Raw genomic sequence first — 112,504 nt, forward strand, 5'->3', positions numbered from 1 at the left:
CATGGGCGACTCCTTCGATTCGCCGCCCACTCTAGTTGCCGCCCCTAACCCTCGACCAATTGCCATCGGCCATCGCGGCAATAGGCGAAATCGCTGACCCGCCGGTCAGCCGCGGCGCTTTACCGCAGCGGTGTGGCTGAGTACCTTCGGCCCACATTCAGCCCCGCGGCCTTAATAAGGAAACTGCCATGAGCGACCTGATCAGCTACCAACTCGAAGACGGCATCGCCACCCTGACCCTGAGCAACGGCAAGGTCAACGCCATCTCCCCCGACGTGATCGCCGCCTTCAATGCCGCGCTGGATCGCGCCGAGCAGGATCGCGCCATCGTCATCCTCACCGGCCAGCCGGGCATCCTCTCCGGCGGCTACGACCTCAAGGTGATGACCTCCGGCCCGCAGAACGCGATCAACCTGGTGGCGGCCGGCTCGACCCTGGCGCGGCGCATGCTCGCCCACCCCTACCCGATCATCGTTGCCTGCCCGGGCCATGCGGTGGCCAAGGGCGCCTTCATCCTGCTGTCGGCCGACTACCGCATCGGCGTCGAAGGGCCGTTCAATATCGGCCTGAACGAGGTGCAGATCGGCATGACCATGCACCACGTCGGCATCGAACTGGCCCGCGACCGCCTGCGCAAGTCGGCTTTCCACCGCTCGGTGATCAACGGCGAGATGTTCGATCCGCAGGGCGCGGTGGACGCCGGCTTCCTCGACAAGGTGGTACCGGCCGAGCAACTGCTGGCCACCGCCCAGGCCGTGGCCCAGCAGATGAAGAAGATCAACATGACCGCGCACAAGAACACCAAGCTCAAGGTGCGCAAGGCGCTGCTGGAGACCCTGGACGCGGCCATCGAGCTGGACAAGCAGCATCTGATCTGAGGCCGTCCCGCTTTATCCGAGCCCGGCCTGATGCCGGGCTTTTTGTTGGCTATGCCCCGCTATGTGTCGATGCTCCGATCCGGCGTTTTTATGGCGCGGCCACGGGCGAAGCGCCTGCTCCTAGGCGCCCAAGCCGCCGCGTTCGAGCAGATGACTCATCGCCGCCTTCAGCTTCATCGGCCTTACCGGCTTGTGCAGCAGGCTGTGGCCCAGCTCGCGCATCTGCTGCTTGAGCTCGTTGCTGTAGTTGGCGGTGATCATCAGCGCCGGTAGCGCGGCGCTGCGCCGGGCGTTGATCTGCGCCACCGCGTCGACGCCGTTGCGCTCGTCGTCGAGGTGGTAGTCGGCGATCAGCAGGTCGGCCTCGGCGTGGTAGTTGTCCACCTGGCGCGCCAGGTCTTCTTCGCTCAGCGCCGTGACCACTCGGCAGCCCCAGCCTTCGAGCAGAGTGCGCATGCCGGCGCAGATCGCCGCGTCGTTATCCAGCACCCACACCCGCGCGCCGGAGAGGCGCTCGAGCAGCTGGTCCGGGCTGTCGTGCAGCGCCCGCGCCTTGGGCGCCAGGCGAGTCAGCGGCACCTCGACGGCGAACATCGAGCCCCTGCCCGGCTGCGAGGCCACGCGGATGCGGTGGCCGAGCATGCGCGCGATCTTGTCGACTATGGCCAGGCCCAGGCCGAGGCCGCGGTCCTGCTTGCGCTGCACCGTGTCGCCGCGCTTGAACTCCTGGAAGATCTCGCCGAGCTTGTCCGGTGCGATGCCGATGCCACTGTCCCACACCTCGATCGACAGGCTGTTGCCGCGCCGCCGGCAGCCGAGCAGGATGCGCCCACTGGCGGTGTAGCGGATGGCGTTGCTCAAGAAATTGCGCAGGATCCGCGCCAGCAACTGCACGTCGCTGCGCACCAGCGCCGAGCTGGGCAGGTAGTCCAGGCGCAGGCCCTCGCTACCGGCGATCTGATGGTATTCGGCGGCGAGGTTCTCCAGCAGCTCGCTGACGGCGAACGGCGCGATATCCGGCTTGATCACCCCGGCGTCGAGCTTGGAGATATCCACCAGGGTGCCGAGCAGGCTCTCAACGTCCTCCAGCGAGTTGCTGACGTTGCGCACCAGCGGCGCGCAGCCGGACAGGTCCTTCTTCTCCAGCAGCGCGCTGGTGAACAGCCGCGCGGCATTGAGCGGCTGCAGCAGGTCGTGGCTGACCGCGGCGAGGAACTTCGTCTTCGACAGGTTGGCCTGTTCGGCCTCGCCCTTGGCCTCGCGCAGGCGCGCCGCCATCTGCGTGCGTTCGTCGATCTCGCGGCGCAGCTGCTCGTTGACCGTGGTCAGCTCGGCGGTGCGCTCGCGCACCCGCTGCTCCAGGTGCTGGTAGGCCTGGTGCAGCGCCTCGGCGGTGCGCCGGCGCTCGGTGATGTCGCGGATCAGTACGAAGATCCCCACCACCTCGCCGCTGGCCTGGCGGTTGGGCACGTAGGAACGCAGCATGTAGCGCTCCTGGCCGCTGTGGTTGGTCTCGGCGAACTCGAAGGTCACGCTCTCGCCGGACAGCGCCCGCTCGACGTAGGGCTCCAGGCGCCGGCAGTGCTCCTCGCTGTGCACCTCGCGCAGGCTCTGGCCGAGCATGGCGCCGCGCGGCCAGCAGTACCACTCCTCGTAGACCTTGTTGGTGAACTCGTAGACCAGGTCGGCCGACAGGTAGGCGATCAGCGCGGGCACGTGGTCGGTGATCAGGCGGATCCAGCGCTCGCTGTCGCTCAGCGCCTGGGCCTGGCGGTGGCGCTCGGTGATGTCGGTAAAGGTGTTGACGAAGCCGCCGGTGGGCAGCGGATGGGTGCGCACCTCGAGCATGCGCCCGTCGAACAGACGCACCTCCACCTGGCGCAGCGGCTTGCCGGCGATATCGCGGCTGGCCGGGGTCAGCGGCTCCAGCTCGCTTTCGGCCATCACCTCGGCGAAGGGCCGATGCGCGCTGATCGGCGCCAGGCCGCAGAGTTCGAGGAAGCGGTGGTTCCACAGCTCCAGCGCGCCCTCGGCGTTGACCATGGCCATGCCCTGGGACAGGTTGTCCACCGCGCGCTGCAGCAGCCGCGATTTCTGCGCCAGGGCCTGTTCGCGGCGCAGCGCCTCGCTCTGCTTGACCTCGGTGATGTCGGTGTAGAGGATCACCAGCCCGCCCTCGCGGGTCGGCCGCTCGCTGACCTGCACCCAGCGGCCGTCCTGCAGGCGGAACAGGCTCGGCTCGCCCTCCTTGCCCAGCTGCGCCTCCACCACCAGGCCGGTGCTGCGGCTCAGGCGCCTGATCTCCTCCAGCCGCGTACCGGTGCCGATGCGCGCCCGGCTGCGCGCCCACAGCGCCTTGAAACGGCTGTTGAACAGGACGATGCGCTGGCGGTCGTCGAACAGCACGAAGGCGTCGGAGATGCTCTCGATGGCGTCGATCAGGTGCTGGTGGGCGGTCTCGGCGCGCAGCCGCGCATCGCTGAGCAGCTGGTTGCTGGATTTCAGTTCGGCCATCGCCTGGTTCAGCGCATCGGTGCGTTCACGCACCTGCTCGGCCAGCACCACCGAATGCTGGAAGGCGGCGTAGGCATCGTCGCCGCGCGAGTGGATCGACTCCACCCGCTCGATCAGCGCGGCGTTGATCCGCCTGAGCTTGGCGTTCTCGCCTTCCAGCGCGGCCAGGCGCGCCTGCAGCTCGGCGCCATCAGCCACGGCCGGGGCGGCCAATGGCGACTCCGGTGAAGGTCTGGTTGATGTGCATGCCATTGAACTGCTCTCCGTAGGAGTTGAAGCCGATCACCCGCTGCCGACGCAGAAAGGCCGACACCGGCAGGCTGCCGCCGTCGTTCTCGATCTCCAGGCGGCGCAGGAAACAGTCGCAGCCGATGGTCAGCAACAGCGGACCGAGGCGCTGCTCGAGGCCGGCGAACAGCTGCTCGAGATTCGGCAGCAGCGGCCCGGGGCGCATGGCGGTGAGGACGATGCCGTTCTCCACCGCGCAGTAGAAGCTCAGGCTGAGGTCGTCGTGCACCTGCTGGATCGAGCGCACGTAGTAGTGATCGCTGATGCGCACCGCCAGCGGGTAGGCGGCGAACACCCGGTGGTCCAGGGCATCGAGCGGCACGCCGATCAGCTCGGCGTATTCCTGCGCAGCCGGCGCGGCGTTGAGCTCGTAGACGCGGCGGCTGGCGCTGTCGGCGCGGGTCACCACCAGTTTCTCGGCGCGGGGCTGGATGTGGTGGGTGCTGAATACCTCGAAGTCCAGCCAGGTATTGAACAGCACCACCACCGCCGCGCCGCTGTGAAAGCGCCCGCCGTGGTAGACGTGGGTGTGGGTCAGGTGGTTGTCGTCGCCGGCCGAGCCGCCGAAGTGCGGAATGCTGCCCAGCGCCGCGCTGAGCGCGCCGAGCACCAGTTCCTCGCGGCTGGACAGGCCGTCGAGCAGGGTCAGGGCGAAGCTGTGGCCCTTGATCGAGGCCAGCTCGTTGCTGCGGCAGTCGCGCACCAGGACGTCGACCAGCTGCTGCGCATCGAGCAGGTTGAAGCGCTCCATCTCGTCGATCAGCGCGCTGGCGATGGAGAAGCAGCGCAGGTCGAAGCCCAGCGCCACCACGCAGCCGCGGCCGTAGCCCTGCGGGGTGATCTCGCCGGCGCTGGTGCAGCCGACCAGGCTGACACCGCCGAAGTGCTGCTCCAGGGCCCGGCCGAGGGCTTCGAGGTCGTACTCGGCCGAGCAGAAGAACAGCACGAAGCCGAGGTAGGGATGGATCAGCTGGCGCGCCAGCTCCTGGGCGGCCTGCTCCACATCCTTTGCACTGGAAACGGCGCTGAGCACGCCTTCCGACTGTTCCAAGGCCATAAGACGCCCCAATACACCTGCTGGATAGGGGGAAATTCTACGAAGCGGATGATGGCTGCCCCATGCTACTTGAGTACTGGGTCGGGCCTTCCTAGGTAGGGTGTCGCGGGGCCGCCAGGCCGGGCGCAGCAGCGGCAACCGGGTGCGCACGGCGCATCCTACGAGGCGCAGGCAAAAAAAGACCGGGCAGCGGTCGCCCCCTGCCCGGCCCTGTGCAACGGTGTTTACCAGCTGAGCACGGCGCCCACGGCGAAGGTGTCGGTGTCCTCGTTCAGGCCGCTGCCCTCGGCGGCATCGATCTCGTACTGGTTGTACTCGGCGACCAGCTTGAGGTTGTCGTTGATGGTGCGGAAGTAGGCCAGACCGCGGGTCTCGTAGTCGGCCGCCACGCCCAGGCCGTTGCCGTCGTCCTCGGTCTTGCCGTAGGACAGTGCCACGCGGTTCTTGCCCCAGGTGTAGGAGCCCTGCAGCAGGTAGCCGTCGCTGTCGATGTCGCGCAGGGTCGGCTCGCCCAGGTTGTTGGTGAAGAAGGGGTTGATGCCCTTGGCCTGGAAGCCCGAGCCGGTCAGCGAGAGGCCGCCGAACTTGGCCTGCACGCCGTAGCCGAGGCCCTTGGAGGTCACGGTATCGACGCTGTCGTCGGTGTTTTCCGAGGTCTGGTAGGCGCCGTTGACCCAGGTGTAGATGGTCGAACCACCCAGGTCGAACTGGTAGCTGACCTCCGATTCGAAACGCGGCTCTTCCTGGTAGGCCTTGCCCACGGCGCTGTCGTCGTTGGTGTCCACCGGGTCCATGATGCCGACCGCCAGGCGCAGGCCCTCGGCCAGGTGGTTGTTGCGGTAGGTGATCTGCGAGGTCGGGAACGGGTACGGATAGCCGGTGCCGATGTTGCCGAAGGACACCCCGGTGCCGTCGACCAGGCCGAGGGTATCGGAGACGTTGCCGTAACCGGCCAGCAGTTCGTCGAGGAAGATGTTGGAGCGCGAGAACAGGCCGAAGTCCTTGCCCACCAGCACCTCGCCCCACTCCGGGTTGGCCACGGTGCCGTAGAACTGGCGCACGTCGATGGCGGTGTCGGTGCCGTTCTGCTCGCTGTCGTTGATGGTCACCCAGAACGAGGAACGCCCGCCGAGCTTGAGATCGTCGATCTGCTTGCCGAAGTTGAAGCCGATCCAGTTGGGCAGAAAACCCATCTTCACCCGCGACTGGCGGCGGTCGAACTGCTCGCCTTCGCGATCCACGTCGCTGTTGACGTAGAAGGCGTTGATATAGCCGTCGGTGGAGAAGGTGGTGGCGTCCTGGTCGTACAGGACGATCTCGGCGGCGGCCTGCTGGGCGCCGACCAGGGCGACGGCCGCAGTCAAGGCAAGGGGCAGAAACCGGGGGTTGGCGATCTTCTTGTTGTGCATAACGCTCTCCGCTTGAGTGGCGACCGCCAGGGCAGTCGGGTCGGAGGCGATTATCGAAAGGCGCCGGGGCCGGCCATACGCTGCCTTGGCAGCGTTTGCCCGCTGCTTTGGCGCGCCCTGCCCGACTTGCCCCGGGCGGCCCGCGACCGACCCGCTACCGGTAGCGGGCGAAAGGTCGTAGTACCGGGACAATCCTTGGGCGTAGAAGCGCAGGGGGCACCGACTACCGGCGGCAAACCCTAAGGTGCGCCGCGCGCCGCGAAGACCATCGAAAAGAAGGGGAAAGAAAAAGGCTATGTCTGCGTTAAGTGTTGGGAGTGGGTACAAAGGCCCGTAGGGTGGGCTTTAGCCCACCACCGGTGGTTGGCGCGGGCTAAAGCGGATCGCCGCCCGGCCCACAGGCCCCCGAGCCTTCCTTGGAGCCCGAGCAACGGCTAGCAGGGGCATAGCCAAGAAAAGCACGCTTAGACGCGCGGCCCAGACCCGCTGGCCAGCACCCGCCAGCTGCCGCTTTGCATCAACTGCGCATAAGCCGCCTGCAGCTCGTCCGGCGTCAACTCGGCCAGCGCCTGGCGCACCCGTTGCGGGTGCGCCTCGCTCAGCCCGGCCAGCTGCAGCTGCCACAACTGTTCGGCGCGGGCCAGGTTGCTCTTGGGCGCACGAAGGGCCTGCGCCAGCTCGTCGCGGCAGCGGGCGAACTCCGCCGCCGACAGCGCGGCGAGGCGCTGGCGCTGCTGATCGAGAAAGGTGTGGATATGCTCGAAGATGCCGGCCGCCTCGCACACCGGCGACTGCAGGGCGAACAGCAGCGCGCGCTCGCTCTGCACCTGGCGGTAACCGGCAAACAGCGCATAGCCCAGTTGCAGCTCGCCGCGCAGGCGGCGGTAGAAGGCCCCCTGCAGCAGCTGCCCGAGCAGGCGCCAGGCCGCCTCGCTGCGCGGCTCGATATCCGCCAGCGGGCATAGCAGCACCAGCGCCGCCTCGCTGCCCGGCTGCTCCACCTCGCGCCACAGCAGCTCGTGGTTTCGCGCTGCTAGCGGTTGCCCGGCGGGCAAGGGTTCGACCGCGGCGAACAGCGCGTCGAGCTGCGCCCGCTCGCCTGGCCCCAGGCCCACGCTCAGCCCCTGCAGACCGCCACCACTGCCGCCGCCGCCCAGCTGCGGCAATTGCTGCAGCAACTGGCGCAGCAGCAGGCCGCCGGTGGCCGGTTCGGCCGCCTCGGTCGGCGGCGCCAGCAACAGCGGCAACAGCCGCGCGCTGCAGGCCGGCAACAGGGCCGCGGCGCCGTGCAGCGCCAGGCTCCAGCCGCCTGCCTGCACCTCAAGCGGCAGGGCGACGCCCAGGCGTTCGCAGCCGCGTTGCAGATCGGCGATGCGTGCCAGCAGCAGGGCCTGCAGCTCGGCAGGCCCATGCTGCCCGGCCACCTCGCCGCGCCAATGCAGCGCCGCCGGCCCGCCAGCGGCCGCGCCGGGATGGTGACGCAAGCGCGCGAGCGGCAGGCCGGGCGAGGCCGCCGCGGGCAGCGTCAGCAGCGACTCGACCGGTGCCAGCCCCATGCTCAGCTGCGCTGCAGGCAGCTCGCGCGCCGGCAATGCGGCCAGCGGCAGCGCCAGGCCGGTGGCCGGCCACGGCGGTCGCGCCTGGTTGTCGCACGCCAGCTCGATCAGCCCAGTGCCGCCGGCCAGCTGGGCGAGCAAGGCGCCCAGGGTCTGCAGCAGGCGGGCGTCGTCCAGCTCCGCTTCGGCGTCCTGCAGGCTGCGCGCCAAGGCCAGCGGCCCCATGCCGAACTGGCGCAAGGCCTGGGCCTGACGCCAGTCGGCCAGACGCGCCGGCCAGGCGGGGTCGCCCCGCACCTGGCGCAGCCAGCCCAGCAGTTCGGCGATCAGCGCGGCGCCCCGCGCCGCTGCGGTGCAGTCCAGGCGCAGCAGGCACTGCCCGGCGTGGCAGTACAGCACTCGCACCCGCAACTGCCGGCACAGCCGCGCCTGGCGCAGGCCGGCGAGCAGCCCGCCAGGCGCCGGGTCCTGCAGCACGTCCAGCAGCAGCGCCAGCGCCGACGCCAGGCCGGGTTCGCTCAGTTGCACGGCAAAGCCCAGGTGCAGCGCTGCGGCGCGCTGCTGCAGACCCAGGCGCGGCGCCCGCAGCGGCAGCATGGGCGGCGGGGATTCGCCGATGGTCGGCGAGTCGGCAGCGGGCAACTGCGCCAGCAGGGCCTCGCCGATGGCCAGCAAGTCTTCCGGCGACTGCGGCCCGACCAGCGTCAGGCGCATGTTGCCGGCCTGGTAATGACGCCGGTGATAGCCGTGCAGCGCCTGCTGAAAGGCGGCCTGCTCGACAGCCAGGCTGGCGCGATCACCGGCGAGGAAGTCGCCGCAGCGGTGCCCCGCCGCCAGCGCCTGGCCCAGGGCGTGCTCGATGCGGCTGTCGGCGTCGGTGCTGCGCGCCTGGTATTCGGCCTGCAGCACCTCGCGCTCGCGCAGCTGCGCGGCGCTGTCCAGCAGCGGCCGGCACAGCATGTCGAACAGGCGCGCCAGCGCCGGCTGCAGGCGCTCGGCCGGCAGCTCGCAGAGGAAATCGGTATGGCGCGCTTGGGTCGAGGCGTTGACCTGGCCGCCGCAGCCCTGGGCATAGGCCATCAGCCCCTGTTCGGGGCCATAGTCGCGGCTGCCGAGAAACAGCAGGTGCTCGAGAAAATGCGCCAGCCCGGGATAGGCGACCGGCTCGTCGTGGCTGCCCGCCGCCACCCGCAGGCAGATGCCCACCCGCTCGGCCCAGGGCTGCTGCGTCACGTCCAGCGTGGCGCCATTGCTCAGGCGCAGGCGGTGGCGGCCGGCGGAGAAAGAAGGTGAAACGCCATGCATCGCAGCTACTCGGGGCAGTCCGCGCCCAGAGTCGCCCCGGCGCGAGGCGCCGACAATACTGCTTTCGCCCGGTCCAACCGGCACTTTGGTCGTAGGGGCGAGCCAGCGCGCAACGCGGCTACTGCTGCTGCACCTGCAGCAGCGGCGCCACCTGCACCAGGGCGTGCATCTGCTCGCCGCCACCGCCGCGGCGCATGCCGCGTACCGGGCAGGCGTCGAGGTAATCCAGGCCGACCGCCAGCTTGAGGTGGCGCTCCGGCTTGGCCAGGCAGTTGGTCACGTCGAAGCTGTACCAGGCGCCGTCCAGCCAGGCCTCGGCCCAGGCGTGGCTGGCCAGGTGCGCGGCGTTGTCGGTGTACAGGTAGCCGGACACGTAGCGCGCCGGCACGCCCAGGCTGCGCGCACAGGCGAGGAAGGCGTGGGTGTGGTCCTGGCACACGCCGCGGCGCCCGGCGAAGGCTTCGGCGGCACTGGTGTCGACCGCGGTGATCCCCGGCTGGTAGGCGATATGGGCGTTGAGCGCGTGCATCAGCTCGATCAGCGCGTTGCGGTCGCTGCGCGCCTTGCTCTGCTGGCTGGCGAACTCGCGCAGGGCGTCGTCGGCCTCGGTCAGGCGGGTGAAGCGCAGGAACGGCAGCGCCGACTGGCGTTCGTGTTCGGCCTCGCGCGCCTCGTCGATATCGACCTGGCCGCGGGCGCCGATGACGATGGCCTCGTGCGGCTCGTCGAGGGTCAGCACATGGAGGATATTGCCGTAGGGGTCGAGCTGCGCACGCACCGGGCGCGGCAGGTCGAGCTGCCAGCTGAGCACCTGCTGGCGCTCGCTGTCGTGCGGGGTCAGGCGCAGGTACTGGATGCTCGCGCGCACCTGGTCGTCGTAGCGGTAGGTGGTGTCGTGGCTGATCGAGAGTCTCATGCGACCTCCAGGTAGGACGTGTGGATGGTGTTGCCCAGCTGGCGCACCAACAGGATGAAGTCGGTGAGCCAGGCGTGCAGGCCTTCGCCGAGCACTTCGTCGATGCCGGTGTAGCGCAGCCGCGCATCCAGCTCGGCGGCCAGGCGCTGCGCCGAGCGGCCGTTGTCGCCGGGCAGGCCGGCGAGCATCAGGTTGAGTTCCTCCATGCAGGCGCGCAGCGACCGCGGCACCTCGGGGCGCAGCAGCAGCAGTTCGGCGACCTTGCGCGTGCGCGGCGAGCCGCGGTAGATCTCGGCGAAGGCCTCGGACGACGACAGCGCACGCAGCAGCGCATTCCACTGGTAGTAGCTGCGCGCGGTGCGTTCTTCCAGCTCGTCGATCTCCTCGCCGAGCATCTCGTAGCGCGCATCGAGCAGGCGCAGGGTGTTGTCGGCGCGTTCGATGAAGGTGCCCAGGCGGATGAAGCGGTAGGCCTCGCCGCGCATGATGGTGCCGAAGGTGGCGCCGCGGAACAGGTGCGAGCGCTCCTTGACCCACTCGCAGAAGCGGCTGATGCCGTAGCGGCCCAGGCCCTGCTCGGCGATGCCGCGCATCTCCAGCCAGGTGGCGTTGATGTTTTCCCACATGTCCGCGGTGATTCGCCCGCGCACCGCATGGGCGTTGGCCCGCGCGGCCTGCAGGCAGCAGTAGATGCTCGCCGGGTTGCTCGCGTCGAGGGCGAAGAAATGCAGCATGCGCTCGGCGTGCAGCGGGCCGTGACATTCCAGGTAGGCGTCCAGGGTGCCGGTGATCAGCAGCGGCATGGCCAGTTCATCGAGGCCGTCGCCGCGGCCGTCCTGCGGCATCAGCGACAGCGAGTAGCTGACGTCGAGCATGCGCGCGAGGTTCTCGGCGCGCTCCAGGTAGCGCGACATCCAGTACAGATCGGAGGCAGTTCTCGACAGCATGTTCAGTCCTCCACCACCCAGGTGTCCTTGGTACCGCCGCCCTGCGACGAGTTGACCACCAGCGAGCCTTCGCGCAGCGCCACGCGGGTCAGGCCGCCGGGCACCAGGCGGGTTTCGCGCCCGGACAGGACGAAGGGGCGCAGGTCGATATGGCGCGGGGCGATGCCGCGCTCGACGAAGGTCGGGCAGGTCGACAGGCTCAGCGTCGGCTGGGCGATGTAGGCCTCGGGCTTGGCCATCAGCCGCGCGCGGAAGGCCTCGATCTCGGCCTTGCTCGCCGCCGGCCCGACCAGCATGCCGTAGCCGCCGGAGCCCTGGGTTTCCTTGACCACCAGCTCGGGCAGGTGGGCCAGCACGTGGGACAGTTCCTCCGGCTTGCGGCACTGCCAGGTCGGCACGTTGTTCAGGATGGGCTCCTCGTCTAGGTAGAAGCGGATCATGTCGCCGACGAAGGGGTAGACCGACTTGTCGTCCGCCACCCCGGTGCCGATGGCATTGGCCAGCACCACGTTGCGCGAGCGGTAGGCGGCCAGCAGGCCGGGCACGCCGAGCATGGAGTCGGGGTTGAAGGCCAGCGGGTCGAGGAAGGCGTCGTCGAGGCGGCGGTAGATCACGTCGACCTGGCGCGCACCGGCGGTGGTGCGCATGTACACCTTGTCGTCGCGGACGAACAGGTCGGCGCCCTCCACCAACTCCACGCCCATCTCGCGGGCGAGGAAGGCGTGCTCGAAGTAGGCGCTGTTGAAGCGCCCCGGAGTCAGCACCACCACCGTAGGGTTGTCCAGCGCACTGGAGCTCTTCAGGGTGTCGAGCAGCAGGTTCGGGTAGTGGTCCACCGGCGCCACGCGCTGCGCGGCGAACAGCTCGGGGAACAGGCGCATCATCATCTTGCGGTCTTCGAGCATGTAGCTGACGCCGCTGGGGGTGCGCAGGTTGTCTTCCAGCACGTAGTAGCTGCCGTCGCCGTCACGCACCAGGTCGACCCCGGCGATGTGCGCGTAGATGTCGCGGTGCAGGTCGAGGCCCTGCATGGCCATCTGATAGCCCTCGTTGGCCAGTACCTGCTCGGCCGGGATGATGCCGGCCTTGATGATGCGCTGGTCGTGGTAGAGGTCGGCGAGGAACAGGTTGAGCGCCTGCACGCGCTGGATGCAGCCGCGCTCGACCATGCGCCATTCGCTCATCGGAATGCTGCGCGGGACGATGTCGAAGGGGATCAGGCGCTCGGTGCCCTGATCGTCGCCATAGAGGGTGAAGGTGATGCCGGCGCGGTGGAACAGCAGGTCGGCTTCGCGGCGGCGCTGGGCCAGCAGTTCGTCCGGCGTCTCTGCCAGCCAGCGGGCAAATTCACGGTAGTGCGGGCGGACTGCGCCGCTCGCGTCGTACATCTCGTCATAAAAGGTGCGGGCCATGCCGTACTCCTTGTCACCCGGACTTGCGGGGAGCTTTGCAAGGCCCGAGCCAGCGCAGTAATTCCTTTTATTTCAACGACCTGATAAAAAAACCCGAGACCCGCGCACCAACGAGGTGCAACGCCGTGACCCACGGGTCGCACGCCGCCCCGTTAGGTGGCAGCTGCCTTGTCTATGGGGCAGATAGGCAGAAGCGATTTCCCCGCAGCGGGCGTACTGCCCATACTCGCCGGCAGTTGTCGCCGCCGAGCCGGAGCCGATTGACTGCGGCGGCTCGGCCCAGGCGACTTGCGCCAGGCCACACAAGGCCAGCAGCGCACACCCTCTCTCCTGGTCGAAGTCTTCGACCGATGTTCTGCACCGCCCCTATGGGCGGTTTTTTTGCCCGGGTAGCCGCTATGGCTGGTACGCGCGGCGCACCACTGCTGCCTCCTTCGCAACTAAAGCCGCGGCTGCGACGCCCCGGCAAGAAAGTCCGCCACCGCCTGCGCCGCGTCGGCCAGGTGCTGCTCATGACTGCAGCCCGAGCTTTTCAGCGGCTTGAGGTCGTGGTCGGCTGCCGTCAGCCAGTGCAGGCGGATCGCCGGCGCCAGGGCATAGCCGGCCACCGCCTCACGATTGCCCAGGGCGTCGCGCTCGCCTTGCACGATCAGCGTCTTGGTGCGCAGCTCGGCCAGGTGCGCGACCCGCGGCTTTTCCGGTTTGCCGGCGGCGTAGAAGGGATAGCCCAGGCAGACCAGGGCGTCGGCGCCCAGTTCGTCGGCCAGCAGACTGGCCATGCGCCCGCCCATCGACTTGCCGCCGATGGCCAGCGGCCCTGCGACCTGTTGGCGCACCCGGGCATGCACATCGCGCCATTGCTGCAGCAGTTGCGCCTGTGGATTGGGCGGGCGTTGCTTGCCGTCCACACGCCGCGCGGCCATGTAGGCGAACTCGAAGCGCAGCACCGCAACCCCGCGCGCCGCCAGGCCTTGGGCCATGCGCTGCATGAATTCGCTGTCCATCGGTGCCCCGGCGCCGTGGGCGAGGATCAGCGTCGCGCGCGCCTCGCCCGCCGGCCTGTCCCACAGCCAGGGCAGCCCCTGCGCGCATTGATCGGCGTCAATAAACCCGGATGGCCCTTTGCTCATGCTTGCCTCGCGTCGATATCCGTGGCGGTCGTGGCTTGCTCATGCCTGCGCACGCCAGGGTTATCGGCCGCTCTGCCATAACCGTGGATGGAAACCCAGACATGAACACAACAACCCGTTCCGCCTACAACTACAGGGTGGTTCGCCAGTTCGCCATTATGACGGTGGTTTGGGGCATCGTCGGCATGGGACTCGGCGTTTTCATCGCCGCCCAGCTGGCCTGGCCCGACCTCAACTTCAACCTGCCGTGGACCAGCTTCGGCCGCCTGCGGCCGCTGCACACCAACGCGGTGATCTTCGCCTTCGGCGGCTGCGCGCTGTTCGCCACCAGCTACTACGCGGTGCAGCGCACCAGCCAGGCCGCGCTGTTCGCGCCCAAGCTGGCCGCCTTCACCTTCTGGGGCTGGCAACTGGTGATCGTCCTGGCCGCCATCAGCCTGCCGCTGGGCTGGACCAGCTCCAAGGAATACGCCGAACTGGAATGGCCGATCGACCTCCTCATCACGGTGGTCTGGGTCGCCTACGCCATCGTCTTCTTCGGCACCATCGTCAAGCGCAAGGTCAGCCACATCTATGTGGGCAACTGGTTCTTCGGCGGTTTCATCCTCACCGTGGCGATCCTGCACGTGGTCAACAACCTGGAGATCCCGGTGACCCTGACCAAGTCCTACTCGCTGTACGCCGGTGCCACCGACGCGATGATCCAGTGGTGGTACGGCCACAACGCCGTGGGCTTCTTCCTCACCGCCGGGTTCCTCGGGATGATGTACTACTTCGTGCCCAAGCAGGCCGAACGCCCGGTCTACTCCTACCGCCTGTCCATCGTCCACTTCTGGGCGCTGATCGCGGTGTACATCTGGGCCGGCCCGCACCACCTGCACTACACCGCCCTGCCGGACTGGGCGCAGAGCCTCGGCATGGTGATGTCGCTGATCCTCCTGGCGCCGAGCTGGGGCGGCATGATCAACGGCATGATGACCCTCTCCGGGGCCTGGCATAAGCTGCGCACCGACCCGATCCTGCGCTTTCTGGTGGTGTCGCTGGCCTTCTACGGCATGAGCACCTTCGAGGGCCCGATGATGGCGATCAAGACCGTCAACGCCCTGTCGCACTACACCGACTGGACCATCGGCCACGTCCACGCCGGCGCGCTCGGCTGGGTCGCCATGGTGTCGATCGGCTCGCTCTATCACCTGATTCCCAAGGTGTTCGGCCGCGAGCAGATGCACAGCGTCGGCCTGATCAACGCCCACTTCTGGCTCGCCACCATCGGCACCGTGCTGTACATCGCCTCGATGTGGGTCAACGGCATCACCCAGGGCCTGATGTGGCGCGCAGTGAACGAGGACGGCACCCTCACCTACTCCTTCGTCGAGGCGCTGGAAGCCAGCCACCCCGGCTTCGTGGTGCGGGTGATCGGCGGCGCCATCTTCTTCGTCGGCATGCTGCTGATGGCCTGGAACACCTGGCTGACCGTGCGCGCGGCGAAACCGGCCGAGGTGCAAGCCGCCGCGCAGTTCTCGGTTGAAGGAGCGCACTGATGAAACACGAGATTCTCGAGAAGAACATCGGCCTGATGGCCCTGGTGATGATCCTCGCGGTGAGCATCGGCGGCCTGACCCAGATCGTCCCGCTGTTCTTCCAGGACGTCACCAACGAGCCGGTGGAGGGCCTCAAGCCCTACACCGCGCTGCAGCTGGAAGGTCGCGATATCTACATCAAGGAAGGCTGCGTCGGCTGCCACTCGCAGATGATCCGTCCGTTCCGCGCCGAGACCGAGCGCTACGGCCACTACTCGGTCGCTGGCGAAAGCGTTTGGGATCACCCCTTCCTGTGGGGCTCCAAGCGTACCGGCCCGGACCTGGCACGGGTCGGCGGCCGCTACTCGGACGAGTGGCACCGCGCCCACCTGTACAACCCGCGCAACGTCGTGCCCGAGTCGAAGATGCCGTCCTACCCCTGGCTGGTGGAGAACAAGCTCGACGGCCAGGACACCGCCAGGAAGATGAGCGCCCTGCGCACCCTCGGCGTGCCCTACAGCGACGCGGATATCGCCGGCGCTGGCGAGGCAGTGAAGGGCAAGAGCGAGATGGACGCCCTGGTCGCCTATCTCCAGGTGCTCGGCACCGCCGTGAAGAACAAGAGGTGAACGCCATGTTCGAGCTGATCGATGTCGGCACCCTGCGCGGTCTGGGCACCGCCCTGGTACTGATCGCCTTCACCGCCGTGACCCTCTGGGCCTACAGCGGCAAACGCCGCGACGCTTTCGCCGCTGCGGCCAACCTGCCCTTCGCCGACGAAGCCAAGCCCGCCGTTTCGAGGACTGACGCATGACCCCCTTCTGGAGCTGGTACATCACCCTGCTGACCATCGGCACCCTGGTCGCCCTGTTCTGGCTGATCTTCGCCACCCGCAAGAGCGAGGTGCACAAGAACCCCACCGAGCAGACCATGGGCCATGCCTTCGACGGCATCGAGGAATACGACAACCCGCTGCCCAAGTGGTGGTTCATGCTGTTCCTCGGCACCCTGCTGTTCTCCATCGCCTACCTGCTGCTCTACCCCGGCCTGGGCAACTTCAGGGGCTGGCTGCCGGGCTACGAAGGCGGCTGGACCCAGGTCGCCCAGTGGCAGCGCGAGATGGACCGCGCCGACGAGGAGTACGGGCCGATCTTCGCCAAGTTCGCCGCCATGCCCATCGAGGAGGTGGCCAAGGACGAGCAGGCGCTGAAGATGGGCGGCCGCCTGTTCGCCTCCAACTGCTCGGTCTGCCACGGCTCCGACGCCAAGGGCAGCTACGGCTTCCCCAACCTGGCCGACGGCAGCTGGCGCTGGGGCGGCGCGGCGGAGACGATCAAGACCAGCATCCTCAAAGGCCGCATCGGCATGATGCCGGCGCAAGGCCCGGCCATCGGCGAGGACGGCGTGCGCAACGTCGCCGCCTACGTCCTCAGCGAGCTGGGCGGCCGCGAGCTGCCGGACGATGCGCAGGCCGACCTCGCCGCCGGCCAGCAGATCTTCGCCAGCACCTGCTCGGCGTGCCATGGCCAGGACGGCAGCGGCATGGCGCTGATGGGCGCGCCCAACCTGCGTCAGCCCGGCGCCTTTATCTACGGCAGCAGCTTCGCCCAGCTGCAGCAGACCATCCGCTACGGCCGCAGCGGCAACATGCCCGCCCAGGAAGACTTCCTCGGCAACGACAAGGCCCACCTGCTGGCCGCCTACGTGCTCAAGCTGAGCCAGGGCGACGCCGAGTAACCCTCAGCCTGCCGGCGACTGCAAACGGGTCGCCGGCCCTTCCTTTATATGTCTGCGACCCAGTGTCGCACCCGCCGACCAATAGCCCGGCAATTCCCTTGAACTGGGCTAAGCTGCCTTTCAGTCGCCATCTGCCACAACTCCAAGGCGATCCCTTCTTAGCGCCGCGCAAACTGGTTGCGCAAAAGTCTGCCAACGCCACTACCGAGGCCCCCGGCCAAGGCACGCGAAAGGCTCTGAAACCCTAATCGCGTCGGTATGTTGCGTTGCAATGGCTACCTGCTTTCTCCATACTTGCCGCCGATTTTTGCCCCATAAAACTCCATTAACCGTGGAACCCCTAGCATGAGCACAGCAATCAGTCAGACTGCTTATAACTATAAGGTGGTCCGCCAGTTCGCCATTATGACGGTGATCTGGGGGGTCATTGGGATGGGTCTAGGTGTGTTCATCGCCGCACAACTCGTGTGGCCGGAACTCAACCTGAACCTGCCGTGGACCAGCTTCGGCCGTCTGCGCCCGCTGCACACCAACGCGGTGATCTTCGCCTTCGGCGGATGCGCACTGTTCGCCACCTCGTACTACGTGGTTCAGCGCACCTGCCAGGCGCGCCTGATCTCCGACGGTCTGGCTGCCTTCACCTTCTGGGGTTGGCAAGCGGTGATCGTGCTCGCCGTGATCACCCTGCCCATGGGCTACACCAGCTCCAAGGAATACGCCGAGCTGGAGTGGCCGATCGACATCCTCCTGGGCGTGGTCTGGGTGACCTACCTGGTGGTGTTCTTCGGCACCATCGTCAAGCGTCGGACCAAGCACATCTATGTGGGCAACTGGTTCTTCGGCGCCTTCATCCTGGTCACCGCCATGCTGCACATCGTCAACAGCATGGAAATGCCGGTCAGCCTGTTCAAGTCGTACTCCATGTACGCCGGCGCCACCGACGCGATGATCCAGTGGTGGTACGGCCACAACGCCGTGGGCTTCTTCCTGACCACCGGCTTCCTCGGCATGATGTACTACTTCGTACCCAAGCAGGCCGAGCGTCCGATCTACTCCTACCGCCTGTCCATCGTGCACTTCTGGGCGCTGATCACCCTGTACATCTGGGCCGGCCCGCACCACCTGCACTACACCGCGCTGCCGGACTGGGCCCAGTCCCTGGGCATGGCCATGTCGGTGATTCTGCTGGCACCGAGCTGGGGCGGCATGATCAACGGCATGATGAGCCTGTCCGGCGCCTGGCATAAGCTGCGCACCGACCCGATCCTGCGCTTTTTGGTCGTTTCCCTGGCGTTCTACGGCATGTCGACCTTCGAAGGCCCGATGATGGCGATCAAGACCGTCAACGCCCTGTCGCACTACACCGACTGGACCATCGGCCACGTCCACGCCGGCGCGCTCGGCTGGGTCGCGATGATCTCCATCGGCTCGCTCTATCACCTGATTCCCAAGGTGTTCGGCCGCGAGCAGATGCACAGCGTCGGCCTGATCAACGCCCACTTCTGGCTGGCCACCATCGGCACCGTGCTGTACATCGCCTCGATGTGGGTCAACGGCATCACCCAGGGCCTGATGTGGCGCGCGGTGAACGAGGACGGCACCCTCACCTACTCCTTCGTCGAAGCGCTGGAAGCCAGCCACCCCGGCTACATCGTGCGCATGATCGGCGGCGCCTTCTTCGTCACCGGCATGCTGTTGATGGCCTACAACACCTACCGCACCGTGCGTGCCGCCAAGCCGGCTGAATACGAAGCGGCTGCGCAGTTCACCGCGGGGAGCACTCACTGATGAAACACGAAATCATCGAGAAGAATATCGGCCTGATGGCGCTGCTGATGGTGATCGCCGTCAGCATCGGCGGCCTGACGCAGATCGTCCCGCTGTTCTTCCAGGACGTCACCAACGAGCCGGTGGAGGGCCTCAAGCCCTACACCGCGCTGCAGCTGGAAGGTCGCGACATCTACATCAAGGAAGGCTGCGTCGGCTGCCACTCGCAGATGATCCGTCCGTTCCGCGCCGAGACCGAGCGCTACGGCCACTACTCCGTCGCTGGCGAAAGCGTTTGGGATCACCCCTTCCTGTGGGGCTCCAAGCGTACCGGCCCGGACCTGGCCCGCGTCGGCGGCCGCTACTCGGACGAGTGGCACCGCGCCCACCTGTACAACCCGCGCAACGTCGTGCCCGAGTCGAAGATGCCCGCCTACCCCTGGCTGGTGGAGAACAAGCTCGACGGCCGCGACACCGCGAAGAAGATGGAAGTCATGCGTGGCTTCGGCATCCCCTACAGCGACGAGGACATCGCCGGCGCCAAGGATGCGGTGAAAGGCAAGACCGAAATGGACGCGCTGGTCGCGTACCTGCAGGTTCTCGGCACTTCCATCAAGAACAAACGGTAAAACGCTATGGACATCGGGATGATTCGCGGCATCGGCACGGCGGTGGTGTTCATCGCCTTCATCGGCGTGGTGCTCTGGGCCTACAGCAGCAAGCGCAAGTCCAGCTTCGACGAGGCTGCCAACCTGCCCTTCGCCGACGAGCCCGAGTCCAAGCGCGACCAAGACTCTTCCAGGAGCAATAACCAATGACCACGTTCTGGAGTTGGTACGTAACCATTCTGTCTCTGGGCACCATCTTCGCCCTGACCTGGCTGATCTTCGGCACCCGCAAGGGCCAGCGCCAGGAGACCACCGAGGAAACCGTCGGCCATGCCTTCGACGGCATCGAGGAGTATGACAACCCGCTGCCCAAGTGGTGGTTCATGCTGTTCGTCGCCACCATCGTCTTCGCCCTGGGCTACCTGGCCCTGTATCCGGGCCTGGGCAACTGGAAAGGCGTGCTGCCGGGCTACGACTACGTCGACAGCGACAAGCAGACCCCCTTCGCTGCTGGCGTACAGATCGCCGACGGCTCCATGCGTCACACTGGCTGGACCGGCGTGCACCAGTGGGAAAAGGAAATGGCGCGTGCCGACGAGCAATACGGCCCGCTGTTCGCCAAATATGCCGCCATGCCGATCGAGGAAGTGGCCAAGGACGAACAAGCCCTGAAAATGGGCGGTCGCCTGTTCGCCTCCAACTGCTCGGTCTGCCACGGCTCCGACGCCAAGGGCAGCTACGGTTTCCCCAACCTGACCGACAGCGAATGGCGCTGGGGCGGCGAGCCGGAAACCATCAAGACCACCATCCTCGCTGGCCGCCAGGGCGCCATGCCGGCCCAGGGCCCGGCCATCGGCGAAGACGGCGTGCGCAACGTCGCCGCCTACGTGCTGACCGAGCTGGCTGGTCGTGAACTGCCGGAAGGCGTGGAAGCCGATATCGCAGCGGGCCAGAAGGTCTTCGCCGGTACCTGCTTCGCCTGCCACGGCGCCGACGGCAAGGGTACCCCGGCCATGGGCGCGCCCAACCTGACCAACCCGGCAGCCTTCATCTACGGCAGCAGCTATGCGCAACTGCAGCAGAGCATCCGCTACGGTCGTCACGGCAACATGCCGGCCCAGGAAGAATTCCTCGGCAACGACAAGGTGCACCTGCTGGCCGCTTACGTGTACAGCCTGTCGCACAAGGCCGAAGAGCAGTAATCGCAGAACGACTCTGTTGACAAGGGTCAATGAACGCCCGGGACGCGACCGCTGGTCGCACCCGGGCGTTGTCTTTCGGGCGTACCATGTAGCTACCGTGAATTGACCCTGACCGGCACGTATCGGCCCGGGCTGCCAACCAACCGCTTTGGTATGCATTGATGAGCGAACAGATCCCCGTCCAGGACGTCACCCCTCCTTCTGCCAAGAATGCCAGCGTCGACCTCTACGCCAGTCGCGAGAAGATCTACACCCGCGCATTCACCGGTCTGTTTCGCAACCTTCGACTCGCTGGTGGCGCCCTCCTCTTCCTGCTGTTCTTCGGTACCGTGTGGCTGAACTGGGATGGTCGCCAGGCCGTCTGGTGGAACCTGCCGGAACGCAAATTCCACATCTTCGGCGCCAGCTACTGGCCGCAGGATTTCATGCTGCTGTCCTGGCTGCTGATCATCTGCGCCTTCGGCTTGTTCTTCATCACCGTGTTCGCCGGCCGCGTCTGGTGCGGCTACACCTGCCCGCAGAGCGTGTGGACCTGGGTGTTCATGTGGGCGGAGAAGGTCACCGAGGGCGACCGCAACCAGCGCATGAAGCTGGACAAACAACCCATGAGCGGCGCCAAGCTGGCGCGCAAGGCCGCCAAGCACGGCATCTGGCTCGGCGTCTCGCTGGTCACCGCGCTGACCTTCGTCGGCTACTTCGCGCCGATCCGCGAACTGATCCCCGAACTGCTGACCTTCCAGGCCAACGGCTGGGCGGTGTTCTGGGTCGGCTTCTTTACCCTGGCCACCTACGGCAACGCCGGCTGGCTGCGCGAGCAGGTGTGCATCTACATGTGCCCCTACGCACGCTTCCAGAGCGTGATGTTCGACCAGGACACCCTGATCGTTTCCTACGACCCGCGCCGCGGCGAGAGCCGCGGCCCGCGCAAGAAGGACGCCGACTACAAGGCCCAGGGCCTGGGCGACTGCATCGACTGCAAGATGTGCGTGCAGGTCTGCCCCACCGGCATCGACATCCGCGACGGCCTGCAGATCGAGTGCATCGGCTGCGCCGCCTGCATCGACGCCTGCGACAGCATCATGGAGAAGATGAACTACCCCAAGGGGCTGATCAGCTACACAACCGAACACAATCTTTCCGGGCACAAGACCCACCTGCTGCGCCCGCGCCTGATAGGCTACGCCGTCGCGCTGCTGGCGATGATCGGCCTGTTCGCCTGGGCGGTGGCCACCCGCCCGCTGGTGGAGCTGGACGTGATCAAGGACCGCGTGCTGTTCCGCGAGAACGAGCGCGGCCACATCGAGAACGTCTACACCCTGAAGATCATGAACAAGGCGCAGCGCGACATGACCTACCTGGTCGAGGCCGAAGGCCTCGACGGCCTGGTCTACGAGGGCAAGCGCGAGGTGCGGGCGCTGGCCGGCGAGGTGTATGCCTTCCCGGTAGAGCTGTCCATCGCCCCGGAGAAACTGCCCTCCAGCGCCAACGGAATCGTCTTCCGCGTGCGCGCGCTGGACGACCCCAGTATCGAGAACGACGCCGACAGCCGCTTTATCGGCCCGAGCGTCCGCTGACAACGGAAAGAGCATGTCCGAGCAAACCCCTTCGCCCGTCAAACCCTGGTACAAGCAGTTCTGGCCCTGGTTCATCCTGTTCTTGCTGGGCTATTCGGTGGTGCAGGGTCTGACCCTGCTCACCATCGCCACCAAGAATCCGCCGGGGCTGATCTCCGACGACTACTACGACGTCGGCAAGGGCATCAACCAGTCGCTGGAGCGCGAGAAGCTGGCCGAGCGCCTGCAGCTGCACGGCGAGCTGGTGCTCGACGACAGCACCGGCACCGCGACCCTGAGCCTGCAAGGCAACAGCCGGCCGCAGCAGATCGTCCTCAACCTGATCTCGCCGACCCAGCCGGAGCGCGATCGCCGCGTCATCCTGCAACCCGGCGCCGATGGCCAGTACCGTGGGCAGATGGTCGACCAGGTCAGCGGCCGCCGCTTCGTCGAACTGCTCGGCCAGGAAGGCAGCCAGAGCTGGCGCCTGTTCGAGGAAGAGAACATCGCCGATGGCCAGACCATCATGATCGGTGACAACCCCTCCTACTGACCCTGCCGATGCCCGCCCCTACTCCCTGCTACCACTGCGGCCTGCCGGTTCCCGCCGGCAGCCGTTATCGTGCCGAGGTGCTCGGCCAGAGCCGTGAAATGTGCTGCCCCGGCTGCCAGGCGGTGGCCGAGGCCATAGTCGCCGGCGGCCTGGAGCACTACTACAAGCACCGCAGCGAGAACGCCGCCAACCCGCAGGCGCTGCCCCAGGCCCTGCCGGACGAGCTGGCGCTGTACGACCGCAGCGAGGTGCAGCAGCCCTTCGTTCAGCAGGACGGCGAGCTGAGCGAGACCCAGCTGCTGATCGAAGGCATCAGCTGCGCCGCCTGCGGCTGGCTGATCGAGAAACACCTGCGCGGCGTGCCCGGGGTCGCCGAGGCGCACCTGAACCTGTCCAACCACCGCCTGCAGGTGCGCTGGAGCGACAGCCAGCTGCCGCTCAGCCAGCTGCTCGCCGAGCTGCGCCGCATCGGCTATGCCGGCCACCCCTGGCAGGCCGACCAGGCCGCCGCGCGCCTGGCCGCGGAGAACCGCCGCAGCATGCGCGAGCTGGGCGTTGCCGGGCTGCTGTGGATGCAGGTGATGATGGCGACCATGGCCACCTGGCCGGAATTCAACATCGACCTGTCGCCAGAGCTGGACAAGATCCTGCGCTGGACCAGCCTGTTCCTCACCACCCCCATCGTCTTCTACTGCTGCGGCCAGTTCTTCCGCGGCGCCCTGCGCGACCTGCGCACCCGCCACCTGACCATGGACGTCTCGGTGTCGCTGGCCATCGGCGGCGCCTACGTCGCCGGCATCTGGTCCACCGTCACCGGCCAGGGCGAGCTGTACTTCGATGCGGTGGGCATGTTCGCCCTGTTCCTGCTGGCCGGCCGTTATCTGGAGCGGCGCGCCCGCGAACGCACGGCGGCGGCCACCGCGCAGCTGGTCAAGCTGCTGCCGGCCTCCTGCCTGCGTCTGGACCAAGGCGGCCAGAGCCAGCGCGTGCTGCTCAGCGAACTGCAGACCGGTGAACGCGTGCTGGTCCAGCCCGGCGCACTGATTCCCGCCGACGGCCGCGTGCTGGCCGGCCAGTCCAGCGTCGACGAGTCGCTGCTCACCGGCGAATACCTGCCGCAGCCGCGCAGCGTCGGCGACAGCGTTACCGCCGGCACGCTCAACGTCGAAGGGCCGCTGACCATCGAGGTACAGGCCCTGGGCGACGCCACCCGTCTGTCGGCCATAGTCCGCCTGCTGGAGCGGGCGCAGAGCGAGAAGCCGCGCCTGGCGGAGATCGCCGACCGGGTGGCGCAGTGGTTCCTGCTGTTTATCCTGATCGCCGCGGCGCTGGTCGGCCTGGCCTGGTGGCAGATCGATGCCGAGCGCGCCTTCTGGGTGGTGCTCTCGCTGCTGGTGGCCACCTGCCCCTGCGCGCTGGCGCTGGCCACCCCCACCGCCTTGACCACCGCCACCGGCAGCCTGCACAAACTGGGCATGCTGCTGACCCGCGGCCATGTGCTCGAAGGGCTCAACCAGATCGACACCCTGGTGCTGGACAAGACCGGCACCCTGACCGAGGGCCGTCTGACGCTCAGGGCCATCCAGCCGCTGCGCGAGCTGGACCAGGACGCCTGCCTGGCACTGGCCGCGGCCCTGGAGAACCGCTCCGAACACCCCATCGCGCGCGCCTTCGGCCAGGCGCCGCGCGCCGCCGAGTCGGTCGACAGCCATCCCGGCCAGGGCCTGCAGGGCCGCGTCGACGGCCGCCTGCTGCGCATCGGCGAGGCCAGCTTCGTCTGCGCCCTGAGCGGCCAGGCCGTGCCGTCGATTGCCGGCGAGCACGGCCAATGGCTGCTGCTGGGCGATCAACGAGGGCCGCTGGCCTGGTTCGTGCTCGACGACCGCCTGCGCGAGGATGCGCCCGAGCTGATCGCCGCCGCCCGCGCCCGTGGCTGGCAGATCCACCTGCTGTCCGGCGACAGCTCGCCGATGGTAGGCGAGGTGGCTCGCCAGCTGGGCATCGAGGATGCCCGCGGCGGCCTGACCCCGGATGCCAAGCTGGCGGTGCTCAAGCAGCTGCACGGCGCCGGCCGCCGCGTGCTGATGCTCGGCGACGGGGTCAACGACGTGCCGGTGCTGGCCGCCGCCGACATCAGCGTGGCCATGGGCTCGGCCTCGGACCTGGCCAAGACCAGCGCCGACGCGGTGCTGCTGTCCAACCGCCTGGGCAGCCTGGTGCAGGGCCTGACCCTGGCCAAGCGCACGCGGCGCATCATCGTCGAGAACCTGACCTGGGCCACCCTGTACAATGGCCTGGTGCTGCCCTTCGCCGCCCTCGGCTGGATCACGCCGATCTGGGCCGCGGTGGGCATGTCGCTCAGCTCGCTGCTGGTGGTGCTCAATGCGCTGCGCCTGAGCCGCACCCCGAACACCTAGGCGCGAGCGCTGCTCGCGAAGAAGCGGTTCGCGAGCAGAGCCCGCCCCTACTCAGATGCCACCATGGAGACCGCATGTCCGCCCTCTATATCCTGATCCCCGTGGCCATCGCCCTGGTCGGTTTCGCCATCTGGCTGTTCTTCTGGGCGGTGGACAGCGGCCAGTATGACGACCTCGACGGCCCGGCGCACAGCATCCTGTTCGACGACGAAGACCCGCTGCACAAGGCCGGCGTCGAGCAGGCCGAAAGCCAGAACAAGCAGGACAAGCCCGATGCTTGAGCTGGCGCCGCTGCTGGTGTCGGCGCTGATTCTCGGCCTGCTCGGCGGCGGCCACTGCCTGGGCATGTGCGGCGGCCTGATGGGCGCGCTGACCCTGGCCATCCCGGCCGAGCAGCGCGGCCGCCGCCTGCGCCTGCTGCTGGCCTACAACCTCGGCCGCATCCTCAGTTATGCCGCCGCCGGCCTGCTCCTCGGTCTGGCCGGCTGGGCCATTGCCGGCAGCGCCGGCGAAGTGGTGATGCGCACCCTGGCGGCCCTGCTGCTGATCGCCATGGGCCTGTACCTGGCCGGCTGGTGGAGCGGCCTGACCCGTATCGAGGCGCTCGGCCGCGGCCTGTGGCGCCACATTCAACCGCTGACCCGGCGCTTTATGCCGGTCACCAGCCTGCCGCGCGCCCTGGTGCTGGGCGGGCTGTGGGGCTGGCTGCCCTGCGGGCTGGTCTACAGTACCCTGCTGTGGGCCTCCAGCCAGGGCAACGCGGTCGACAGCGCCGTGCTGATGCTGGCCTTCGGCCTGGGCACCTGGCCGGTGCTGCTGGCCACTGGCCTCGCCGCCGAACGCGTCACCGCCCTGCTGCGCCAGCGCGGCATTCGCATGGCCGGCGGCCTGCTGGTCATCCTGTTCGGCCTCTGGACCCTGCCCGGCCCGCACCAGCACTGGCTGATGGGGCACTGAGACGCCCATATCCAACGATCTGTTACGCAGTAGGTTGGGTTGAGGAGCGACGCGACGAAGCCCAACGCCGCCGCCCCCCCGTTGGGCTTCGCTACGCTCAGCGCCAACCTACAGACGCGCCGGGACATGTAACGCGCGCGCCAGGCGAACACACGGCGACCTGACTCAGATCAACAGCCGCCGCCGCCGCACTCCCTAGACTGGCCCCACTGCCTTTCCAGGATTTTTTCCATGCTCGACGCCATCCAGTGGGACGCCGACCTGATCCGCCGCTACGATCTGGCCGGCCCGCGCTACACCTCCTATCCGACCGCCGTGCAGTTCCACGACGACATCGGCCCCTTCGACCTGCTGCACGCCCTGCGCGACAGCCGCAAGGGCAAGCGCCCGCTGTCGCTGTACCTGCACATCCCGTTCTGCGCGCACATCTGCTACTACTGCGCCTGCAACAAGGTGATCACCAAGGACCGCGGCCGCGCCCTGCCCTATCTGGAGAAGCTCGAACGCGAGATCGAGATCATCAGCCGCTACCTGGACCGGGGCCAGGTGATCGAGCAGCTGCACTTCGGCGGCGGCACCCCGACCTTCCTCAATCACGACGAACTGCGCCGGCTGATGCAGCACCTGCGCCAGCACTTCCACCTGCTGGACGACGACTCCGGCGACTACAGCATCGAGATCGACCCGCGCGAGGCCGACTGGTCGACCATGGGCCTGCTGCGCGAGCTGGGCTTCAACCGCGTCAGCCTCGGCGTGCAGGACCTCGACCCCGAGGTGCAGCGCGCGGTCAACCGCCTGCAGACCCTGGAGGAGACCCGCGCCATAGTCGAGGCGGCGCGCACCCTGCAGTTCCGCTCGGTGAACATCGACCTGATCTACGGCCTGCCCAAGCAGAATCCCGAGCGCTTCGCCCGTACCGTCGCCGAGGTGATCGCCCTGCAGCCGGATCGCCTGTCGCTGTTCAACTACGCCCATCTACCCGAGCGCTTCATGCCGCAGCGGCGCATCAGCGCCGACGACCTGCCCAGCCCGGCGCAGAAACTGGAGATGCTGCAGGCCAGCATCGAGCAGCTGACCCGCGCCGGGTATCGCTACATCGGCATGGACCACTTCGCCCTGCCCGACGACGAGCTGGCCGTGGCCCAGGAGGAAGGCACCCTGCAGCGCAACTTCCAGGGCTACACCACCCACGGTCATTGCGACCTGATCGGCCTGGGGGTGTCGGCCATCAGCCAGATCGGCGACCTCTACAGCCAGAACGACAGCGACATCGCCAGCTACCAGCAGAGCCTCGGCAACGGCCAACTGGCCACCCGCCGCGGCCTGCACTGCAACGCCGACGACCGCGTGCGCCGCGCGGTGATCCAGCAGCTGATCTGTCATTTCCAGCTGGATTTCGCCGCCATCGAGCAGGCCCACGGCCTGGTCTTTCGCGACTACTTCGCCGCGCTCTGGCCCGAGCTGCAGCAGCTGGCCCGCGACGGCCTGATCCGACTCGACGCCGAACGCCTCGAAGTGTTGCCCGCCGGCCGCCTGCTGGTACGTTCGCTGTGCATGCTGTTCGACCGCTACCTCAACGACCAGGTGCGCCAGCGCTTCTCGCGGGTGATCTGACCGGTTAGCAGCCGGCTTGCCGGCGATCAGGGCTAGGCCATCGCCAGGCTGGCGGCGGTCATCATCTGCTCGTCGCTGAGGCCGTTGTCGCGCATCAGCTTGATCAGGTTGGCATTGGCCGCCGTCAAGGCGCTGTTGAGCGACGCCAGCTCGGTCTGCAGCCCTTCAAGCTGCTGGCGCTTGGTTTCCGCATCGAGGCTCTGATCGCTCATGATCGCCTCGATCTGCGCCTGCTTCTCGGCGATCTGCGCCTTCAGCTCGCGGATCATCTTCAGCAGCTGCTTGATGCTGTCGGGCAGCCCGCTGTCGTCGATGTCCTGGTTCTTGCCGGCCTTGGCCGACAGGCTCCTGCCCAGCTCGGAGAGACTGATGCGCAGGCCCTCGCGCACCTCCTCGGGACTGCGCTCGCCTGCGCTATTTTGTCGCTGCACGCCGCGGACCAGATTGGCCAGCGGAGCGCCGGATTCGATGCGCATCGCGCTGCTCCCTGCGTTGAACTAAGGTTCCACTGTCTGGGTCGGCCGCCTGGCGACGAACTTGAGCGGATGGTCAGACCTTGCTACGACTGGCCGGCATCCGCCCCCTGCTGTACCCTTACGAACATTGCGTGTTTACCCGGGAAGCCCAACGATGTCCGAGAGCATCAAGCTGCGTGCGCAGCATCAAGCCCATTGCAAGGATTGCAGCCTGGCCAGCCTGTGCCTGCCGATCTCGCTGAACCTGGAAGACATGGACGCGCTGGACGAGATCGTCAAGCGCGGCCGCCCGCTGAAGAAGGGCGAATTCCTGTTCCGCCAGGGCGACGCCTTCGGCTCGGTGTTCGCCGTGCGCTCCGGCGCACTGAAGACCTTCAGCCTGAGCGACGCCGGCGAGGAGCAGATCACCGGTTTCCACCTGCCCAGCGAACTGGTCGGCCTGTCCGGCGTCGACGGCGAGCGCTACCCGGTCTCGGCCCAGGCGCTGGAGACCACCTCGGTGTGCGAGATCCCCTTCGAGCGCCTCGACGACCTGGCCCTGCAGCTGCCGCAGCTGCGCCGCCAGCTGATGCGCGTCATGAGCCGGGAGATCCGCGACGATCAGCAGATGATGCTGTTGCTGTCGAAGAAGACCGCCGACGAACGCATCGCCACCTTCCTGGTCAACCTCTCCGCGCGTTTCCGTGCCCGCGGCTTCTCCGCCAACCAGTTCCGCCTGGCCATGTCGCGCAACGAAATTGGTAACTATTTGGGCCTTGCGGTGGAGACGGTGTCTCGCGTATTTACCCGCTTCCAACAGAACAAGCTGCTCGAAGCCGAAGGCAAGGAAGTGCACATTCTCGACCCCATCGAGCTGTGCGCCCTGGCCGGCGGCAACCTCGACGTCTGAGCTCGCCCGCGAGTCGTGGGCGCAGCGCCTTTCAGGAACCCGCGATGATTTTCGACGAATTCAGCATCAAGACCCTGATCCGCCCGGTGCCGGACTTTCCCAAGCCGGGGGTGATCTTCCGCGACATCACCCCGCTGTTCCAGTCGCCGCGCGCCCTGCGCATGGTCGCCGACAGTTTCATCCAGCGTTACGTGGAGGCCGAGTTCAGCCATATCGGCGCCATGGACGCGCGCGGCTTCCTGATCGGCTCGATCATCGCCTACGAACTGAACAAGCCGCTGGTGCTGTTCCGCAAGCAGGGCAAGCTGCCGGCCGACGTGCTCAGCGAGGGCTACCAGACCGAATACGGCGAAGCCTTCCTCGAGGTGCATGCCGACAGCCTCTGCGAGGGCGACTCGGTGCTGATCTTCGATGACCTGATCGCCACCGGCGGCACCCTGCTGGCCGCCACCAAGCTGGTGCGACGCATGGGCGCCAGCATCCATGAAGCCGCGGCGATCATCGACCTGCCGGAACTGGGCGGCTCGCAGAAGCTGCAGGACATCGGCATCCCCACCTTCTGCCTGACCGCCTTCGCCCTCGACGATCGTTGAGCAGTTGCCGCGCGTAGCCCGGATGGCATCCGGGAAAGGCGTGCGCCCCATCCCGGATGGCATCCGGACCACCGATATCCACTGAAGTAATCATGAACGAACTCGAACTGAAGCAATCCCCCGCCGACTGGCGCCAGCGCCTGGGCCAGCTGATGGACGGCCTGGCCGTGCAGCGCCTGGTCACCCTGCTGATCGTGATCAACGCCGCCATTCTCGGCCTGCAGACCTCGCCGGCGATCATGGCCGACTGGGGCCGGCCGCTGCTGACCCTGGACGCCATCATCCTCGCCTGCTTCGTCATCGAGCTGGCGCTGCGCTTCGCCGCCCGCGGCCCCGGCCTGCTGCGCGATCCCTGGGCGGTGTTCGACTGCCTGGTGGTGGGCATCGCCCTGGTACCGGCCAGCGGCCCCTTCGCCGTGCTGCGCGCCCTGCGCGTGTTGCGCGTGCTGCGCCTGATCTCGATCAACCCGAGCATGCGCAAGGTGGTGCAGGCGCTGCTCGCCTCGCTGCCGGGCATGGGCAGCATCGTCATGCTGATGGGACTGATCTTCTACGTCGCCGCGGTAATGGCCACCCAGCTGTTCGGCCAGAGCTTCCCCGAGTGGTTCGGTAACATCGGCGCCAGCCTCTACACCCTGTTCCAGGTGATGACCCTGGAGAGCTGGTCGATGGGCATCGTGCGTCCGGTGATGGAGGCCTATCCGCTGGCCTGGCTGTTCTTCGTGCCCTACATCCTCATCGCCACCTTCATGATGCTCAACCTGTTCATCGCGGTGATCGTCAACGCCATGCAGAGCAGCCACGAGCCCAGCGCCGAGGAACAGGCCGCGGAGGCCCGCGAGCAGGCCATCCTCGACGAGCTCAGGGCGCTGCGCAGCGAAATCGCCGAGCTGCGCCGCCAGAGCCGCTAACCCCGCGCTCACCTCGACCAGGGCGGATTGCCCCGCCCTGGCCCCTTCAGTCCCTCGCGCCTGTCCGACACGACCCGCCTTAAGTTGGCGGCGTCCGGCGCGCCTGCGCCCGATAGTTACATCGTTCAATGACACGATTGCTCGTGTCGCCCAGAGCCGCACAACAACCGGGAGCACCGGCTCCCCAGAAGAGGACTCGAACGATGAGCGCCAGCGCCACCCTGCCCCAGCCGAAATCCAGCTTCCCGGTTCGCCGCATGGACTTCAGCTTCTCCGAGACGCCCAAGTACTGGTTCTACGACGATCCCTTCATGAGCCAGTTCATGAACAACCTGTCGTCGCTGTTCCCCTATGGCGAGAAGTTCTTCGTCGACAGCGTGCGGGCGGTGCGCGACCAGGTCAGCGAACCGCAGCTGAAGAAGGACATCAGCGCCTTCATCGGCCAGGAGGCCATGCACTCCAAGGAGCACGCGGCCTACAACGACTACGCCAATGAGCACGATATCGACCTGGAGCGCCTGGAGCTGCGCATCAAGGTGCTGCTGGAGTGGGTCACCAAGGTCAGCACCAAGAAGCAGCGTCTGGCCGCCACCTGCGCCCTGGAGCACTTCACCGCGACCATGGCCGAGCAGCTGCTCAAGCGCGAAGACCTCACCACCCAGATGAACGACCCCAAGCTGTACCAGCTGTGGATGTGGCACGCCATCGAGGAGAACGAGCACAAGGCGGTCTGCTACGACGTGTACCAGAAGGTCTACGGCGGCTATTTCACCCGCACCCTGGTGATGATGCTGACCACCCTGATCTTCCTCGGCGTGATCGGCTGGTTCCAGGTGCACCTGCTGCGCAAGGACGGCCAGCTGTTCAATTGGCGCAGCTGGGGTTTCGGCCTGAAGACGCTGTTCGGCCCGCGCAACGGCTTCTTCACCAAGCTGATCGGCCCCTACCTGGACTACTACCGCCCCGGCTTCCACCCCAAGGATCACGACACCGCGCAACTGGAAAGCCGCTGGCGCCAGCGCCTCGGCTTCGCCAACTGATGTCCCTTCGGGCGGCCCTGGCCGCCCTTTTTCATTCGCCTGTGCGCCCCGGAGCAGGCACTGTGGGAGCGGCTTGAGCCGCGAAATTCGCGGATAAATCCGCTCCTGGCCAAGCGCCTCGGACGACCCTCAGCCCAGACGCAGCTGCCCCAGGCTCTGCAGCACGCTGGCGCCGGTGAACAGCATGACGATCTGCTCCTCGGCCAGCGCGCGGATCGCCTCACGCCGCTGCGGCTGGCCGATATAGTCCAGCGACTGCTCGAACAGGCTGCGGCTTATCAGTCCGGACACCTGGCGCACCGCTGCCGCGCTGACGATACCCGGCAGCAGCTTGAACTCGAGGATGTCCTCGGCCATATCGTCGGCGAAATCGTCCATCACCTGGCGCAGTGCCTCGCGCAGCACTGGCGAAGCGCCGTGCAGTTCGCGCACGCCGATGATGAAGGCCTCGGGGTGCTCGGCGACGAAGTCGAAGAACAGCTGCACCGTCTCGTGACAGACGCGCCGACCGCGGCCGAGGTCGATGCCCAGCAGCTTGGGCAGCACCGGCCCCTCGTCCTTGACCGCGCGCTGCGCGGCCTCGCGGCGCAGGTCGCGCAATGGCTGGCGCAGCAGCTGGGTGATCTCGCCGATCACGCTCAGGCCGAGATCGTCGACGTCACGAAAATGCCGGTAGAAGGTATTGGGGTTGAGCCCGGCCTCGCGCGCCAGCTCGCGCAGGCCCAGGCCGCTGAGGCTGCGGCTGGTTGAGGTGAGACGTAACGCCGCCTCCATCAGCAGGCGCTTGCCGGGCGCTTCGCCGGCCTTGTCGCGTAGCTGCGTTTCGTCGCTGTGCATCCTCACCCCTACCGAAAGTTGGCTTGTTGGTCCGCTGGCGCGCCGCGAGTATACATCTGTCTACCCAGGTATACAGCTGTAGACCTCAACAAGAACGACAAGCAGGAGTTCGCCCATGAATGCGCCCGTGTCACCCCCTACCGCTGCCCGCCAGTGCAAGATCGCCATCCTCGGCAGCGGCTTCTCCGGCCTCGGCATGGCGATACGCCTCAAGCAACAGGGCGAGCAGGATTTCCTCCTGTTCGAGAAAGAGGCGGGCGTCGGCGGCACCTGGCGGGTCAACAACTACCCGGGCTGCGGCTGCGACGTGCAATCGCACCTGTATTCCTTCTCCTTCGAGCCCAATCCGAACTGGACGCGGATGTTCGCCAAGCAGCCGGAGATCAAGCAATACCTGGAAGGCTGCTGGGAGAAGTACCGTCTGCAGGACAAGACCCTGCTCGGCACCGAGGTGGTGCAGATCCGCTGGGACGAGCAGGCCGAGCTGTGGCACCTGCAGGACCGCGCCGGCAACCGTTACAGCGCGCAGTTCGTGGTCTCCGGCATGGGTGCGCTGTCGACGCCGTCGATTCCCAAGCTCAAGGGCCTGGAGCACTTCACCGGCGAGGTCTTTCACTCGCAGCAGTGGAACCACGACTACGACCTCACCGGCAAACGCGTGGCGGTGATCGGCACCGGCGCCTCGGCCATCCAGTTCGTGCCGCAGATCCAGAAGCAGGTCGAGCGCCTCGACCTTTATCAGCGCACCGCGCCCTGGATCATGCCCAAGCCCGACCGCGCCATTCGCGACGGCGAGCGCGCCCGCTTCCGGCGTTTCCCGCTGGCGCAGAAGCTCTGGCGCGGCGCCCTGTACGGCATCCTCGAAAGCCGGGTGATCGCCTTCGCCTTCGCCCCGCGCCTGCTGCGCCTGGCCCAGGGCATCGCCAAGCTGTACATCAACAGGCAGATCAAGGACCCGGTGCTGCGCGCCAAGGTCACCCCGGACTACACCATGGGCTGCAAGCGCGTGCTGATCTCCAACGACTACTACCCGGCGCTGGTGCAGCCGAACGTCGCGGTGATCACCGACGGCATCGCCGAAATCCTGCCGCACGGCGTGCGCACCGCCGATGGCCAGGAGCGCGAGGTCGACGCCATCATCTTCGGCACCGGCTTCACCCCCAGCGACCCGCTGCCGCGCGGCACGGTGTTCGGCCGCGGCGGCGTCGACCTGCTCGACACCTGGCCGATGGGCCCGGAAGCCTACAAGGGCACCATGACCGCCGGTTTCCCCAACCTGTTCTTCCTCATGGGGCCGAACACCGGGCTGGGCCACAACTCCATGGTCTATATGATCGAGTCGCAGATCGCCTACGTGCTCGGCGCCCTCAAGCAGGTCGAGGACGGCCGCCTGCAGAGCCTGGAACCCAAGCGCGAGGCGCAGGACGCCTTCAACCGGAGGATCCAGGGCACCCTCGGCGGCACGGTGTGGAACGCCGGCGGCTGCATGAGCTGGTACCTGCACCCCGTCAGCGGGCGCAACTGCACGGTATGGCCCGGTTTCACCTGGCGCTTTCGCATGCTGACGCGCCACTTCGACTCGGCGGCCTACCACTTCAGCCGCAAGGACGCCGTGCACCCGGCGCAGAGCAACGCCCTCATCCTCGACGTGCAGGAGGTCAGCGCATGAAATCCTTCGAAAACAAAGTAGCCGCCATCACCGGCGCCGGCTCCGGCATCGGCCGCGCCCTCGCCTACCACCTGGCCCGCCAGGGCTGCCACCTGGCGCTGTCCGACGTCAATCTCGAGGGTCTGCACGAAACCGCGGAGCAGGCGCGCAAGCTTGGCGTCACCGTCAGCCAGCAGCGGGTCGACGTTGCCGACCGCGCCGCCATGCAGGCCTGGGCCGAGCAGGTGATGGCCGAGTTCGGCCGGGTCAATGCCATCTTCAACAACGCCGGCGTGGCGCAGGGCGGCACCGTGGAAGGCAACGATTACGCCGACTACGAGTGGATCATGAACATCAACTTCTGGGGCGTGGTCAACGGCACCAAGGCCTTCCTGCCCCATCTCAAGGCGAGCGGCGCCGGCCATGTGGTCAACGTCTCCAGCGTCTTCGGCCTGTTCTCCCAGCCCGGCATGAGCGCCTACAACGCCAGCAAGTTCGCCGTGCGCGGTTTCACCGAATCCCTGCGCCAGGAGCTGGACATGGACGCTTGCGGCGTGTCCGCCAGCTGCGTGCACCCCGGCGGCATTCGCACCAATATCGCCAAGACCGCGCGGATGAACGACAGCCTGGCCAAGGTCACAGGGCAAGCCGCCGAGCAGGCGCGCCAGCAGTTCAACGATCAGTTGCTGCGCACCACGCCGGAACAGGCGGCCAAGGTCATAGTGGGCGGCGTGCTGGCCAACAAGCGGCGCATCCTGATCGGCGCCGACGCTCATGTGCTGGACTGGATGCAGCGCAGCATGCCGGCGCTGTACCAGCGCCTGGTGACCGTCTCGATGCGCCTGGCCGCGCGCTTCGCCCCCAAGCCCAAGGGGGCAGGCAAGGTGCGCGAGGCGACCGAGTAAAAGCGCCACCACGGGGCCGGCCCATGCCGGTCCCGTGCGTTTTGTCGGGTAACGCCCGGCGCTGCGCCATCTGGGCTATGGTGGGGAAACCGACGCAACACTCATCCACGCGGCGCCGATTCCGGCCCCCGGCTGGAACCCTCGGGCCAGCGTCGACGCCCGGGGCGGCGCCTCGCCATGAGGATAAGCCCATGAGCACCATGACCTGCACCCACCGCGACCACATCATTCGCGCCACGGTGATGGAACACCCAGGCCTGCCCACGCCCTGGGCCGGCGGCTGCCAGATCACCGACCCCGACGGCCACACCAGCAAGCGCCAGACCCTGCCGGTGGACTATGCCTTCATGGACGACCTGAATAAGGCGCAGCGCGCCTCCATCGCCCACGGCAAATGGCTGGTGGACCAGAAGCTCGACCACGGCCGCAGCTGGCATTGACCCTGGGTGCACCGCAGCCCGTAGCCCGGATGAAATCCGCGGCAGAGCGCAAGGCTTTCCCCGGTGGCATCCGGGCTATGCATCCCGCCGCAGCGGATCGAGCAGCGGCTTGAGGCCGTTGTGGTCGATCTCCTGCATCAGCGCCAGCAGCTGGCCCAGCTCGCCCTTGGGAAAGCCGGCGCGGGCGAACCAGTTGAGGTAGTGCCCGGGCAGGTCGACGATCAGCCGATCCTTGTACTTGCCGTAGGGCATGCGGCGGGTCACCAGGAGTTTCAGCGCTTCGGGGTTCATCGGGGTCTCGCACAATGATCGGCGGTAACGCCGGCCATTGTGCCAGAGCCTCAGCGCGCGAGCGCCTCGCGCACGAAATCCAGGCGATCCTGGCCGAAGAACATCTCGCCGCCGACGAAGCAGGTCGGCGCGCCGAACACGCCGCGCTTGACCGCCTCCTCGGTGGTCGCCTTGAGCGCGTCCTTCACCTCTTGTTCGGCGATCTGCGCCTGCAGCGCCTCGGCGTCGAAGCCGGCCGCGGTCAGTACCTCGGCCACCTTCGCCGGATCGCCGAGATTCAGGCCATCCACCCAGATGGCCTGGAACAGCGCCTGCAGGCCCGCCGCCAAGCGCTCGGGCTGATACAGCTGGATGGCGACGACCAGGCGCATCAGGCTCAGGGTATTGAGCGGGAAATGCGGGTTGAAGCGCATCGCCACGCCGTAGCGCTCGGCGAAGCGCGCCAGGTCGCGCAGCATGTAGCGGCCCTTGGCAGGGATCAGCGCCGGCGAGGCGTTGCCGGTGGCCTGGAACACGCCGCCCAGCAGCATCGGCCGGTAGACCAGCGCGGCGCGGCTGTCGCGGCAGATGGCGGGCAGTTGGGTATGGGCCAGGTAGGAGGCCGGGCTACCCAGGTCGAAGAAGAATTCCACGCTCTTGCTCATGGCGGTCACTCGCTTGTGGTTATGGGGCAATTACCAGCGCTCGATCCAGGGCCGCAGGTCCAGCTCGAAGGTCCAGGCGTCGCGCGGCTGGCTGTGCAGGTACCAGTAGCTGTCGGCGATATGCTCGGGATCGAGGATGCCGTCCTGGTCCTTCTTGGCATAGAGCTCGGGGAAGCTGTCGCGGATAAAGGCGGTGTCGATCGCGCCGTCCACCACCACATGGGCGACATGCACGTTCAGCGGCCCCAGCTCGCGCGCCATGCTCTGCGCCAGGGCGCGGACGCCGTGCTTGGCGCCGGCGAAGGCGGCGAACCCGGCGGCGCCGCGCAGACCGGCGGTGGCGCCGGTGAACAGGATGGTGCCGCGGCCGCGGGCGACCATGCGCTTGGCCACCGCCTGGCTGGTGAGGAACCCGGCGAAGCAGGCCATTTCCCAGATCTTGAAGTACTTGCGCGCGGTCTCCTCGAGGATGCTGCAGGGCACGTTGGCGCCGATGTTGAAGACCATCGCCTCGATCGGGCCGATCTCCCGTTCGATGTGCTCGACCAGTTCGGCCACCTGCTCTTCCTGGCGCGCATCGGAGGCGAAGCCATGGGCCTCGCCGCCCTCGGCGCGAATCTGCTCGAGCAGCGGCTGCAACTTGTCCAGGCTGCGCCGGGTGACGCAGGCGACATAGCCTTCGCGGGCGAAACGCCGGGCGATGGCGCCGCCGGTGGCATCGCCGGCGCCGATAACCAGTGCGACTTTCTTGTTGTGTACGTCACTCATGGCCTACCTCGCTAACTAAACGGTCGTTAGGTGAACGGACGTTATGCTAGGCTTCGCGCCAGGTCAAGCGACATCCTTCCGGAGAGAACCATGCGCTACTCCGCCGAACACAAGGCCGAAACCCGCGAGAAACTGCTCGCCAGCAGCGGCGCCATCGCCAAGCAGGGCGGCTTCGCCACCACCGGCGTGGACGCCCTGATGAAGGCCATCGGCCTCAGCGGCGCGGCCTTCTACAGCCATTTCGACTCCAAGGACGCGCTGTTCGCCGCGCTGCTCGAACGCGAGCTGAGCAACAGCCTGGCCCGCCTCGGCGCCGGCGATGGCGGGCGCGACAAACTCAAGCGCTGCCTGGCCGCCTACCTCAGCCTGGCCCACGTCGAGCAGCCGCAGCAGGGCTGCGCCCTGCCCGCCCTCGGCGCCGAGATCGCCCGCGCCGACCTGGCCGTACGCCAACGCGTCGAGGACTGGATAGTGCAACTGCAGCAGGCCTGGGCCGAGATCTTGGACGACCCGCAACTGGCCTGGGCCATCCTCGCCCAATGCCTCGGCGCCGTGCTGCTGGCGCGCATGCTGGCCGGCGGCGAAGCCCGCCAGCAGGTGCTGGACGCCAGCCTGAATCTGCTGCAAGGCACACTGGAGCCTGTCGGCTGAGGGCGGATACCGCTAGGCTAGAGGCTATTTCCCCGCGGCAGGATCCCCCCATGTCCCATACCCCTTCCCCCCTGGTCGGCGACAGCCCGTTGCACGCCATCGAAGTGCGCCTGCTCGGCTGCCTGATCGAAAAGCAGCTGACCACCCCGGAAAGCTACCCGCTGACCCTCAATGCCCTGCAACTGGCCTGCAACCAGAAGACCAGCCGCGAGCCGCTGATGAACCTGGAGACCGGCGAAGTCGGCCGTTACCTGCGCAGCCTGGAAGGCCGCGAGCTGGTGCGCCTGGTCATGGGCAGCCGCGCCGACCGCTGGGAGCAGCGCTGCGACAAGCAGCTGGAGCTGGTCAAGCCGCAGACCGTGCTGCTCGGCCTGCTGCTGCTGCGCGGCCCGCAGACCCTGAGCGAACTGCTGACACGCAGCAACCGCATGCACGACTTCGACGACGTCGCCGAAGTCCAGCACCAGCTGGAGCGCCTGATCGGCCGCGGCCTGGTGGTGCTGCTGCCGCGACAGAGCGGCCAGCGCGAGGATCGCTATATGCACCTGCTGGGCGAGCCGGCCGACCTGGAAAGCCTGCTGGCCAGCCGCCCCAGTTCGCGTAGCGAGACCTCGGCACCTAACGACGAACGCCTGGTCGAACTGGAAGCGCGCATCGCCGCCCTCGAAGAACGTCTGGCGCGCCTCGAAGGCGCGCAATAATCCCCATGGAAAAGGAGCCCACAGCGTTGACTCTCAAAACCCGTTTCAGCCTGATTCTCGCCACCGCCCTGCTCGCCGCCGGCTGCAGCACCACCGACAAACCGCCGGCCAAGCCCGCCGACCCCAGCCAGGGCTGCACCTCCTCGGCAGTGGAACACCTGCAGGGCCAGGTGGCCACCCCCGAACTGCTCGAACAGGCCCGCCAGCAGGCCGGCGCCAGCACCGCCCGCGTGCTCACCCCCGGCAGCGTGGTGACCCTGGAATACAACGGCCAGCGCCTCAATCTCAACGTCGACGACCAGCGCGTCATCACCCGCGTATCCTGCGGCTAGCCTAGTCGAGGTGCGGGTGACGCCCGCACCTTCCTCTGGCGCAAAGATCATTGGCGCGCTAGTTTTAAGCACACTTCCCCCTCACAGGCCACCGCCATGACCACCCAAGTGCAGCCCTGCGCCGAGCTGCTGCTGGACAACCAGCTGTGTTTCGCCCTCTATTCCACCTCGCTGCTGATGACCAAGACCTACAAGCCGCTGCTGCAGGCACTGGGACTGACCTACCCGCAATACCTGGCCATGCTGGTGCTGTGGGAGAACGACGGCATCACCGTCGGCGAGATCAGCGCACGCATGCTCACCGACCCCGGCTCGCTCACCCCCCTGCTCAAGCGCCTGGAAAGCGAGGGCCTGCTGCAGCGGGTACGCAGCAGCCAGGACGAACGCGTGGTGCAGCTCTACCTCACCGACCGGGGCCGCGCCCTGCACGAGCAGGCCAAGGCGCTGCCGGCTTGCATCCTCAAGGCCTCCGGCCTGAGCCTGGAGAAGCTCGCCTCGCTCAAAGCGGATCTGGTGGAACTGCGCAGCCACCTGCAGCAATCGCTCTAAACCAGGCGCTCATGCCGCCCATCGCACCGGCAGCGATTGAGCGGCCGCCACCTCAAGGTCCAGTCGAGGTCCGCACGCCCCCACCCGAGCACTTCCATCGGCTCTATCCCCCGTCACGCCTGCTTATGCTCTGAAGTTCCAGGGTTATAGCGAAATACTCAAAAATTTATCTTGCGCGCAAAATATATGAGGACTACAGTTCGCTCCATGGAAATGACTTGCGCACAAAACATTAGCGCGAAACATTCCACGGAGACTTCGCAGTCGTCTCCACCCGCTACCCACCGAAGTCCTGGAGAAACCGATGAAAACCCTGATCGCACTGACCGCCACGCTGATTCTTTCCGCCCCGGTTCTGGCCGACAATGGTCAAGCCAGCCAGAACGGCAAGGGCCTGTACCCCGAATGGCTGGTCAGCCACGAAGGCTGATCGACGAATACCTACGCACCCCCCATCGCATCTCAAGAGGAATACCGCCATGACCATCGAAAACGTTCTCTACCGTGCTACCGCTGAAGCCTTCGGCGGCCGTGAAGGCCGCGCCGTCTCCTCCGACGGCGTACTGGACATCGCCCTGACCACGCCGAAGGAACTCGGTGGCGCCGGCGGCAACGGCACCAACCCGGAACAACTGTTCGCCGCCGGCTATTCGGCCTGCTTCCTCGGCGCCCTGAAGTTCGTCGCCGCCCGCGACAAGCTGAGCATCCCGGCCGACTCCTTTATCGAAGGCACCGTGGGCATCGGCCCGATCCCCACCGGCTTCGGCATCGAGGTGGAGCTGCGCATCAGCCTGCCGGGCCTGGACCGCGAAGCGGCGCAAACCCTGGTGGACCGCGCGCACATCGTCTGCCCCTACTCCAATGCCACCCGCGGCAACATCGACGTCACCTTGACCATCGTCTGACACACTGGGGCGAACGCTGACGGCCTGGCCGTCAGCGGGCCCAAGAGGAAACACCGCCGCCATCCCGTATCGCTGCGGCTTGCCACTGAATCGCCATGCCGATTGCCATCGGCGTACCCCCCAGCCCCTGGTGCGATGTGGTCACTGCGAAGATGACCGCTCGCAGCGGCACCGGCCCACGAGCAGCTGTCCAGCGCCTGCTGCAACCAGAACCGCCCTTGCGGATCCGTCCGCCATCCCGGTGGACACCAAGGTGATCCAGGTGAACGCTCGACGACCCACCGAGGCGGCCCAAGCAGCATTGCCCATACCAAAGCGCGTCCGGAAGAACGCCGCCGTCCTCACCCCGTCAGACTGAAAGGCAAGCCAGCGGACGGCCGGGCAGATATTCATCGGCCCGGGCAAGGCGGCCGGCAGCCCGGGATCCCTACTCTTCACTACGAGTCAATCGCGCACAGCGATAAACGCGAGAAGTAGTGATGAACCTATATCAGCCTGACCCCGTTACCCAGCACAGCGGCCATATCGGCGCTCGTCAGACCCGTGTCGAGGATGCTGCATTGCTGCGTGGCCTGGGCTGCTATGCCGACGATGCTGCCACCGCGCCCGGTACCCTGCACGCGGCCATCGTCCGTTCCCCCCATCCCCATGCACGCATCACCGCCGTGGACTTCTCCAAAGCGCTGCTGATGAAAGGCGTGCACGGCGTACTCATCGGTGAGGACGTCAAGCGGTGGGCCCTGCCATTCCCGGTCGGCGTGCGTCAGCCGATGGAGCATTGGTGCATCGCCGTGGACAAGGTGCGCTACGTCGGCGAGCCAGTGGCGGTCGTGATCGCCGAGAGCCGTTACCTGGCCGAAGACGCCCTGGAAGGCGTACGTGTCGACTATGAGCCGCTGCCGCCGATCATCGACCCGGAAGCCGCCACCACCGAACAGGCGCCGGTGCTGCATGAGGCAGTCGGCAGCAACGTGGTCAACGAGCGGCATTTCCGCTACGGCGAACCGGAACAGGCCTTCGCGCAGGCGCCGCACCGAGTATCGTTGAAGGTGCGCTTTCCGCGCAGCTCCTGCACCCCCATCGAATGCTACGTGGTGCTTGCCCAGTACGAACGCGCCACCGGCATCTACGATGTGCTGGCCAACTTCCAGGGCCCCTATGCGCTGCACACGGTGATGGCCCGCGCGCTCAACGTGCCGAGCAACCGCCTGCGTCTGCGCACGCCGAAAGACTCCGGCGGCAGCTTCGGGATCAAACAGGGCGTGTTCCCCTACGTGGTGATGATGGGGCTGGCGGCACGCAAGGTCGGAGCCCCGGTGAAATGGGTCGAAGACCGCCTCGAGCATCTGCAGGGCGCGTCCTCCGCGACCAATCGGGTCACCGAGATCGAGGCGGCGGTGCAGGCCGACGGTCGCATCACCGCCCTGCGTTATGACCAGATCGACGACTGCGGCGCCTACCTGCGCGCACCGGAGCCGGCCACCTTCTATCGCATGCACGGCAACCTCACGGGCGCCTATGCGATTCGCAACCTGCTGGTGCGCAACCGCGTGGTGCTGACCAACAAGACCCCCACCGGCCTCAACCGGGGCTTCGGCGGCCCGCAGGTGTACTTCGCCCTGGAGCGTCTGCTGCAGCATATCGCCGTGCAGCTGGATCTCGATCCGCTCGAGGTGATCCGCCGCAACCTGGTACCGGCCGACGCCTTCCCCTACCGGGCCGCGGCCGGCGCCCTGCTGGATTCCGGCAATTACCAGGCCGGCATCGATTTGGCGGTCAGGGACGGCGGTCTCGACGAACTGTTGCGCCGCCGCGAGCAGGCGCGCGGCGAAGGTCGGCTGTACGGCATCGGCTATGCCGCGGTGATCGAGCCGTCGATCTCCAACATGGGCTACATCACCGCCGCGATGACGCCCGAGGAACGGCGCAAGGCCGGGCCGAAGAACGGTGCGGTGAGCACGGCGACCATCAACATCGGCCCGCTCGGCGACGTCAGCGTGCACGTCTCCTCGACGCCCCAGGGCCAGGGGCACCAGACCGCGGTGGCGCAGATAGTCGCCGATGTGCTCGGTGTGGCGCTGGAATCGATAGTGGTCAACGTCGAACTGGACACCCAGAAGGATGCCTGGTCGATCGCCTCGGGCAACTACTCCAGTCGCTTCGCCGGCGCGGTGGCCGGGGTGGTCTACCAGGCCGCGCTGAAGGTGCGCGATCGCCTCGCCGCGATCGCCGCCGCGCAACTGCAAGCCAAGGCGGAAGACATCCGCTTCGGAGGCGGCAAGATCTTCGTCGCCGACGGCGGTCCTTCCGCAGCCTTTCACCGCATCGCCGGCGCCACCCACTGGACCCCGGGCCTGCTCCCGCAAGGCGAACCGGGCGGCCTGCGCGAGACCGCATTCTGGAGCCCGCCGCAGCTCATGGCGCCGGACGACGACGATCTCATCAACAGCTCGCTGTGCTACGGCTTCGTCTTCGACATCTGTGGCCTGGAGATCGACCGCGTCACCGGCGCAATTCATATCGACCGCTACGTGACCTGCCATGATGCCGGCCGCCTGCTCAATCCCGCACTGGTCGACGGGCAGATCCGCGGCGGCTTTACCCAGGGGCTTGGCGCGGCGCTGATGGAGGAGTTCGCCTATGGCGAGGACGGCAGCTTCCTCTCCGGAACCTTCGCCGACTACCTGGTGCCCACTGCCCCGGAAGTGCTCGAGCCGGTGATCCTGCATCTGGAAACACCCTCGCCGTTCACCCCCCTGGGGGCCAAGGGCGTCGGCGAGGGCAACAACATGAGCACGCCGGTATGCATCGCCAACGCCGTGGCCGATGCCCTCGGCCGCGCCGACATCCGCCTGCCGCTGACTCCCTCGAAGGTGCGCACGCTGATCGGCATCGACGAGCCGCCGCGGCCGGCCGGCATGCAGCAGGACGACGGTTTCGCCGCAGAGCCGGCCGCTGGTTCGGCCCTGCGCGCCAACGATGCGGTGGTGATCCCGGCGCCGCCACAGCAGGTGTTCGACACCCTGCTCGACCCGGCCACCCTGGCGGCGATCATCCCCGGCTGCCATGCCCTCGAACTGCAGGGCGAGAATCGCTACCGCGCGGACGTCACCGTCGGCGTCGGCATGATCCGCGCACGCTTCGAGGCCAAGGTCGCCTTGAGCGAGCTGGACCCACCGCATTCGTTACGCCTGTCCGGCTCCGGCACCAGCTCCATGGGCTCGGCCGAGGGCCACGCCAGGGTGCATTTCGTCGCCTTGGAGAACGGTCACACGCGCCTGGAATACCAATACCAGGTCGCCGTCAGCGGCAAGGTCGCCGCGGTCGGCAGCCGCATGATGCAAGGGGCCTCGAAAGTGATCATCGGACAGATTTTCACCCGCCTATCGCAGCGGGTCAGTGGCCAGGCGATCGCCGGTGGCTGGTGGAGCCGTCTGCGTGCGCTGTTCGCCAGGCTGTTCGGCAAGGGAGGTGCGCAATGAAACCGGCTGCCTTCGATTACGTCCGCGCCGAGAACCGTCGCCAGGTGCTCGAGCTGCTCGCCGAGTATGGCGCGGAGGCGCGCATCATTGCCGGCGGGCAATCGCTGATGGCGGTGCTGAACATGCGCCTGGCCCAGCCCAAGCTGCTGATCGACATCAACCAGGTCGCCGACCTGGACTATATCGAGCCGCGCAAGGATTGCCTGGCGGTTGGCGCCGCGGTGCGCCAGGCGCAACTGCTGGCGCGGCCGACGCTGCTCGACGAGGTGCCACTGCTGGCCCTGGCGATGCCCTGGATCGGCCACTTCCAGACCCGCAACCGCGGCACCGTGTGCGGTTCGGTGGCCCACGCCGACCCCAGCGCCGAGCTGCCGCTGTGCCTGGTGACCCTAGGCGGCGAGATCGTCCTGGAGTCGAAGAAGGGCAAGCGCGTGGTTAAGGCCGCCGAGTTCTTCCAGGGCATTCTCACCACCGACAAACGTGCCGACGAACTGCTCGTCGAGGTGCGCTTCCCGCTCAAGCGCGAAGGCATCGGCTACCGCTTCCGGGAAATCGCCATGCGCCACGGCGACTTCGCCATCGTCTCGCTGGCCGCCTGTGTCGGCACCGACGAGGTGCGCCTGGGCGTCGGTGGGGTCGCCGATCGCCCGGTGGTGCGCAGCCTACCGCGCGGCGCGCCGCTGGCCGACGCGCTCAACGAAACCGCCTGGTCACTCGACGCCCAGGACGATGTGCACGCCAGCGCGGCCTACCGCCGGCAACTGATTCGCGAGCTGGGTCACCGGCTCATCGAAGGAGTCTGAATATGCGCGCAACCGCCGAACAACGTTTTCCCGTCCGTCTCGAGCTCAATGGCCGCTCGCGCGAAGGCCTGGCCGAGCCGCGTACCCAGCTGTGCGATTTCCTGCGCCACGACCTCGGCGCCACCGGCGTCCATGTCGGCTGCGAGCACGGCGTCTGCGGCGCCTGCACGGTGCTGGTGGACGGCGTCGCCGTGCGCTCCTGCCTGATGCTCGCCGTGCAGGCCCACGAGCGGCGTATCGAGACAGTCGAAGCGCTGGCCGACGACGACACGCTGAGCGACCTGCAACAGGCGTTCCGCCGTCATCACGCCCTGCAGTGCGGTTTCTGCACTGCGGGCATCCTCATGTCCTGCGTGGATTTCCTCGAGCGGCAGCCCGACCCGAGCGAGGCCGAAGTGCGCGACATGCTTTCCGGGCACCTGTGCCGCTGCACCGGTTACACCGGCATCGTCCAGGCGGTGCTGGAAGTGGCTGCCCAACGCCAAACGAACGAAGAGGTAAAACAATAATGTTCGATCTCGGACGCAGCTTCCTCGCTGCCGTGGAACGCCGCCCGCTGGCCACTGCGGTCAGCGACGGCACAGTGAAAAAAACCTACGAACAGTGGTTAGCCGATATCCAGTGTGCCGCCCACGGCCTCGCGTCACTCGGACTGGGCAGAGGTGATCGCCTGCTGGTGGCCATGCAGAACCGCTGGCAGATGGCGACCCTGCACTGGGCCTGCCAGTTCGCCGGCATCGTCATGACCCCGCTGAACTGGCGCTCGACTGCCGAGGAGTTGGCCTACTGCATCGAGGATGCGCAGGTCCGCGCATTGGCCTACGACGACGCCACCGTGGCTGCGGTCGCTGCCTGCGCGGCGGCGAACGGTCTGCCGCGGATCGCCGCGGGTGAGCGCGCCGCGGACGCCGACCTGAGCTTCGCCGAACTCTGCGCAGAGGCGCCGACGGCGACCATCCTGCGCGCCACGCCCGAGGATTTCTCCCTGCTGCTCTATACCTCCGGCACCACCAGCAAGCCCAAGGGCGTACCGCGCCGGCATAGCGCGGAACGCGCCGCGGCGGTCGCCCATGTGGCGCAGAACCTCTATCGCCACGGTGAGTGCACCCTCGGCGTGATGCCGCTGTACCACACCATGGGGGTGCGCTCGCTGCTGGCCATGGCGCTGATCGACGGGCATTTCGTCTGCGTGCCGAAGTTCGACGTCGAGGCCACCCTGGAGGCCATCGAGCGGGAACAGGTCAGCAACCTGTACCTGGTGCCGACCCTCTATCACATGCTCATCGAGCACCCGGCCTTCGCCCGCGAACGGGTCGCCAGCGTGGAGAAAATCGGCTTCGCCGGCGCGCCCATGAGCGACGGGCTGATGCGCCGTGTCGAGCAGGCGTTCCAGCCGCAGTTGTTCGTCAACCACTACGGCAGCTCGGAGATCTATACCTTCACCATCGACCAGCAGGCCAGCCGCAAGCCTGGCTCCTCGGGGCGCAGCGCGCTGAACCAGCGGGTGCGGGTGGTGCCGATCGACGCCGAATCGGCACAGGTGCAAAGCAAGCCCATGGAAGAAGGCCAGATCGTCGCCGACCTGGCCAGCGACGAGGCGTTCGAAGGCTACCTGAACCGCCCCGAAGCCACGGCCAAGGCGCTGCGCGACGGCTGGTACTTCACCGGCGACACCGGCTATTTCGATGAGGACGGCGACCTGTTCGTCACCGGGCGGGTGGACGACCTGATCATCACCGGCGGCGAGAACGTCAGCCCGGTGGAGATCGAGAACGTGCTCTCACTGCACCCCGCCGTCGAGGAAGTGGTGGTGGTCGGTCTGCCGGACGAACAGTGGGGCAAGATCATCGCCGCCTTCATCAAGCGGCGTGCCGAGGTCAGCGAAAGCGAACTGGATGCCCACTGCATCAGTTCCGGCCTGGCCAAGTTCAAGCGGCCGCGGCGTTACCAGTTCATCGACGAAATTCCCAAATCCCCCGTTGGCAAGGTGCTGCGCCGCGTCTTGCTGGCCCAGCACCAGGAACAGGCCCAAAAAGGCTGACTGCTCACTATCCCGAGGACATCCATCATGCAACTGCAAGCGACCCAGCAATTTCTCGAAACCCCGTTCGACGGCTTCCAGGTCGAGGTCGATGCGGCCCGTGAGCGCGCCGACATCATCCTCAACCGCCCGCCGTTGAACGTCATCTCCATGGCCCAGCGCGACCAGCTGCGCCAGGTCTTCGAAGCGCTTGACGCGCATCCGCAGGTGCGCGTCATCGTGCTGCGCGCGGTGGGCGAGCACTTCTCCAGCGGCGGCGACATCAAGGGCTTCCTCGAGGCCTCGCCGGAGCACGTCTCCAAGCTGGCCTGGAACGTCGCCGCGCCGGTGCGCTGCGAGAAGCCGGTGATCGCCGCCAACCGTGGCTACACCTTCGGCGTCGGTTTCGAGCTGTCGCTGGCCTGCGATTTCCGCATCGCCTCGGAGACCACTCGCTATGCATTGCCCGAGCAGAATCTCGGGCAGATCCCCGGCTCCGGCGGTTCGGCGCGCCTGCAGAAGATCATCGGCGTGGCCCGCACCAAGCACATGGTCATGCGCGCCAAGCGCATCAGCGGCGAACAGGCCTATGACTGGGGCATCGCCACCGAGTGCGTCGCGGACGCCGAGCTGGACAGCACGGTAGACGCGCTGGTCGAAGAACTGCGGCGCTTCTCGCCGCTGGCCCAGCGCACGGCCAAGCGCTTGATCAACGACAACGAAGACGCGCCGCTGAGCGTGGCCATCGAGATGGAAGGCCACTGCTACAGCCGCCTGCGCAGCTCGCATGACTTCAAGGAAGGCGTCGAAGCGTTCCACAGCAAGCGCCCGGCGGTATTCCGCGGCGAGTGATCTTCCCGTCGGGGCTTGCCTGCGGCAGGCCCCGGCAGACAACGGCCATACCGCAGTACAACAACAATCGCGGAGAACGGGTCATGCCTGGCAATAAAGCGAACACGGTTTTTGCATCACCCTCCGAGGTCTCAGCAGGCTATTCACTGCGAGAGGCATTCACCCTCAAGTCGGTCAGCGCCGGGGTCGTAGCCGCGCTGTTCGGCTGTTCCGGGCCGGCGCTGATCGTCATCAGCGCCGCCGAAGCCGGCCATTTGAGCAATGGCCAGACGGTTGCCTGGCTATTCGCCATCTACGTGCTCGGCGGACTGATCAGCATCGGCATGGCGCTGCGCTACCGCCAGCCGATCTGCGGCGCTTACTCGATTCCTGGCGCGGCGATCATGATCGCGGCACTCGGCGGTCTGGATTTTCGCCAGGCGGTCGGCGCCTTCATCATGAGCGGTGCGCTGGTCCTGCTGCTCGGCTTGAGCGGGCTGATCGGCAAGTTGATGCGCTGGCTGCCGATGCCCATCGTCATGGCGATGATCGCCGGCGCGATGATCCGCTTCGGCGTCGGCGCGGTCGAGGCGGTCGGCAGCGTACCGCTGATGGCCGGTCTGGCGGCGCTGACCTTCTTCCTGGTCATGCGCTTCGTCAAGGCGGTGCCGCCGGTGCTGGCTGCCGGGGTGGTGGGCTTCGCCGCGGCCTTGGCCCTGGGCCTGCTGAAACCGGCGGATGTGGATATCGCCTTCGTCATGCCGACTTTCACCACGCCCATGTTCACCCTGGCGACCTTCTTCGCCATATCGGTGCCGCTGGCGGCGCTGGTGATCGGTGCCGAGAATGCCCAGGCCACCGGCGTGCTGATGGTCGAGGGCTACAAGCCGCCGGTCAATGAGATGACCGTGGTGAGCGGCGTGGGCGGCATGCTGGCCGGGCTGTTGGGCGGGCACAACGCCAATATCGCCGGGCCGATGACGGCGATCTGCAGTTCCGAGCAGGCCGGCGACGATCCGCGTCAACGCTACGGGGCGACCCTGGTCAATGGCGTGCTGTTCGCCCTGTTCGGCGTATTCGCCGGTGTCGCCGTGCCCTTCATCCTCGCCTTGCCGCGTGAGTTGATCCTGGTGGTCGCCGGCCTGGCGATGATCGGCGTGTTGCTCAGCTCGTTGCAGCAGGCCTTCCACAAAGAAACCGGCTGCCAGATCGGTGCATTCGTCGCCCTGGTGGTGGCCATGAGCAAGTTCAGCCTGTTCGGTATCAGCGCGCCGTTCTGGGCGCTGGTGATCGGCGTGGCGGTGTCCTGGGTGCTCGGCGAGTTGCGCCGTGAGCGGACCGCCTAGAGTGGCCTGGCCGTCGGCCAGTAACGACACAGCGCGCACGTCTTAAACGCTGTCCCCCTCAAGAGTTCCCACTGCCACACATGGACCGGCACGAGGCCCGTGGGAGCTCTTTTGCCTAAAAATCGAATAAGAAAGAGAGCGTATAACTATGACCTTTACCTTAACTCGCCTATGCAAAGCCACCCGTTGCCTGGTCTACACCGGTTTGCTGCTGGGGTTGCCGTTCCAGGCTTTGGCGGCCGACAGCGATTTTTTCAAGGACGCCACGGCAACCCTGCAAGCACGCAATTACTACTTCAGCCGCGACTTCTCCGACATAGTCGGGCCGAACCAGCAGTCCAAGGCCGAGGAGTGGGCGCAGGGTTTCATCCTCAACGTCAAGTCCGGCTACACCCCGGGCCCCGTCGGTTTCGGCGTGGATGCCATCGGCCTGCTCGGTCTCAAGCTCGACAGCAGCCCGGATCGGGTGAACACCGGCCTGTTGCCGACCCGCGAGAGCGGCAAGGCGGCCGATGATTACAGCCGCCTGGGCGCCGCCTTGAAGGTCAAGCTGTCGGCGACCGAGCTGAAGGTCGGCGAGCTGCAGCCCAACCTGCCGGTGCTGACCTACTCGGACATTCGCCTGCTGCCGCCCAGCTACCAGGGCGTCAGCCTGGTTTCCAACGAGCTGGCCGGGCTGACCCTGCAGGCCGGCCACCTCAACTCCACCAGCCTGCGCAACGAGGCCGGCGACGACCAGATGCTGGCCACCCTCGGCCACCTGCCGCAGCGCGCGGCGAGCAGCGACGCCTTCAACTATGCCGGCGCTGACTACGCCTTCAACGCCAGCCGCACCACCGCCAGCGCCTGGTACGGCGAGTTGGAGGATATCTACAACCAGCGCTTCATCGGCCTCAAGCACAGCGAGCCGCTCGGCGCCTGGACCCTGGGCGCCAACCTCGGTTTCTACGACTCGGCCGAAGACGGCAAGCAGTTGCTCGGTGAGATCGACAACCAAGCGCTGTTTGCCCTGCTGTCGGCCAAGCACGGCGGCCACACCTTCTATCTCGGCTACCAGGCGATGTTCGGCGATGACGCCTTCCCGCGGGTGTTCGCCAACATCGCGCCGCTGGGCAACGAGGTGCCCACATTCGAGTTCGCCTCGGCCGACGAGCGTTCCTGGCAGGCGCGTTACGACTACGACTTCGCCGCCATGGGCGTGCCGGGCCTGGTGGCCGGGGTGCGCTACATCCGCGGCGACAACGTCGATGCCCAGGCCACCAACCGCGGCGGTGCGCGCTACGAGGGCAAGGACTGGGAGCGCGACCTGGACATCGGCTACGTGGTGCAGAGCGGCGCGCTCAAGGGCCTCGGCGTGCGCGTGCGCAACGTCACCGCGCGCTCCAACTACCGCACCGACATCGACGAGAACCGGCTGATCCTCAGCTACAGCCTGACTTTGTTTTGAGCCCTTCCCGGTATCCCGGGTGATGGCTTGGCCCGCTCTCGCGGGCCTTTTTTATTGGCCCATCAGCCCTTATTTAGACGAAAAGGCAAATCGGCAGACGTAAAGACCAATATTCCATCGGGTTGGCAAGGCGTGCGCCATTGCGTGCCGTAACCTGACCATCCGGCGGACGGCTGATAAAACGCTGCAACGACAAAACGCAGGCGTCACCGGGGATTTCCCGCACCCGTGCATGTCTGGACAGGGGCGAAACGGGCAACTTCGCGTCTGCTGCCTCCCCTGTTAAGGCACGGGTGATAGCGGCTCTACGAGGTACTGGAAGCATGCGCCATCTCGATCTACAGGTTGTCAGCCAGGCGCTCGACTGGGCCCTTGCCGGTCGTGCGCTGTGGTTCTGTACGGTTCTCTCGACCTATGGCTCGGCGCCGCGTGCGCCGGGGGCGATGCTGGTGGCCAGCGGTGCCGGCGAGCATGTCGGTTCACTCTCCGGCGGCTGTGTCGAGGAGGAATTCCTCGCCAGCCTGGCGCGTGGCGAGCTGCGCGAGCCGGCGCAGATTGTCCGCTACGGCGACAGCGCCGAGGAGAGTCGGCGCCTGCGCTTGCCCTGCGGTGGGGTGCTGGTGGTGCTGGTGGAACACCGCGCGCCCAGCGGCGAGTGGATCGAGCACCTGCAAGCCCTGCAGGCGGCCTTGCTCGGTCAGCATCGCCTGGTGCGTCATGTCGACCTTGGCAGTGGTGCGCTGCGCCTGGATCCGGACGCCGGTCAGGGTAGCGAACGGGTGCAAGTCGTCGATGAAACGGTGCGCATTCATGTCGGTCCGGTGCTGCGCCTGATTCTCGCCGGGCTCTCCCCGGTGGCCGAGGCCTGCGCCGCTTTTGCCCGCGCCATCGGCTGCGAGGTGATCGCCTGCGACCCCCGCGAGGAGGTCGAGCACATCGTGCTCGACGGCGTGCAGATGCAGCGCGTGCTGCCCTCGCTGTTTATCGGCGCCGGAGGCTGCCACGCCGCCACCGCAGTGGTGGCGTTGACCCACGACCCGCGTATCGACGACCTGGCGCTGATGGAAGCGGTGCGCACCCCGGCGTTCTACATTGGCGCCATGGGCTCGCAGGCCACCTCGGCCAAGCGCGCCGAACGGCTCAAGCGCGTTGGCGGCCTGTCCGACGAGCAGATCGCGCGCCTGCACATGCCCATCGGTCTGGATCTGGGCAGCAAGGCGCCGGCGGAAATAGCCCTGGCGGTCATGGCGGATGTCCTGCGCGTGTACCACGGCAAGGCGCGTCATGCCTTGTGAGCAGGTCGCGGCCCTGGCGCTGGCGGTATTGCGCGGCGATATGCCCCGGATCGGCTCTACGACTCATGGATACTTGTGCGCCAAGGCAAATCGATCAAATATTGCGCAGCCCCGCTATCGAGGCTACTCAGCACATCCGCTGTGGTTTGGCCAAGATTTCTGGCCAGCGCTGCAGGGACTCGATGGCGATAGCGGTGCCCCTGAATTCCTCCGTGAGCACGCGGCGCCCGCCGTGGAGGGTCCAGGTATCCACCTGGATATCGATACGCCTGCCGACCTTCGGCTAACCGCCCCGAGGGAAATCTTCCAAGACGGCGCAGAGAGAACCAAGCGCTGCGGACAACGCTCATCCTGCGGATGAGGGAGAACAGCTTATGTCGGACGCTCAACGCGTATTTCATGGCAATTTCGGCCGCGTTGCCTTGTTGAACATGAACAAACCCTTGGTCATGCATACCCATTCGGAATGCCATGTGCTGGTGAAAGTGGCGGGAGACGACACCTTCTTCAACGTCCGTGGCCGTCAGGTGCCGCTGACCGACCGCAATGCGGTCCTGGTCAACGCCTGGGAACCGCATTATTTCGATTATCAGGCAGGTGCCGGCAATACCTTGATTCTGGCTCTGTACATCGAGCCGGCCTGGCTGGCCACCGCGCAACAGTCGCTCGCCTTGAGCAGTCGGCCAGACTTTTTTGCGCAATCCTCCATGGAACTGAGCACGCAAAACCGCAATCTGGCGGATCGCTTGATTGCTGAAATGCACAGCCCTGGCCTGGTTCCACAGGAGCGTATCGAGTTTTACCTGTTCGACTTCCTCATCCAGCTGATCGAAGACTCCTCGCAGTGGCGGCACCTCTGTCGGATGGGCGTTCGTACCGTCAATGACTACCGCGACGCGCGGGTGCGCAAAGGTACCGACTATTTGCTCAATCACCTGGATGACCCGGCGCCAATCGACAATGCGGCCAAAAGCTGCGGTCTGTCGCGCGCGCACTTCTATTCCCTGTTTCGCAAGGACACCGGCATGACCCCCAACCTGCTGCTCAATGCGGCGAGGATGCGGCGTGCCTTTTCCTGGCTCGACAGCGAACGCAGTGGCACCCTGGGCTTGCTTTCCGAGTCGTTGGGGTTCTCCGAGCAGGGGCATTTCACGCGCTTCTTCAAGCACCATATCGGCGCCTCGCCGAGCCAGTACCAGCGGGTGGTGGACAGTTACCCGCATTCCTGAGCCATGGATCCTTGGTGGTTGCCGGAGCCCAGTGCACAGGGTTCTTGCATTGAAGCGAGTGGCTGCTGCCGGTCGTGGCCGGCCAGCGTTGACCCGGGGTTACGGCGGTGCGCACCGCGCTGGATCGGGTCGCCCGAGCGCCGAAGAACAGCCTCGAGCCAGCGGCTGAAAAAACTAACCCCGCCACCGTTACCGGTGGCGGGGTTTGGTTTTGCTCATCGTCCCTCGCGGCTGCTCACACAGAGCTACGAACCTGTTCCCAGGTCAGGTCCAGGCACTTGCGTGCTTTTTCCACCAGCTCGTCGATCTCCGCACGGCTGATCACCAGCGGCGGCGCGATGATCATAGTGTCGCCCACGGCGCGCATGATCAGACCATTGTCGAAGCAATGACCGCGGCAGACCATGCCCACGCCCACCTCGCCGGAGAAGCGCGTGCGCGTCGCCTTGTCCCGCACCAGCTCGATGGCGCCGAGCATACCGACGCCGCGCACCTCGCCCACCAGCGGATGCTCGGCCAGCTCGCGCAGGCGCTTCTGCAGGTAAGGCGCGGTTTCCGTCCTGACCCGCTCGACTATGCCTTCTTCCTTGAGCAGGCGCAGGTTGGCCAGGCCCACCGCTGCCGCCACCGGGTGACCGGAGTAGGTGAAACCGTGGTTGAAGTCGCCGTGCGCCTCGATCGCCGCGAACACCTGGTCGCTGACGATCAGCCCGCCCATGGGCACGTAGCCCGAGGTCAGGCCCTTGGCGATGGTCATCAGATCGGGCTTGAGATCGTAGTAGTCGCTGCCGAACCACTGGCCGGTACGGCCGAAGCCGCAGATCACCTCGTCGGCGACGAACAAAATGTCGTACTTGGCCAGGATTTCCTTGATCCGCGGCCAGTAGCTCTCGGGCGGGATGATCACGCCGCCGGCGCCCTGGATCGGCTCGGCGATAAAGGCGGCGACATTCTCCACGCCCAGCTCGAGAATCTTCGCCTCCAGCTGGTCGGCGGCCCACAGGCCAAACTCGTCCGGGCTCTTGTCGCCACCCTCGCCGAACCAGTAAGGCTGCGGGATATGGGCGATGCCGGGGATCGGCAGGTCGCCCTGCTCGTGCATGCCCTTCATCCCGCCGAGGCTGGCGCCGGCCACGGTGGAGCCGTGGTAGCCGTTCTCGCGGGCGATGATGATCTTCTTGGCAGGCTTGCCCTGACACGCCCAGTAGTGGCGCACCAGGCGCAGCATGGTGTCGTTGCCTTCCGAGCCGGAACCGGTGAAGAACACGTGGTTCATGCCTTCGGGGGCCAGTTCGGCGATGGCCTGGGCCAGCTCCAGCACCGGCGGGTGGGCGGTCTGGAAGAAGGTGTTGTAGAACGGCAGCTGGCGCATCTGCGTCGCCGCGGCCTCGACCAGCTCCTCGCGACCGTAGCCGACGGCCACGCACCAGAGCCCGGCCATGCCGTCGAGGATCTTGTGGCCCTCGCTGTCCCACAGGTAGACGCCCTTGGCCTCGGTGATGATGCGCGGGCCCTTCTCGGCCAGCTGTTTGTAGTCGCTGAACGGCGCCAGGTGATGGGCGCGGCTCATGGCCTGCCACTGGGCGGTTTTCGGGTTGTGCATGGCGCCTCCTTACAGATACCAGCGGTATTCGCGCGGGTTGATGTCGTGCATAAAGGCCAGGTGATCCTGGCGTTTGTTCTCGCAATAGACCATGACGAACTCGCTGCCGAGGCCGGCGGCGACCCGCTCGCCGGCCTGCATGCGGCGCACCGCTTCGAGCATGTCCTTGGGAAAATCCACGCCGCTGGTGCGGTCGTCGTTGAGCGGGGCGATGGGCTCGGCCTGCGCGTCCAGGCCCTGCTCGATGCTGGTCAGGAGCGCCGCCAGCACCAGATAGGGGTTGGCATCGGCGCCGGGCAGACGGAACTCCAGGCGCAGGTTGCGCGCATCCGACTCGGGGATGCGCACGCAGGCGTCGCGATCCTCGAAGCCCCAGCTGGCGCGGCTGGCCGAGTTGACCATGGCGCCGAAGCGGCGGTAGCTGTTGTGGTTCGGCGCGTAGATCGGCATCAGCTGCGGCAGCAGCTGCAAGCAGCCGGCCACGGCATGGCGCAACGGGCGTTGCGCGTCGCGCGCCAGCAGGTTGTCGCCGGCCTCGTCGTACAGGCTGACGTGCACGTGCATGCCGCTGCCCGGATGCTGCAGGTAGGGCTTGGCCATGAAACTGGCGCGATGGCCGTACTTCAGCGCCACGCCGCGGGTCAGCCGGCAGAACAGCGCCGACCAGTCGGCGGCCTGCAGCGGGTCGGCATTGTGGCCGAAGTTGATCTCGAACTGCCCCGGGCCCAGCTCGGCGGTGATCACCGTGGCGTCGATGCCCTGCAGGCGCGCGGTCTCGGTGATGTCGCCGAGCACGCCTGCGAAACGCGACAACCTCTCGATATGCATGTTCGGCTGATCGTCGGCATCGCCGCTCAGGTCGTCGCGGGGGAACTGCGGCAGGCCATCCTTGAGCGCCTTGTCGAACAGGTAGAACTCCAGCTCGAAGGCCACCACCGGGCGAATGCCGCGTGCGGCCAGGCGCTGCACCACCCGCGCCAGCACCTCGCGCGGCTCGAACTCGATGGGCGCTTCGGTGCCGTCGGAGCTGATCAGCATCTGCCCCAGCGGCTGGCGCTCCCAGTTCACCGGCTTGAGCGTGCCGGGGATCAGCCGCCGCGGCGCGTCCGGGTCGCCGTCGTGGAAGCAGTAGTCGCCGATCTCGTAGAGCCCGCCCTGGGCGCCGAGCAGCACGCAGTTCTGCGGCAGCTTGAGGGCGCTGCCGGCGGCGACCTTTTCCAGCATTTCCACGGGGTAGCGCTTGCCGTAGAAATGCCCGGGGATGTCCAGGCAGATCAGGTCGACGAAGCGCACCTCGGGGTGGGCCTGGCGGAACTGGCGAACTTCATCGAGCAGTGCATCGGTAGTCATTGTTGTTGTGTCCACGTCGCAGAATCAGGTGTAAATCCACAGCACCCGCGTCGGGGTGTCGCCCGGGTTGGCGTAGCGCAGGCGTGCATAGCTCGGCACCTGGAAGGCGTCGCCGGCATGCAGGGTGGCGCCGCTTTCGTCCTCGCCCAGCCACAGCGTCAGCTGGCCTTCGAGCACGTAACCGCCCTGCTCCGAGCGGTCGCTCATCTGCCGCTCGCCGCTGCTGGCGCCGGATTCGAGCAGGCTTTCGAGCAGGGTGAAGGCGCCCTGCAGGGTCGGCGAGGCCATGATGTCGGTGATGCCGCCGGCGAAATACAGGGTGCGCCGCTCGTCCGGGCGGGTCACCCAGTCCAGCGCCTTGGGCCTGGGCAGGTTATAGAAATAGGTGGTGGGCACGTCGAGCGCCTCGCTGATGGCGGTCAGGTCCGCCACGGTCGGCCGCGACAGGCCGCGCTCGACCTGGGACAGGAAGCCCACCGAACGGCCGATACGTTCGGCCAACTCGTTCAGGGTGACCTTCTTGTGCTTGCGCAGGTCGTGGATGAGGATGGCCAGGGCGGCCATTTCTTCGTGCTTGTCCATCGCCGCCTCGTAATCAGAAATAGTCACGCAGTCGATACCAGGCCTTGCCGATGGCCTCCAGCGGCGCGGCCAGGCGCTCACCGAAGGGAAACGCCGGATTGCGCAGCTGCTGGTATAGCGCCAGCTCGTCGGGCTGGCCGAGGATGGCGTCGCTCACCGCCCGCGCCGCCGCCAGGGTCGGCAACACACCGTGGCCGGAGTAGCCCTGCAGCCAGTAGCGGCCGTTCTCGCCGCCGATATCCGGGGTGCGCGCGCGGGTCACGTCGATATGCCCGCCCCAGGCGAAGTCGATGGCCACGCCGGCCAGCTGCGGGAACACCCGTTCGAGGAACGGCCGGGTGGCCGCCGCCATGTCCTGCGGCAGGCCGCCCAGGTAGGTGCAGCCGCCGCCGAACAGCAGACGGTGGTCGGGAGTGCGGCGGAAATAATCGAGCACGAACTGGTTGTCGGTGACGCAGGCGTTGCGCGGCAGCAGCGCCGCGGCGCGTTCGGCGCCGAGCGGCGCGGTGGCGATCTGGTAGGTGCCCACCGGCAGGATGCGCCGGGCCAGGCGCGGCTCCAGGCTGTCGATATAACTGTTGCAGGCCAGCACCAGTTGCTCGGCCTGCACACTGCCCTGCGCGGTGCGCACGAGGTAGCCCCCGGCATGCGCCTGCTGGCTCAGCGCGCGGCTCTGCTCATGGAGCCGTCCACCGGCGCGGACGAAGGCTTCGGCCAGGCCCAGGGCCAGCTTGAGCGGATTGAGGTGACCGGCCTCGGGATCGAAGAGCCCGGCCTGGTAGCGCTCGCTGGCGACCCACTCCGGCATCTGCTCGCGGGAGACGAACTGCAGCGTGCGATGGCCCCACTTGCGCGCGGCCTCCTCCTGCCATTCGTGCAGCAACGCCACCCGCCGCGGCAGCACCGCGGTCCACAGGTGGCCGCGGCGGTAGTCGCAGTCGAAGCCGTGGCGCTGCGGCAGCTCGCGCAGCTCGCCGGCGGCCCAGGTCATGCCGTCCCACAGCCGGCGGGCGCGTTCGAGACCGAGGGCTCGTTCCAGCGGCGGCATATCGCAGGACCAGCCGAGAATCGCCTGGCCGCCGTTACGCCCGGACGCGGCCCAGGCCACTCGACTGGCCTCCAGCAGGATCACCCGCTTGCCCGCCTCGGCCAGGCGCAGCGCCGTGTGCAGGCCGCTGAAACCGCCGCCGATCACCAGCACCTCGCAGCGCTGCTCGCCCTGCAGCGGCGCATGCTCGCTCAGGCGATCGGCGCAACTGTGGGTGTAGTAGCTGTCGACGTGCTGGCTGGCGTGGCGGAACATGGGCGCCTCATGAAATTATCAATTTGTAATTTCATGAAAATCTACGCTGATAAATTCACAAAGGCAAGCCGTGCCTCTGCCGCCCTCGCCCAACACGCCGCGGACACGGCCGACGCCTCAGGCCACCTGTTGCAGTGGCTCCAGCGCGCATTCGAGGCTGGCGATCAGGTCTGCGCCAATGGCCTCGGCCAGCACGCCGCGCAAGGTTTCGCCGGCGAGAAAGGCGTCCCGCGCCGCGACCGAGCGCCAGCGCCCCTCCACCTGCCAGCCCGGGGCATCGCCGGCCAGCGGGAAAATCCGCAGCTCCAGGCAGCCCGATCCATCGATGCCGACGCCATCCAGCCGGGCCAGGCATTGGCCCAGTTGCGCCGAACGGCGCTGGCGGGCGCGAAAGGTCATACGGTGAACGATGCACATGACAACCTCCTGGAATGCATTCAGTACAGGCCCGCGGCGTTGCGCTGCAGCACGTGGGGCGCGGCGTCGGGCTCGCCGAACGGCGCGCAGTCGCCGGCCCGCGAATCGAGCCAGGCGGTGGCGAGCAGCAGCAGGGTCAGGGGCGCGAGCAGCCATTTGCTGGACATGGCCTGTCCTCCTTGTGGCGAATGGGGCCCAATCACCGATCAGCGGGCGATAGCGCGACTGCCGCTGAATTGGCGCAGTGGCTTGCCTCTGTCGGCGCTGACGGCAGGGCAATCGGCGATGCCTGCAGAGACTAGGTCGGCCGGCGTGTGAGCGTTAGTCGATTACTGGCCAATTCTTGCCTAAAACTGCCAAGACAATTTGACCGAAGAGAAATCGACAGGGGTTAACGCCATGGATGAAACACCTTGTTTCATCGGCGATTTGCCCATTCCTGGCGAATATTTGCCTAATCCTGCCACCCCTCATGACTTGCCTGAAAAACCTGGCTAGGCTTCACGCTTGCTCAGGAGATTTGCCATGCAGTCACCCACGCACAGCACCAGCGCGCTCGAGACCCCGCTGGCCGAACTCAGCCATGAACTGGCGCGCCTGGTCGAACGCTTCGTGCCCGAAGACGGGGTGCATGTCACCGCCATTCCCGGCCTGAAACTGGCGCGGGCCACCACGCCCAGCCTGCCGATGCAGACGGTGTACGACCCCTGCCTGTGCATCATCGCGCAGGGCAGCAAGGAGATCCGCCTGGGAGACGAGCTCTACGTCTACGATCCGCTGAACTACCTGGTGGCCTCGGTGGTGCTGCCGGTGACCGGTCGGGTGATCGAGGCCAGCCCGCAGCGGCCCTACCTGAGCCTGGCGTTGGAAATCGATCCGGCGCTGATCAGCAGCCTGCTCACCGAGATGCCGCCTATCGCGCCCCCCGATGCCGCCTCGCAACGCGCACTGTTTCTCGATCGCCTCGACCCACGCCTACTGGACGCGGTGATCCGCCTGCTGCGCCTGCTGGAAACCCCGCGCGACATCGCCATGCTGGCGCCGCTGGCGCTGCGCGAGATCTTCTACCGCATGCTGCTCAGCCCGCAGGGCCATCGCCTGCACGAGGTGGTCATCGCCGACAGCCAGAGCCAGCGCATCTCGCGCGCCATCGAATGGTTGCGCAAGAACTTCGATCAGCCGCTGCGCATCGAGGAGCTGGCGCGCGAGGTCAACCTCAGCCCGTCGACCCTGCATCACCGCTTCAAGGCGGTCACCGCCTTCAGCCCGCTGCAGTACCAGAAGCAGCTGCGCCTGCAGGAGGCGCGCCGACTGATGCTGTGCGACAACCTGGAGGCGGCGGCGGCCAGCTACCGCGTCGGCTACGAGAGCCCGTCGCAGTTCAGCCGCGAATACAGCCGCCTGTTCGGCTCGCCGCCGCAGCGCGACATCGCCCGCCTGCGCCAGGCGGCGCAGAGCCAGGCGGTGTCCTGATAACCGCACAGGACCATGCCCCGAGGGAGGCGCTTCAGCGGCGAGCTTTTCCACCCTTTCTTAAAGGATGATCGCCGCTAAAGCCCCTCCCACGGCAGGTTCTACAGCCCCATCTGCTTGGCGATGATCTCGTTCATGATCTCGCGCGTACCGCCGCCGATGGAGAGGATGCGGTTGTCGCGGTACAGCCGCTCCACCAGGCTCTCACGCATGTAGCCCATGCCCCCGAGGATCTGCACCGCGTCGTAGGTAAGGCGGTCGGCGATATCGGTGGCGAAGTTCTTGGCCATGGAGATTTCCTTGATCACGCTGCGGCCCGCGGCCATCTGCGCCGCCTGGCGATAGGTGAATTCGCGCGACACCTCCAGCTGGGTGGCCATCTCGGCCAGGCGGTGCTTGAGCACCTGAAACTTGCCCAGCGGCTTGCCGAACGCCTGGCGCTCGCGCGCCCAGCGCAGCGATTCTTCCAGCGCCAGCTGCGCGGTCATGTTGGCCATGACCGCCAGGCTCAGACGCTCGCTCTGGAAGTTGGCCATGATACAGGCGAACCCGGCATTCTCCGCGCCGATCAGGTTTTCCGCCGGCACCCGGCAGTCGTCGAAGAACAGCTCGGCGGTGTCCGAGGCCCACCAGCCCATCTTCTTCAGCTTGCGCCCGACGGAAAAACCCGGCGTGCCCTGCTCGATCAGCAGCAGGCTGACGCCGCCGAAGCCCTCGCCGCCGGTACGCACCGCCACCGTGTAGTAATCGGCGCGCACGCCGCTGGTGATGAAGGTCTTGCTGCCGCTGACCCGGTAGCAATCGCCGTCGCGCACTGCGCGGGTCTTGAGGTTGGCCACGTCGGAGCCGCCGGATGGCTCGGTCACCGCCAGCGCCATGATCTTCTCGCCGGCCAGCACCTGCGGCACCACCCGCTCGCGCAACGCCGGCCTGGCCCACTTGAGCACCGGCGGCAGGCCGATATCCAGCGAGCCGAGCCCGGCCACCAGACCGCCAGAGCCGCAACGCATCAGCTCCTCGCTGGCCGCCACCTTGGCGAATACATCGCCCTCGTGGCTGCCGCCATACTGCTCCGGGTAGCCGATACCGAGGATGCCCGCCGCGCCGGCCTTGAGGTACAGCTCACGGGGAAACTCCTCGGCCTCCTCCCAGTCATCGATATGCGGCAGGATCTCGCGTTCGACGAACCGCCGCACCGAATCGCGGATCAGTTGGTGGGAATCATCGAAGTACGACTGAGGGGCGGCCATGCGGGGTTCTCCCGTTATTGTTTCGGCCACCCTAACCTAGCGCTTGCTTGGTTTTCAAGCGAGCGTTTTATTTCTGCTCGCGCAAGGCCCTTCTGACCCGCGCCTGCATCTCGTAGGCCGGCCCTTCCACGGACTGGAAATCGCGGGTGTAACGCTGGGCGAAGCCATCGCTGCCCCAGTCGCGATACTGCTGCACATGCCACAGCTCATGGGCCCAGAGCGCCACGTCGTGCTCGGCGGCCTGGTCACTGCGAAACACCACCACATCGACCAGGGTCACGGCCTGCACGTCCGGGTTCTGCAACATGAGGGTGGCGGCGTCCATCTCCTCGGTGATGCCCACGCGAAAGCGCACTTCGTCCAGCAACGCGGCGTCGTAGAAAGGTGCGAGCTGCGCGCGGATCATCAGCGGTAGCGGCTCGGTGCCGGCCCGCAGCGTCGCCTGGCGCGATTGCAGCAGCCAGGCCTCGAGTCGTGTCGCCGCCAGGTTCAGGCCGTCCTCATGCAGCCGAACCGGATCGGGCACGCACAGGCAGGAGCCGCCCAGGCAGACCTGCACCTGCCCGCTCGGACATTGGGCCTGTGCGGCAAGCGGTGCCCCGAGCACCAGCAGCAGGGCGGCGCGGCGCAGGGCGGTGGCGATCGTGGGCATGGCAGAGACGCCAGAGACTACGGCTGATCAGAGGCTGATCGGCCGGCGTCCGGCCAGCGCGTGAGCCAGGGTGCCGCCATCGACCAGCTCCAGTTCGCCGCCCAGCGGCATGCCGTGGGCGATGCGCGAGGCGACCAGGCCCTTGCCGGCCAGCAACTGGGCGATGTAGTGGGCCGTGGCCTCGCCTTCCACCGTCGGGTTGGTGGCCAGGATCACTTCGCTGAAGCTGCCGGCGGCGATGCGCTCGAGCAGTTCGGGGATGCCGATGGCCTCCGGGCCCAAACCGTCGAGCGGCGACAGATGGCCCTTGAGCACGAAGTAGCGGCCGCGATAGCCGGTGTGCTCCACCGCATGCACGTCCATCGGCCCTTCCACCACGCACAGCAGGCTGTCGTCGCGGCGCTCGTCGAGGCACAGCTGGCAAAGCTCGTCCTCGCTCAGGCTGCGGCAGCGCTTGCAGTGGCCGACCCCTTCCATCGCCGCATTCAGCGCCTGGGCCAGGCGCAGGCCGCCGCTGCGGTCGCGCTCGAGCAGCTGCAGGGCCATGCGCTGGGCGGTCTTCTGTCCCACCCCGGGGAGGATGCGCAGGGAGTCGATCAGTTGACGGATCAGGGGGCTGAAGCTCATGGGGTTCCTACAGGTTCGTAGCCCGGATGCAATCCGGGAAAGATGTCACTGGGCATTCCCGGATTGCATCCGGGCTACACACTTGGCGCATTTGATCCAACCGCCGCCACGGGGGCGATCAGACGGTATGCAGTACAAGGCGCGAAAGGCCCCGAGCACCGGAGTTTACGTCTGTAAATGAGGAGGGCCTTTCGCAACGCAGTAATGCGTGCCGGCTGGGCGTCACATGCTCAGAAAGGCATTTTGAAACCGGGGGGCAGCTGCATCCCTGCGGTCATGCCGGCCATCTTCTCCTGGCTGTTCTGCTCGACCTTGCGCACCGCGTCGTTGACCGCGGCGGCGATCAGGTCTTCGAGCACTTCCTTGTCTTCCTGCATCAGACTGTCGTCCAGGGTGATGCGCTTGACGTCGTGGCGACCGGTCATCACCACGCTGACCAGGCCGGCGCCGGACTGGCCGGTGACTTCAGCGTTGGCCAGTTCTTCCTGCATCTTCTGCATCTTTTCCTGCATCTGCTGAGCCTGCTTCATCAGGCCGGCCATGCCACCTTTCATCATCTCGGTATCCTCGGTGTTCGGGGGTTAACTGGGGGTGTCGATGGGCTCGATGCTGCCGTCGCGCACCTTGGCGGCGAACTGCTGGATCATCTGTTGCACCAGCGGGTCGGCCTGGATCGACGCCTCGGCGCTGCGCTGACGCTCGGCGCGGCGACGCGCGGCGGCCTGCGCCGGGGTTTCCTGCTCGGGCTTGCGCAGCTCGATGCGCAATTTGATGCTGCGCCCCTGCTGCTGGTTCAGCGCGTCATTGAGGCGGCGCTGCTGGGTCGGGTTGAACAGCGCGCTGTGCGCCGGATCCAGGTGCAGCAGCCAATCGTCACCGTTGGCCTCGATCAGCGTGCAGTTGGCGGCGATGCTGCCGGTCATGCCGCCCAGGCCGAGCTGCGGGAACAGCGCCAGCCACTCGGCGGCCAGGCCGGTAGCCGGCTTGGCTGCGGGCAGGGGTTCGGCGGCGGCCGGCGCCGCGACCTCGGCCTGGCCGAAATCGTAATCCAGCGTCTCGGCGTCCATTTCCACATAGTCGTAATCGCCGAGCGGCGGCTCGTCCTCGTCGCCCTCCGCTGCGCCTGCCGCGGGTGGCTCGGCCGGGGCAGGCGGAGTTGCCGCTGGCGCTGCCTCGACCAGCGCTTCGGCGGCCGCAACGGCCGCCACTGGCTCGACCAGGGGCGCAGAGGGCATAGGTTCGCTGGCCGGTGCGGCAAGCGTCGGCGCTTCCCAGGGCAGGTCGCTTGCCGCGGCAGCTGGCTCGGGCTCAGGCTCGGCGGGCGGCGTGGCGCCGATCTCTGGGCTCGGCGGCTGAATCGGCTCGGGCTCGGCAACAGGCAGCGGCGCTGCTACCGGCGGGGCCGCGATCACCGGTGCCGGCGCGATGGGCGCCGGCGCGCTGACAACGACTGCGGCAGGCGCGGCGGCAATGACGGCAGCCGGCGCCGCCATAGCGGGGCCGGCCACTGGGCTTGGTTGGGAATCAGCAGTGGCCTGGCTGATCCCCAAGGGCTTTAGCGTCACCCTCGGTGCATCGTCGGCATCGGCTGGACGGAAGGCCAGCATGCGCAACAGCACCATCTCGAAGCCGCCGCGTGGATCCGGCGCCAGCGGCAGGTCGCGACGGCCGATCAGGCCCATCTGGTAATAGAACTGTACGTCTTCGGCGGGCAGCGCCTGGGCCAGCTGCAACACCCGCTCGCGGTCGCCCTGGCCGTTGTCCACTGCCTCCGGCAGGGCCTGGGCGATGGCCACGCGGTGCAACACGTTGAGCATCTCGGCCAGCACGCCGTTCCAGTCGGGGCCCTGTTCGGCCAGGTGACGCACCGCCTCGATCACGCCCCGCGCATCGCCCTCGATCAGCGCATGCAGCACGCCGTAGACCTGGCCGTGATCCAGGGTACCGAGCATGGCGCGCACGTCGGCGGCCAGCACCTTGCCCTCGCCGAAGGCGATGGCCTGGTCGGTCAGGCTCATGGCGTCGCGCATCGAGCCGTCGGCGGCGCGGCCGAGCAGCCACAGGGCGTCGTCCTCGAACGGCACGTTCTCGGCAGTCAGTACGTGAGTCAGGTGCTCGACCACCCGCTCCGGCGGCATGTTCTTCAGCGAGAACTGCAGGCAGCGCGACAGCACGGTGACCGGCAGTTTCTGCGGGTCGGTGGTGGCGAGGAGGAATTTGACGTGGGGCGGCGGCTCCTCCAGGGTCTTCAACAGGGCGTTGAACGAGCTGGTGGAAAGCATGTGCACTTCGTCGATCAGGTAGACCTTGAAGCGCCCGCGGCTCGGCGAATACTGCACGTTGTCGAGCAGTTCGCGGGTGTCCTCGACCTTGGTGCGGCTGGCGGCGTCCACTTCGATCAGGTCGACGAAGCGCCCCTCGTCGATCTCCCGGCACACCGAGCAGGTGCCGCAGGGCGTCGAGCTGATGCCGGTCTCGCAGTTCAGGCACTTGGCGATGATCCGCGCGATGGTGGTCTTGCCCACCCCGCGGGTGCCGGTGAACAGGTAGGCGTGGTGCAGGCGCTGGCTGTCCAGGGCGTTGATCAGGGCCTTGAGCACATGGGTCTGGCCGACCATTTCGCGGAACGAGCGCGGACGCCATTTACGTGCAAGAACCTGATAACTCATGGAAAACCGTCGTATGAGGAAAGCAAAGTGGGCTAATCCTAGCGGAGCGACCGGCAAATTGCATCCGCCGCCCGCGCCCGCCCTCTGGCGCGCGGCACGGAGGAAAAATGTCGCTGGCTAATTCTTGACCAAGCCGTTACCATACGCCGCGTTCGTACCACGCTGTAAGTCATTCGGGCCTCGCGCCCTCTCGCTGGTTTCCCGGTTCAACGCGTAGCACGCCGCTGCTGCCGCCCTCCCCGATCCCACCTGCTGACTGATCAGGCCGACTCGCCACCTGGCGCAGTGCTTTGCCTGCCTCCGACGTACCGACCCGTTGAAGAACCGTAACATCGGAACTTTATCGTGCTAATCAAGCTCCGAGCAGGTTCATGCCAATGGCCATAGCAGGCCGACCTCATGGAGCAATATTCCGCGCACTGACGCGCAGCTGTTTTTAGGAAGTACCCAGAAAAATGAATACTCAACATCAGATTCAGGATGCCATTGGCACCCTAACCCGCGCCTTCGCGCCCTTCGACTGCCGCATCCAGGCCACTCGCAAGGGCAGCTTCAGCTTCACCCTGGTCAACCAGGCCGGAATCGCCCAGTACAGCCAGCGGCTGTACCCCGGTCAGTACAGCGGTGAATCGCTGCAGCGCGTGATCGAGCGCACCAAACAGTCGCTGACCGCCTGAACTTACCCAGGTTCCGCGGGTCACAGAGTGTCACCCTCAGGATGGAGTAAGGTCATGGAACTCACCAACCAGCAACTCGTCGAGCGTCTGTTCAGCCCGCTGCGCGCCAGTTTCAGCCCGCCGCGCCCGGATGGCAGCATCGTCCTCGCCCTGCTCGACGAGAGCGACAGCACGGTCTACAGCCGCGTGCTCGGCAAACCCCAGCTCGAAGACCGCGACGCCTTCGCCCAGGGCCTGGAGGAAATCCGCCTGGAACTGGCGGTGCGCGCCGGCAATATCCCCGCCGACCTGCGCAAGACCCTCAAGGAACAGGACAGCGTGCTCAGCTATCGCCTGGCCTGAGCCTCGCAGACCGCAAAGCCCGCGCCCGTCGCGGGCTTTTTCTTGCGCGCAGGAAAACGCCGCCACTGGCAGATGCTGATAAAGAGGAGGAATTGCTGAGACCCGGCGGACGCCGGAGAAACTGGAGGTGGACCCTACCAGCCACACCCCGGCACTCGATGTCACCGCTGCGGCTGCTCCCTTCCGGGCCTTGGCCAGGGTGGCATGCAAGCATGCTCGCAGTTTGCTGGAAGCCGCACTGCGTCTGGGCTGATCGGGGTTTGATAGGGGTACACTCAGGTTCATTTCGGGCGAACGAGCACGCCTGAAGCACGGCCAAAAATCTGGGGTGTGGCTAGCACTGTACAACTTAGCTGTACCACACAGGTGTACAACATGGCCTTCATCACCCGTCGCGGAGCCGTCTATTACCTGAATCTCCGGCTTCCGAAACATCTCTACCCGAGGTGTCACACATTGCGCTTGAGCCTGGGCATTCGGGACCGCAGAACTGCCCTCTTTCTCGCCAGCACACTCGCAGAACGAGTCCATCAGCACATAGTCGCCCAGCCGCTCACAGAGCCCCGTAGACTGCGCTTCCTGTGTGCGGAATGGCGAGACAGCGCCCCTATACCGGCAGCCATCCAAACACCCGCCAGAGCCCGTAGAAGCAGCACGGAAAGCACCTGCTCTGAAGGCACTACTTTGGGTAGCCTGTCGAAGCTGTACATAGATGAGGGGAAGCGGAGCGGTGCCTGGCGAACAGTCAACACACTGGACGTGGAGCGAGCCCTGCGGGACTTCTTTGATCTGATGGGCGACATGCCCGTCTCAGCTTTTGATGTGGAGCAGGCCCGCACCCTGAAGGAGCGTTTGGCTCGCTGCCCGCAGTACTTTGCCCAGCGTCCGGAGTTCAAAGGAAAGACTCTGCGGCAGGTGATCGACTCGCCCACGAACTACAAGACCATCACTGCTGTCACGATCAACAATCGCCTTCGCAAGCTGACGTCCTTCTTCCACTGGTGCAAGAAAAACGGCTACATCGAACAAAATCCCCTAACAGGGATGAAAGTCATGACTGGCTCAGCAAAGGACGCCCGCCTGTCATTTGACCCTTGCGACCTAAAGGCCTTGCTCAACCTAGAATCACTGAGCAACGAGGCCCGCAAGCACCCGTGGCGGTACTGGCTCCCCCTCCTCGCCCGCTTCACTGGCGCTCGACTGGAAGAGCTGTGTCAGTTGCACGTCGATGACATCACCACCACCCAAGGCATCCCGTGCATCCGAATCGACGACAGCCGTAAAGGCCAGAAGCTCAAGAACCAGAGCAGCCGCCGAATTCTGCCAATACACCATCAGCTACTGAGTCTTGGATTGCTGGAGCACGTAGAAACCGTTAGAGCTGCCGGTCACTACCGCCTCTTCCCCGATCTGGAAGCGACCCGCGACAAGCTTGGTCATGCCCCATCGAAGTGGTTCAGCCGCTACAAGACGAAGCTGGGCATCGATGACCCCAGAAAGACCTTCCATAGCTTCCGGCACACCTTCATCGACGACCTACGAGAGGCTGGCGTACAGGACTCGCTGATTAAGCGGATGGCTGGGCATGAAGACAACACTGTGACTTTCGGTGTCTACGGCAGTCGCTTACAACTCACTGCCATGTCACAGGCTATGCGGGGCCTACCTTCAGATCACGCAATTCAGAAAATGCAAGACATTATTGACAAACGGTAGGCATTTAGATATAGTGGGCGCCTGTTCCGACGAACAGAAGATCAGCACGAAAAGCCTCCACGCGACCACCGTGAAATTCCATCCGGTGCCTTGCAAGGGGGCTTTTTATTGCCTGCGATTTACCAACCGAACCACGGCATCACCGAGAGGACTTGCCTATGACCTGAACTTGAAGAAGGAGAACCATATGGAAAACCGCGTTATCCCCTCATGCAATACACCCAGCAACACCCCCCACATTACTGGGCCCAGCCTTGCGGCCATCCACGCTGCAATCATTGAGAAGCGAGCCGATGTAGTTGGTGGCTTCATCGTTGACATCAAAACTGGCGAGATCATCGGTGAGTACATTCAGAGCCCGACTCCCCTCACGCCATTTCATCCAAGCTTTCACAGGGCGCCTGACGAAGTCTTGAGCGTCGATGAATGGGCGGACTACCTGAAACAGCACGTTGACCGTCGCAAGCTCCCTACCCACACCACGCATGCGCTGTACGCTGCACAGGACATGGCGCTGGGTATGCGCTTCCGAAAGGGTGGAAACTCTCAAATCAGCAAGCCGATGCTGGCTCTGCTGCTCCAACTCCACGAGCTTGTACTGTATCGCAATGTGATTGTTATGCCGCAGGCAGACCTGTCGGAGCGTCTTGGGGTGGCCGAATCGAACCTACTTACTAAACTGGCCAAGCTTGTGGACGCAGGGTTACTCAAGGTATTCACCTCGCGCAGTGGTGCGATGCGAAAGGGCGAGGTCAAGCTCCTACTCAATCCGTGGTTAGTGTTCCGTGGCTCAGACCCACTTCGGGATGCTGCAGTTGATACTTGGTATCGCCATACAATGCGACAGGACAGCCAAGCAAGGGGGCATGATTGCACCGCACGGAATGCAGCATAAGCTTTCGTAGGTTTATCAAAAAATCTAGGGAAAAATCGGACTGTAGCCCCCTAAATTCAAGGGGGTTGCAAAATTCCTCATTATAAGAGAGTGAAGCTCGACGTGCAATGCACGGGGAAGAGAACTCTCGCACGGGTAGAGCGAAAGCTCTGAACGTAACTGCTCTTCGGGGGTAAGCTCCGCTTACAGTGTTACTCTCAGAATATAATATTATGGCATACAAAAAAAACACAGTACACCCAATCAAAAAGATTACCACTAACGTAATGAGATACTCTGTACCAGAGGTCAACCTCTGACGGGAGTTACACCTGATGCGTAGCATCGGAAGGTTTTACACAAAAGAATTTAGGGGAGATGATTATCATCATTTCTTTCTCCCCTTACTATGATAACTAGATAAATTCAAGCAAGTGTCAGTCTCAAGCTTGCGCTTGCAATATTGCACTACTGAATGCTCCCGCATTGATTTATTTCAACACATCAGCGACAGCTGATAGCTTTACACTCAACAGTGTTGTTAGGGGAATAATAAATTAATAATTTATTCCCTTTCTCCATCCATAGTAACTGGATCAACTCAAAGCTGACGCTTGTAGAGTGGGCAAGCTCCGAACTTCGTTCGACCTATCAGAATAGTTCTAATTCGTAGTGCGTGATGGGTATAAAAATACTTTGCTCCCTACTCTTAGCTTTTGATCTTCGATCTTTAGTGTGATGGCTCAAATGCGTAGCATTGGGAGTGGTATCCGCACCAATGGTCAACCATTGGTATATATACACTTACAGATTGAAGAATATTGTTTGTGTTCATGTATCTGCTCTTGATCCTACCGTGTAATCAACACACAGCGTGAGCTGTGAGAATTCCTCTCCCTCCAAGGGTGCGTGTAAATAATCATTATTAATTAGCCATAATCCATTGTTAAATGTATGGCTTTCATACAGCTTCTAATATGTAACACGTCTGTAGCCCGCATTATACCTGGGTCATTTACACAGATGCTAAGCAGAACGGTTCTTCACAGCCATAAATGAATTTTCTTGAAAATACGCACACACAAATACCTCTGATTCACACACGAGCGCCATATTCAACACACTCCAGACGAACGATGTATGTAACATTGAGAATCCCCAGGCTAAGAAAATCAGCTCTACGTCAATAGCGATTTGGAGATGCTGCCTAAGCCCTGCCGTAGTCAATTGAGTACACCCTCAAGCTCACAGCTCAGTGAATACACGCACCTTGATAGAGCCGTATTCATTAGGATTGCATTCGTGTAATGCATACAGTAGAGTTCGAGTCTCTAGAGGCTAATGAATACGAAGGGGTGTGAGATGGCACAGGTTGGATACGTTCGCGTTAGCTCGGTTGACCAGAACACAGAACGTCAGCTTGACGGCATCACCCTGGACAAGACATTCACTGACAAGGCATCTGGCAAGGACACACATCGTCCTCAGCTCCAAGCCCTGCTTGAGTACGTGCGAGAAGGTGACACCATCCATGTGCACAGTATCGACCGCCTAGCCCGCTCCCTAGCCGACCTCCTCAAGCTGGTGGAAGACCTGAATACCAAAGGTGTACACGTCCGCTTCCACAAAGAAAATCTTGAGTTCACTGGGGAGAACAGCCCCATGCAGAAACTCATGCTGAGTATGATGGGGAGCTTTGCCGAGTTTGAACGTTCGATGATTCGTGAACGTCAGCGGGAAGGAATTGCCAAGGCGAAGGAGAATGGCGTGTACAAGGGGCGTGCCAAGTCAGTTGACGACGATGCAATCCGCACCCTTGTAGTTAGTGGTGTGTCATTCCGTAAAGCTGCTGAACAGCTTGGAGTGAGCTTGTCTAGTGTGCAACGAGCAATGAAAGCATAATAGCCTCTACAGACCCCTAGGAGCTCCGTCAAGGGGCTTCTCTCGTTTCTGGCTACATAGGGTAGTGCATCTTTCAAGCGTTGCACCAGCAGCCGCCTAGACACCATAGCGGCATAACTTATTTTGAAAAAGCCCAGCTCCAGACTACCCCCTGTCTTGCACGGTTAAGCACTTCTCGCTTTAAGTCAGCGCTCCAGGGGAAGCCCCTAGATTATTTTCCAACCAGCTCCATAGACCCCCCACCCTATGCAAGATCATTTTTCGGCGGGAAATGGATTTACACAGGGAGAGTTGTCTCCTCGCACACGTATGCAGTCTCTGATACCCTCGCCCACCGCACACTCGACCACTTGACCATCGCGTTTTTTGGAAGGAAACAAAAAATCGGGCTTAAAACCTCCATTTAAGGAAGAACTATGAAATTGGATCGAAACTCAGGCGGCAGGATCACCCGATAATGGTTTAACAAACCTCTCATTGAAATAGTTCCCCTCCTCTTTGCCCGTCGGCACAAAATCTGCAATCTTTACAGTCGAAACTTGCTGAGAAATTAGCCTTGCTACCTCCTCTACATAGTCAAGATCAGCACTTACACCCGACAACCTAAATACTTCCATACCTAATGGGGTAACTGAGTAAGCTGGGATACTAATCATCTTCGAAGCGTCGGAGTCTTCAATAATAATAATTTTAGCCCCCGCAAACATATAGTTGACATATCGATCAGAAGCCCTGGACGAATACTGCATTTGCAGACCCAAGGATTCTACCCCAGCAATCAACCCGAGATTCTGCAACAGCAAGAAGTCTTTAAAAACAACCCCCTTAGACTTATAGAAATCCTCAAGATTCTTTGCAATTGCGTTTGTAATAACGAACCTAGCAACTCTCTCGATGACCTCTGCCTCCCCCCTGGACAGGCACTTTAAAAACTCCAGAGTTCTCATTGAGTAGGTTCCAGGCTTCTTCACCTCGCCAGCAAGAACCTTTCCCCATAAAGCCTGCAACTCTTCCGACGAAACTCTCCCTGCATACTCTCTCCAAGCAAAAATCCAGTCTCCATCTATATCTTCATCAACCGAATCCTCAGCACCAGATGAAAGCTCTGTCTCTGCGTACATAATCGCTTTTGCTACGTTTATCTCTCTTTTAACTGACTCAGACTTTGCGGCTGAAACAGCCAAATCAACGACACTTATATCTCCCACATCTGGCTCAATTTTTTCAAAGGCATCGCCAACTCTGCCTCTATTATCCGCAAGCAGCTTAACGCTACCATCCGAACAGTACACAGCCTCCCCGGAAGCTATTTTCTTCACATCTAGCTCTGTTTGAGCAATTAGGAGCATTTCAGCTCGTCTCGTTTGAAGTCGTTGCTTATCAAGACGCTGCTCATGCCATGGCCGCAGTATTCCACCAATACCTTTATCGACCAACGACTCCCACATTTTTATGATTAAATCTTCGCCCAGCATTTTCATGGATCCCACCGGTGCTCAAATCAAGGTCAGAGTCGGAGTTTCTTCATCGCTATCCGTGCATAGCCTCGCCGTCGCAATCACTTTTCCGGACTGGAAACTCAAACCAAATCAAAAGGCCACTATACCGCGACAAACAAGAAAGCCAATCTCCCCAGAACGGCGAAATTGACTAGAGATGGACGGCATGGCACCTGTCACCGACGCTGTGGCACGGCTAAGCATTGAAGTGAGCTTGGAGAGGAGAAATTCTGTCGACTAGAATGCCCAGCATGGTGCACCACTCAGGTGTACCTAAACGCTGTTCCACTCTTCGATTTTTGGCGAGAAAAGTCTTTTAGAATTAAAGACTTAGAAACTGGAGGTGGACCCCACCAGCCACACCCCGGCACTCGATGTCACCGCTGCGGCTGCTCCCTTCCGGGCCTGACCGGGTTCACGGCTGATCAATGCGAGGGGACCGGCAGGGCCACCATAACGCTGCCCGCCTGGCGACGGGCCGCGCCATTGTAGCGACTAAACGCAAAGTTACAACCGCTTCAATCACTTAGATTCGTCGGTTGCCCTATTCAGACACGGAAACGGCCCACCAGCTGGGCCAGCCCATGGGACAGCTCGGACAGGTGTCGGCTGGCGCGGGTGCTCTGCTCCGAGGTCTGCGCCGCCTCGTTGGACAGGTCGCGGATATCGCTGATATTGCGCGCGATCTCCTCGGTGACGCTGCTCTGCTCCTCGCAGGCGGTGGCGATCTGCGCGGCCATGTCGTTGATGCGCTGCACCGAATCGCCGGTGACGCTCAGCGCCTGGTCGACCCCGGCGGCCTGTTCGACGCTCTGCCGCGCCCGCGCGCTGCCCGAATGGGTGGCCTTGACCGCGTTCTGCACGCCGACCTGCAGGCGCTCGATCATCTGCTGGATGTCCTTGGTCGATTCCTGGGTGCGCGCCGCCAGGGCGCGCACCTCGTCGGCGACCACGGCGAAGCCACGACCCTGCTCGCCAGCCCGCGCCGCCTCGATGGCGGCGTTGAGCGCCAGGAGGTTGGTCTGCTCGGCGATGCCCTTGATCACCGCCAGCACCGCGCCGATGTTGGCGGTTTCCTGTTCCAGGGTCTGGATGGTGTCGGAGGCGCTCTCCACCTCCTGGGCCAGCTGGCGAATCGAATGGATGGTGGCGCCGACCACCTCGGCGCCCTCGCGCGACTGCACCTCGGCATGGCGTGCGGCATCGGCGGCGTTCTGCGCGTTGCGCGCCACCTCATGCACCGCCGCGCTCATCTCGGTGGCGGCGGTGCTGACCTGATCCACCGCGGCATGCTCGCTGCTGATCAGCCGATCGTTGGCCGCGGCCATGCCGGCCAGGCTCTGCGCCGAGTCGGCCACCTCGCCGGTGACCCGGCCGACTTCCTTGATCAGCGGCTGCAGCTTGTCGAGAAAGCGGTTGAAGGCATGGCTGAGCTTGCCCAGCTCGTCCTTCGACAGCACGTCGAGGCGCACCCGCAGGTCGCCGTCGCCATCGGCGATCTGCTCGATGCGGTACAGCAGGTTGTGCAGCGGCCGGGTCACCAGCAGCGGAAAGCCCAGCACCAGCACCAGGCACACGCCCAGGCCGATGGCGATGATCAGCCCCTGCTGCCAGGCCAGTGCCTCGCCGCGGGCGATGGCGGCGGTGCCGACCGCGTTGGCGGCGCCATCTTCCAGCTCGCCGAGCTTGTCGATGGCGGTGCGCGCCGCCTCGAACTGCGCCTCGCTGTCGCCGAAGCTGAGCCGGCTGGCGCCGTCCGGATCGCTGGCGGCCAGTTCCAGCACCCGCTGCGAGGTGGCCTTCCAGCGCTCGAAACCGCGGTCGAACTCGGCCACCAGCGCCAGCGCCTCACTGCCCGGCTGCATGTCGGCGAACCTGTGCACGCGGTCGTAGGCCTGCTGCAGGTTCTCGGCATGGGCCGCCTTGAGCCCGGCGACATGCGCGCTGGCGCCTTCGCCCAGCAGGCTGCGCTCGGCGACGAAAGCCTGATAGAGGTCGCGGTCGGCGTTGAGCAGCAGGCTGATGGCGGGCAGATGGCGGTTGGTCAGGGTGGTGCTGGATTCGGCCACCTGGGCGATGCCGCGCATGCCGAGCACGCCCATGGTGACCAGCAAGGCGGCCAGCAGCAGGATGGGCAAGGCGATTTTCCAGCGAAAGCCGAGGTCGCCGAAGGCGCGCAACATGATGGCACTCCGGCACTAGCCAGGTACCAGTAGCTTAGACGAGGCGCACCGGCGCACCGCCCGGCCGACCAAATGCCGCGACAAGCCGCGGCTTTCGGCTAGCCTTGGCTGGCACCCCGCGCAACTCGTCGCATCCCGCAGTCCGGCCCTGATGAGCAGTCCCGAGGCACGCGCGCACCCGTTCAGGAGCGCCCATGGCCAACCCGCACAGCCCCTTCCACCCGATCATCTACGTGCGCGGCTACGCCATGACGCCCGGCGAGATCGACCAGACCAGCGCCGATCCCTTCTGCGGTTTCAACCTCGGCTCCACCGTGTACCGCGCGGTGGCGGAGAAGACGCGTCAGCCGCGCAAGTTCGTCTTCGAGTCGCCGGTGATCCGCCTGGCCTCTGAGTTCGGCTACCAGGACGTGTACGAGGACGGCTACGACATCCTCGACCCGGAATGGGCGGCCAACCCGGACAACCGCATGGGCAGCCGTTCGATCATCGTCTACCGCTACTACGACGAGGCCTCACGCCTGCTCGGCATCGGCAGCACACCGAGCCTGGAGGTGTTCGCCGGCAAGCTCGGCGAGCTGATCCTCAAGGTGCGCGAGCTGGTCTGCGGCAACCCGAAGAACGCCATCGCCGCCACGGACTTTCGCTGCTACCTGGTCGCCCACTCCATGGGCGGCCTGGTCTGCCGTGGCCTGCTGCAGAACCCCAAGCTCGACCCCAAGGGCGCGGCGAAGCTGGTGGACAAGGTGTTCACCTACGCCACCCCGCACAACGGCATCGACCTGCTCGGCATCAATCCGCCGAGCTGGCTGAGCCTGAGCGACATCAGCAATTTCAACCGCGAGCGCCTGGCCGGCTTCCTCGGCCTGGAGGCCGCCTACCAGGCCACCGAGCGGGTCGACTGGCTGCCCGAGACGCGCTTTGCGTCCAAGCGTTTCTTCTGCATGGTCGGCACCAACCGCCTGGACTACGAGGCCGGCCTGGGCCTGTCGCGCACCTTCGCCGGCCACGGCAGCGACGGCCTGGTGCGCATCGACAACGCCACCCTGTGCGGCCTAGACGCCCAGGGCAAGCCGGGCGCGCCCTGCGCCAAGGCCTTCGCCTACCGCGCGCATTCCGGCTACTTCGGCATAGTCAACAGCGAGGAGGCCTACCAGAACCTCAGCCGTTTCCTGTTCGGCGACGTGCGCGTGGACATCTGGGCCGAGGTCGACGCCATCGCGCTGCCCAAGGAGCTGCGCAAGGCCGAGGCCCAGGGCCAGACGGTCAACGCCCTGTATCAGTTCGAGGTGCTCGCCGCGCCGCGCGGCAAGCTGTGGTACCTCAGCCGGCGCACCGCCGAGGAGGACTCGGTGGCCTGCCTGGCGCACCAGCACTGGCTCAAGGCGCCGAAGCAGCACGGCAAGCTGTACCTCGGCAGCCTGTTTCTCGCCGACCGCGCGCGGGTCAACCAGCGGCGCAAGGGCCTGGCCTACACCCTGACGTTCAACGTGCGGGTGCCGGACTACGAGGTGGAGCGCAAACTCTGGGTCAACCAGCACTACGAGGGCAGCTACCTGTTCCGCAACAGCCTGGTGCTGGAAATCACCCCGCCCGGCGCCGCCGGCGGCGACTGGCAGGTGCACCACGCCTGGCAGAACCAGGGCGTGCATGCCGCCAACCAGGCACTCGGTGGCACCCTGCAGGCCGACGGCAGCCTGGAAATTCGCCTGCCCTTCGACAGCGCCAGCGAGCCGGGCATCCGCGGCCAGCTGCGCTTTTTGCTCGCCCGCTGGAACCAGCAGCCCGGAGCCGACGACTAATGCCAGTTCACCGCCGCGCCCGAGCGCCGGCTTTTGTGCTAGCGTTCCCCCGCTTTCGGCCACAGCGCCCGGGCCAGAGAGACCCGGCACCGCGGCCGAAACCCTCACCCGAAAATGGAGTTACATCATGGCAATCACCAAAGACCAACTGATCGGCGACCTGGCCGAGGCCATCGACCTGCCGAAGACCTCGGTACGCGCCCTGCTCGATCAGCTGGGCGAAATTGTCAGCGACGCGCTGGAAAACGACGGCGAGATCACCCTGCCCGGCGTCGGCAAGCTGAAGGTCAGCGAGCGCCCGGCACGCACCGGCCGCAACCCGCAGACCGGCAAGGCCATCGAGATCGCCGCGAAGAAGGTGGTCAAGCTGGTACCGGCCAAGGCGCTGACCGACGCGCTGAACTGAGTCCCCGCCGGCCGCGGCTGCCATCAGCCGCGGCCGACTCCCGCCCCTTCCGCCCTCCCCGCGTACACGCACGATCACCCTGTGCGGTTTTCGACTAGAGTGAACAGGCCGGCACGCAGACGCTGCCCGCTGCCTCGGCAGCCGTGAAGTTGGGGGGAACCGTGCGCACGCTGATCGCCTGTCTTTTCTGCCTACCCTGGTTGAGCGGCTGCTCGAGCCTGCCGCCGAAGGACGACCTGATCGCCAGATCGGCCGAGCTGCTGAGCAAGACCGGCGAGCTGATCAGCCAACAGGCGCAGAACCTGGGCAACTGGGGCGCCTCGCACAACAACGCGCAGTACGACCAGGAACTGGCGCAGCTGTTCGACCAACCCTATATCGCCCCGCTGACCCGTTACCTGAACCAGCATGGCAGCGACGCCAGCCGCGCCGAACACCTGCGCCAAGTGGTGGAAGAACGCCAGCGCCGCTGCCAGCAAGTCGCCAGCCGCTACGCCGAACGCGACAAGACACCCGCCACCCTGCAACAGATGCGCGCCAGCTACGGCGACTCCTGCCAGGAACAGATCGAACAGTTCGCCGCCCTGCTGCCGCCTGCCCGGCCAGGCACGACGCCGCGCCCCGCCGCCAGTAGCGCCCAGCCGCGCCCCCGCGACGCGTCGACAGCCGCGCCCGTCGCGAGCGGCATCGACCGCCAGCAGGCCAACGACTGCTACCTGCTGTTCACCATCAAGAACTACAGCCAGGCCCGCGACGCCTGCCTGGGGCCGGCCGAAGCCGGCGATGGCAAGGCGCAGTACAACCTGTCGGTGATCGCCAGCAGCCTCAAGCGCTACCCCGAGGCGCTGCACTGGGCGCGCCGCGCCGCCGAAAGCTCGCCCGACGGCCGCTACCAGCTCGGTCAGCTGTACCTGCGCGGCCAGGGCGTCGAGCAGAACCCGGCCAGCGCCCTGAACTGGTTCGAGCAGGCCGCAGAGCAGGGCCTGGCACGTGCCCAGTACCAGAGCGCGCAGATGTACCAACGCGGCCAGGGCGCCGCGCCGAACCCGAGCAAGGCCCGTCAACGCTTCGAACAGGCCGCGCGCCAGGGGCATCGCGACGCGCAGCTCGCCCTCGGCCTGCTCTACCTGCACGGCGAGGGCATCGCCATCGACAACGGCAAGGCGCGCGACTGGCTGCTGCGCGCCGCGCGCCAGGGCAGCGCCGCAGCGCAGTACCAGCTCGGCGAGCTGTATGCCGAAGGCCGCGGCGTGGCCCCCGATGCCGCGTCCGCCTTTGTCTGGCTGAGCCTGGCCCGGGACAACGGCGAGCCGCGCGCCGCAGCCAGGCTGCAGCAGCTGCGCGTGCAGCTCGACGACGGCCAGATCGCCCAAGCCCAGCTGCAGGTGCGCCGGGCCCTGGAGCAGCAGCGCTGATGCTCGCCCTGCCCCGACTGCCCGGCGTGCCGCTGAAATCCTCAAAGCAACTGCTGATGCTGCTGGTTCTGCTGCTGGTGGCGCTGTTCATCGCGGCTATGTGGGTGATGTCCTCGCTCAACCTGGACTTCTCCCAGCGCGCCATGGCCGAGCTGCGCCGCGGCCAGATCGAGGGCAGCTTCTACGCCAACCTCGGCCGCATCAACGGCCACCACCGGCGCATGGAGCAGCACACCGAGAACCTCGCGCGCATCGGCGAGCTGCTACAGCGCAATGCGCTGGCCGACGAACTGGCGGCGCAGCTGGAGCAGAAGCTGCGCGATTTTCCCGATGCCTTCGGCGTCGGCCTGTGGTACGAGCCGGGGCGTTTTCCGGCGCTGGGCGAAGCCCCCGGAATCTATGCCCACTGGAGCGCCGACCGGCGCATCGAGGTGCGCCGCCAGGCCGGCGACCCACGCCGGCAGGACTGGTACCGCAGCCTGCTGCCCAGCGAGCAGGATCGCAGCCAGGCCCTGGCCGAACCGCTACTCTGGAGCGCCGCCTACTACAACCCGCTGCCGGATGCCGCGGTGATCACCCTGGCCACCCCGCTGCACGACCGTCGCGGACGCATCATCGGCCTGGCCAGCAGCGACTGGCGCAGCGAGGACGTGGTGCGCCTGATCAGCGACATCAAGCTCACCCCCAACACCTTTTCCTTCCTGCTCGACCGCGACAACCGCAAGCTGAGCAGCCTCAGCGAGCAGGAAGACACGCCGGCCGCGCAGCGCATCATGGACGCCATCCTCGCCGAGCAACTGGCCCGCGCCGCCGCGCCCGGGGCGAACGGCGGCGAACGCGCACCGCTGTACAGTCGCGAGCTGCAGATCGACGGCGAGCGCTATGCCCTGCTGTTCGCCATGACCCGCGCCAACATGCTGTTCGGCCTTGGCGTGCCGCAGAACGAGATCGACGCGGTGCTGGCGCCGATGCGCCAGAGCAACTACCGCATCCTCGCCGTCACCGGCCTGGTGCTGCTGGTGCTCGGCGCCCTGCTGCTGCGCCTGATCGCCAGCACCATGCGCCAGCTGGAGGCGTCCTACACCGACCCGCTGACCCAACTGCCGAACCGCGCCCGCCTGCTGCTCGACCTCAGGCGCACGCCGCGGCCGAGCCTGATCCTGCTCAACCTGGACGCCTTCAAGGAGATCAACGGCTTCTATGGCCACGCCTGCGGCGACCAGATCCTCCGCCACCTCGGCGCGCACCTGAGCCAGCACCTGCGCCTCGACGCTGGCCAGGCGCGCCTGTACCGCCTGACCGCCGACGAGTTCGCCGTGCTGCTGCCGCGCCACAGCGGCGAGCAATTGGAGGCGCGCATGGCCGAGCTGGGCGCCTTTATCCAGCGCCAGCGCCTGGACTGGCAGGGCCAGGAGATCGGTTTCAACGCCACCCTCGGCGCCGCCAGCCTCAGCGCCGACGAGGCGCGCCAGGGCCGCGACAGCCTGCTCGCCTCGGCCGCCATCGCCCTCAAGCTGGCGCGCCTGCAGCAGAAGAACCACCTGCTCTACGACCCGGCGCTGAAGATCCGCGAGGAGTACGAACAGAACCTGCTGTGGGCCAACAAGGTCAAGGCGGCGCTGCAGGACGACCGGCTGCTGCCCTATTTCCAGCCGATCCACGACAACCGCAGCGCCAGCATCGACAAGTTCGAGTGCCTGGTGCGCATGCGCGACGACGACGGCCAGGTGATCAACCCGGGGCGTTTTCTCGGCGTGGCGAAGAAGATCCGCCTGCACCGGCAGATTACCCGGGTGATGCTGGACAAGTGCTTCGAGCGCTTTCGCGAGCTGCCCTACGAATTTTCCCTCAACCTGTCCTACGAGGACCTGATCGACCCCGAGCTGAGCCGGGCGATCAAGCTCAAGCTGCAGCAGAGCGGCATCGGCCCGCGGCTGATCTTCGAAATCCTGGAGTCCGAGGGCATCGACAACTACAGCCAGGTGCGCGCCTTCATCGACGAGGTCAAGGCACTCGGCTGCCGCATCGCCATCGACGACTTCGGCACCGGCTACAGCAACTTCGAGCACCTGCTGCGGCTCAACGTCGACCTGATCAAGATCGACGGCAGCCTGATCCGCCAGCTCGACAGCGACCCCGACGCCTACGCCGTGACCCAGGGCATCGTGCAGTTCGCCCGCAGCCTGAAGATGCAGACGGTGGCCGAGTTCGTGCATTCGGCGGCGGTGCAGGAGAAGGTGCTGGCCCTGGGCATCGACTACTCCCAGGGCCAGCATATCGGCATGCCGCAGGCGCAGCTGCAGACCGCCGTGGCGCCGCAGTCACAGCGCTGAGCGAGGCTGCGGCAGATCGCGGCTACTCGACTACCTGCAACTCGGTGACGATATAGCGGTTGCCTTCCTGGCGCGCCTGGAAGCGCACCTGATCGCCGGCCTCGACGCCCTCGAGCAGACTGGCCGGCTGCACCTCGAAGACCATGGTCATCGGCGGCATGCCGATGCTGGCGATGGGACCGTGGCGCAGGGTGATCCTCTGCGTGGCGGCGTCCACCTTGCGCACCTCGCCCTGGCTCAGCGGCGCGGGGTCGGCGGCCTGCAGCGGCAGGCTGAACAGGGCGGCCAGGGCCGCGATCATCAGTTGCTTCTTCATGCGTGTTTCCTCTCTTAGGTCAGTCGGCCAGCACCTGGATGGTGCCAACCATGCCGGCCTGGTAGTGGCCGGCGATCAGGCAGGCGAAATCGAATTCGCCGGCGCGGTTGAAGGTCCAGATCATCTCGCCGCTCTGCCCCGGCGCGATGTGGGCCATATAGGGCTCGTCGTGCTGCATGCCGGGAAACCTGGCCATCAGCGCGGCGTGCTCGTCCAGTTCGGCGCGGGTGCCGATGACGAATTCATGGAGCATCTGCCCGTCGTTACGGTGGACGAAACGGATGGTCTCGCCCTGCCTGACCTGTAGATGGTCCGGGGTGAAGCGCATCTGGTCGGTCATGCGGATCTCGATGGTGCGGTCGACCTGCGCCGCATCGCCGGCAATGCCCCAGGGTTTCTGCTCCTTGATCGTCGCGGCGGCCTGATGGCCCTTGTGCGCCTCGCTGTGGGCCAGCGCCGCCGGGCTGCCCAGTAATCCGCCCAGGGTCAGTACCAGTAGCTGTAGTGATTTCATCGATCCATTTCCTCAAATTGCGTTATGGCCGGGCGGCACATGCCAACCCGATCCCCGTCAATGCCCGGCATGCCCGCCCGGCTTGCGTACCTGCACTTCCACCGGCGTCTCGAGCGGCTGCTTGAGCGGCATCGACTGGCCGCCGCCGTCGTGCGAGCGGCTCGGGCTGGCCAGTACGCCCTTCCACTCATGGGCCACAGTTCCGGCCGGATGCCTGAACCAGCCGGGGTCGCGGTAGTCGCCGGCGGCCTGCTCCTTGCGCACCTTGAGCATGGTGAACATGCCGCCCATCTCCACCGAGCCGAACGGACCGTCGCCGGTCATCATTGGTACGGTGTTGTCGGGTAGCGGCATCTGCATTTCCGCCATGTCGGCCATGCCGCGCTCGCCCATCACCATGTAGTCCGGCACCAGCTTGGCGATCTTGCGGGTCATGTCGCGGTGATCGACGCCGACCAGGGTCGGCACGTCGTGGCCCATGGCGTTCATGGTGTGGTGGCTCTTGTGGCAGTGCAGTGCCCAGTCGCCCTCCTCGTCGGCGATGAACTCGAGCTGGCGCATCTGCCCCACCGCCACGTCGGCGGTCACCTCCGGCCAGCGCGAGCCGACCGGGGTCGGCCCGCCGTCGGTGCCGGTGACCTCGAACTCGTGACCGTGCAGGTGGATCGGGTGGTTGGTCATGGTCAGGTTGCCGACGCGCAGGCGCACGCGCTCGCCCTGGCGCGCCACCAGCGGGTCGATACCGGGGAACACGCGGCTGTTGAAGGTCCAGAGGTTGAAGTCGAGCATCTGCATGATCTTCGGCGTGTAGGCGCCCGGCTCGATGTCGTAGGCGCTGAGCAGGAAGCAGTAGTCGCGGTCCACCTCGCTGATCAGCGGATGATGCTCCTTGGGGTGGGTGACCCAGAAGCCCATCATGCCCATGGCCATCTGCACCATCTCGTCGGCGTGCGGGTGGTACATGAAGGTGCCGGGGCGACGGGCGACGAACTCGTAGACGAAGGTCTTGCCCACCGGGATCGCCGGCTGGGTCAGGCCCGCCACACCGTCCATGCCGTTGGGCAGGCGCTGGCCGTGCCAGTGGATGCTGGTGTGCTCGGGCAGCTTGTTGGTGACGAAGATGCGCACCCGGTCGCCCTCCACCACCTCGATGGTCGGCCCCGGCGACTGGCCGTTGTAGCCCCACAGGTGGGCCTTGTAGCCGGGCGCCAGCTCGCGTACCACCGGCTCGGCGACCAGGTGGAACTCCTTGACGCCGTTGTTCATCCGCCACGGCAGGGTCCAGCCGTTGAGGGTGACCACCGGGTTGTAGGGCCGCCCATTGTTCGGCTGCAGCGGCGGTTGGGTGTCGGCGCTGGCCTGCAGCACCGGCTCGGGCAGGGCCGCCATGGCCACCCGGCTGACCGCCGAAGTGGCCACCGCAGCGCCGATGGCGCCGGCCCCGAGAAAGAAATCGCGTCGTGAAACCATCTGGGAATTTCCTTGTTCAGTGGCCGGCGGCGGCCGGCTCGGCAGCAGCGGCAGGCGCCGCGCCGAGCGAGGGATTGGGCGCGCCCAACAGGGCCATGTCGAGGTCGGCGCGAGCCAGCCAGAAGTCGCGTTGCGCCTGCAGGTAGCCGTCCACCGCCTGCACCTGGCGGCGCGCATCGGCGAGCAGGTCGAAGGTGCTGATGAACATGCCGTTGTAACGCAGCAGGTTTTCCTCGGCGATGCGCTGGCGCAGCGGCAGCACCTCGGCGCGGTAGTGCTGCGCCAGCTCGAAGGCATTGCGGTAGGCGTGGTAGGCCTCGCGCACCTGCGAGCGGGCGTTGATCGCCGTCTCGGCGGCGCGGTTGAGCGCCTGGCGATATTGCGCCTCGGCCCGCGCCACCTTGGCACCGCTCCAGTCGAACAGCGGCAGTTCGACGCTGATCTCGTAGCCGCGCTGGGTCGGCTCCTCGTTGGAACGGTTGTTGACCACGCCCAGTTCCAGCACGTTGATGAAACGCGTGGTGCGGGTCAGACCGAGGTTCTGCGCCAGGCGCTCGGCATCCAGGCGCACGGCCTGGATGTCCTGGCGCTGGCTCATGGCCAGGCGCTCCACGTCCGGCAGCTGGTCGGCGCTGTTCGGCAGCGCCGGCAGGCGTTCGGGCAGGCGGTAGTCGAGCTGCTCGCCCCACAGGCCGAGCAGGCGAGTCAGCTGCTCGCGGCTGCGCACCCGCGCCTGTTCGGCCTGGATCAGGCCGATGCCGGCCTCGGCGTAGAAGTTCTGCTGCTCGGCCTGCTGCAGCTTGCTGAAGTTGCCCACCGCGGCCAGGCGCCGGGCCAGCTCGGCGCCGGCTTCGGCGGCGTCCAGCACCTGCCGCGCGTAGACCAGGCTCTCCTCGGCGGCGACCGCCTGGTACCAGGCCTTGCGCGTCTCGCTGGCCAGGTCGAACACCGCCAGGCTGGTCTGCCGCTGCAGCTGCTCGAAGCGCCGCCCTTCCAGGCGCGAGGTCAGCGGCAGGGCGATCAGGCGCGCCAGGTTCAGGTGCAGGCCGCGCTCGTATTCGACCTCGCTGCCCTTCTCCAGACGGCCGTAGGAGAAGCCGGGATTGGGCAGGCGCCCGGCCTGCACGCGCTCGGCCTCGCCGATGCCCAGCTCGTCGAAGGACGCCTGCAGGCCGCGATTGTTGAGCAGCGCCAGCTGCATCGCGGCGTCCAGGCTCAGGGGTTCGGCCAGCAGCTCGGCGACGCGCGCCTCGATCTGCCCGCGCCCGGCCTCGTCGCGCGCCCACAGCAGCTGCTTGTCCAGCTGGCGCTCGGCGTTTTGCTGCACCGGGTCGAAACCGCCGTCCTGGCTGAAGCCGGCGCAGCCGGCCAACAGCAGCGCGGCGCAGAGCAGCACGGCGGATTTAATGGTGGTCATGGCCACCTCCCTCGGCGGGCTCGGCACCCTGCTCGGCCGGCTGCTCCCAGCCCTCCATGCTGTAGGTGCGCCAGCCGCCGATACGGCCGACCAGGTCATTGGCCGCGCGCCAGTCCTGCAACGGCTCGTCGGCCTGGGCGCGGTAGTGCTGCAAGGGTGAACGGTAATCCTGCGCCGGCACGGCGGCGTTGGCGTCCAGCGGGTCGGGCTGGGCCGCCATCAGGCTGCTGGGCAGCGCCAGGGCAGCGATGCCCAGCAGCCATCCGGCAAGGGAATGCAAAGTCATGATGTGTTCTCGCGTACGGCGGCCAGGCGGCCGCGTGAGCTACAGGCGCCGCAGGACGGCGCTACCTAAGGGGCTCAGGCGAGAGAAAGACGCGGGGGGCGTTCGGGGGTGTCGGCCACGCCGACGATAAGGCGGTCGGGCTAGGCTACGGCCGGCTCGACGGCTTGCAGGGCAGAGTCGTTCAGAAACGGCTGGCTGGGTGCGGCGACGCCGACGCAGAAGGCGCACAGGGTGCAGAGGCTGCCATCGCCGGGAGCCTCGCTGCTGGCAGCAGGCGCGTCATCCTGATGCGCGTCATGTGCGCTATCGGCCGTCATGTCGTGGTGCTCGCCGTGCTCGCCCTGCTGAGTCGAGCTCATCTGCAGGGCGCCGCTGCGATGCACCTGCTCGCACAACTGCATGCCGAGCGCCGCCATGGCCTGTGCCGGCAGGGCCAGCATCAGCATCCAGATCAGGGCGGTACGCAGGGATTTGCGCATAGGGGTCGCGAGGCCAGAGTCAGAGGGCGATGGGGCGGATTATCCGCGCGCTGGCCGCTTTGTCCAGCCCTACAGTGTCAGGTGACCGGCATACAGGCCATAGCCGGCCAGCACGGCGGTCAGCAATACGGCGGCGAAGATCGGCCATTCGTAGCGGGTGAACAGCACCTGCCCCTGCTCGCGCTTGGCCTGGCGAAACAGCAGCGCCCCCGGCGCGTAGAGCAGCGCCGACAGCAGCAGGTACTTGACCCCGCCGGCATACAGCAGCCAGATCGCGTAGCCCACCGCCAGCAGGCCGATGGCCAGATCCTTGCGGCGTAGCCCGGCCTGGCCTTCGTAGGTCTCGCCGCGCAGCGCCAGCAGCAGCGCATAGACCGCCGACCACAGGTAGGGCACCAGGATCATCGACGAGGCCAGGTAGATCAGCGACAGGTAGGTGCCCTGGGAAAACAGGGTGATCAGCAGAAACAGCTGGATCATGCCGTTGGTCAGCCACAGCGCGTTGACCGGCACCTGGTTGGCGTTTTCCCGGCGCAGGAAGGCCGGCATGGTGCCGTCCTTGGCGGAGACGAAGAGGATTTCGGCGCACAGCAGCGCCCAGGACAGCAGCGCGCCGAGCAGCGACACCGCCAGGCCGATGCTGATCAGCACCGCGCCCCAGCGCCCCACCACGTGTTCCAGCACCCCGGCCATGGACGGGTTCTGCAGCGCCGCCAGTTCGGGCTGGCTCATCACCCCCAGCGACAGCAGGTTGACCAGCATCAGCAGCGCCAGCACGCCGAGAAAACCCATAACCGTGGCCTTGCCCACATCGCGGCGGCGCTCGGCGCGCGACGAGTACACGCTCGCCCCTTCGATGCCGATGAACACGAACACGGTGACCAGCATCATGTTGCGTACCTGCTCCAGCACGCCGCCGAACTGCGGATTGCTGCGGCCCCAGATGTCACGGGTGAAGATGTCGCGGTCGAAGGCCAGGCCGACGATGACGATGAACAGCAGGATCGGCACCAGCTTGGCCACGGTGGTGATCAGGTTGATCAGCGCCGCCTCCTTGATGCCGCGCAGCACCAGGGCGTGCACGCACCACAGCAGCACCGAGGAACAGGCGATGGCCAGCGGCGTATTGCCCTGGCCGAAGACCGGGAAGAAGTAACCCAGGGTGGAGAACAGCAGGACGAAGTAGCCGACATTGCCCAGCCAGGCGCTGATCCAGTAGCCCCAGGCCGAGGAAAAACCCATGTAATCGCCGAGGCCCGCCTTGGCGTAGACGTACACCCCGCCATCGAGCTGCGGCTTGCGGTTGGCCAGGTTCTGAAAGACGAAGGCCAGCGCCAACATGCCCACCGCGGTGATGCCCCAGCCGATCAGCACGGCGCCGACATCGGCCCGTGCGGCGATGTTCTGCGGCAGCGAGAAGATCCCGCCACCGACCATCGAGCCCACCACCAGCGCGGTCAGCGACCCCAGACCCAGCTTGCGACTTTCCCCTGTCATGCCCACCTCGTGCGGACGCCAGCGACTCCGCTCTCACTCTAGCAGCCCGGCAGCAGCCTGATGCCAAAACGGCAGGCCGGTACAAGCCGGCTCGACCTCAGGGGCAGAAGATGCCCGACGCAGTAGCGCTACAGCTCCTTCAACCATCATGAGGTCAATCGCCATGCAGCCCTCCCCCAACCTGGGCGCCGGCAGTCCCGGCGTCGAACGCAACACCCAATCCTTTCTCGAAGCCCTGGCCGCCGGTGGTGGCACGCCCCTGGAACGGCTATCGCCTGCGGAAGCCCGCGCCGTGCTGGTAGGCGCGCAAGCCTCGATCGAGGTCGATCTATCGGCCGTGGAAACCCGCGAACACAGCATCGAGGCCGCCGGCCAGACGCTCAAGCTGGTGGTGGTGCGCCCGGCGGGCAGCCAGGGCAACCTGCCGGGCTTCATGTTATTCCACGGTGGCGGCTGGGTGCTGGGCGACTATCCGACCCACGCACGGCTGATCCGCGACCTGGTGGTGCATTCCGGCGCCGCGGCGGTCTACGTCGACTACACCCCCTCGCCCGAAGCGAAATACCCGACTGCGATCAACCAGGCCTTTGCTGCGACCCAATGGGTGGCCGCCAATGGCAGCCAGATCGGTGTCGACGGCTCGCGCCTGGCCGTGGCCGGCAACAGCGTCGGCGGCAACATGGCGGCCGTGGTCGCCATCAAGGCGAAAGAGGCCGGTACGCCGAAGCTGCGTTTTCAGCTGCTGCTGTGGCCGGTGACCGACGCCAGTTTCAACAACGCCTCCTACAACCAGTTCGCCGAGGGGCATTTCCTCACCCGCGGGATGATGGAGTGGTTCTGGGACAACTACACCACCGACCCCAAGCAGCGTAACGAGATCCACGCCTCGCCGCTGCGCGCCAGCCTGGAGCAGCTGCAAGGCCTGCCACCGGCCATGGTGCAGAGCGCCGAGATGGACGTGCTGCGCGACGAAGGCGAAGCCTACGCCCGCCGCCTGGGCGCGGCCGGCGTCGCGGTCAGCGCCGTGCGTTACAACGGCATGATCCACGACTACGGCCTGCTCAACGTGATCGCCGAGGTACCTGCGGTGCGCACTGCCATGCAGCAGGCCGGCGCGGCGTTGCGCGAACACCTGGCCTGAGCGCCACAGCCCGATACCAGAACCGCAGTTACATCCAATCCAGGCGGCGACCGCTCTGCAATAGTCCTTTCGTCTACCCGACGGTAACGACCGACGGGATGCGTGCATCGTCCACCGCCTCACCGACAGGTAACCGCTATGAGCAATCCAAAAACCGAAGTCCTGACCCCGCACAACAGCCAGCTGATCTTCATCGACCAGCAGCCGCAAATGGCCTTCGGCGTGCAGAGCATCGATCGGCAAACCCTGAAGAACAACACCGTGGGCCTGGCCAAGGCGGCCAAGATCTTCAACGTGCCGACCATCATCACCACGGTCGAGACCGAAAGCTTCTCCGGCCACACCTACCCCGAACTGCTCGCCGTGTTCCCCGACGCGCCGCTGCTCGAGCGCACCTCGATGAACTCCTGGGACGACCAGAAGGTTCGCGACGCGCTGAAGAAGAACGGCCGCAACAAGGTCATCGTTTCCGGCCTGTGGACCGAGGTGTGCAACACCACCTTCGCCCTCTCCGCCATGCACGACGCCGGCTACGAGATCTACATGGTCGCCGACGCCTCCGGCGGCACCTCGCAGGCCGCCCACGACTACTCCATGCAGCGCATGATCCAGGCCGGCGTGGTGCCGGTGACCTGGCAACAGGTACTGCTGGAGTGGCAGCGCGACTGGAAGAACCGCGACACCTACGACGCCGTCATGGCCCTGGTCAAGGAACACTCCGGTGCCTACGGCATGGGCGTGGACTACGCCTACACCATGGTGCACAAGGCGCCTGAGCGTGTGCAGCACGGTCCGACCCTGGCCCCGGTGGCAGCCCCCATCTGAGCCGATGACGGCCGAGCCGGTGACGCGCCCCGCCGCACGTCACCGGCTCGGCAAGACCCAGGCCACGCGCAGAGTCTCCAGCATGAGCGAGACGCAACAGGAAACCGTCACCCTGGTGGTGCGCCACCAGGTGCGCCCCGACCATGTGCCGCGTTACGAGGCCTGGCTACGGCGCATCATCGCCACCGCCAGCCAATGCCCCGGCCACCTCGGCGTGGACGTGGTGCGCAGCCGTCAGGCCAGCCTGGCGCAATTCACCTGCGTGCTGCGCTTCGCCGGCCTGCAGCAGTTGCAGAACTGGATCGACTCGGAGCAAAGGCGCCAGTTGATCGCCGAGGTCGAGCCGCTGCTGCGCGCCGGCGACCAGCTGGAGATCGCCCAGGGCAAGGAATTCTGGTTCATGCCGGAAAGCGCGCAGACGCCGCCGCCCCGCTGGAAACAGGTCTGCGTCACCTTCCTGGTGATCCTGCCGCTGAGCCTGCTGGTGCCGCTGCTCTGGCAACCCCTGTTTCAGCTCGCTCCCTGGCTCGGCGGCTACCTGCCGAGCAACATCGTGATCACCCTGAGCATCGTCCTGCTCGTGGTGTACCTGTTCATGCCCATGGCCACGCGGCTGTTCGCCGCCTGGCTGAGCCCCAGCACCGACGAGGATCGACCATGAGCCAGGATCCCTCCGACCCGAAACGTCGCCATTTTCTCGCCACCAGCAGCGTGCTCGGCGCCGCCGGGGCACTGTGGTCCACCCTGCCCTTCGCCGCCTTGTCCGGCGACTCATCCGCCAGTTCACCAGGAGGCAACATGAGTGCCGACCTCATTCTGTACAACGGCCGCCTGCACACGGTCGACCGCGAAAAACCCCAGGCCAGCGCCGTGGCCATCAAGGACGGACGCTTCGTCGCCGTCGGCAGCGATGCCGAAGCCATGGCCCTGCGCGGCGATGCCACGCGCGTGATCGACCTGCAAAAGCGCACGGTGATTCCCGGCCTCAACGACTCGCACCTGCACCTGATCCGCGGCGGCCTCAACTACAACCTGGAGCTGCGCTGGGAAGGCGTGCCGTCGCTGGCCGACGCCCTGCGCATGCTCAAGGAGCAGGCCGACCGCACGCCGACGCCGCAGTGGGTGCGCGTGGTCGGCGGCTGGACCGAGTTCCAGTTCGCCGAGAAACGTCTGCCGACCCTGGATGAGCTGAACAAGGCGGCGCCCGACACCCCGGTGTTCGTCCTGCACCTCTACGACCGCGCCCTGCTCAACCGCGCCGCGCTGCGCGCCGTGGGCTACGACAAGAACACGCCGAACCCGCCCGGCGGCGAGATCCAGCGCGATGCCAGCGGCCAGCCCACCGGCATGCTGATCGCCCGGCCCAATGCGCTGATCCTCTACGCCACCCTGGCCAAGGGGCCGAAGCTGCCGCTGGAGTATCAGGTCAACTCCACCCGCCAGTTCATGCGCGAGCTCAACCGCCTGGGCGTGACCAGCGCCATCGACGCCGGCGGCGGTTACCAGAACTACCCCGACGACTACCAGGTGATCCAGGAGCTGGCCGACAAGGATCAGCTCACCGTGCGCATCGCCTACAACCTGTTCACCCAGAAGCCCAAGGAAGAACTGCAAGACTTCAAGGCCTGGAGCAAGATCGTCAAGCCGGGCGACGGCACCGACTTCCTGCGTCATAACGGCGCCGGCGAGATGCTGGTGTTCTCTGCCGCCGACTTCGAGGACTTCGTCGAACCGCGCCCGGACCTGGCGCCGAGCATGGAAGCCGATCTGGAGCCGGTGGTGCGTCATCTGGTCGAGCAGCGCTGGCCGTTCCGCCTGCACGCCACCTACGACGAATCCATCTCGCGCATGCTCGACGTATTCGAGAAGGTCGACCGCGACATGCCGTTCAACGGCCTGCCCTGGCTGTTCGACCATGCCGAGACCATCAGCCCGCGCAACATCGAGCGGGTACGGGCGCTCGGCGGCGGCATCGCCATCCAGCACCGCATGGCCTTCCAGGGCGAATACTTCATCGACCGCTACGGCGCCAAGGCCGCTGAAGCCACCCCACCGATCCAGCGCATGCTGGCCGAAGGCGTGCCGGTCGGCGGCGGCACCGACGCCACCCGCGTGGCCAGCTACAACCCCTGGACGGCGCTGTACTGGCTGGTCAGCGGCAAGACGGTCGGCGGCACCACGCTCAACCCGCAGGGGCTGCCGCGTGACACCGCGCTGCAGCTGTTCACCCACGGCAGCGCCTGGTTCTCCAGCGAACAGGGCAAGAAGGGCCAGATCAAGGTAGGCCAGCTCGCCGACCTGGTGGCCTTGACGGCGGACTTCTTCAGCATCGAGGAAGAGCAGATCAAGTGGCTGGAGTCGGTGCTGACCATCGTCGGCGGCAAGGTGGTGCATGGCACCGGCGAGTTCGACAAGCTCGCCCCGCCGACGCTGCCGGTACTGCCGGACTGGTCGCCGGTGACGATGGTGCCCGGGCACTGGAAGCCGGTCGCCGCGCCCATGGCCGCCAGCATCCACCAGTGCGTCGGCGCCTGCGCCGTGCATCAGCACCAGCATGACCGTGCGCGTCGCAGCAGTGTGCCGGTGAGCGATCACCAGGGCTTCTGGGGCGCCTTCGGCTGCTCCTGCTTTGCCTTCTGACATGGCCAGCGAAAAACCCTCGCCCTGGGGCGCCCTCAAGCACAGCACCTTCCGCTGGCTGTGGCTGGCCAGCATCGCCTCGAACATCGGTACCTGGATGCACGAGGTGGGTGCCGGCTGGCTGATGACCAGCCTGTCGGCCAACCCCATGCACGTGGCGCTGGTACAGGTCGCCGGCTCGGCGCCGATGTTCCTCCTGGCGCTGCCGGCCGGCGCCATGGCCGATATCGTCGACAAGCGCCGCTATCTGCTCGGCGTGCAGCTGTGGATGGCGGCGGTGGCGACGCTGCTGGCCGTACTGACCCTGCTCGGCCTGACCACCGTCTGGCTGCTGCTGGGCATGACCCTGGCCATGGGCGTCGGTACCGCGTTGATGATGCCGGCCTGGTCGGCGCTGACGCCGGAACTGGTGAGCAAGCGCGACCTGCCCTCGGCCATCGCCCTGTCCAGCCTCGGCATCAATGTCGCCCGTGCGCTCGGCCCGGCCATCGCCGGGGTGCTGGTCAGCTTGAGCGGCCCCTGGGCGACCTTCGCCCTCAACGCCCTGTCGTTCTTCGCGGTGATGGCGGTGCTGTTGACCTGGAAGCGCGAGCGCCAGGTCGCCAGCTTCCCGGCCGAACGCCTGCTGGGCGCCATGCGTGCCGGCTGGCGCTACAGCCGCGCCTCGAAACCGCTACAGGCGGTGCTGGTACGCGCCGCGGCGTTCTTCGTCGGCGCCAGCGCCGGCATGTCGCTGCTGCCGTTGATCGTGCGCGGCGAGCTGCAGGGCAGCGCCAGCGACTTCGGCCTGATGCTGGGCAGCGTCGGCGTCGGCGCCGTGCTCGGCGCCACCTTGCTGCCGCGCGTGCGCGAGCGCATCAGCAGCGACCGTCTGGTGCTGCTGGCCAGCCTGCTCTATGCCCTGGTGCTGCTGGCCCTGGCCAGCCTGCGCCACTTCGCCGCCCTGCTGCCGGTGATGCTGCTCAGCGGCGCGGCCTGGATCGCCGTGTTGTCCAGCCTGCAGGTCGCCGCGCAGACTTCGGTGCCGGACTGGGTACGGGCGCGGGCGCTGTCGGTCTATATCCTGGTGTTCTTCGGCAGCATGGCCGCCGGTGGCGCGCTCTGGGGCTTCGTCGCCAGCCAGGCGTCGATCCCGCTCGCCCTGGTCGCCGCGGCCGGCTGCCTGGCGCTGGGTGGGCTGCTCACGCCGCGTTTCCCGCTGCCGGTTACCGAGGCCGAGGATCTCGCCCCGTCGCTGCACTGGCCGGCGCCGATCCTGGCCGACGAAGCCGACCTCGAGCGCGGCCCGGTGATGGTCACCCTGCACTACGACATCGCCCCGGAACATGCCACGGCCTTTCGCCAGGCGATGAGCGAGGTGGCACGCATGCGTCGGCGCAACGGTGCGTTCTCCTGGGGCCTGGTACAGAGCAGCGAGAACCCGCGCCACTGGCAGGAGTTCTTCTTCGACGAGTCCTGGCTCGAACACCTGCGCCACCACGGCCGGGTCACCCGCGCCGAGCAACGCATCGAGGCGGCGGCCAGGCAGTTCCAGAGCACCGGGGTCGCGATACGCATCGACCACTTCCTGACGCCGGGCAAACAGGCGCCGGAGCCTTCGGAAGCGCAGCATGCCAGCGATCCGCGATGACGGCGTAGTGGCGGCAGGACGCTCGCCGCCATGAGCCGGCAGGCCCTGTTCATTCACGGAACCTGGCTCACCCCGCTGATCTGGAGCCGCTTTCGCCGCCGCTTCGAGGCCTGCGGCTATAGCTGCAGCGCGCCGGCCTGGCCGCTGCTCGCTGCCGACCCGGCGGGTCAGCGCAGCCAGCCGCCGCGGGCAACGGCCAGCCTGGGCATCGCCGCCATTCTCGCTCACTACGCAGGGCAGATCGGCGACCTCGCACAGCCGCCGCTGCTGATCGGTCACGACCTTGGCGGCCTGCTGGTGCAGCTGCTGCTCGACCGCGGCCTGGGCTGCGCCGGCATCGCCATCGCGCCACCGGCCCATGGTGGGCTGGAAGGGCTGCGCGGCAGCGGGCCCTGGCTGCTGCGCCAGGCGTGCTGGCGCGGCGTGCTGCACATGAGCCCGCAACATTTCGCCCGCACTATGGCGCAGACACTGACGCCAGAGCGGCAGGCCGCCGCATACGCGCGGCATATCGTGCCGGCACCAGGCCGGGTATTCTTCGACAACGCGCTGGGCATCGGTAGCCGTATCGACTTCGGCAATCCCGACCGCCCACCGCTGTTGCTGATTGCTGCAGGCGCGGACCGTAGCGTCCGCCCCACTGCGGTCGCGGCGGCCTATCGGCGCCACCGGGGCTCGACGGCGGTCACCACTTTCAAACACTTCAGCGGCTACAGCCACTGGCTGATTGCCGAACCGGGTTGGGAAACCATTGCCGACTACTGCATCGAATGGGCACAAAACCAGCTGGGACGCTTCTGAATCGCCGACCGCCTCGCAGCTTCATCCTCTGTTCGTGGCACTGGCCCTGCTGTGCCTGCTGCTCAGCGCCGCCGTTCGCGCCGACGCTGGCGAACTGCAGCAACGCTTCGAACATCGGCGCTGGACGCTCAACGACGACAGCCCCAGCCAGATCGGCGCCCTGGCGCAGACCCGCGACGGCTATCTGTGGCTCGGCACCCATGATTCGCTGTATCGCTTCGACGGCCTGAGTTTCACCCGCTACCGCGCCGCCGATCAGCAGGAACTGGGCATAGTCTCCAGTCTGCTGGCCAGCGACCAGGGCCTGTGGGTGGGCCTGCGCAACGGCGGCGTGCGCCTGATCGACGCCGAGGGCGAGGTCGCGGCCGCCTTCGACCTGGGCCGCGGCACGGTCTACGCCCTGGCGCAGACCGCCGACGGCCAGCTATGGGCTGCGGCCAACGACGGTCTGCTGCGCTTCGACGGGCAAAGCTGGCAGCAGCTTTCCAGCCAGGCCGGCTTCGTCGGCGCGAACGCCTACGCCCTGCTGGTCGATAGCAACGGCCGGCTATGGGTGGCCGACGAGCGGCGCCTCTATACGCTGGAGCCCGGCGCCCGGACGCTGCGCGACAGCGGCATCGCAGTCAGGCGTCCCCGGCAGATCGTCCAGGCGCCCGATGGCGCGCTGTGGCTGGCCGAACGCGACGGCGAGTCGGTACTGCGGCTGGATAGCTCGACCGGGCAGGCCAGTCGCATCGGGGTCGGCGAGCCGGTCAACGCCCTGCTGTTCGACCAACGTGGCGCGCTGTGGCTGAGCACCGCCGGCAACGGCCTGCTGCATGTGGCGCAGCCGGATCGCCACGCGCTGGGCGGTTTCAACGCCATCGAACGCTTCGCTGCTCGCGACGGGCTCAGCTCCGACCTCGTTGCGCCGCTGCATCAGGACAGCGAAGGCAGCCTCTGGGTAGGCACCCACGATGGCCTGGACCGCCTGCGCGACCGACCGCTGCAACCGGCGGGCTTGCCCGCCAATGCGCAGAATCTGGCCCTGGTGGCGGATCGGACCGGCGCGCTCTGGGCCGGCAGCAGCAACCTGCCGGTGATGCGCCTGGATCGCGACGGCCTGCAGCATCTGCCGCTGCAGACGCCGATCAGCGCCACCGCCCGCGACAGCCAGGGCAACGCCTGGCTGGCCGGTCCACAGGGCATCTGGCGCAGCAGCGGCGACAGCCTGCAAAAAGTCGCCGAGCTGCCGGAGCAACGCAGCCTGGACTCCGCGGTGCGCGCCATGCTGGTGGATCGCCACGGCGCGCTGTGGCTGTCGCTGAACCGCCAGGGCCTGTTCGTCCTGCGCGACGGGCGCTGGCACGGGCTGCCGCCGCCGAGCGCCAAGCCGGCGCAGCAGATGCCGGTCAGCGCCGCCCTGGCGCCCGATGGCGGCCGCTGGTTCGGTTATCGCGACAACCTGATCGTCCGCCACGACGACGGTGGCGAACGCCATTGGGGCGCGGCCGAAGGCCTGGATGTCGGCCATGTGACCGCCATGGCCCATCAGCCCGGTCATGCCTGGGTCGGCGGCCAGCGTGGCCTGGCGCGTTTCGACGGGCAGCGCTTTCAGCGCCTGCCGCTGCCGGACAACGGCCTGTTCGACAACCTCTACGCCATCGTCCCGGTGCGGGTCGAGGCCGGTGAGGATCTCTGGCTGCAGGGCCAGGGCGGCATCTTCCAGCTGCCCGCCGCGGAGATCGCCCTGGCCCTGGCCAACCCCGCGCATCAGATCCGCTACCGCACCTACGATGCACAGGGCGGCCTGGCCAACGACCCGCACCAGGTACTGGCCCTGCCCACCGCAGTGCGCGCCGGCGAGAATCGGCTATGGTTCGTCACCCGCAACGGCGTGGTCGGCCTGAACCCGCTGCGCGCCCCGCAGAACAGTGCGGCGCCGCGCGTGCGCATCGAATCGCTGGTGGTGGACGGCGAGGCGCTGCCGCTCGGTGCAACCGCCGAGCTGCCGGCGGACAGCCGGCGTCTGGTCATCGGCTACGGCGCGCCGAGCCTGTCGGCGCCGCAGGGCCTGCATTTTCTCTATCGCCTCGACGGCTTCGATCACGCCTGGCAATCCGCCGGCCGCCAGCGGGAAGTCACCTACACCGGCCTGCCCGCGGGCGACTACCGCTTCCGGGTACGCGCCCTCAACCAGAACGGGGTCGCCAGCGAACAGGACGCCGAACTCGACTTCAGCATCGCACCGCTGTTCTACCGCCAGCCGTGGTTTCTCCTGGCGCTCGGCTTCGCCCTGCTCGGCAGCCTGCATCTGCTCTACCGCAGCAACATGCGGCGCGCGGCGGAGCGGCTGCGCACCCGCCTGGAAGAGCGTCACGAGGAGCGCGAGCGCATCGCCCGCGAGCTGCACGACACCCTGTTGCAGGGGGTGCAGGGGTTGATGCTGCACGTGCAGGCCGCGGCCGACAGCCTGCCCGTCGGACAGCCCAGCCGCGGCCTGCTGGAAAAGGCACTGGACCGCGCCGACCAGGTGATCAACGAGGGTCGCGAGCGGGTGCGCGATCTGCGCAGCGTGCCTCAAGGTCCCGTCGACCTGCCCCAGGCACTGGGCGAGCTGGAGCATCTGCTCGATCACCCGGGCGTAACCTATCGGATCGACATAAAGGGCACGCCCATTGCGCTGCATCCGGTGGTTCACGATGAGCTGTACCTGCTGGCGCGCGAGGCCGTCGGCAACGCCTTTCGCCATGCCCGCGCCAGCCTCGTGCAGCTGCAGCTGGACTATGACCCGCGCCAGTTCGAGCTGCAGGTGGTCGACGATGGCTGCGGCATTCGCGCCGATTACCTGGACAGCAGCGAGGCCGCCGATCACTGGGGCCTGCGCGGGATGTACGAGCGCGCCGCGAAGATTGGCGCTACCCTCAGCATTCACGGCGCCCAGGGGCGCGGCAGCCAGGTCCGGCTGACACTGGTCGGCGTACTGGCCTACCGGCAGAAGGAGCCTTGCGCGCGCCGCTGGCTACCCTGGAAAAGACTCACGAGGAGCCCGCACCCATGAGCATCGCCACCCCCATCCGCGTGCTGGTCGCCGATGACCATCCGCTGCTGCGCGAGGGCATCGCCGCCGTTCTCGCCGCTCAGGCGGATATCGAGCTGGTGGGCGAGGCAGGCGACGGCCAGGAAGCGCTGGACTGCTTCCGCCGCCTGCGCCCGGACGTCACCCTGATGGACCTGCAGATGCCGCGCATGAACGGCATCGAGAGCATCCAGGCGATCCGTAGCGAATGCCCGGATGCGCGCATCGCCATCCTCACCACCTACCGCGGCGACGTGCGCGCCCTGCACGCCATCCAGGCCGGCGCCCAGGCCTATCTGCTGAAAAGCAGCCTGCGCAAGGAACTGGTCGCGACCATCCGTCAGGTAGCCGCGGGTAAACGCCACATTCCGCCGGAGATCGCCGCCGAACTGGCCGAGCATATCGGCCAGCAGTGCCTCAGCGCGCGCGAGGTGGAGGTGCTGCAGGCCGCGGCACTGGGCTACTCCAACCGCGATATCGCCCTGCAACTGCGCATCACCGAGGATACGGTCAAGGGGCATATGCGCCTGGTCATGGACAAGCTCGGCGCCAACAACCGCACCCACGCCGTGGCCATCGCCGTGCAGCGCGGGGTCCTCGAGGTCGGCCTGCCACTTTAGTGTTGCTCCCCGTCCCCACCTTGTGAGCTGGGCGCCGACAGCTCCGCCGCGCATGCTCTGCGTGCGACCAGACAAGGAGGCTTCATATGGGCTCGCTCGGAGAAACTCAGGGCATCATGCCCTGTCTGGCAAAGGCGCTGGACAATGCTCAGACGCTGGCAAGGATCGCCGAATTGCTGGCCGATGCCGGAGCGGCCCTGCAGCAAGACACCCTGCGCGCCTACGTCTACCTCGACCAGGCCATGGAACTGCTAAGACAGGCGAACGGCGGCAGCGAGAGCGACCTGCGCCATACGGCGGGCCTAAACCGCTGGCAAACGCGGCGTCTGGACGAATACATCAGCCGGCATCTGGATACACCGATCCGCACCTGCCACCTGGCCGCTCAGCTCAACCTGAGCAGCAGCCACTTCTCCCATGTGTTCAAGCAGACCTTCGGCATCACGCCGCTGGCCTACGTGGCGCGCAAGCGTATCGAAGCGGCCAGGGCGATGATGCTGGCCACCGATCAGCCATTGACGCAGATTGCCCATGCCCACGGTTTCTGCGACCAGTCGCACTTCACCCGCACCTTTCGACGCGAGACCGGGATGAGCCCACTGCTGTGGCGACAGCGCTGCGCCGCGAAGACGCAGGCTACCACCGAGCGTTGATCAGCCCAGCATGGTCACATGACGCGGATGGCTGGCCACCCGCTCGAGCCAGGCGCGGATGGCCGGGAAGGCTTCGAGGCTGAAGCCGCCCTCGCCGGCCACATGGGTGTAGGCATACAGGGCGATATCGGCAATGGAGTAATGCTCACCGACCAGATAGGGCGTACGTTCGAGCTGCTTCTCCATCACTTTCAGGGCCTTGTAGCCGAGCTTCAGGCAGCGCGCGTGCTCCTCGCGGCGCTCCTCGGGCATGCCCTGGTAGAGCTGGATGAAACGCGCCACCGCAACATAGGGCTCGTGGCTGTACTGCTCGAAGAACTGCCACTGCAGCACCTGAGTGCGCAGGCGCGGCTCGCTGGGCAGGAACTCGCTGCCCTCGGCGAGGTAGTTGAGGATGGCGTTGGACTCCCACAGGCAGGTGCCGTCGTCCAGCTCCAGCACCGGAATCTTGCCGTTGGGATTCTTGGCCAGGAAGGCTTCGCTCTGCGTCTCGCCCTTGAGGATATTGACGGGAATCCACTGGTACTCCTTGCCCAGCAGATGCAGCATCAGCTTGACCTTGTAGCAGTTGCCCGAACGGTAATCGCCGTAGACCTTGTACATCGCATTGCCCTCCCTACATCAATCCTCGCGGCAAGCTCGCCGCCAATCAGCCCAGCTTCTGTAGGAGCGGGTTTATCCGCGAAATTCGCGGCTGAAGCGGAATGCCGCCCAGCCGCTCCTACAGGGGGAAAACTCAATCACGCCCCTGCGCTTCACGGATCACCGCTGCCAGCCGGCGCAGGCCTTCGCCCAGGCGCTCCGGCGCCACATGACTGAAGTTCAGTCGCAGATGACCGGCGTTGGCGTCCGGATCGATAAAGAACGGCTCACCCGGCATAAAGGCGACGTTCTGCGCCAGGGCCGCATCGAGCAATGTGCGGGTATCCAGCGGCTGCTTCAGGGTCAGCCAGAAGAACAGCCCGCCCTGCGGAATCTCCCACTCGGCCAGATCGGCGAAGTGCTCCAGCAGCGCGGCCTGCATGGCATCGCGGCGGATGCGGTAGAAATCGCGCAGCTCGGCCAGGTGGCCGCGGTACTGCTCGCTGCCCAGCCACTGCAGTGCCTGCCACTGGCCGATGCGGTTGGTGTGCAGATCGGCCGACTGCTTAAGGCGCAGCAGGTGCGGGAACAGATCCGGGGTGGCGATCAGGTAGCCGACGCGCAGGCCCGGCAGCAGAGTCTTGGATACGGTGCCGGTGTAGATCCAGCTGGCCTTCTTCAGGCGGCTGACGATGGGCGTGGCTTGGCCTTCATCGAACACCAGCTCGCGGTACGGCTCGTCCTCGATCAGGGTCACGCCGAACTCGTCGAGCAGCGCCGCCACCGCTTCGCGCTTGGCTTCGCTGTAACGGGTGCCGGACGGATTCTGGAAGGTCGGGATCAGGTAGGCGAAGGCCGGCTTGTGCTTTTCCAGACGCTGGCGCAGCGCCGCCAGCTCGGGACCATCGGCCTCCTGCGGCATGCTGATGCAAGCGGCGCCGAACAGCTGGAAGGCCTGCAGTGCGGCCAGGTAGGTCGGCGCCTCGAGCAGCACCTCGGTGCCCGGATCGATGAACAGCTTGGACGCCAGGTCCAGGGTCTGCTGCGAGCCGCTGACGATCAGCACCTGGCTGGCCTCGCAGGGCACGCCCAGGGCGCGCGCCTCGGCGGCAATGGCCTCGCGCAGGGCCGGCTCGCCCTCGCTCATGCCGTACTGGCCCATGCTCGCCGGCATCTCGGCCCAGTCCACCTTCGGCAGCATGGGTTCGGCCGGCAGCCCGCCGGCGAAGGACATCACCTCCGGACGCTGCGCCGCGGCGAGAATTTCACGGATCAGGGAGCTTTTCAGGCGGGCGATGCGTTCGGAGAAGGCCATGGGATTACCTGGGGTGCAAAAGGCTGGAAATTTAAGTCAAACTGCTTGACCGAAACTACGACGCCACCCAGAGATACGTCAATATGACTGACCTAAAAAATTTCCCCGAGAAATTTTTAACGTCGCCCAGCGACGGCCCGCAGGGTGGCCGCCACGGATGGCAGGCCATGAAAAACCCGGCCGTCCAGCAGGCCGCCATGGAGGCCTTTTTCTTCGGCTACCAGGCCTTCACCGCCAAGCCCGACGAGATGCTGGCCAAGCGCGGCCTGTCGCGAGTGCACCACCGCATCTTGTTCTTCATCGCCAAGTACCCGGGGCTGAGCATGAAGGAACTGCTCGGCTATCTCGGCGTGAGCAAGCAGGCGTTGAACACGCCGCTGCGCCAGCTGATGGAAATGCACCTGGTGCACAGCGAGGCCGCGGCGGACGACAAGCGCAAGCGCCTGCTCGGTTTCACCGCCGAAGGCGCCAAACTGGAGCAGGCCCTGCGCCGCGAACAGGCGCGCCTGCTGCAGCGGGTGTTCGCCGAAGTCGGCGAAGAGGCCGTGCAGGGCTGGCTCAAGGTCAACCAGGCGCTGACCGTGCGCCGCTGACCCCGCACGCGGGCGCTCTGGCAGACATCGACAAGCGCCCCTCCTGGCGATCCAGGCACACCGCTGGCACAAAAGCCGCTAGCCTGAAAACAGGCCTCTCGACTCGCGCCCGGCTCATAACCGAATTGCATGACAATCGGCTGACCGCAAGGTCAAATATTTGTTGACCCAAAAGTCAGAAAACTCTAGATTGGCCCCATGGCAGCCCGCGCCAGGGCCTTGCAGTGCGTGCATCACCTGGCCAGCCAACCGAGTCATAACAATAAAGTGCCTGGAGGTCGTCCTTGATCCAGTTTTTACTCAACCGGGAGCTGCGCACCGAGCATGCCCTGGACCCCAACGTCACCGTGCTCAACTACCTGCGTGAGCACGTCGGCAAAACCGGAACCAAGGAAGGCTGCGCCTCCGGCGACTGCGGTGCCTGCACCGTGGTGGTCGGCGAGCTCGAGGGCGACCGCGTACGCTACCGCACCCTCAACTCCTGCCTGACCTTCGTCTCCAGCCTGCACGGCAAGCAACTGATCACCGTCGAAGACCTCAAGCACCAGGGCAAGCTGCACAGCGTGCAGCAGGCGATGGTCGACTGCCACGGCTCGCAGTGCGGCTTCTGCACCCCTGGCTTCATCATGTCGCTGTTTGCCCTGCAGAAGAACTCCACCGGCTACGACAAGGGCCAGACCCTGGAAGCCCTGGCCGGCAACCTGTGCCGCTGCACCGGCTACCGCCCGATCATCGACGCCGCCGAGCAGGCCTGCTGCCAGAAGCAGCCGGACCAGTTCGACGCCTTCGAAAGCAACACCGTGGCCCAGCTCCAGGCCATCGCTCCGCGTGAAACTGCCGAGCTCAACAGTGGCGACAAGCGCTGCCTGGTGCCGCTGACCGTGGCCGACCTGGCCGACCTCTATGCCGCCAACCCCGAAGCCCGCCTGCTCGCCGGCGGTACCGACCTGGCCCTGGAAGTCACCCAGTTCCACCGCGAGCTGCCGGTGATGATCTACGTCGGCCATATCGAAGACATGAAGCGTATCGAAGTGACCGACAGCGCCATCGAGATCGGCGCGGCCGCGGCCCTGTCCGACTGCTACGAAGCGCTGTCGCGCGAGTACCCGGACTTCGGCGAGCTGCTGCACCGCTTCGCCTCGCTGCAGATTCGCAACCAGGGCACCCTGGGCGGCAATATCGGCAACGCCTCGCCCATCGGCGACGCCCCACCCCTGCTGATCGCCCTCGGCGCGCAGATCGCCCTGCGCCAGGGCAACACCCGGCGCATCCTGCCGCTGCAGGACTACTTCCTCGACTACAAGGTGACCGCCCGCCAGGAAGCCGAATTCATCGAGAAGATCATCGTGCCGCGCGCCCAGGCCAACCAGGCGTTCCGCGCCTACAAGGTGTCCAAGCGCCTGGACGACGACATCTCCGCCGTCTGCGCGGCCTTCAACCTGACTATCGTCGACGGCGTGGTCACCGAAGCGCGCATCGCCTTCGGCGGCATGGCCGCCATCCCCAAGCGCGCCAGCGCCTGCGAAGCGGCCCTGGTCGGCTCGGCCTGGTATCCGGGTGTGATCGAACGCGCCTGCGACGCGCTGGGTGAGGACTTCACCCCGCTGTCGGATTTCCGCGCCAGCAAGGAATACCGCCTGCTCACTGCCCAGAACCTGCTGCGCAAGTTCTTCCTGGAGCAGCAGTCGCCCGAGGTCGAGACCCGGGTTACCGCTTACGCCTGATGGCGCAGTGAATTGATACGCCGCCGGCGCGCCCGGCGGCATGCGAAGTTTTGGAGGCGAAGATGTCCAGTCATATCGAACACAAATCCCAGGAAGAGCTGGCCGCCCTGTTCCGCGCCGGCATGACCAGCGGCGTCGGCCGCAGCGTCAAGCACGAGAGCGCGGACAAGCACGTGTCCGGCGAAGCGGTCTATGTCGACGACCGCCTGGAATTCCCCAACCAGTTGCACGTCTATGCGCGCCAGTCGGATCGCGCCCATGCGCGCATCCTGCGCATCGACACCCGCCCCTGCTACGAGTTTCCGGGCGTGGCCATCGCCATCACCAAGGACGACGTACCGGGCCAGCTGGACATCGGCCCGGTGGTCGCCGGCGACCCGCTGCTGGCCGACGGCAAGGTCGAGTACGTTGGCCAGGTGGTGCTGGCGGTGGCCGCCGACAGCCTGGAAACCGCGCGCAAGGCGGCCATGGCCGCGATCGTCGAGTACGAGGACCTGGAGCCGGTGCTCGACGTGGTCGAGGCCTACCGCAAGAAGCATTTCGTGCTCGCCAGCCACACCCACCGCATCGGTGACTCGGCCAGCAAGCTGGCCAGCGCCCCGCGTCGCCTGCAGGGCACCCTGCATATCGGCGGCCAGGAGCACTTCTACCTGGAAACCCAGATTTCCTCGGTCATGCCCACCGAAGACGGCGGTATGCTGGTCTACACCTCGACGCAGAACCCCACCGAGGTGCAGAAGCTGGTCGCCGAAGTGCTCGGCGTGCCGATGAACAAGATCGTCATCGACATGCGCCGCATGGGCGGTGGTTTCGGCGGCAAGGAAACCCAGGCCGCCGGCCCGGCGTGCCTGTGCGCGGTGATCGCGCACCTCACCGGCCGGCCGACCAAGATGCGTCTGCCGCGCATGGAAGACATGAGCATGACCGGCAAGCGTCACCCCTTCTATGTCGAGTACGACGTCGGCTTCGATGACGATGGCCTGCTGCACGGCATCGAGATGGACCTGGCCGGCAACTGCGGCTACTCGCCGGACCTGTCCGGCTCCATCGTCGACCGCGCCATGTTCCACTCGGACAACGCCTACTTCCTCGGCAACGCCACCATCAACGGTCATCGCTGCAAGACCAACACCGCGTCGAACACCGCCTACCGCGGCTTCGGCGGCCCGCAGGGCATGGTCGCCATCGAGGAAGTGATGGACGCCGTGGCGCGCAGCCTGGGCAAGGACCCGCTGGAAGTGCGCAAGCTCAACTACTACGGCAAGACCGAGCGCAACGTCACCCACTACCACCAGACCGTCGAGCACAACGTCATTCACGAAATGACCGCCGAGCTGGAGCAAAGCTGCGAGTACGCCAAGCGCCGTCGCGAAATTATCGAGTTCAACCAAAAAAGCCCGGTGTTGAAGAAAGGCCTGGCCATGACCCCGGTGAAATTCGGCATCAGCTTCACCGCCACCTTCCTCAACCAGGCTGGCGCGCTGATCCACATCTACACCGACGGTTCGATCCACCTCAACCACGGCGGCACCGAGATGGGCCAGGGCCTCAACACCAAGGTGGCGCAGGTCGTCACCGAAGTGTTCCAGGTCGATATCGAGCGCATCCAGATCACCGCCACCAACACCGACAAGGTGCCCAATACCTCGCCGACCGCAGCCTCCAGCGGCGCCGACCTCAATGGTATGGCGGCAAAGAACGCAGCCGAAACCATCAAGCAGCGCCTGGTCGACTTCCTGGTGCGCGAGTACAAGGTGACCCCGGAGGATGTCGAGTTCCGCAACGGCCAGGTGCGCGTGCGCGACCACTTCCTGTCCTTCGAGGAGATGATCCAGAAGGCCTACTTCGGTCAGGTCTCGCTGTCGTCGACCGGCTTCTACCGCACGCCGAAAATCTACTACGACCGCGACAAGGCCGCCGGCCGCCCCTTCTATTACTACGCCTACGGCGTGGCCTGCGTGGAAGTGCTAGTCGACACCCTGACCGGCGAATACCGCATGCTGCGTGGCGACATCCTGCATGACGTCGGCGACTCGCTGAACCCGGCCATCGACATCGGCCAGGTCGAAGGCGCCTTCGTCCAGGGCATGGGCTGGCTGACCATGGAAGAGTTGGTGTGGAACGCCAAGGGCAAGCTGATGACCAACGGTCCGGCCAGCTACAAGATCCCGGCCATCGCCGACATGCCCATCGACCTGCGCGTGAAGCTGGTGGAGAACCGCAAGAACCCGGAAGACACCGTGTTCCACTCCAAGGCCGTGGGCGAGCCGCCATTCATGCTCGGCATCGCCGCCTGGTGCGCCCTCAAGGACGCCGTGGCCAGCCTGGCGGACTACAAGGTGCAACCGCAGATCGACGCTCCGGCCACCCCTGAGCGCGTGCTCTGGGGCGTGGAGCAGGTGCGCAAGCTGAAGGCTTCGGCCAAGACGGCCAGCGCTGCCGAGGTCGAACCGGCGTAACGCTAAACACCTTGGTGGATGTGCTGCGCGACAACCACCCTACGGCGGTTCGTAGGGTGGACAACCGCGAAGCATCGTCCACCAGAGGCGTGAATGAAGAACAAAGCAGGTGTACAACAATGACAAAACACACCGAACCGAATAACCGCCCTGCTCGCCCGGCACCGGTGCCGATTCTCGACCCGTCGCCGAGCAACTGGCGCCTGCCGCGCCCGGGCCAGACCACGCCTTCCTGGAGGCTGAGCAAATGAGCTGGATCAGTGCCCTCGCCGAGCTGCAGCAAAAAGGTGAAGCCTGCGTGCTGGTGACCATCATCGAAGAGCGCGGTTCGACGCCGCGCAATGCCGGCTCGAAGATGGTGGTCACCGCCGAGCGCATCTTCGAAACCATCGGCGGCGGCCATCTGGAATACAAGGCCATGGAAATGGCCCGCGAGATGCTCGCCAGCCGCAGCCAGGACACCCGTCTGGAGCGCTTCTCCCTTGGCGCCAGCCTGGGCCAGTGCTGCGGCGGCGCCACCGTGCTGCTGTTCGAGCCCATGGGTCAACCACAGGCGCAGATCGCCGTGTTCGGCGCCGGCCATGTCGGCCGCGCGCTGGTGCCGCTGCTCGCCAGCCTGCCGTGCAAGGTGCGCTGGATCGACTCGCGGGAGAACGAATTTCCCGAGCATATCCCCGCCGGCGTGGAGAAGATCGTCAATGACGATGTAGTCGACGAGGTGGAGAACATGCCGCCCGGCAGCTACTACATCGTCATGACCCACAACCACCAGCTCGATCTGGAGCTGACCGCGGCGATCCTCAAGCGCGGCGATTTCGCCTACTACGGCCTGATCGGCTCGAAGACCAAGCGCGTCAAGTTCGAGCATCGCCTGCGCGAACGCGGCTTCGAAGAAACCCTGATGGCGCGCATGCGCTGCCCCATGGGTCTGCCGGAAGTGAAAGGCAAGCTGCCGGTAGAAATTGCCGTGTCCATCGCCGGTGAGGTGATCGCCACCTACAACGCCAGCTTCGGCCAGGACGTGAAGAAGGGTGAGTCCAGCGTCGCCAAACTGCTGCCCGCCTCGCGCCGCACCCAGCCGTAGGTTGGCGCTGAACGCTGCGAAGCCGATCGCGGCCCGGCCCACCAGGGAGTGCGCAGCACTCCGCCCGGCGGGCCCGGTTTGCGGCAACGCCAGGCTCACCACCCTCGTGTTGGGCTTCGCGGAGCTCAGCCCAACCTACCCGTACTACCTTGATCTGAGATTTGAGCCCCATGACCACCAACGTCAAAGCCTACCGCGCCGCCATTTTGCACAGCCTCGCCGACCCGGCCGTGGTCGGCGTCGAGCAGTCCTATGAGTATTTCGAGGACGGCATCCTGCTGATCGAAAATGGCAAGGTCGTCCAGGTTGGCGCCGCTGCCGAGCTGCTGCCGAAACTGGCCGGCGTCGACGTCCAGCACTACCGCGACGCGCTGATCACCCCCGGCTTCATCGACACCCATATCCACTACCCGCAGACCGGCATGATCGCCTCCTACGGCGAGCAGTTGCTGGACTGGCTCAACACCTACACCTTCCCCACCGAGCGGCAGTTCGAAGACAAGGCTCACGCCAGCGACGTGGCGGCGATCTTCCTCAAGGAACTGCTGCGCAACGGCACCACCACCGCTCTGGTGTTCGGCACAGTGCACCCGCAATCGGTGGACGCCTTCTTCGAGCAGGCCGACAAGCTCAACCTGCGCATGATCGCCGGCAAGGTGCTGATGGATCGCAACGCCCCGGACTACCTGACCGACACCGCCGAAACCGGCTACGCCGAGAGCAAGGCGCTGATCGAGCGCTGGCACGGCAAGGGTCGCCTGCACTATGCGGTCACCCCGCGCTTCGCCCCCACTAGCACGCCGGAGCAACTGGAGTTGGCCGGCAAGCTGCTGGGCGAGTACCCGGACCTCTACATGCACACCCACCTGTCCGAGAACCGCAAGGAAATCGAATGGGTCAAGGCGCTGTTCCCCGAGCGCAAGGGCTATCTCGATGTCTACGACCACCACAAGCTGATCGGCCCGCGCGCGGTGTTCGCCCATGGCGTGCACCTGTGCGACGACGAGTGCAAGCGCCTGGCCGAAACCGGCTCGGCGGTGGCCTTCTGCCCGACCTCCAACCTGTTCCTGGGCAGCGGCCTGTTCGACCTGAACAAGCTGGAAGCCCATGGCGTGCGCGTCGGCCTGGGCACCGATGTCGGCGCCGGCACCAGCTTCAGCCAGCTGCAATCGCTGAACGAGGCGTACAAGATCATGCAGCTGCAGGGCAAGAAGCTCGACCCGTTCAAGTCGCTGTACCTGGCCACCCTGGGCGGCGCCAATGCGCTGTACCTGGACGACCGGCTGGGCAACTTCCTGCCCGGCAAGGACGCCGACTTCCTGGTGCTGGACTACAACGCCACGCCACTGATGAGCTACCGCATGCAGCAGGCCAGGAGCCTGGAAGAGCGGTTGTTCGCCCTGACCATGCTCGGCGACGACCGCTCGGTGAAGGAAACCTTCGCCGCCGGCGTGTCGGTGCACCAGCGCTAAGCGTAGGGGGTCGCGGGTCCGCCCAGGTCGCGCGCACCAGCGATTTTCCAGGGGCCGTGGTGCGCACAGCACCCCCTACCCCGCTGAAACAAAAAAGCCCCGAGGCGCGAACATCGGGGCTTTTTTCTACAGCGCCGTCAATCAGCGGTTGGCGGCGCTACGCCCGGACTTCTTCTTGGTCTGCAGCAGGTGCGAGAACACCGCGTGCAGGTCATCCGAGGCGCTTTCCTCGTCCAGATTGAGCTTGCTGTCGATATGGTCCATGTGGTGCATCATCAGGTGCACCGCACGCTCGGCATCGCGCGCCTCGATGGCGTCGATCAGCTGGTTGTGCTCGTCGTAGGAACAATGCGAGCGGCTGCCGCTTTCGTACTGGGCGATGATCAGCGAGGTCTGCGACACCAGGCTGCGCTGGAAGCTCACCAGCGGCGCATTACGCGCGGCCTCGGCCAGCTTGAGGTGGAACTCGCCGGACAGGCGGATGCCGGCGCCGCGATCGCCGCGGGAGAAACTGTCCTGCTCGTCCCTGACCATCTGCCGCAGCTCGGCCAGTTGCTCGGCGGTGGCGTGTTCGACGGCCAGCTCGGTGATGGCGCGCTCGACCAGACGGCGCGCGTAGAAGATCTGCCGGGCTTCTTCGACGCTGGGGCTGGCGACCACCGCACCGCGGTTCGGTCGCAGCAGCACCACGCCCTCGTGGGCCAGGCGCGACAGCGCGCGACGAATGATGGTACGGCTGACGCCGAAGATCTCGCCCAGGGCCTCTTCGCTCAGCTTGGTGCCGGGCGCCAGACGCTGTTCGAGAATGGCATCGAAGATATGGGCGTATACGACATCGTCCTGAGTCCCGCTGCGGCTGCTTTTGCCGGTGCGCGGCTGCTTCTTGAGGGGCTGCAATTGATCGTTCATTCTGGCTCGCGTCAATGAGAGTCGGCGACACTGCGACTCTACTGTGTTCTACCCGGTAGCTGACAAGCACCGGGAGAAAAATCATCGGAAAAAAATTCGGACAATTGTACACAATTCAACCAATCGATGCACCAGAGTTGTATGACCACCCCTTTTCGGGCTCAGCCGGGGGCAAGCGACGAACGGCGGGCCGGCTCAAATTCTTTCCTTATATAGCCGGCATTTCTCAGGCCATTACCGGCTAACCAGGCATAGCCCCCTGTCCGGCGACCTCGATCGCGATGCCGAGCACGGCGTCACACAAAATCCTATCTATTTGTTTTAAATGAATTTTCTAAAAATCGGCGACGGCCATTGTCGCCAATTACACCCGTTCTCGCGGCGAAATTGGCCCAGGGTTCGATTTGTGCAACATTAAAAACATTAATTGCATTTTTTGTATACAACAGCATAATCGCGCCTGAGTGACTTCTTGACCGCTCGGTCAACAACTTAGCCAGGAAGCACCGCGAACGCACCGCCTGCCTCAGAGAGCCGCTGTCCTCGCGCAAGGCTCTGGGCGGTACACAACAAGAGAGATGAGGAGTACCCGCTGTGGAAAGCGTCAAACAAGAACAACACGCGTCTCAACTGGCAAGAACCGGTCTGCTCGACCGTTTCTTCAAGCTGACCGAGCACCGCACCACCATCAAAACCGAGTTGCTGGCCGGCCTGACGACCTTCGTCACCATGGCCTACATCATCTTCGTCAACCCCAACATCATGGCCGGTGCCGGCGTCGACCACGGCGCGGCCTTCGTCGCCACCTGCATCGGCGCGGCGCTGGGCTGCTTCCTCATGGGCCTGTACGCCAACTGGCCGGTGGGCCTGGCGCCGGGCATGGGCCTCAACGCCTTCTTCACCTACACCGTGGTCGGCGAGATGGGCTACAGCTGGCAGATCGCCCTCGGCGCGGTGTTCATCTCCGGCGTGCTGTTCATGATCATGAGCCTGTCGAAGATCCGCGAGTGGCTGCTCAACAGCATCCCCATGAGCCTGCGCTTTGCCATGGGCGCCGGGGTCGGCCTGTTCCTCGGCCTGATCGGCCTGAAGACCGCCGGCATAGTCGTCGACAGCCCGGCCACCCTGCTGACCATGGGCTCGTTCGGTAACCCCAACGCCCTGCTCGCCGCCGTGTGCTTTCTGCTGATCGCCGTGCTCAGCCACCGCAACGTGTTCGGCGCCATCCTCTTCAGCATGCTCGGCGTCACCGCGCTGGGCTGGGCCCTGGGTCTGGTGGAGTACGGAGGCCTGGTGTCGATGCCGCCGAGCCTGGCGCCGACCTTCCTGGCCATGGACATCGCCGGGGCCTTCAACGTGGCCATGATCAGCGTGATCCTCGCCTTCCTCTTCGTGAACATGTTCGACACCGCCGGCACCCTAATGGGCGTGGCCCACCGCGCCAACCTGGTGGACGAAGACGGCAAGATCCAGAACCTGTCCCGCGCGCTCAAGGCCGACTCCACCTCCAGCGTGGTCGGCGCCGTGGTCGGCTGCCCGCCGGTGACCAGCTACGTGGAGAGCGCCTCGGGCGTGGCCGCTGGCGGCCGCACCGGTTTGACCGCCGTGGCCGTGGGCGTGCTGTTCCTCGCGGCGATGTTCTTCGCCCCGCTGGCCGGCATGATCCCCGCCTACGCCACCGCCGGCGCGCTGATCTACGTGGCGATGCTGATGATGAGCGGCATGGCCCATATCGACTGGAAGGACCACACCGACACCATCCCGGCCATCGTCACCGTGGTGATGATGCCGCTGACCTTCTCCATCGCCAACGGCATCGCCCTGGGCTTCCTCACCTACGCCACGCTGAAGCTGCTGACCGGCCAGCGCGACAAGGTCTCGCTGAGCCTGTACGTGCTGTGCGTGATCTTTATCGCCAAGTTCGCCTTCCTCTGACGGCAACCTGGTGTTGATCGAAGCCCCGGCCATGTGCCGGGGCTTTTCGTTTGGCCATTGGCGTCGGGACGCGCAGTCTCGGCGCGATCCGCAAGCATGTCGCCCAGCCTTTCGCGGATTGCATCCGAGCCTGGCACAAGCAGCGATAGCCCGGTAGGAGGGCGCCGCGCACCCTAGATGCTGCTTCCCCACCAGTGGCCGACCAGGCAGCCTAGCGACAAGCGCTATGCTGGGTTACCCGGCGCTCGGGTGACCTGGCGATCCCCATGACACTCCCAGCGCCGCCAGCCCCACAAAGCGACCGGCAACACAGCCCTGCAACGCGGGCAAAAAAAAGCCCGCAGTGTGAGCGGGCCTAAGGACTCGAACGAGTCTGAGGGTGACAAGCATTCGTCTGACGAGCAGCTGGCCCGCCAGTCACTCAGCTACCGCGGTAGGTGGAGTAGCTGTAGGGGGAAATCAGTAGCGGCACATGGTAGTGCTCCTGGCCGGCGTCGATGCCGAAGCGCAGCACCACCACATCGAGGAACGCCGTATCCGGCAGCTTCACGCCACGGGCGCGGTAATAGTCGCCAGCGTGGAAGTGCAGCTGGTAGACGCCCGTGCGGTAGTCCTCGCCCTGCAGCACCGGCGCATCGCAACGGCCGTCGTGGTTGGTGGTAACGCTGTTGATCAGCTCCAGCTGCGCGCCTTCGACGCGGTACAGCTCGACCTTGATGTCACTCCCCGGACAACCGTGCGCGGCGTCCAGTACATGCGTAGTCAAACGTCCCATGGCTCTCGGGCGCCCGTCGCGGCCTGCGGCTACACGGACACCACACCTCCTCTACTCTGTTGAAATCGGCTCGTCGCAGTGCTCCGACGCTCTGGCAGGATAGCACGCAGAGCGAATATAAAACACTTTATACAAAAATTGTACACAATAACTCCAGCAAAAAGCCCGACCTGACAACCGGATCGTTCGCGCCCCATCGGCATGCAACTCAGCAGCCACGCCAGCAGCGGAGCACATAGCTGACCAATCAGGCAAGATTCTTGCTTGCTCGACCAGGGAAGAAAATGACGAAAAGTCGATTTACAAACGGCAACTAACTTTGTATACAATTAGCCATCCCGGTCGCGCAGCCTTCCGATCCCGAGGCGCGCAGTGACCGCAACGTTCCAGATAGGAAGACTGCAGTGAGCGCTGATTACCCACGCGATTTGATCGGCTACGGCGACACCCCTCCGCATCCGCACTGGCCGGGCGATGCCCGCATCGCCCTGTCCTTCGTGCTCAACTACGAGGAAGGCGGCGAGCGCAACATCCTCCACGGCGACAAGGAATCCGAGGCCTTTCTCTCCGAGATGGTCGCCGCCCAGCCGCTGCAGGGCCAGCGCAACCTGTGCATGGAGTCGCTCTACGAGTACGGCAGCCGCGCCGGCGTGTGGCGTCTGCTCAACCTGTTCAAGAAACACGACATTCCGCTGACCGTGTTCGCCGTGGCCATGGCCGCCCAGCGTCATCCCGAGGCGATCCGCCAGATGGTCGCCGCCGGTCACGAGATCTGCAGCCACGGCTACCGCTGGATCGATTACCAGAACATGGACGAGGCCACCGAGCGCGAGCACATGCTCGAGGCCATCCGCATCCTCACCGAGCTGACCGGCGAGCGCCCGCTGGGCTGGTACACCGGTCGCCTGGGCCCGAACACCCGGCGCATCGTGCGCGAGGAAGGCGGTTTCCTCTACGACTCCGACACCTACGACGACGACCTGCCCTACTGGGACCCGGCCAGCACCGCGGAGAAGCCGCACCTGGTGATCCCCTACACCCTGGACACCAACGACATGCGCTTCACCCAGGTGCAGGGCTTCAACAAGGGCGACGATTTCTTCGAATACCTCAAGGATGCCTTCGACGTGCTCTACGCCGAGGGCGAGGCCGGCGCACCGAAGATGCTGTCGATCGGCATGCACTGCCGCCTGCTCGGCCGCCCGGCGCGCCTGGCTTCGCTGGCACGCTTCCTCGACTACGTGAAGAGCCACGACAAGGTCTGGTGCGCCCGCCGCGTCGACATCGCCAAGCACTGGCACGCCACCCACCCCTACCGTGCGACCGCCGAACAAGAGAGCAGCAAATGAGCCGTTTCCAGACCCTGACCCCGTCCCAGCTGAGCCGCGAGGCCTTCGTTGCCGCCTTCGCCGACATCTACGAGCACTCGCCCTGGGTCGCCGAGAAGGCCTACGATCTCGGCCTGGACGCATCCGTCGACGAGATCGACGGCCTGCAGCAGCGCATGGCCGATATCCTCCTGTCCGCCAGCCATGAAGCGCAGCTGGCACTGATCAACGCGCACCCGGACCTGGCCGGCAAGGCTGCCGTGCGCGGCGAGCTGACCGCCTCCAGCACCGCCGAACAGTCCGGCGCCGGCATCCACGAATGCACCGCCGAGGAGTTCGCCCGTTTCACCGAACTCAACGACGCCTACAAGGCCAAGTTCGGCTTCCCCTTCATCAAGGCCGTCAAGGGCAGCAACCGCCACCAGATCCTGGCCGCCTTCGAAGAGCGTATCCACAACACGCCGGAGCAGGAATTCGCCACCGCCCTGGCCGAGATCAACAAGATCGCCATGTTCCGCCTGCAGCAGCTGTAAGGCCGCAGTCCCATTCAACCGAGCAGAACAAGTAGAACAGCCATGCGTAGCCTGACCATCGAGCCCCTGAGCAAAGAAGCCTTCGCCCCCTTCGGTGACGTGATCGAAACCGAGGGCAGCGACTTCTTCATGATCAACAACGGCTCCACCCGCCGCTATCACAAGCTGGCCACGGTGGAGACCGCGCAGCCGGAGGATCGGGCCATCATCAGCATCTTCAGCGCCGAGGCGCTGCAGATGCCCTTGACCATCCGCATGCTGGAACGCCATCCGCTGGGCAGCCAGGCCTTCATTCCGCTGCTCGGCAACCCCTTTCTGATCGTGGTCGCGCCAGTTGGCGATGTACCTGTATCAGGGTCCGTCCGTGCCTTCCTCAGCAATGGCAGGCAGGGCGTCAATTACCATCGCGGCGTCTGGCACCACCCGGTGCTGACGATCGAAAAGCGGGATGACTTCCTGGTGGTTGATCGCAGTGGTTCCGGCAACAACTGCGATGAGCATTTCTTCAATGAGGACGAGCTCCTTCTCCTCAACCCCCACCAATAAGAGAAGCCCGGGGCTGGCGTGCCTCCCCCGGGAAAGAGGTACAGATCGTGGAAGCACATTTCACCGAATGGCTAAACCTGGGCATCCGCTGGATCCATATGATCACCGGCATCGCCTGGATCGGCGCATCCTTCTATTTCGTCTGGTTGGAGAACAACCTCAACCGTAGCAATCCCCGCGAGGGCCTGTCGGGCGACCTCTGGGCGATTCACGGCGGCGGCATCTACCACCTGGAAAAGTACAAGCTGGCTCCGCCGAAAATGCCGGAGAACCTGCACTGGTTCAAATGGGAGGCCTACGCCACCTGGCTGTCGGGCATCGCCCTGATGCTGGTGGTGTACTACCTCAACCCCAGCCTGTACCTGATCAAGCCGGGCGTCGAGCTAGCACCGGCCATGGGCATCGTCATCGGCCTCGGCTCGATGATCGCCGGCTACGTGATCTATCACTTCCT

Annotated in this window: 105 protein-coding genes, 1 other RNA gene and 1 pseudogene (2 of these 107 running past the window's edge); 67 read left to right on the forward strand and 40 right to left on the reverse strand. The window is 65.9% G+C overall.

Going from position 1 to position 112,504, the window contains the following annotated elements; all coding sequences use genetic code 11:
- Positions 1-3, reverse strand: the 5' end (the start) of a protein-coding gene (locus tag ACIGFL_RS11635; protein ID WP_021444924.1) for a hypothetical protein. The gene continues 216 nt to the left of window position 1, outside the view; only the first 3 of its 219 coding nucleotides appear in the window; its start codon is at positions 1-3; its stop codon lies beyond the left edge, outside the window.
- Positions 4-188: 185 nt separating this feature from the next.
- Between ACIGFL_RS11635 and ACIGFL_RS11640 the strand changes: the two genes are divergently transcribed.
- A complete protein-coding gene (locus ACIGFL_RS11640) occupies positions 189-878 on the forward strand; it encodes a crotonase/enoyl-CoA hydratase family protein (RefSeq protein ID WP_397497292.1) in 690 nt (229 codons plus the stop codon).
- Positions 879-998: 120 nt separating this feature from the next.
- On the opposite strand, the gene nahK is transcribed toward ACIGFL_RS11640, so the two are convergent.
- The 8 genes from nahK to ACIGFL_RS11680 form a co-directional block, all read right to left on the reverse strand.
- Positions 999-3,644 (reverse strand): hybrid sensor histidine kinase/response regulator NahK/ErcS', encoded by a 2,646-nt coding sequence (gene nahK / locus ACIGFL_RS11645; RefSeq protein ID WP_397497293.1) that lies wholly within the window; start codon positions 3,642-3,644, stop codon positions 999-1,001.
- A complete protein-coding gene (nosP, locus tag ACIGFL_RS11650; RefSeq protein WP_397497294.1) occupies positions 3,583-4,737 on the reverse strand; it encodes a nitric oxide-sensing protein NosP in 1,155 nt (384 codons plus the stop codon). The genes nahK and nosP overlap by 62 nt, the downstream gene beginning before the upstream one ends.
- A gap of 224 nt (positions 4,738-4,961) precedes the next feature.
- The gene (locus ACIGFL_RS11655; RefSeq protein WP_397497295.1) at positions 4,962-6,146 is read right to left on the reverse strand and encodes a porin; all 1,185 of its coding nucleotides are present in this window, start codon (positions 6,144-6,146) and stop codon (positions 4,962-4,964) included.
- A gap of 464 nt (positions 6,147-6,610) precedes the next feature.
- Positions 6,611-9,007 (reverse strand): pyrroloquinoline quinone biosynthesis protein PqqF, encoded by a 2,397-nt coding sequence (pqqF, locus tag ACIGFL_RS11660; RefSeq protein ID WP_397497296.1) that lies wholly within the window; start codon positions 9,005-9,007, stop codon positions 6,611-6,613.
- 118 nt (positions 9,008-9,125) lie between these two features.
- Positions 9,126-9,923, reverse strand: coding sequence for a transglutaminase family protein (locus ACIGFL_RS11665; protein WP_021442849.1), 798 nt, complete (start codon positions 9,921-9,923; stop codon positions 9,126-9,128).
- Positions 9,920-10,870: an alpha-E domain-containing protein gene (locus ACIGFL_RS11670; protein WP_021442850.1), complete on the reverse strand. Its 951-nt coding sequence runs from the start codon at positions 10,868-10,870 to the stop codon at positions 9,920-9,922. Before ACIGFL_RS11670 ends, ACIGFL_RS11665 begins: the two co-directional genes overlap by 4 nt.
- A gap of 2 nt (positions 10,871-10,872) precedes the next feature.
- Entirely contained in the window at positions 10,873-12,282 is a 1,410-nt protein-coding gene (locus tag ACIGFL_RS11675) for a circularly permuted type 2 ATP-grasp protein (protein ID WP_021442851.1), read from the reverse strand.
- A gap of 440 nt (positions 12,283-12,722) precedes the next feature.
- Positions 12,723-13,412, reverse strand: a complete 690-nt coding sequence (locus tag ACIGFL_RS11680; protein WP_021442852.1) for an alpha/beta family hydrolase — start codon at positions 13,410-13,412, stop codon at positions 12,723-12,725.
- 101 nt (positions 13,413-13,513) lie between these two features.
- Here ACIGFL_RS11680 and ccoN (ACIGFL_RS11685) point away from each other — a divergent pair, with 101 nt between their 5' ends.
- The 14 genes from ccoN (ACIGFL_RS11685) to hemN all read left to right on the forward strand — a co-directional run bounded on the left by ccoN (ACIGFL_RS11685) (position 13,514) and on the right by hemN (position 27,340).
- Positions 13,514-14,953: a cytochrome-c oxidase, cbb3-type subunit I gene (ccoN, locus tag ACIGFL_RS11685; protein WP_397497297.1), complete on the forward strand. Its 1,440-nt coding sequence runs from the start codon at positions 13,514-13,516 to the stop codon at positions 14,951-14,953.
- On the forward strand, positions 14,953-15,561 hold the full coding sequence (ccoO, locus tag ACIGFL_RS11690; protein WP_397497298.1) for a cytochrome-c oxidase, cbb3-type subunit II: 609 nt from the start codon (positions 14,953-14,955) through the stop codon (positions 15,559-15,561). Before ccoN (ACIGFL_RS11685) ends, ccoO (ACIGFL_RS11690) begins: the two co-directional genes overlap by 1 nt.
- A 5-nt stretch (positions 15,562-15,566) precedes the next feature.
- Positions 15,567-15,746 (forward strand): CcoQ/FixQ family Cbb3-type cytochrome c oxidase assembly chaperone, encoded by a 180-nt coding sequence (locus ACIGFL_RS11695; protein ID WP_021442855.1) that lies wholly within the window; start codon positions 15,567-15,569, stop codon positions 15,744-15,746.
- Complete coding sequence (ccoP, locus tag ACIGFL_RS11700; protein ID WP_397497299.1) at positions 15,743-16,669, forward strand: cytochrome-c oxidase, cbb3-type subunit III; 927 nt, start codon at positions 15,743-15,745, stop codon at positions 16,667-16,669. Before ACIGFL_RS11695 ends, ccoP (ACIGFL_RS11700) begins: the two co-directional genes overlap by 4 nt.
- A gap of 345 nt (positions 16,670-17,014) precedes the next feature.
- The gene (gene ccoN / locus ACIGFL_RS11705) at positions 17,015-18,457 is read left to right on the forward strand and encodes a cytochrome-c oxidase, cbb3-type subunit I (protein ID WP_397497300.1); all 1,443 of its coding nucleotides are present in this window, start codon (positions 17,015-17,017) and stop codon (positions 18,455-18,457) included.
- Positions 18,457-19,065: a cytochrome-c oxidase, cbb3-type subunit II gene (ccoO, locus tag ACIGFL_RS11710; protein ID WP_021442858.1), complete on the forward strand. Its 609-nt coding sequence runs from the start codon at positions 18,457-18,459 to the stop codon at positions 19,063-19,065. Before ccoN (ACIGFL_RS11705) ends, ccoO (ACIGFL_RS11710) begins: the two co-directional genes overlap by 1 nt.
- A gap of 6 nt (positions 19,066-19,071) precedes the next feature.
- Positions 19,072-19,254, forward strand: coding sequence for a CcoQ/FixQ family Cbb3-type cytochrome c oxidase assembly chaperone (locus ACIGFL_RS11715; protein WP_021442859.1), 183 nt, complete (start codon positions 19,072-19,074; stop codon positions 19,252-19,254).
- The gene (ccoP, locus tag ACIGFL_RS11720) at positions 19,251-20,246 is read left to right on the forward strand and encodes a cytochrome-c oxidase, cbb3-type subunit III (RefSeq protein WP_021442860.1); all 996 of its coding nucleotides are present in this window, start codon (positions 19,251-19,253) and stop codon (positions 20,244-20,246) included. The genes ACIGFL_RS11715 and ccoP (ACIGFL_RS11720) overlap by 4 nt, the downstream gene beginning before the upstream one ends.
- A gap of 161 nt (positions 20,247-20,407) precedes the next feature.
- Positions 20,408-21,820 carry a cytochrome c oxidase accessory protein CcoG gene (gene ccoG, locus ACIGFL_RS11725; protein ID WP_397497301.1) on the forward strand — a complete coding sequence of 471 codons (1,413 nt, stop codon included), beginning with the start codon at positions 20,408-20,410 and terminating at the stop codon, positions 21,818-21,820.
- Between the two features lie 13 nt (positions 21,821-21,833).
- A complete protein-coding gene (locus ACIGFL_RS11730) occupies positions 21,834-22,352 on the forward strand; it encodes a FixH family protein (RefSeq protein ID WP_021442862.1) in 519 nt (172 codons plus the stop codon).
- Between the two features lie 8 nt (positions 22,353-22,360).
- Positions 22,361-24,769 (forward strand): heavy metal translocating P-type ATPase, encoded by a 2,409-nt coding sequence (locus ACIGFL_RS11735; RefSeq protein ID WP_397497302.1) that lies wholly within the window; start codon positions 22,361-22,363, stop codon positions 24,767-24,769.
- A gap of 74 nt (positions 24,770-24,843) precedes the next feature.
- Positions 24,844-25,050 (forward strand): cbb3-type cytochrome oxidase assembly protein CcoS, encoded by a 207-nt coding sequence (gene ccoS, locus ACIGFL_RS11740; RefSeq protein ID WP_021442864.1) that lies wholly within the window; start codon positions 24,844-24,846, stop codon positions 25,048-25,050.
- Positions 25,043-25,726 (forward strand): sulfite exporter TauE/SafE family protein, encoded by a 684-nt coding sequence (locus ACIGFL_RS11745; RefSeq protein ID WP_122107697.1) that lies wholly within the window; start codon positions 25,043-25,045, stop codon positions 25,724-25,726. The genes ccoS and ACIGFL_RS11745 overlap by 8 nt, the downstream gene beginning before the upstream one ends.
- Positions 25,727-25,957: 231 nt before the next feature.
- A complete protein-coding gene (hemN, locus tag ACIGFL_RS11750) occupies positions 25,958-27,340 on the forward strand; it encodes an oxygen-independent coproporphyrinogen III oxidase (RefSeq protein ID WP_397497303.1) in 1,383 nt (460 codons plus the stop codon).
- Between the two features lie 32 nt (positions 27,341-27,372).
- Here hemN and ACIGFL_RS11755 read toward each other — a convergent pair whose 3' ends face one another.
- Entirely contained in the window at positions 27,373-27,816 is a 444-nt protein-coding gene (locus ACIGFL_RS11755) for a hypothetical protein (RefSeq protein ID WP_397497304.1), read from the reverse strand.
- Between the two features lie 154 nt (positions 27,817-27,970).
- On the opposite strand from ACIGFL_RS11755, the gene fnr reads away from it, so the two are divergent.
- From fnr to ACIGFL_RS11775, 4 genes are all read left to right on the forward strand, one after another.
- Positions 27,971-28,705 (forward strand): fumarate/nitrate reduction transcriptional regulator Fnr, encoded by a 735-nt coding sequence (fnr, locus tag ACIGFL_RS11760; protein WP_021442868.1) that lies wholly within the window; start codon positions 27,971-27,973, stop codon positions 28,703-28,705.
- Between the two features lie 44 nt (positions 28,706-28,749).
- A complete protein-coding gene (locus tag ACIGFL_RS11765) occupies positions 28,750-29,298 on the forward strand; it encodes an adenine phosphoribosyltransferase (RefSeq protein ID WP_397497305.1) in 549 nt (182 codons plus the stop codon).
- A gap of 92 nt (positions 29,299-29,390) precedes the next feature.
- On the forward strand, positions 29,391-30,209 hold the full coding sequence (locus ACIGFL_RS11770) for an ion transporter (RefSeq protein WP_397497306.1): 819 nt from the start codon (positions 29,391-29,393) through the stop codon (positions 30,207-30,209).
- A 203-nt stretch (positions 30,210-30,412) separates the two neighbouring features.
- Complete coding sequence (locus ACIGFL_RS11775; RefSeq protein ID WP_021442871.1) at positions 30,413-31,249, forward strand: metal-dependent hydrolase; 837 nt, start codon at positions 30,413-30,415, stop codon at positions 31,247-31,249.
- 129 nt (positions 31,250-31,378) lie between these two features.
- Here the strand turns inward: ACIGFL_RS11775 and ACIGFL_RS11780 are convergent, their stop codons facing one another.
- Positions 31,379-32,086, reverse strand: coding sequence for a TetR family transcriptional regulator (locus ACIGFL_RS11780; protein ID WP_397497307.1), 708 nt, complete (start codon positions 32,084-32,086; stop codon positions 31,379-31,381).
- A gap of 115 nt (positions 32,087-32,201) precedes the next feature.
- Between ACIGFL_RS11780 and ACIGFL_RS11785 the strand changes: the two genes are divergently transcribed.
- The 3 genes from ACIGFL_RS11785 (at position 32,202) to ACIGFL_RS11795 (ending at position 35,079) form a co-directional block, all read left to right on the forward strand.
- Positions 32,202-33,755 (forward strand): flavin-containing monooxygenase, encoded by a 1,554-nt coding sequence (locus tag ACIGFL_RS11785; protein ID WP_397497308.1) that lies wholly within the window; start codon positions 32,202-32,204, stop codon positions 33,753-33,755.
- Complete coding sequence (locus tag ACIGFL_RS11790) at positions 33,752-34,639, forward strand: SDR family NAD(P)-dependent oxidoreductase (RefSeq protein ID WP_397497309.1); 888 nt, start codon at positions 33,752-33,754, stop codon at positions 34,637-34,639. The genes ACIGFL_RS11785 and ACIGFL_RS11790 overlap by 4 nt, the downstream gene beginning before the upstream one ends.
- A gap of 191 nt (positions 34,640-34,830) precedes the next feature.
- Complete coding sequence (locus tag ACIGFL_RS11795) at positions 34,831-35,079, forward strand: hypothetical protein (protein WP_021442875.1); 249 nt, start codon at positions 34,831-34,833, stop codon at positions 35,077-35,079.
- Positions 35,080-35,154: 75 nt separating this feature from the next.
- Here ACIGFL_RS11795 and ACIGFL_RS11800 read toward each other — a convergent pair whose 3' ends face one another.
- The 3 genes from ACIGFL_RS11800 to ACIGFL_RS11810 are packed head-to-tail and all read right to left on the reverse strand — an operon-like array spanning position 35,155 to position 36,782.
- A complete protein-coding gene (locus ACIGFL_RS11800; RefSeq protein ID WP_397497310.1) occupies positions 35,155-35,370 on the reverse strand; it encodes a DUF3820 family protein in 216 nt (71 codons plus the stop codon).
- A gap of 50 nt (positions 35,371-35,420) precedes the next feature.
- Complete coding sequence (locus tag ACIGFL_RS11805) at positions 35,421-36,014, reverse strand: 2-hydroxychromene-2-carboxylate isomerase (protein WP_397497311.1); 594 nt, start codon at positions 36,012-36,014, stop codon at positions 35,421-35,423.
- Positions 36,015-36,044: 30 nt separating this feature from the next.
- Complete coding sequence (locus tag ACIGFL_RS11810) at positions 36,045-36,782, reverse strand: SDR family oxidoreductase (protein WP_397497312.1); 738 nt, start codon at positions 36,780-36,782, stop codon at positions 36,045-36,047.
- A 90-nt stretch (positions 36,783-36,872) separates the two neighbouring features.
- On the opposite strand from ACIGFL_RS11810, the gene ACIGFL_RS11815 reads away from it, so the two are divergent.
- The 16 genes from ACIGFL_RS11815 to ACIGFL_RS11890 all read left to right on the forward strand — a co-directional run bounded on the left by ACIGFL_RS11815 (position 36,873) and on the right by ACIGFL_RS11890 (position 52,373).
- A complete protein-coding gene (locus ACIGFL_RS11815) occupies positions 36,873-37,433 on the forward strand; it encodes a TetR/AcrR family transcriptional regulator (RefSeq protein WP_021445626.1) in 561 nt (186 codons plus the stop codon).
- Positions 37,434-37,483: 50 nt separating this feature from the next.
- On the forward strand, positions 37,484-38,134 hold the full coding sequence (locus tag ACIGFL_RS11820; protein ID WP_021445627.1) for a YceH family protein: 651 nt from the start codon (positions 37,484-37,486) through the stop codon (positions 38,132-38,134).
- Positions 38,135-38,160: 26 nt separating this feature from the next.
- Positions 38,161-38,466, forward strand: coding sequence for an I78 family peptidase inhibitor (locus ACIGFL_RS11825; RefSeq protein WP_397497313.1), 306 nt, complete (start codon positions 38,161-38,163; stop codon positions 38,464-38,466).
- 96 nt (positions 38,467-38,562) lie between these two features.
- The gene (locus ACIGFL_RS11830; RefSeq protein ID WP_021445629.1) at positions 38,563-39,015 is read left to right on the forward strand and encodes a MarR family winged helix-turn-helix transcriptional regulator; all 453 of its coding nucleotides are present in this window, start codon (positions 38,563-38,565) and stop codon (positions 39,013-39,015) included.
- Between the two features lie 304 nt (positions 39,016-39,319).
- Positions 39,320-39,445, forward strand: a complete 126-nt coding sequence (locus tag ACIGFL_RS11835; protein ID WP_021445630.1) for a hypothetical protein — start codon at positions 39,320-39,322, stop codon at positions 39,443-39,445.
- A 49-nt stretch (positions 39,446-39,494) separates the two neighbouring features.
- On the forward strand, positions 39,495-39,920 hold the full coding sequence (locus ACIGFL_RS11840; protein WP_021445631.1) for an organic hydroperoxide resistance protein: 426 nt from the start codon (positions 39,495-39,497) through the stop codon (positions 39,918-39,920).
- 479 nt (positions 39,921-40,399) lie between these two features.
- Complete coding sequence (locus tag ACIGFL_RS11845) at positions 40,400-43,402, forward strand: molybdopterin cofactor-binding domain-containing protein (protein WP_397497314.1); 3,003 nt, start codon at positions 40,400-40,402, stop codon at positions 43,400-43,402.
- Positions 43,399-44,205, forward strand: coding sequence for an FAD binding domain-containing protein (locus ACIGFL_RS11850; protein WP_397497315.1), 807 nt, complete (start codon positions 43,399-43,401; stop codon positions 44,203-44,205). Before ACIGFL_RS11845 ends, ACIGFL_RS11850 begins: the two co-directional genes overlap by 4 nt.
- 2 nt (positions 44,206-44,207) lie before the next feature.
- A complete protein-coding gene (locus ACIGFL_RS11855; RefSeq protein WP_021445634.1) occupies positions 44,208-44,714 on the forward strand; it encodes a (2Fe-2S)-binding protein in 507 nt (168 codons plus the stop codon).
- Positions 44,714-46,246, forward strand: coding sequence for an AMP-binding protein (locus ACIGFL_RS11860; protein ID WP_397497316.1), 1,533 nt, complete (start codon positions 44,714-44,716; stop codon positions 46,244-46,246). The genes ACIGFL_RS11855 and ACIGFL_RS11860 overlap by 1 nt, the downstream gene beginning before the upstream one ends.
- Before the next feature lie 27 nt (positions 46,247-46,273).
- Positions 46,274-47,077: an enoyl-CoA hydratase/isomerase family protein gene (locus tag ACIGFL_RS11865; protein ID WP_021445636.1), complete on the forward strand. Its 804-nt coding sequence runs from the start codon at positions 46,274-46,276 to the stop codon at positions 47,075-47,077.
- Positions 47,078-47,160: 83 nt separating this feature from the next.
- Positions 47,161-48,402 carry a benzoate/H(+) symporter BenE family transporter gene (locus ACIGFL_RS11870; protein ID WP_397497317.1) on the forward strand — a complete coding sequence of 414 codons (1,242 nt, stop codon included), beginning with the start codon at positions 47,161-47,163 and terminating at the stop codon, positions 48,400-48,402.
- Positions 48,403-48,550: 148 nt separating this feature from the next.
- A complete protein-coding gene (locus ACIGFL_RS11875; protein ID WP_397497318.1) occupies positions 48,551-49,849 on the forward strand; it encodes an OprD family porin in 1,299 nt (432 codons plus the stop codon).
- Between the two features lie 323 nt (positions 49,850-50,172).
- On the forward strand, positions 50,173-51,144 hold the full coding sequence (locus tag ACIGFL_RS11880; RefSeq protein WP_397497319.1) for an XdhC family protein: 972 nt from the start codon (positions 50,173-50,175) through the stop codon (positions 51,142-51,144).
- Positions 51,134-51,505 carry an NTP transferase domain-containing protein gene (locus ACIGFL_RS11885; protein ID WP_397497320.1) on the forward strand — a complete coding sequence of 124 codons (372 nt, stop codon included), beginning with the start codon at positions 51,134-51,136 and terminating at the stop codon, positions 51,503-51,505. The genes ACIGFL_RS11880 and ACIGFL_RS11885 overlap by 11 nt, the downstream gene beginning before the upstream one ends.
- A gap of 13 nt (positions 51,506-51,518) precedes the next feature.
- Positions 51,519-52,373, forward strand: coding sequence for an AraC family transcriptional regulator (locus ACIGFL_RS11890; protein WP_021445641.1), 855 nt, complete (start codon positions 51,519-51,521; stop codon positions 52,371-52,373).
- A gap of 235 nt (positions 52,374-52,608) precedes the next feature.
- On the opposite strand, the gene ACIGFL_RS11895 is transcribed toward ACIGFL_RS11890, so the two are convergent.
- From ACIGFL_RS11895 to ACIGFL_RS11920, 6 genes are all read right to left on the reverse strand, one after another.
- A complete protein-coding gene (locus ACIGFL_RS11895; protein WP_397497321.1) occupies positions 52,609-53,976 on the reverse strand; it encodes an aspartate aminotransferase family protein in 1,368 nt (455 codons plus the stop codon).
- A 9-nt stretch (positions 53,977-53,985) separates the two neighbouring features.
- Entirely contained in the window at positions 53,986-55,326 is a 1,341-nt protein-coding gene (locus tag ACIGFL_RS11900; protein WP_397497322.1) for a glutamine synthetase family protein, read from the reverse strand.
- Between the two features lie 24 nt (positions 55,327-55,350).
- Positions 55,351-55,908 (reverse strand): helix-turn-helix domain-containing protein, encoded by a 558-nt coding sequence (locus ACIGFL_RS11905; RefSeq protein WP_397497513.1) that lies wholly within the window; start codon positions 55,906-55,908, stop codon positions 55,351-55,353.
- Between the two features lie 13 nt (positions 55,909-55,921).
- Positions 55,922-57,211, reverse strand: coding sequence for an NAD(P)/FAD-dependent oxidoreductase (locus ACIGFL_RS11910; RefSeq protein WP_397497323.1), 1,290 nt, complete (start codon positions 57,209-57,211; stop codon positions 55,922-55,924).
- Between the two features lie 117 nt (positions 57,212-57,328).
- Entirely contained in the window at positions 57,329-57,628 is a 300-nt protein-coding gene (locus ACIGFL_RS11915) for an antibiotic biosynthesis monooxygenase (protein WP_397497324.1), read from the reverse strand.
- 20 nt (positions 57,629-57,648) lie between these two features.
- Positions 57,649-57,795, reverse strand: coding sequence for a hypothetical protein (locus tag ACIGFL_RS11920; protein ID WP_178082549.1), 147 nt, complete (start codon positions 57,793-57,795; stop codon positions 57,649-57,651).
- A gap of 358 nt (positions 57,796-58,153) precedes the next feature.
- On the opposite strand from ACIGFL_RS11920, the gene ACIGFL_RS11925 reads away from it, so the two are divergent.
- A complete protein-coding gene (locus ACIGFL_RS11925; protein WP_397497325.1) occupies positions 58,154-59,101 on the forward strand; it encodes an AraC family transcriptional regulator N-terminal domain-containing protein in 948 nt (315 codons plus the stop codon).
- Between the two features lie 101 nt (positions 59,102-59,202).
- On the opposite strand, the gene ACIGFL_RS11930 is transcribed toward ACIGFL_RS11925, so the two are convergent.
- The 5 genes from ACIGFL_RS11930 to dnaX all read right to left on the reverse strand — a co-directional run bounded on the left by ACIGFL_RS11930 (position 59,203) and on the right by dnaX (position 64,299).
- Positions 59,203-60,351, reverse strand: coding sequence for an acyl-CoA dehydrogenase family protein (locus ACIGFL_RS11930; RefSeq protein ID WP_397497326.1), 1,149 nt, complete (start codon positions 60,349-60,351; stop codon positions 59,203-59,205).
- A gap of 67 nt (positions 60,352-60,418) precedes the next feature.
- On the reverse strand, positions 60,419-61,003 hold the full coding sequence (locus tag ACIGFL_RS11935; RefSeq protein WP_397497327.1) for a DUF4157 domain-containing protein: 585 nt from the start codon (positions 61,001-61,003) through the stop codon (positions 60,419-60,421).
- Between the two features lie 27 nt (positions 61,004-61,030).
- Positions 61,031-61,630 carry a recombination mediator RecR gene (gene recR / locus ACIGFL_RS11940; RefSeq protein WP_021442697.1) on the reverse strand — a complete coding sequence of 200 codons (600 nt, stop codon included), beginning with the start codon at positions 61,628-61,630 and terminating at the stop codon, positions 61,031-61,033.
- 230 nt (positions 61,631-61,860) lie between these two features.
- Positions 61,861-62,187, reverse strand: coding sequence for a YbaB/EbfC family nucleoid-associated protein (locus ACIGFL_RS11945; protein ID WP_003240957.1), 327 nt, complete (start codon positions 62,185-62,187; stop codon positions 61,861-61,863).
- A 24-nt stretch (positions 62,188-62,211) separates the two neighbouring features.
- Positions 62,212-64,299, reverse strand: a complete 2,088-nt coding sequence (gene dnaX, locus ACIGFL_RS11950; RefSeq protein ID WP_397497328.1) for a DNA polymerase III subunit gamma/tau — start codon at positions 64,297-64,299, stop codon at positions 62,212-62,214.
- A 455-nt stretch (positions 64,300-64,754) separates the two neighbouring features.
- On the opposite strand from dnaX, the gene ACIGFL_RS11955 reads away from it, so the two are divergent.
- From ACIGFL_RS11955 to ACIGFL_RS11975, 5 genes are all read left to right on the forward strand, one after another.
- Positions 64,755-64,976, forward strand: coding sequence for a hypothetical protein (locus ACIGFL_RS11955; protein ID WP_021443250.1), 222 nt, complete (start codon positions 64,755-64,757; stop codon positions 64,974-64,976).
- Positions 64,977-65,030: 54 nt separating this feature from the next.
- Positions 65,031-65,318 (forward strand): DUF3509 domain-containing protein, encoded by a 288-nt coding sequence (locus ACIGFL_RS11960; RefSeq protein ID WP_021443251.1) that lies wholly within the window; start codon positions 65,031-65,033, stop codon positions 65,316-65,318.
- Positions 65,319-65,693: 375 nt separating this feature from the next.
- On the forward strand, positions 65,694-67,034 hold the full coding sequence (locus tag ACIGFL_RS11965) for a tyrosine-type recombinase/integrase (protein ID WP_397497329.1): 1,341 nt from the start codon (positions 65,694-65,696) through the stop codon (positions 67,032-67,034).
- A gap of 187 nt (positions 67,035-67,221) precedes the next feature.
- Positions 67,222-67,929, forward strand: coding sequence for a hypothetical protein (locus ACIGFL_RS11970; RefSeq protein WP_397497330.1), 708 nt, complete (start codon positions 67,222-67,224; stop codon positions 67,927-67,929).
- Between the two features lie 1,341 nt (positions 67,930-69,270).
- Positions 69,271-69,810, forward strand: coding sequence for a recombinase family protein (locus ACIGFL_RS11975; RefSeq protein ID WP_397497331.1), 540 nt, complete (start codon positions 69,271-69,273; stop codon positions 69,808-69,810).
- A 434-nt stretch (positions 69,811-70,244) separates the two neighbouring features.
- Here ACIGFL_RS11975 and ACIGFL_RS11980 read toward each other — a convergent pair whose 3' ends face one another.
- The 4 genes and pseudogenes from ACIGFL_RS11980 to ACIGFL_RS11995 form a co-directional block, all read right to left on the reverse strand.
- Positions 70,245-71,291, reverse strand: a complete 1,047-nt coding sequence (locus ACIGFL_RS11980; RefSeq protein WP_397497332.1) for a DUF2806 domain-containing protein — start codon at positions 71,289-71,291, stop codon at positions 70,245-70,247.
- 366 nt (positions 71,292-71,657) lie between these two features.
- An RNA gene (gene ffs, locus ACIGFL_RS11985) (signal recognition particle sRNA small type) lies at positions 71,658-71,754 on the reverse strand.
- A gap of 103 nt (positions 71,755-71,857) precedes the next feature.
- Entirely contained in the window at positions 71,858-72,637 is a 780-nt protein-coding gene (locus ACIGFL_RS11990; protein ID WP_397497514.1) for a methyl-accepting chemotaxis protein, read from the reverse strand.
- 78 nt (positions 72,638-72,715) lie between these two features.
- Positions 72,716-73,492: pseudogene (locus ACIGFL_RS11995) on the reverse strand (MCP four helix bundle domain-containing protein); the annotation flags it as partial.
- A 194-nt stretch (positions 73,493-73,686) separates the two neighbouring features.
- On the opposite strand from ACIGFL_RS11995, the gene ACIGFL_RS12000 reads away from it, so the two are divergent.
- The 4 genes from ACIGFL_RS12000 to ACIGFL_RS12015 all read left to right on the forward strand — a co-directional run bounded on the left by ACIGFL_RS12000 (position 73,687) and on the right by ACIGFL_RS12015 (position 79,448).
- Complete coding sequence (locus tag ACIGFL_RS12000) at positions 73,687-75,294, forward strand: esterase/lipase family protein (RefSeq protein ID WP_397497333.1); 1,608 nt, start codon at positions 73,687-73,689, stop codon at positions 75,292-75,294.
- Positions 75,295-75,421: 127 nt separating this feature from the next.
- Positions 75,422-75,700, forward strand: coding sequence for an HU family DNA-binding protein (locus tag ACIGFL_RS12005; protein ID WP_021443254.1), 279 nt, complete (start codon positions 75,422-75,424; stop codon positions 75,698-75,700).
- Positions 75,701-75,861: 161 nt separating this feature from the next.
- A complete protein-coding gene (locus tag ACIGFL_RS12010; RefSeq protein ID WP_397497334.1) occupies positions 75,862-77,115 on the forward strand; it encodes a sel1 repeat family protein in 1,254 nt (417 codons plus the stop codon).
- A complete protein-coding gene (locus ACIGFL_RS12015) occupies positions 77,115-79,448 on the forward strand; it encodes an EAL domain-containing protein (protein WP_397497335.1) in 2,334 nt (777 codons plus the stop codon). The genes ACIGFL_RS12010 and ACIGFL_RS12015 overlap by 1 nt, the downstream gene beginning before the upstream one ends.
- 22 nt (positions 79,449-79,470) lie before the next feature.
- On the opposite strand, the gene ACIGFL_RS12020 is transcribed toward ACIGFL_RS12015, so the two are convergent.
- The 7 genes from ACIGFL_RS12020 to arcD all read right to left on the reverse strand — a co-directional run bounded on the left by ACIGFL_RS12020 (position 79,471) and on the right by arcD (position 85,427).
- Positions 79,471-79,764: a copper-binding protein gene (locus ACIGFL_RS12020; RefSeq protein WP_397497336.1), complete on the reverse strand. Its 294-nt coding sequence runs from the start codon at positions 79,762-79,764 to the stop codon at positions 79,471-79,473.
- Between the two features lie 19 nt (positions 79,765-79,783).
- Entirely contained in the window at positions 79,784-80,278 is a 495-nt protein-coding gene (locus tag ACIGFL_RS12025) for a plastocyanin/azurin family copper-binding protein (RefSeq protein ID WP_397497337.1), read from the reverse strand.
- A 57-nt stretch (positions 80,279-80,335) separates the two neighbouring features.
- Positions 80,336-81,748, reverse strand: coding sequence for a multicopper oxidase family protein (locus ACIGFL_RS12030; protein ID WP_397497338.1), 1,413 nt, complete (start codon positions 81,746-81,748; stop codon positions 80,336-80,338).
- Positions 81,749-81,764: 16 nt separating this feature from the next.
- A complete protein-coding gene (locus ACIGFL_RS12035) occupies positions 81,765-83,165 on the reverse strand; it encodes a TolC family protein (RefSeq protein WP_397497339.1) in 1,401 nt (466 codons plus the stop codon).
- Positions 83,152-83,451: a hypothetical protein gene (locus tag ACIGFL_RS12040; RefSeq protein ID WP_397497340.1), complete on the reverse strand. Its 300-nt coding sequence runs from the start codon at positions 83,449-83,451 to the stop codon at positions 83,152-83,154. The genes ACIGFL_RS12035 and ACIGFL_RS12040 overlap by 14 nt, the downstream gene beginning before the upstream one ends.
- 140 nt (positions 83,452-83,591) lie before the next feature.
- Complete coding sequence (locus ACIGFL_RS12045) at positions 83,592-83,930, reverse strand: hypothetical protein (protein ID WP_397497341.1); 339 nt, start codon at positions 83,928-83,930, stop codon at positions 83,592-83,594.
- 69 nt (positions 83,931-83,999) lie between these two features.
- On the reverse strand, positions 84,000-85,427 hold the full coding sequence (arcD, locus tag ACIGFL_RS12050) for an arginine-ornithine antiporter (protein ID WP_397497342.1): 1,428 nt from the start codon (positions 85,425-85,427) through the stop codon (positions 84,000-84,002).
- Positions 85,428-85,590: 163 nt separating this feature from the next.
- Between arcD and ACIGFL_RS12055 the strand changes: the two genes are divergently transcribed.
- From ACIGFL_RS12055 to ACIGFL_RS12095, 9 genes are all read left to right on the forward strand, one after another.
- Positions 85,591-86,568, forward strand: a complete 978-nt coding sequence (locus ACIGFL_RS12055) for an alpha/beta hydrolase (RefSeq protein ID WP_397497343.1) — start codon at positions 85,591-85,593, stop codon at positions 86,566-86,568.
- Positions 86,569-86,706: 138 nt separating this feature from the next.
- Positions 86,707-87,393 carry a hydrolase gene (locus tag ACIGFL_RS12060; RefSeq protein WP_003243736.1) on the forward strand — a complete coding sequence of 229 codons (687 nt, stop codon included), beginning with the start codon at positions 86,707-86,709 and terminating at the stop codon, positions 87,391-87,393.
- Between the two features lie 82 nt (positions 87,394-87,475).
- Positions 87,476-88,054 (forward strand): antibiotic biosynthesis monooxygenase, encoded by a 579-nt coding sequence (locus tag ACIGFL_RS12065; protein WP_021446345.1) that lies wholly within the window; start codon positions 87,476-87,478, stop codon positions 88,052-88,054.
- A gap of 137 nt (positions 88,055-88,191) precedes the next feature.
- Positions 88,192-90,033, forward strand: a complete 1,842-nt coding sequence (locus ACIGFL_RS12070; protein ID WP_397497515.1) for an amidohydrolase — start codon at positions 88,192-88,194, stop codon at positions 90,031-90,033.
- A gap of 1 nt (position 90,034) precedes the next feature.
- Positions 90,035-91,663 carry an MFS transporter gene (locus ACIGFL_RS12075; RefSeq protein WP_397497344.1) on the forward strand — a complete coding sequence of 543 codons (1,629 nt, stop codon included), beginning with the start codon at positions 90,035-90,037 and terminating at the stop codon, positions 91,661-91,663.
- 30 nt (positions 91,664-91,693) lie between these two features.
- Entirely contained in the window at positions 91,694-92,464 is a 771-nt protein-coding gene (locus tag ACIGFL_RS12080; protein ID WP_397497345.1) for an alpha/beta fold hydrolase, read from the forward strand.
- Positions 92,465-92,498: 34 nt separating this feature from the next.
- The gene (locus tag ACIGFL_RS12085) at positions 92,499-95,504 is read left to right on the forward strand and encodes a two-component regulator propeller domain-containing protein (protein ID WP_397497346.1); all 3,006 of its coding nucleotides are present in this window, start codon (positions 92,499-92,501) and stop codon (positions 95,502-95,504) included.
- A complete protein-coding gene (locus ACIGFL_RS12090; RefSeq protein WP_397497347.1) occupies positions 95,501-96,142 on the forward strand; it encodes a response regulator in 642 nt (213 codons plus the stop codon). Before ACIGFL_RS12085 ends, ACIGFL_RS12090 begins: the two co-directional genes overlap by 4 nt.
- 86 nt (positions 96,143-96,228) lie before the next feature.
- Positions 96,229-96,795, forward strand: a complete 567-nt coding sequence (locus ACIGFL_RS12095; RefSeq protein ID WP_397497348.1) for a helix-turn-helix domain-containing protein — start codon at positions 96,229-96,231, stop codon at positions 96,793-96,795.
- Here ACIGFL_RS12095 and ACIGFL_RS12100 read toward each other — a convergent pair whose 3' ends face one another.
- Both ACIGFL_RS12100 and ACIGFL_RS12105 read right to left on the reverse strand, forming a co-directional pair.
- Positions 96,796-97,398, reverse strand: coding sequence for a glutathione S-transferase family protein (locus ACIGFL_RS12100; RefSeq protein WP_397497349.1), 603 nt, complete (start codon positions 97,396-97,398; stop codon positions 96,796-96,798).
- Positions 97,399-97,531: 133 nt separating this feature from the next.
- On the reverse strand, positions 97,532-98,692 hold the full coding sequence (locus ACIGFL_RS12105; RefSeq protein WP_397497350.1) for a PLP-dependent aminotransferase family protein: 1,161 nt from the start codon (positions 98,690-98,692) through the stop codon (positions 97,532-97,534).
- A 167-nt stretch (positions 98,693-98,859) separates the two neighbouring features.
- On the opposite strand from ACIGFL_RS12105, the gene ACIGFL_RS12110 reads away from it, so the two are divergent.
- The 5 genes from ACIGFL_RS12110 to guaD all read left to right on the forward strand — a co-directional run bounded on the left by ACIGFL_RS12110 (position 98,860) and on the right by guaD (position 106,024).
- Complete coding sequence (locus ACIGFL_RS12110; protein WP_021443262.1) at positions 98,860-99,285, forward strand: MarR family winged helix-turn-helix transcriptional regulator; 426 nt, start codon at positions 98,860-98,862, stop codon at positions 99,283-99,285.
- 284 nt (positions 99,286-99,569) lie between these two features.
- Positions 99,570-101,009 carry a xanthine dehydrogenase small subunit gene (xdhA, locus tag ACIGFL_RS12115; protein ID WP_397497351.1) on the forward strand — a complete coding sequence of 480 codons (1,440 nt, stop codon included), beginning with the start codon at positions 99,570-99,572 and terminating at the stop codon, positions 101,007-101,009.
- Between the two features lie 62 nt (positions 101,010-101,071).
- The gene (gene xdhB, locus ACIGFL_RS12120) at positions 101,072-103,468 is read left to right on the forward strand and encodes a xanthine dehydrogenase molybdopterin binding subunit (RefSeq protein WP_397497352.1); all 2,397 of its coding nucleotides are present in this window, start codon (positions 101,072-101,074) and stop codon (positions 103,466-103,468) included.
- Between the two features lie 247 nt (positions 103,469-103,715).
- Positions 103,716-104,552 carry a xanthine dehydrogenase accessory protein XdhC gene (gene xdhC / locus ACIGFL_RS12125; RefSeq protein WP_397497353.1) on the forward strand — a complete coding sequence of 279 codons (837 nt, stop codon included), beginning with the start codon at positions 103,716-103,718 and terminating at the stop codon, positions 104,550-104,552.
- Between the two features lie 170 nt (positions 104,553-104,722).
- Positions 104,723-106,024 (forward strand): guanine deaminase, encoded by a 1,302-nt coding sequence (gene guaD, locus ACIGFL_RS12130; protein WP_397497354.1) that lies wholly within the window; start codon positions 104,723-104,725, stop codon positions 106,022-106,024.
- A gap of 141 nt (positions 106,025-106,165) precedes the next feature.
- Here guaD and ACIGFL_RS12135 read toward each other — a convergent pair whose 3' ends face one another.
- Positions 106,166-106,933 carry a GntR family transcriptional regulator gene (locus tag ACIGFL_RS12135; RefSeq protein WP_397497355.1) on the reverse strand — a complete coding sequence of 256 codons (768 nt, stop codon included), beginning with the start codon at positions 106,931-106,933 and terminating at the stop codon, positions 106,166-106,168.
- 594 nt (positions 106,934-107,527) lie between these two features.
- Between ACIGFL_RS12135 and ACIGFL_RS12140 the strand changes: the two genes are divergently transcribed.
- Positions 107,528-108,868 carry an NCS2 family permease gene (locus ACIGFL_RS12140; protein WP_021443268.1) on the forward strand — a complete coding sequence of 447 codons (1,341 nt, stop codon included), beginning with the start codon at positions 107,528-107,530 and terminating at the stop codon, positions 108,866-108,868.
- 421 nt (positions 108,869-109,289) lie between these two features.
- Here ACIGFL_RS12140 and uraH read toward each other — a convergent pair whose 3' ends face one another.
- Positions 109,290-109,643, reverse strand: coding sequence for a hydroxyisourate hydrolase (gene uraH, locus ACIGFL_RS12145; protein WP_021443269.1), 354 nt, complete (start codon positions 109,641-109,643; stop codon positions 109,290-109,292).
- A 404-nt stretch (positions 109,644-110,047) separates the two neighbouring features.
- On the opposite strand from uraH, the gene puuE reads away from it, so the two are divergent.
- The 4 genes in view from puuE to ACIGFL_RS12165 are tightly spaced (at most 47 nt apart) and all read left to right on the forward strand, a layout consistent with a single transcriptional unit that may run on beyond the window.
- Positions 110,048-110,992: an allantoinase PuuE gene (puuE, locus tag ACIGFL_RS12150; protein ID WP_397497356.1), complete on the forward strand. Its 945-nt coding sequence runs from the start codon at positions 110,048-110,050 to the stop codon at positions 110,990-110,992.
- Positions 110,989-111,504 carry a 2-oxo-4-hydroxy-4-carboxy-5-ureidoimidazoline decarboxylase gene (gene uraD, locus ACIGFL_RS12155; RefSeq protein WP_122108383.1) on the forward strand — a complete coding sequence of 172 codons (516 nt, stop codon included), beginning with the start codon at positions 110,989-110,991 and terminating at the stop codon, positions 111,502-111,504. Before puuE ends, uraD begins: the two co-directional genes overlap by 4 nt.
- Before the next feature lie 42 nt (positions 111,505-111,546).
- Positions 111,547-112,050 (forward strand): ureidoglycolate lyase, encoded by a 504-nt coding sequence (locus tag ACIGFL_RS12160; RefSeq protein ID WP_122108384.1) that lies wholly within the window; start codon positions 111,547-111,549, stop codon positions 112,048-112,050.
- A gap of 47 nt (positions 112,051-112,097) precedes the next feature.
- Positions 112,098-112,504 carry the 5' portion of a urate hydroxylase PuuD gene (locus tag ACIGFL_RS12165; protein WP_397497357.1) on the forward strand. Its footprint extends 895 nt past the window's final position, so 407 of the gene's 1,302 nt are visible here — the first part of the coding sequence; its start codon is at positions 112,098-112,100; its stop codon lies off the right edge, out of view.

It is taken from the genome of Pseudomonas sp. NPDC077649 (assembly GCF_044542855.1).
In the GTDB taxonomy this organism is placed as follows: Bacteria; Pseudomonadota; Gammaproteobacteria; order Pseudomonadales; family Pseudomonadaceae; genus Aquipseudomonas.

Coding starts and splice junctions, on each gene's coding strand:
- ACIGFL_RS11640 (WP_397497292.1), top strand. CDS start 189: ATGAGCGACCTGATCAGCTACCAACTCGAAGACGGCATCGCCACCCTG.
- nahK (WP_397497293.1), bottom strand. CDS start 3,644: ATGGCATGCACATCAACCAGACCTTCACCGGAGTCGCCATTGGCCGCC.
- nosP (WP_397497294.1), bottom strand. CDS start 4,737: ATGGCCTTGGAACAGTCGGAAGGCGTGCTCAGCGCCGTTTCCAGTGCA.
- ACIGFL_RS11655 (WP_397497295.1), bottom strand. CDS start 6,146: ATGCACAACAAGAAGATCGCCAACCCCCGGTTTCTGCCCCTTGCCTTG.
- pqqF (WP_397497296.1), bottom strand. CDS start 9,007: ATGCATGGCGTTTCACCTTCTTTCTCCGCCGGCCGCCACCGCCTGCGC.
- ACIGFL_RS11665 (WP_021442849.1), bottom strand. CDS start 9,923: ATGAGACTCTCGATCAGCCACGACACCACCTACCGCTACGACGACCAG.
- ACIGFL_RS11670 (WP_021442850.1), bottom strand. CDS start 10,870: ATGCTGTCGAGAACTGCCTCCGATCTGTACTGGATGTCGCGCTACCTG.
- ACIGFL_RS11675 (WP_021442851.1), bottom strand. CDS start 12,282: ATGGCCCGCACCTTTTATGACGAGATGTACGACGCGAGCGGCGCAGTC.
- ACIGFL_RS11680 (WP_021442852.1), bottom strand. CDS start 13,412: ATGAGCAAAGGGCCATCCGGGTTTATTGACGCCGATCAATGCGCGCAG.
- ccoN (WP_397497297.1), top strand. CDS start 13,514: ATGAACACAACAACCCGTTCCGCCTACAACTACAGGGTGGTTCGCCAG.
- ccoO (WP_397497298.1), top strand. CDS start 14,953: ATGAAACACGAGATTCTCGAGAAGAACATCGGCCTGATGGCCCTGGTG.
- ACIGFL_RS11695 (WP_021442855.1), top strand. CDS start 15,567: ATGTTCGAGCTGATCGATGTCGGCACCCTGCGCGGTCTGGGCACCGCC.
- ccoP (WP_397497299.1), top strand. CDS start 15,743: ATGACCCCCTTCTGGAGCTGGTACATCACCCTGCTGACCATCGGCACC.
- ccoN (WP_397497300.1), top strand. CDS start 17,015: ATGAGCACAGCAATCAGTCAGACTGCTTATAACTATAAGGTGGTCCGC.
- ccoO (WP_021442858.1), top strand. CDS start 18,457: ATGAAACACGAAATCATCGAGAAGAATATCGGCCTGATGGCGCTGCTG.
- ACIGFL_RS11715 (WP_021442859.1), top strand. CDS start 19,072: ATGGACATCGGGATGATTCGCGGCATCGGCACGGCGGTGGTGTTCATC.
- ccoP (WP_021442860.1), top strand. CDS start 19,251: ATGACCACGTTCTGGAGTTGGTACGTAACCATTCTGTCTCTGGGCACC.
- ccoG (WP_397497301.1), top strand. CDS start 20,408: ATGAGCGAACAGATCCCCGTCCAGGACGTCACCCCTCCTTCTGCCAAG.
- ACIGFL_RS11730 (WP_021442862.1), top strand. CDS start 21,834: ATGTCCGAGCAAACCCCTTCGCCCGTCAAACCCTGGTACAAGCAGTTC.
- ACIGFL_RS11735 (WP_397497302.1), top strand. CDS start 22,361: ATGCCCGCCCCTACTCCCTGCTACCACTGCGGCCTGCCGGTTCCCGCC.
- ccoS (WP_021442864.1), top strand. CDS start 24,844: ATGTCCGCCCTCTATATCCTGATCCCCGTGGCCATCGCCCTGGTCGGT.
- ACIGFL_RS11745 (WP_122107697.1), top strand. CDS start 25,043: ATGCTTGAGCTGGCGCCGCTGCTGGTGTCGGCGCTGATTCTCGGCCTG.
- hemN (WP_397497303.1), top strand. CDS start 25,958: ATGCTCGACGCCATCCAGTGGGACGCCGACCTGATCCGCCGCTACGAT.
- ACIGFL_RS11755 (WP_397497304.1), bottom strand. CDS start 27,816: ATGCGCATCGAATCCGGCGCTCCGCTGGCCAATCTGGTCCGCGGCGTG.
- fnr (WP_021442868.1), top strand. CDS start 27,971: ATGTCCGAGAGCATCAAGCTGCGTGCGCAGCATCAAGCCCATTGCAAG.
- ACIGFL_RS11765 (WP_397497305.1), top strand. CDS start 28,750: ATGATTTTCGACGAATTCAGCATCAAGACCCTGATCCGCCCGGTGCCG.
- ACIGFL_RS11770 (WP_397497306.1), top strand. CDS start 29,391: ATGAACGAACTCGAACTGAAGCAATCCCCCGCCGACTGGCGCCAGCGC.
- ACIGFL_RS11775 (WP_021442871.1), top strand. CDS start 30,413: ATGAGCGCCAGCGCCACCCTGCCCCAGCCGAAATCCAGCTTCCCGGTT.
- ACIGFL_RS11780 (WP_397497307.1), bottom strand. CDS start 32,086: ATGCACAGCGACGAAACGCAGCTACGCGACAAGGCCGGCGAAGCGCCC.
- ACIGFL_RS11785 (WP_397497308.1), top strand. CDS start 32,202: ATGAATGCGCCCGTGTCACCCCCTACCGCTGCCCGCCAGTGCAAGATC.
- ACIGFL_RS11790 (WP_397497309.1), top strand. CDS start 33,752: ATGAAATCCTTCGAAAACAAAGTAGCCGCCATCACCGGCGCCGGCTCC.
- ACIGFL_RS11795 (WP_021442875.1), top strand. CDS start 34,831: ATGAGCACCATGACCTGCACCCACCGCGACCACATCATTCGCGCCACG.
- ACIGFL_RS11800 (WP_397497310.1), bottom strand. CDS start 35,370: ATGAACCCCGAAGCGCTGAAACTCCTGGTGACCCGCCGCATGCCCTAC.
- ACIGFL_RS11805 (WP_397497311.1), bottom strand. CDS start 36,014: ATGAGCAAGAGCGTGGAATTCTTCTTCGACCTGGGTAGCCCGGCCTCC.
- ACIGFL_RS11810 (WP_397497312.1), bottom strand. CDS start 36,782: ATGAGTGACGTACACAACAAGAAAGTCGCACTGGTTATCGGCGCCGGC.
- ACIGFL_RS11815 (WP_021445626.1), top strand. CDS start 36,873: ATGCGCTACTCCGCCGAACACAAGGCCGAAACCCGCGAGAAACTGCTC.
- ACIGFL_RS11820 (WP_021445627.1), top strand. CDS start 37,484: ATGTCCCATACCCCTTCCCCCCTGGTCGGCGACAGCCCGTTGCACGCC.
- ACIGFL_RS11830 (WP_021445629.1), top strand. CDS start 38,563: ATGACCACCCAAGTGCAGCCCTGCGCCGAGCTGCTGCTGGACAACCAG.
- ACIGFL_RS11835 (WP_021445630.1), top strand. CDS start 39,320: ATGAAAACCCTGATCGCACTGACCGCCACGCTGATTCTTTCCGCCCCG.
- ACIGFL_RS11840 (WP_021445631.1), top strand. CDS start 39,495: ATGACCATCGAAAACGTTCTCTACCGTGCTACCGCTGAAGCCTTCGGC.
- ACIGFL_RS11845 (WP_397497314.1), top strand. CDS start 40,400: ATGAACCTATATCAGCCTGACCCCGTTACCCAGCACAGCGGCCATATC.
- ACIGFL_RS11850 (WP_397497315.1), top strand. CDS start 43,399: ATGAAACCGGCTGCCTTCGATTACGTCCGCGCCGAGAACCGTCGCCAG.
- ACIGFL_RS11855 (WP_021445634.1), top strand. CDS start 44,208: ATGCGCGCAACCGCCGAACAACGTTTTCCCGTCCGTCTCGAGCTCAAT.
- ACIGFL_RS11860 (WP_397497316.1), top strand. CDS start 44,714: ATGTTCGATCTCGGACGCAGCTTCCTCGCTGCCGTGGAACGCCGCCCG.
- ACIGFL_RS11865 (WP_021445636.1), top strand. CDS start 46,274: ATGCAACTGCAAGCGACCCAGCAATTTCTCGAAACCCCGTTCGACGGC.
- ACIGFL_RS11870 (WP_397497317.1), top strand. CDS start 47,161: ATGCCTGGCAATAAAGCGAACACGGTTTTTGCATCACCCTCCGAGGTC.
- ACIGFL_RS11875 (WP_397497318.1), top strand. CDS start 48,551: ATGACCTTTACCTTAACTCGCCTATGCAAAGCCACCCGTTGCCTGGTC.
- ACIGFL_RS11880 (WP_397497319.1), top strand. CDS start 50,173: ATGCGCCATCTCGATCTACAGGTTGTCAGCCAGGCGCTCGACTGGGCC.
- ACIGFL_RS11885 (WP_397497320.1), top strand. CDS start 51,134: ATGCCTTGTGAGCAGGTCGCGGCCCTGGCGCTGGCGGTATTGCGCGGC.
- ACIGFL_RS11890 (WP_021445641.1), top strand. CDS start 51,519: ATGTCGGACGCTCAACGCGTATTTCATGGCAATTTCGGCCGCGTTGCC.
- ACIGFL_RS11895 (WP_397497321.1), bottom strand. CDS start 53,976: ATGCACAACCCGAAAACCGCCCAGTGGCAGGCCATGAGCCGCGCCCAT.
- ACIGFL_RS11900 (WP_397497322.1), bottom strand. CDS start 55,326: ATGACTACCGATGCACTGCTCGATGAAGTTCGCCAGTTCCGCCAGGCC.
- ACIGFL_RS11905 (WP_397497513.1), bottom strand. CDS start 55,908: ATGGACAAGCACGAAGAAATGGCCGCCCTGGCCATCCTCATCCACGAC.
- ACIGFL_RS11910 (WP_397497323.1), bottom strand. CDS start 57,211: ATGTTCCGCCACGCCAGCCAGCACGTCGACAGCTACTACACCCACAGT.
- ACIGFL_RS11915 (WP_397497324.1), bottom strand. CDS start 57,628: ATGTGCATCGTTCACCGTATGACCTTTCGCGCCCGCCAGCGCCGTTCG.
- ACIGFL_RS11920 (WP_178082549.1), bottom strand. CDS start 57,795: ATGTCCAGCAAATGGCTGCTCGCGCCCCTGACCCTGCTGCTGCTCGCC.
- ACIGFL_RS11925 (WP_397497325.1), top strand. CDS start 58,154: ATGCAGTCACCCACGCACAGCACCAGCGCGCTCGAGACCCCGCTGGCC.
- ACIGFL_RS11930 (WP_397497326.1), bottom strand. CDS start 60,351: ATGGCCGCCCCTCAGTCGTACTTCGATGATTCCCACCAACTGATCCGC.
- ACIGFL_RS11935 (WP_397497327.1), bottom strand. CDS start 61,003: ATGCCCACGATCGCCACCGCCCTGCGCCGCGCCGCCCTGCTGCTGGTG.
- recR (WP_021442697.1), bottom strand. CDS start 61,630: ATGAGCTTCAGCCCCCTGATCCGTCAACTGATCGACTCCCTGCGCATC.
- ACIGFL_RS11945 (WP_003240957.1), bottom strand. CDS start 62,187: ATGATGAAAGGTGGCATGGCCGGCCTGATGAAGCAGGCTCAGCAGATG.
- dnaX (WP_397497328.1), bottom strand. CDS start 64,299: ATGAGTTATCAGGTTCTTGCACGTAAATGGCGTCCGCGCTCGTTCCGC.
- ACIGFL_RS11955 (WP_021443250.1), top strand. CDS start 64,755: ATGAATACTCAACATCAGATTCAGGATGCCATTGGCACCCTAACCCGC.
- ACIGFL_RS11960 (WP_021443251.1), top strand. CDS start 65,031: ATGGAACTCACCAACCAGCAACTCGTCGAGCGTCTGTTCAGCCCGCTG.
- ACIGFL_RS11965 (WP_397497329.1), top strand. CDS start 65,694: ATGGCCTTCATCACCCGTCGCGGAGCCGTCTATTACCTGAATCTCCGG.
- ACIGFL_RS11970 (WP_397497330.1), top strand. CDS start 67,222: ATGGAAAACCGCGTTATCCCCTCATGCAATACACCCAGCAACACCCCC.
- ACIGFL_RS11975 (WP_397497331.1), top strand. CDS start 69,271: ATGGCACAGGTTGGATACGTTCGCGTTAGCTCGGTTGACCAGAACACA.
- ACIGFL_RS11980 (WP_397497332.1), bottom strand. CDS start 71,291: ATGAAAATGCTGGGCGAAGATTTAATCATAAAAATGTGGGAGTCGTTG.
- ACIGFL_RS11990 (WP_397497514.1), bottom strand. CDS start 72,637: ATGGCCGCGGCCAACGATCGGCTGATCAGCAGCGAGCATGCCGCGGTG.
- ACIGFL_RS12000 (WP_397497333.1), top strand. CDS start 73,687: ATGGCCAACCCGCACAGCCCCTTCCACCCGATCATCTACGTGCGCGGC.
- ACIGFL_RS12005 (WP_021443254.1), top strand. CDS start 75,422: ATGGCAATCACCAAAGACCAACTGATCGGCGACCTGGCCGAGGCCATC.
- ACIGFL_RS12015 (WP_397497335.1), top strand. CDS start 77,115: ATGCTCGCCCTGCCCCGACTGCCCGGCGTGCCGCTGAAATCCTCAAAG.
- ACIGFL_RS12020 (WP_397497336.1), bottom strand. CDS start 79,764: ATGAAGAAGCAACTGATGATCGCGGCCCTGGCCGCCCTGTTCAGCCTG.
- ACIGFL_RS12025 (WP_397497337.1), bottom strand. CDS start 80,278: ATGAAATCACTACAGCTACTGGTACTGACCCTGGGCGGATTACTGGGC.
- ACIGFL_RS12030 (WP_397497338.1), bottom strand. CDS start 81,748: ATGGTTTCACGACGCGATTTCTTTCTCGGGGCCGGCGCCATCGGCGCT.
- ACIGFL_RS12035 (WP_397497339.1), bottom strand. CDS start 83,165: ATGACCACCATTAAATCCGCCGTGCTGCTCTGCGCCGCGCTGCTGTTG.
- ACIGFL_RS12040 (WP_397497340.1), bottom strand. CDS start 83,451: ATGACTTTGCATTCCCTTGCCGGATGGCTGCTGGGCATCGCTGCCCTG.
- ACIGFL_RS12045 (WP_397497341.1), bottom strand. CDS start 83,930: ATGCGCAAATCCCTGCGTACCGCCCTGATCTGGATGCTGATGCTGGCC.
- arcD (WP_397497342.1), bottom strand. CDS start 85,427: ATGACAGGGGAAAGTCGCAAGCTGGGTCTGGGGTCGCTGACCGCGCTG.
- ACIGFL_RS12055 (WP_397497343.1), top strand. CDS start 85,591: ATGCAGCCCTCCCCCAACCTGGGCGCCGGCAGTCCCGGCGTCGAACGC.
- ACIGFL_RS12060 (WP_003243736.1), top strand. CDS start 86,707: ATGAGCAATCCAAAAACCGAAGTCCTGACCCCGCACAACAGCCAGCTG.
- ACIGFL_RS12065 (WP_021446345.1), top strand. CDS start 87,476: ATGAGCGAGACGCAACAGGAAACCGTCACCCTGGTGGTGCGCCACCAG.
- ACIGFL_RS12070 (WP_397497515.1), top strand. CDS start 88,192: ATGAGTGCCGACCTCATTCTGTACAACGGCCGCCTGCACACGGTCGAC.
- ACIGFL_RS12075 (WP_397497344.1), top strand. CDS start 90,035: ATGGCCAGCGAAAAACCCTCGCCCTGGGGCGCCCTCAAGCACAGCACC.
- ACIGFL_RS12080 (WP_397497345.1), top strand. CDS start 91,694: ATGAGCCGGCAGGCCCTGTTCATTCACGGAACCTGGCTCACCCCGCTG.
- ACIGFL_RS12090 (WP_397497347.1), top strand. CDS start 95,501: ATGAGCATCGCCACCCCCATCCGCGTGCTGGTCGCCGATGACCATCCG.
- ACIGFL_RS12095 (WP_397497348.1), top strand. CDS start 96,229: ATGGGCTCGCTCGGAGAAACTCAGGGCATCATGCCCTGTCTGGCAAAG.
- ACIGFL_RS12100 (WP_397497349.1), bottom strand. CDS start 97,398: ATGTACAAGGTCTACGGCGATTACCGTTCGGGCAACTGCTACAAGGTC.
- ACIGFL_RS12105 (WP_397497350.1), bottom strand. CDS start 98,692: ATGGCCTTCTCCGAACGCATCGCCCGCCTGAAAAGCTCCCTGATCCGT.
- ACIGFL_RS12110 (WP_021443262.1), top strand. CDS start 98,860: ATGAAAAACCCGGCCGTCCAGCAGGCCGCCATGGAGGCCTTTTTCTTC.
- xdhB (WP_397497352.1), top strand. CDS start 101,072: ATGTCCAGTCATATCGAACACAAATCCCAGGAAGAGCTGGCCGCCCTG.
- xdhC (WP_397497353.1), top strand. CDS start 103,716: ATGAGCTGGATCAGTGCCCTCGCCGAGCTGCAGCAAAAAGGTGAAGCC.
- guaD (WP_397497354.1), top strand. CDS start 104,723: ATGACCACCAACGTCAAAGCCTACCGCGCCGCCATTTTGCACAGCCTC.
- ACIGFL_RS12135 (WP_397497355.1), bottom strand. CDS start 106,933: ATGAACGATCAATTGCAGCCCCTCAAGAAGCAGCCGCGCACCGGCAAA.
- uraH (WP_021443269.1), bottom strand. CDS start 109,643: ATGGGACGTTTGACTACGCATGTACTGGACGCCGCGCACGGTTGTCCG.
- uraD (WP_122108383.1), top strand. CDS start 110,989: ATGAGCCGTTTCCAGACCCTGACCCCGTCCCAGCTGAGCCGCGAGGCC.
- ACIGFL_RS12160 (WP_122108384.1), top strand. CDS start 111,547: ATGCGTAGCCTGACCATCGAGCCCCTGAGCAAAGAAGCCTTCGCCCCC.